Source organism: Streptomyces sp. NPDC006476 (genome assembly GCF_040612015.1).
Taxonomy (GTDB): Bacteria; Actinomycetota; Actinomycetes; order Streptomycetales; family Streptomycetaceae; genus Streptomyces; species Streptomyces griseorubiginosus_B.
This window is the reverse complement of record NZ_JBEXPK010000009.1, coordinates 1-111294: the sequence shown is the minus strand read 5'-3', so window position 1 is coordinate 111294 and position 111294 is coordinate 1. Positions and strand designations below refer to the sequence as shown.

The 111294-nt window shown below is 71.6% G+C and carries 105 protein-coding genes and 1 pseudogene; 45 read left to right on the top strand and 61 right to left on the bottom strand.

Annotated elements, in window-relative coordinates; genetic code table 11:
- Positions 1-110: 110 nt before the first annotated feature.
- A complete protein-coding gene (gene mgrA, locus ABZZ74_RS12555; RefSeq protein WP_356763955.1) occupies positions 111-1103 on the top strand; it encodes an L-glyceraldehyde 3-phosphate reductase in 993 nt (330 codons plus the stop codon).
- Here the strand turns inward: mgrA and ABZZ74_RS12550 are convergent.
- On the bottom strand, positions 1093-2079 hold the full coding sequence (locus ABZZ74_RS12550; protein WP_356763953.1) for an oxidoreductase: 987 nt from the start codon (positions 2077-2079) through the stop codon (positions 1093-1095). The genes mgrA and ABZZ74_RS12550 overlap by 11 nt on opposite strands.
- Positions 2080-2179: 100 nt before the next feature.
- Between ABZZ74_RS12550 and ABZZ74_RS12545 the strand changes: the two genes are divergently transcribed.
- A complete protein-coding gene (locus tag ABZZ74_RS12545; protein ID WP_356763951.1) occupies positions 2180-3097 on the top strand; it encodes an AraC family transcriptional regulator in 918 nt (305 codons plus the stop codon).
- Here the strand turns inward: ABZZ74_RS12545 and ABZZ74_RS12540 are convergent.
- Together ABZZ74_RS12540 and ABZZ74_RS12535 are read right to left on the bottom strand one after the other, a co-directional pair.
- Positions 3094-3375, bottom strand: coding sequence for a DUF1905 domain-containing protein (locus ABZZ74_RS12540; protein ID WP_356763949.1), 282 nt, complete (start codon positions 3373-3375; stop codon positions 3094-3096). The two genes, ABZZ74_RS12545 and ABZZ74_RS12540, sit on opposite strands and share 4 nt — an antisense overlap.
- A 76-nt stretch (positions 3376-3451) precedes the next feature.
- Positions 3452-3835 carry a nuclear transport factor 2 family protein gene (locus tag ABZZ74_RS12535; RefSeq protein WP_356763947.1) on the bottom strand — a complete coding sequence of 128 codons (384 nt, stop codon included), beginning with the start codon at positions 3833-3835 and terminating at the stop codon, positions 3452-3454.
- Between the two features lie 322 nt (positions 3836-4157).
- On the opposite strand from ABZZ74_RS12535, the gene ABZZ74_RS12530 reads away from it, so the two are divergent.
- From ABZZ74_RS12530 to ABZZ74_RS12510, 5 genes are read left to right on the top strand one after another with little or no spacing between them, the layout of a single operon-like run.
- Positions 4158-4568 carry a hypothetical protein gene (locus ABZZ74_RS12530; RefSeq protein ID WP_356764166.1) on the top strand — a complete coding sequence of 137 codons (411 nt, stop codon included), beginning with the start codon at positions 4158-4160 and terminating at the stop codon, positions 4566-4568.
- Positions 4569-4627: 59 nt separating this feature from the next.
- Positions 4628-6967: an FHA domain-containing protein gene (locus ABZZ74_RS12525; protein WP_356763945.1), complete on the top strand. Its 2340-nt coding sequence runs from the start codon at positions 4628-4630 to the stop codon at positions 6965-6967.
- 7 nt (positions 6968-6974) lie between these two features.
- Positions 6975-7517, top strand: a complete 543-nt coding sequence (locus ABZZ74_RS12520) for a hypothetical protein (RefSeq protein WP_356763943.1) — start codon at positions 6975-6977, stop codon at positions 7515-7517.
- The gene (locus ABZZ74_RS12515; RefSeq protein ID WP_356763941.1) at positions 7507-8502 is read left to right on the top strand and encodes a serine/threonine-protein kinase; all 996 of its coding nucleotides are present in this window, start codon (positions 7507-7509) and stop codon (positions 8500-8502) included. The genes ABZZ74_RS12520 and ABZZ74_RS12515 overlap by 11 nt, the downstream gene beginning before the upstream one ends.
- A gap of 38 nt (positions 8503-8540) precedes the next feature.
- On the top strand, positions 8541-9083 hold the full coding sequence (locus ABZZ74_RS12510; RefSeq protein ID WP_356763939.1) for an MOSC domain-containing protein: 543 nt from the start codon (positions 8541-8543) through the stop codon (positions 9081-9083).
- 7 nt (positions 9084-9090) lie between these two features.
- Here the strand turns inward: ABZZ74_RS12510 and ABZZ74_RS12505 are convergent, their stop codons facing one another.
- On the bottom strand, positions 9091-10359 hold the full coding sequence (locus tag ABZZ74_RS12505; RefSeq protein WP_356763937.1) for a streptophobe family protein: 1269 nt from the start codon (positions 10357-10359) through the stop codon (positions 9091-9093).
- A 173-nt stretch (positions 10360-10532) separates the two neighbouring features.
- Here ABZZ74_RS12505 and ABZZ74_RS12500 point away from each other — a divergent pair, with 173 nt between their 5' ends.
- Entirely contained in the window at positions 10533-11714 is a 1182-nt protein-coding gene (locus tag ABZZ74_RS12500) for a DUF6777 domain-containing protein (RefSeq protein WP_356763935.1), read from the top strand.
- Positions 11715-11820: 106 nt separating this feature from the next.
- Positions 11821-12276, top strand: coding sequence for an ATP-binding protein (locus tag ABZZ74_RS12495; RefSeq protein ID WP_356763933.1), 456 nt, complete (start codon positions 11821-11823; stop codon positions 12274-12276).
- Positions 12277-12334: 58 nt separating this feature from the next.
- On the opposite strand, the gene ABZZ74_RS12490 is transcribed toward ABZZ74_RS12495, so the two are convergent.
- Both ABZZ74_RS12490 and ABZZ74_RS12485 read right to left on the bottom strand, forming a co-directional pair.
- Positions 12335-13222 carry an RNA polymerase sigma factor SigF gene (locus ABZZ74_RS12490; RefSeq protein WP_356763931.1) on the bottom strand — a complete coding sequence of 296 codons (888 nt, stop codon included), beginning with the start codon at positions 13220-13222 and terminating at the stop codon, positions 12335-12337.
- A gap of 114 nt (positions 13223-13336) precedes the next feature.
- The gene (locus ABZZ74_RS12485) at positions 13337-14119 is read right to left on the bottom strand and encodes a class I SAM-dependent methyltransferase (protein ID WP_356764164.1); all 783 of its coding nucleotides are present in this window, start codon (positions 14117-14119) and stop codon (positions 13337-13339) included.
- 87 nt (positions 14120-14206) lie between these two features.
- Here ABZZ74_RS12485 and ABZZ74_RS12480 point away from each other — a divergent pair, with 87 nt between their 5' ends.
- The gene (locus tag ABZZ74_RS12480; protein ID WP_356763929.1) at positions 14207-14632 is read left to right on the top strand and encodes a helix-turn-helix transcriptional regulator; all 426 of its coding nucleotides are present in this window, start codon (positions 14207-14209) and stop codon (positions 14630-14632) included.
- 21 nt (positions 14633-14653) lie between these two features.
- On the opposite strand, the gene ABZZ74_RS12475 is transcribed toward ABZZ74_RS12480, so the two are convergent.
- The 3 genes from ABZZ74_RS12475 to ABZZ74_RS12465 all read right to left on the bottom strand — a co-directional run bounded on the left by ABZZ74_RS12475 (position 14654) and on the right by ABZZ74_RS12465 (position 17220).
- Complete coding sequence (locus ABZZ74_RS12475; protein WP_356763927.1) at positions 14654-15256, bottom strand: ATP-dependent Clp protease proteolytic subunit; 603 nt, start codon at positions 15254-15256, stop codon at positions 14654-14656.
- A gap of 1 nt (position 15257) precedes the next feature.
- Positions 15258-15896 carry an ATP-dependent Clp protease proteolytic subunit gene (locus ABZZ74_RS12470; RefSeq protein WP_356763925.1) on the bottom strand — a complete coding sequence of 213 codons (639 nt, stop codon included), beginning with the start codon at positions 15894-15896 and terminating at the stop codon, positions 15258-15260.
- 124 nt (positions 15897-16020) lie between these two features.
- The gene (locus ABZZ74_RS12465; protein ID WP_356763923.1) at positions 16021-17220 is read right to left on the bottom strand and encodes an epoxide hydrolase family protein; all 1200 of its coding nucleotides are present in this window, start codon (positions 17218-17220) and stop codon (positions 16021-16023) included.
- Positions 17221-17342: 122 nt separating this feature from the next.
- Here ABZZ74_RS12465 and ABZZ74_RS12460 point away from each other — a divergent pair, with 122 nt between their 5' ends.
- Complete coding sequence (locus ABZZ74_RS12460) at positions 17343-17825, top strand: VOC family protein (protein ID WP_356763921.1); 483 nt, start codon at positions 17343-17345, stop codon at positions 17823-17825.
- 7 nt (positions 17826-17832) lie between these two features.
- On the opposite strand, the gene ABZZ74_RS12455 is transcribed toward ABZZ74_RS12460, so the two are convergent.
- From ABZZ74_RS12455 to ABZZ74_RS12425, 7 genes are all read right to left on the bottom strand, one after another.
- Positions 17833-18747 (bottom strand): SGNH/GDSL hydrolase family protein, encoded by a 915-nt coding sequence (locus ABZZ74_RS12455; protein ID WP_356763919.1) that lies wholly within the window; start codon positions 18745-18747, stop codon positions 17833-17835.
- Positions 18748-18830: 83 nt separating this feature from the next.
- On the bottom strand, positions 18831-20492 hold the full coding sequence (locus ABZZ74_RS12450; RefSeq protein ID WP_356763917.1) for an ATP-binding protein: 1662 nt from the start codon (positions 20490-20492) through the stop codon (positions 18831-18833).
- Between the two features lie 29 nt (positions 20493-20521).
- Positions 20522-21196: a response regulator transcription factor gene (locus tag ABZZ74_RS12445; protein WP_356763915.1), complete on the bottom strand. Its 675-nt coding sequence runs from the start codon at positions 21194-21196 to the stop codon at positions 20522-20524.
- Positions 21197-21395: 199 nt separating this feature from the next.
- A complete protein-coding gene (locus ABZZ74_RS12440) occupies positions 21396-22271 on the bottom strand; it encodes a geranyl diphosphate 2-C-methyltransferase (RefSeq protein ID WP_356763913.1) in 876 nt (291 codons plus the stop codon).
- A gap of 46 nt (positions 22272-22317) precedes the next feature.
- The gene (locus tag ABZZ74_RS12435) at positions 22318-23367 is read right to left on the bottom strand and encodes a family 2 encapsulin nanocompartment cargo protein terpene cyclase (protein ID WP_356763911.1); all 1050 of its coding nucleotides are present in this window, start codon (positions 23365-23367) and stop codon (positions 22318-22320) included.
- A 14-nt stretch (positions 23368-23381) separates the two neighbouring features.
- Positions 23382-24812: a family 2B encapsulin nanocompartment shell protein gene (locus ABZZ74_RS12430; RefSeq protein ID WP_356763909.1), complete on the bottom strand. Its 1431-nt coding sequence runs from the start codon at positions 24810-24812 to the stop codon at positions 23382-23384.
- A gap of 236 nt (positions 24813-25048) precedes the next feature.
- Positions 25049-26059, bottom strand: a complete 1011-nt coding sequence (locus ABZZ74_RS12425) for a zinc-binding alcohol dehydrogenase family protein (RefSeq protein ID WP_356764162.1) — start codon at positions 26057-26059, stop codon at positions 25049-25051.
- A 162-nt stretch (positions 26060-26221) separates the two neighbouring features.
- Between ABZZ74_RS12425 and ABZZ74_RS12420 the strand changes: the two genes are divergently transcribed.
- Positions 26222-27019: a VOC family protein gene (locus tag ABZZ74_RS12420; RefSeq protein ID WP_356763907.1), complete on the top strand. Its 798-nt coding sequence runs from the start codon at positions 26222-26224 to the stop codon at positions 27017-27019.
- A gap of 30 nt (positions 27020-27049) precedes the next feature.
- Positions 27050-27751: a ribonuclease H gene (locus tag ABZZ74_RS12415; RefSeq protein WP_356764160.1), complete on the top strand. Its 702-nt coding sequence runs from the start codon at positions 27050-27052 to the stop codon at positions 27749-27751.
- A gap of 9 nt (positions 27752-27760) precedes the next feature.
- Here the strand turns inward: ABZZ74_RS12415 and ABZZ74_RS12410 are convergent, their stop codons facing one another.
- The gene (locus ABZZ74_RS12410) at positions 27761-28213 is read right to left on the bottom strand and encodes an SRPBCC family protein (protein WP_356763905.1); all 453 of its coding nucleotides are present in this window, start codon (positions 28211-28213) and stop codon (positions 27761-27763) included.
- 141 nt (positions 28214-28354) lie between these two features.
- On the opposite strand from ABZZ74_RS12410, the gene ABZZ74_RS12405 reads away from it, so the two are divergent.
- From ABZZ74_RS12405 to ABZZ74_RS12395, 3 genes are all read left to right on the top strand, one after another.
- Complete coding sequence (locus tag ABZZ74_RS12405) at positions 28355-29572, top strand: FAD-dependent monooxygenase (protein ID WP_356763903.1); 1218 nt, start codon at positions 28355-28357, stop codon at positions 29570-29572.
- Between the two features lie 109 nt (positions 29573-29681).
- Positions 29682-31163, top strand: coding sequence for an MFS transporter (locus ABZZ74_RS12400; protein ID WP_356763901.1), 1482 nt, complete (start codon positions 29682-29684; stop codon positions 31161-31163).
- Positions 31160-31765 (top strand): TetR family transcriptional regulator, encoded by a 606-nt coding sequence (locus ABZZ74_RS12395; RefSeq protein WP_356763899.1) that lies wholly within the window; start codon positions 31160-31162, stop codon positions 31763-31765. The genes ABZZ74_RS12400 and ABZZ74_RS12395 overlap by 4 nt, the downstream gene beginning before the upstream one ends.
- Here ABZZ74_RS12395 and ABZZ74_RS12390 read toward each other — a convergent pair.
- A complete protein-coding gene (locus tag ABZZ74_RS12390) occupies positions 31734-32573 on the bottom strand; it encodes an alpha/beta hydrolase (RefSeq protein WP_356763897.1) in 840 nt (279 codons plus the stop codon). The two genes, ABZZ74_RS12395 and ABZZ74_RS12390, sit on opposite strands and share 32 nt — an antisense overlap.
- Before the next feature lie 40 nt (positions 32574-32613).
- On the bottom strand, positions 32614-34347 hold the full coding sequence (locus tag ABZZ74_RS12385; RefSeq protein ID WP_356763895.1) for a cholesterol oxidase substrate-binding domain-containing protein: 1734 nt from the start codon (positions 34345-34347) through the stop codon (positions 32614-32616).
- Positions 34348-34483: 136 nt separating this feature from the next.
- Between ABZZ74_RS12385 and ABZZ74_RS12380 the strand changes: the two genes are divergently transcribed.
- The gene (locus ABZZ74_RS12380) at positions 34484-35467 is read left to right on the top strand and encodes an aldo/keto reductase (protein ID WP_356763893.1); all 984 of its coding nucleotides are present in this window, start codon (positions 34484-34486) and stop codon (positions 35465-35467) included.
- A gap of 15 nt (positions 35468-35482) precedes the next feature.
- On the opposite strand, the gene ABZZ74_RS12375 is transcribed toward ABZZ74_RS12380, so the two are convergent.
- Positions 35483-35833 carry a hypothetical protein gene (locus ABZZ74_RS12375; protein WP_356763891.1) on the bottom strand — a complete coding sequence of 117 codons (351 nt, stop codon included), beginning with the start codon at positions 35831-35833 and terminating at the stop codon, positions 35483-35485.
- A gap of 171 nt (positions 35834-36004) precedes the next feature.
- Here ABZZ74_RS12375 and ABZZ74_RS12370 point away from each other — a divergent pair, with 171 nt between their 5' ends.
- Positions 36005-36496: a DUF6328 family protein gene (locus ABZZ74_RS12370; protein WP_356763889.1), complete on the top strand. Its 492-nt coding sequence runs from the start codon at positions 36005-36007 to the stop codon at positions 36494-36496.
- On the opposite strand, the gene ABZZ74_RS12365 is transcribed toward ABZZ74_RS12370, so the two are convergent.
- The 3 genes from ABZZ74_RS12365 to ABZZ74_RS12355 form a co-directional block, all read right to left on the bottom strand.
- Positions 36417-37127: a DUF2238 domain-containing protein gene (locus ABZZ74_RS12365; protein ID WP_356763887.1), complete on the bottom strand. Its 711-nt coding sequence runs from the start codon at positions 37125-37127 to the stop codon at positions 36417-36419. The two genes, ABZZ74_RS12370 and ABZZ74_RS12365, sit on opposite strands and share 80 nt — an antisense overlap.
- A gap of 95 nt (positions 37128-37222) precedes the next feature.
- Positions 37223-38248 (bottom strand): hypothetical protein, encoded by a 1026-nt coding sequence (locus ABZZ74_RS12360; RefSeq protein WP_356763885.1) that lies wholly within the window; start codon positions 38246-38248, stop codon positions 37223-37225.
- 108 nt (positions 38249-38356) lie between these two features.
- The gene (locus tag ABZZ74_RS12355) at positions 38357-39328 is read right to left on the bottom strand and encodes an LLM class F420-dependent oxidoreductase (RefSeq protein ID WP_356763883.1); all 972 of its coding nucleotides are present in this window, start codon (positions 39326-39328) and stop codon (positions 38357-38359) included.
- Positions 39329-39403: 75 nt separating this feature from the next.
- On the opposite strand from ABZZ74_RS12355, the gene ABZZ74_RS12350 reads away from it, so the two are divergent.
- Positions 39404-40846 carry a serine hydrolase domain-containing protein gene (locus ABZZ74_RS12350; protein ID WP_356763881.1) on the top strand — a complete coding sequence of 481 codons (1443 nt, stop codon included), beginning with the start codon at positions 39404-39406 and terminating at the stop codon, positions 40844-40846.
- Here the strand turns inward: ABZZ74_RS12350 and ABZZ74_RS12345 are convergent.
- From ABZZ74_RS12345 to ABZZ74_RS12330, 4 genes and pseudogenes are all read right to left on the bottom strand, one after another.
- Complete coding sequence (locus tag ABZZ74_RS12345) at positions 40838-42460, bottom strand: serine/threonine-protein kinase (protein WP_356763879.1); 1623 nt, start codon at positions 42458-42460, stop codon at positions 40838-40840. The two genes, ABZZ74_RS12350 and ABZZ74_RS12345, sit on opposite strands and share 9 nt — an antisense overlap.
- Positions 42461-42658: 198 nt before the next feature.
- The gene (locus ABZZ74_RS12340) at positions 42659-43336 is read right to left on the bottom strand and encodes an AIM24 family protein (RefSeq protein ID WP_356763877.1); all 678 of its coding nucleotides are present in this window, start codon (positions 43334-43336) and stop codon (positions 42659-42661) included.
- Positions 43337-43400: 64 nt separating this feature from the next.
- Positions 43401-44743, bottom strand: a pseudogene (locus ABZZ74_RS12335) (CAP domain-containing protein).
- A 90-nt stretch (positions 44744-44833) separates the two neighbouring features.
- Positions 44834-46036 carry a serine hydrolase domain-containing protein gene (locus tag ABZZ74_RS12330; RefSeq protein ID WP_356763875.1) on the bottom strand — a complete coding sequence of 401 codons (1203 nt, stop codon included), beginning with the start codon at positions 46034-46036 and terminating at the stop codon, positions 44834-44836.
- A 247-nt stretch (positions 46037-46283) separates the two neighbouring features.
- Here ABZZ74_RS12330 and ABZZ74_RS12325 point away from each other — a divergent pair, with 247 nt between their 5' ends.
- Positions 46284-48092, top strand: a complete 1809-nt coding sequence (locus ABZZ74_RS12325; RefSeq protein ID WP_356763873.1) for a M4 family metallopeptidase — start codon at positions 46284-46286, stop codon at positions 48090-48092.
- An 18-nt stretch (positions 48093-48110) separates the two neighbouring features.
- Here ABZZ74_RS12325 and ABZZ74_RS12320 read toward each other — a convergent pair whose 3' ends face one another.
- Positions 48111-48845, bottom strand: a complete 735-nt coding sequence (locus tag ABZZ74_RS12320; RefSeq protein WP_356763871.1) for a hypothetical protein — start codon at positions 48843-48845, stop codon at positions 48111-48113.
- A 95-nt stretch (positions 48846-48940) separates the two neighbouring features.
- On the opposite strand from ABZZ74_RS12320, the gene ABZZ74_RS12315 reads away from it, so the two are divergent.
- The 4 genes from ABZZ74_RS12315 to ABZZ74_RS12300 are packed head-to-tail and all read left to right on the top strand — an operon-like array spanning position 48941 to position 55570.
- On the top strand, positions 48941-50128 hold the full coding sequence (locus tag ABZZ74_RS12315; RefSeq protein WP_356763869.1) for an ROK family transcriptional regulator: 1188 nt from the start codon (positions 48941-48943) through the stop codon (positions 50126-50128).
- 26 nt (positions 50129-50154) lie between these two features.
- A complete protein-coding gene (locus tag ABZZ74_RS12310) occupies positions 50155-51951 on the top strand; it encodes a CBM35 domain-containing protein (protein WP_356763867.1) in 1797 nt (598 codons plus the stop codon).
- A 20-nt stretch (positions 51952-51971) separates the two neighbouring features.
- Entirely contained in the window at positions 51972-54335 is a 2364-nt protein-coding gene (locus ABZZ74_RS12305) for a glycoside hydrolase N-terminal domain-containing protein (RefSeq protein ID WP_356763865.1), read from the top strand.
- Positions 54332-55570, top strand: coding sequence for an SGNH/GDSL hydrolase family protein (locus ABZZ74_RS12300; protein ID WP_356763863.1), 1239 nt, complete (start codon positions 54332-54334; stop codon positions 55568-55570). Before ABZZ74_RS12305 ends, ABZZ74_RS12300 begins: the two co-directional genes overlap by 4 nt.
- A 13-nt stretch (positions 55571-55583) precedes the next feature.
- Here the strand turns inward: ABZZ74_RS12300 and ABZZ74_RS12295 are convergent, their stop codons facing one another.
- From ABZZ74_RS12295 to ABZZ74_RS12275, 5 genes are all read right to left on the bottom strand, one after another.
- A complete protein-coding gene (locus ABZZ74_RS12295; protein WP_356763861.1) occupies positions 55584-58538 on the bottom strand; it encodes an AAA family ATPase in 2955 nt (984 codons plus the stop codon).
- Between the two features lie 90 nt (positions 58539-58628).
- The gene (locus tag ABZZ74_RS12290) at positions 58629-58982 is read right to left on the bottom strand and encodes a UBP-type zinc finger domain-containing protein (protein ID WP_356763859.1); all 354 of its coding nucleotides are present in this window, start codon (positions 58980-58982) and stop codon (positions 58629-58631) included.
- Positions 58979-60436, bottom strand: coding sequence for an ATP-binding protein (locus tag ABZZ74_RS12285; RefSeq protein ID WP_356763857.1), 1458 nt, complete (start codon positions 60434-60436; stop codon positions 58979-58981). The genes ABZZ74_RS12290 and ABZZ74_RS12285 overlap by 4 nt, the downstream gene beginning before the upstream one ends.
- The gene (locus ABZZ74_RS12280; protein ID WP_356763855.1) at positions 60433-62109 is read right to left on the bottom strand and encodes an FAD-dependent oxidoreductase; all 1677 of its coding nucleotides are present in this window, start codon (positions 62107-62109) and stop codon (positions 60433-60435) included. The genes ABZZ74_RS12285 and ABZZ74_RS12280 overlap by 4 nt, the downstream gene beginning before the upstream one ends.
- Before the next feature lie 136 nt (positions 62110-62245).
- Positions 62246-62839, bottom strand: coding sequence for a helix-turn-helix domain-containing protein (locus ABZZ74_RS12275; protein ID WP_356763853.1), 594 nt, complete (start codon positions 62837-62839; stop codon positions 62246-62248).
- Between the two features lie 140 nt (positions 62840-62979).
- On the opposite strand from ABZZ74_RS12275, the gene ABZZ74_RS12270 reads away from it, so the two are divergent.
- Positions 62980-63912, top strand: a complete 933-nt coding sequence (locus ABZZ74_RS12270; RefSeq protein WP_356763851.1) for an SDR family oxidoreductase — start codon at positions 62980-62982, stop codon at positions 63910-63912.
- 24 nt (positions 63913-63936) lie between these two features.
- Here the strand turns inward: ABZZ74_RS12270 and ABZZ74_RS12265 are convergent, their stop codons facing one another.
- Positions 63937-64293 (bottom strand): VOC family protein, encoded by a 357-nt coding sequence (locus tag ABZZ74_RS12265; RefSeq protein WP_356763849.1) that lies wholly within the window; start codon positions 64291-64293, stop codon positions 63937-63939.
- A 60-nt stretch (positions 64294-64353) separates the two neighbouring features.
- Between ABZZ74_RS12265 and ABZZ74_RS12260 the strand changes: the two genes are divergently transcribed.
- Complete coding sequence (locus tag ABZZ74_RS12260; protein ID WP_356763847.1) at positions 64354-65226, top strand: universal stress protein; 873 nt, start codon at positions 64354-64356, stop codon at positions 65224-65226.
- 1 nt (position 65227) lies between these two features.
- Here the strand turns inward: ABZZ74_RS12260 and ABZZ74_RS12255 are convergent, their stop codons facing one another.
- The 3 genes from ABZZ74_RS12255 to ABZZ74_RS12245 all read right to left on the bottom strand — a co-directional run bounded on the left by ABZZ74_RS12255 (position 65228) and on the right by ABZZ74_RS12245 (position 68047).
- A complete protein-coding gene (locus ABZZ74_RS12255) occupies positions 65228-66463 on the bottom strand; it encodes a DUF4032 domain-containing protein (protein WP_356763845.1) in 1236 nt (411 codons plus the stop codon).
- A gap of 41 nt (positions 66464-66504) precedes the next feature.
- Positions 66505-67251, bottom strand: coding sequence for an MBL fold metallo-hydrolase (locus ABZZ74_RS12250; RefSeq protein ID WP_356763843.1), 747 nt, complete (start codon positions 67249-67251; stop codon positions 66505-66507).
- Positions 67252-67420: 169 nt separating this feature from the next.
- Positions 67421-68047: an alpha-ketoglutarate-dependent dioxygenase AlkB gene (locus ABZZ74_RS12245; protein WP_356763841.1), complete on the bottom strand. Its 627-nt coding sequence runs from the start codon at positions 68045-68047 to the stop codon at positions 67421-67423.
- Positions 68048-68190: 143 nt separating this feature from the next.
- Here ABZZ74_RS12245 and ABZZ74_RS12240 point away from each other — a divergent pair, with 143 nt between their 5' ends.
- Both ABZZ74_RS12240 and ABZZ74_RS12235 read left to right on the top strand, forming a co-directional pair.
- Positions 68191-68823 (top strand): TetR/AcrR family transcriptional regulator, encoded by a 633-nt coding sequence (locus ABZZ74_RS12240; RefSeq protein ID WP_356763839.1) that lies wholly within the window; start codon positions 68191-68193, stop codon positions 68821-68823.
- Positions 68824-68840: 17 nt separating this feature from the next.
- On the top strand, positions 68841-70511 hold the full coding sequence (locus ABZZ74_RS12235; RefSeq protein WP_356763837.1) for an FAD-binding dehydrogenase: 1671 nt from the start codon (positions 68841-68843) through the stop codon (positions 70509-70511).
- Position 70512: 1 nt separating this feature from the next.
- Here ABZZ74_RS12235 and ABZZ74_RS12230 read toward each other — a convergent pair whose 3' ends face one another.
- A complete protein-coding gene (locus ABZZ74_RS12230; RefSeq protein ID WP_356763835.1) occupies positions 70513-70863 on the bottom strand; it encodes a DUF488 family protein in 351 nt (116 codons plus the stop codon).
- 149 nt (positions 70864-71012) lie between these two features.
- Between ABZZ74_RS12230 and ABZZ74_RS12225 the strand changes: the two genes are divergently transcribed.
- Genes ABZZ74_RS12225 through ABZZ74_RS12210 form a run of 4 tightly spaced genes read left to right on the top strand, consistent with a single transcriptional unit; the run spans position 71013 to position 75756 of the window.
- Positions 71013-72416, top strand: coding sequence for a M1 family metallopeptidase (locus ABZZ74_RS12225; RefSeq protein ID WP_356763833.1), 1404 nt, complete (start codon positions 71013-71015; stop codon positions 72414-72416).
- Between the two features lie 47 nt (positions 72417-72463).
- Positions 72464-73219 (top strand): L,D-transpeptidase family protein, encoded by a 756-nt coding sequence (locus ABZZ74_RS12220; RefSeq protein WP_356763831.1) that lies wholly within the window; start codon positions 72464-72466, stop codon positions 73217-73219.
- 18 nt (positions 73220-73237) lie between these two features.
- Complete coding sequence (locus tag ABZZ74_RS12215) at positions 73238-73936, top strand: response regulator transcription factor (protein ID WP_356763829.1); 699 nt, start codon at positions 73238-73240, stop codon at positions 73934-73936.
- Positions 73933-75756, top strand: coding sequence for a HAMP domain-containing sensor histidine kinase (locus ABZZ74_RS12210; RefSeq protein ID WP_356763827.1), 1824 nt, complete (start codon positions 73933-73935; stop codon positions 75754-75756). Before ABZZ74_RS12215 ends, ABZZ74_RS12210 begins: the two co-directional genes overlap by 4 nt.
- 91 nt (positions 75757-75847) lie before the next feature.
- Here ABZZ74_RS12210 and ABZZ74_RS12205 read toward each other — a convergent pair whose 3' ends face one another.
- Entirely contained in the window at positions 75848-76840 is a 993-nt protein-coding gene (locus ABZZ74_RS12205) for a zinc-binding dehydrogenase (RefSeq protein ID WP_356763825.1), read from the bottom strand.
- Between the two features lie 54 nt (positions 76841-76894).
- Here ABZZ74_RS12205 and ABZZ74_RS12200 point away from each other — a divergent pair, with 54 nt between their 5' ends.
- Entirely contained in the window at positions 76895-77746 is an 852-nt protein-coding gene (locus tag ABZZ74_RS12200) for a helix-turn-helix transcriptional regulator (protein ID WP_356763823.1), read from the top strand.
- A gap of 34 nt (positions 77747-77780) precedes the next feature.
- Here ABZZ74_RS12200 and ABZZ74_RS12195 read toward each other — a convergent pair whose 3' ends face one another.
- Entirely contained in the window at positions 77781-78038 is a 258-nt protein-coding gene (locus ABZZ74_RS12195) for a WhiB family transcriptional regulator (RefSeq protein WP_356763821.1), read from the bottom strand.
- A gap of 110 nt (positions 78039-78148) precedes the next feature.
- The gene (locus ABZZ74_RS12190) at positions 78149-79363 is read right to left on the bottom strand and encodes a saccharopine dehydrogenase C-terminal domain-containing protein (protein WP_356763819.1); all 1215 of its coding nucleotides are present in this window, start codon (positions 79361-79363) and stop codon (positions 78149-78151) included.
- Positions 79364-79464: 101 nt separating this feature from the next.
- On the opposite strand from ABZZ74_RS12190, the gene ABZZ74_RS12185 reads away from it, so the two are divergent.
- Positions 79465-80196, top strand: a complete 732-nt coding sequence (locus ABZZ74_RS12185; RefSeq protein WP_133048719.1) for a TetR/AcrR family transcriptional regulator C-terminal domain-containing protein — start codon at positions 79465-79467, stop codon at positions 80194-80196.
- On the opposite strand, the gene ABZZ74_RS12180 is transcribed toward ABZZ74_RS12185, so the two are convergent.
- Positions 80162-81070, bottom strand: a complete 909-nt coding sequence (locus ABZZ74_RS12180) for a LysR family transcriptional regulator ArgP (RefSeq protein ID WP_356763817.1) — start codon at positions 81068-81070, stop codon at positions 80162-80164. The two genes, ABZZ74_RS12185 and ABZZ74_RS12180, sit on opposite strands and share 35 nt — an antisense overlap.
- Positions 81071-81136: 66 nt before the next feature.
- Between ABZZ74_RS12180 and ABZZ74_RS12175 the strand changes: the two genes are divergently transcribed.
- Both ABZZ74_RS12175 and ABZZ74_RS12170 read left to right on the top strand, forming a co-directional pair.
- On the top strand, positions 81137-81754 hold the full coding sequence (locus ABZZ74_RS12175; protein WP_356763815.1) for a LysE/ArgO family amino acid transporter: 618 nt from the start codon (positions 81137-81139) through the stop codon (positions 81752-81754).
- A 93-nt stretch (positions 81755-81847) separates the two neighbouring features.
- Positions 81848-83155 carry an MFS transporter gene (locus tag ABZZ74_RS12170; RefSeq protein WP_356763813.1) on the top strand — a complete coding sequence of 436 codons (1308 nt, stop codon included), beginning with the start codon at positions 81848-81850 and terminating at the stop codon, positions 83153-83155.
- A gap of 225 nt (positions 83156-83380) precedes the next feature.
- Here the strand turns inward: ABZZ74_RS12170 and ABZZ74_RS12165 are convergent, their stop codons facing one another.
- The 3 genes from ABZZ74_RS12165 to ABZZ74_RS12155 form a co-directional block, all read right to left on the bottom strand.
- Positions 83381-83836 carry a cyclic nucleotide-binding domain-containing protein gene (locus ABZZ74_RS12165; protein ID WP_356763811.1) on the bottom strand — a complete coding sequence of 152 codons (456 nt, stop codon included), beginning with the start codon at positions 83834-83836 and terminating at the stop codon, positions 83381-83383.
- Between the two features lie 266 nt (positions 83837-84102).
- Entirely contained in the window at positions 84103-85590 is a 1488-nt protein-coding gene (locus ABZZ74_RS12160) for an aminotransferase class I/II-fold pyridoxal phosphate-dependent enzyme (RefSeq protein WP_356763809.1), read from the bottom strand.
- 46 nt (positions 85591-85636) lie between these two features.
- On the bottom strand, positions 85637-85858 hold the full coding sequence (locus ABZZ74_RS12155; protein ID WP_356763807.1) for a hypothetical protein: 222 nt from the start codon (positions 85856-85858) through the stop codon (positions 85637-85639).
- A gap of 256 nt (positions 85859-86114) precedes the next feature.
- On the opposite strand from ABZZ74_RS12155, the gene ABZZ74_RS12150 reads away from it, so the two are divergent.
- The 5 genes from ABZZ74_RS12150 to ABZZ74_RS12130 all read left to right on the top strand — a co-directional run bounded on the left by ABZZ74_RS12150 (position 86115) and on the right by ABZZ74_RS12130 (position 89364).
- Positions 86115-86558: an ATP-binding protein gene (locus ABZZ74_RS12150; RefSeq protein ID WP_356763805.1), complete on the top strand. Its 444-nt coding sequence runs from the start codon at positions 86115-86117 to the stop codon at positions 86556-86558.
- A 195-nt stretch (positions 86559-86753) separates the two neighbouring features.
- Positions 86754-87614: a SigB/SigF/SigG family RNA polymerase sigma factor gene (locus tag ABZZ74_RS12145; RefSeq protein WP_356763803.1), complete on the top strand. Its 861-nt coding sequence runs from the start codon at positions 86754-86756 to the stop codon at positions 87612-87614.
- A gap of 41 nt (positions 87615-87655) precedes the next feature.
- A complete protein-coding gene (locus ABZZ74_RS12140; RefSeq protein ID WP_356763801.1) occupies positions 87656-87898 on the top strand; it encodes a DUF5133 domain-containing protein in 243 nt (80 codons plus the stop codon).
- A gap of 163 nt (positions 87899-88061) precedes the next feature.
- Complete coding sequence (locus ABZZ74_RS12135; RefSeq protein ID WP_356763799.1) at positions 88062-88904, top strand: DUF1206 domain-containing protein; 843 nt, start codon at positions 88062-88064, stop codon at positions 88902-88904.
- 28 nt (positions 88905-88932) lie between these two features.
- The gene (locus ABZZ74_RS12130; protein ID WP_356763797.1) at positions 88933-89364 is read left to right on the top strand and encodes a hypothetical protein; all 432 of its coding nucleotides are present in this window, start codon (positions 88933-88935) and stop codon (positions 89362-89364) included.
- A 73-nt stretch (positions 89365-89437) separates the two neighbouring features.
- Here the strand turns inward: ABZZ74_RS12130 and ABZZ74_RS12125 are convergent, their stop codons facing one another.
- The 8 genes from ABZZ74_RS12125 to ABZZ74_RS12090 form a co-directional block, all read right to left on the bottom strand.
- Positions 89438-91681 carry an FUSC family protein gene (locus ABZZ74_RS12125; RefSeq protein WP_356763795.1) on the bottom strand — a complete coding sequence of 748 codons (2244 nt, stop codon included), beginning with the start codon at positions 91679-91681 and terminating at the stop codon, positions 89438-89440.
- Between the two features lie 80 nt (positions 91682-91761).
- Positions 91762-93138 carry an NAD(P)/FAD-dependent oxidoreductase gene (locus ABZZ74_RS12120; RefSeq protein WP_356763793.1) on the bottom strand — a complete coding sequence of 459 codons (1377 nt, stop codon included), beginning with the start codon at positions 93136-93138 and terminating at the stop codon, positions 91762-91764.
- Positions 93139-93327: 189 nt separating this feature from the next.
- Positions 93328-95058 carry a SpoIIE family protein phosphatase gene (locus ABZZ74_RS12115; protein WP_356763792.1) on the bottom strand — a complete coding sequence of 577 codons (1731 nt, stop codon included), beginning with the start codon at positions 95056-95058 and terminating at the stop codon, positions 93328-93330.
- Entirely contained in the window at positions 95055-96113 is a 1059-nt protein-coding gene (locus tag ABZZ74_RS12110) for an ATP-binding SpoIIE family protein phosphatase (protein WP_356763790.1), read from the bottom strand. The genes ABZZ74_RS12115 and ABZZ74_RS12110 overlap by 4 nt, the downstream gene beginning before the upstream one ends.
- Positions 96113-96553: an anti-sigma regulatory factor gene (locus tag ABZZ74_RS12105; protein ID WP_356763788.1), complete on the bottom strand. Its 441-nt coding sequence runs from the start codon at positions 96551-96553 to the stop codon at positions 96113-96115. Before ABZZ74_RS12105 ends, ABZZ74_RS12110 begins: the two co-directional genes overlap by 1 nt.
- Entirely contained in the window at positions 96553-96963 is a 411-nt protein-coding gene (locus ABZZ74_RS12100) for an STAS domain-containing protein (protein WP_356763786.1), read from the bottom strand. Before ABZZ74_RS12100 ends, ABZZ74_RS12105 begins: the two co-directional genes overlap by 1 nt.
- Entirely contained in the window at positions 96953-97858 is a 906-nt protein-coding gene (locus ABZZ74_RS12095; RefSeq protein ID WP_356763784.1) for an STAS domain-containing protein, read from the bottom strand. The genes ABZZ74_RS12100 and ABZZ74_RS12095 overlap by 11 nt, the downstream gene beginning before the upstream one ends.
- A 229-nt stretch (positions 97859-98087) precedes the next feature.
- Positions 98088-99257, bottom strand: coding sequence for a PP2C family protein-serine/threonine phosphatase (locus ABZZ74_RS12090; RefSeq protein ID WP_356763782.1), 1170 nt, complete (start codon positions 99255-99257; stop codon positions 98088-98090).
- 184 nt (positions 99258-99441) lie between these two features.
- On the opposite strand from ABZZ74_RS12090, the gene ABZZ74_RS12085 reads away from it, so the two are divergent.
- Positions 99442-99873, top strand: a complete 432-nt coding sequence (locus ABZZ74_RS12085; RefSeq protein WP_356763780.1) for a MarR family transcriptional regulator — start codon at positions 99442-99444, stop codon at positions 99871-99873.
- 79 nt (positions 99874-99952) lie between these two features.
- On the opposite strand, the gene ABZZ74_RS12080 is transcribed toward ABZZ74_RS12085, so the two are convergent.
- Positions 99953-100327: an STAS domain-containing protein gene (locus tag ABZZ74_RS12080; RefSeq protein WP_356763778.1), complete on the bottom strand. Its 375-nt coding sequence runs from the start codon at positions 100325-100327 to the stop codon at positions 99953-99955.
- A 224-nt stretch (positions 100328-100551) separates the two neighbouring features.
- On the opposite strand from ABZZ74_RS12080, the gene ABZZ74_RS12075 reads away from it, so the two are divergent.
- Both ABZZ74_RS12075 and ABZZ74_RS12070 read left to right on the top strand, forming a co-directional pair.
- Positions 100552-100884 carry an STAS domain-containing protein gene (locus tag ABZZ74_RS12075; protein WP_356763776.1) on the top strand — a complete coding sequence of 111 codons (333 nt, stop codon included), beginning with the start codon at positions 100552-100554 and terminating at the stop codon, positions 100882-100884.
- Between the two features lie 170 nt (positions 100885-101054).
- Positions 101055-101483 carry an ATP-binding protein gene (locus ABZZ74_RS12070; RefSeq protein ID WP_356763774.1) on the top strand — a complete coding sequence of 143 codons (429 nt, stop codon included), beginning with the start codon at positions 101055-101057 and terminating at the stop codon, positions 101481-101483.
- A 21-nt stretch (positions 101484-101504) separates the two neighbouring features.
- On the opposite strand, the gene ABZZ74_RS12065 is transcribed toward ABZZ74_RS12070, so the two are convergent.
- Entirely contained in the window at positions 101505-101939 is a 435-nt protein-coding gene (locus ABZZ74_RS12065; protein WP_356763772.1) for an ATP-binding protein, read from the bottom strand.
- Between the two features lie 77 nt (positions 101940-102016).
- A complete protein-coding gene (locus tag ABZZ74_RS12060; RefSeq protein ID WP_356763770.1) occupies positions 102017-103924 on the bottom strand; it encodes an AMP-dependent synthetase/ligase in 1908 nt (635 codons plus the stop codon).
- Positions 103925-104077: 153 nt separating this feature from the next.
- Between ABZZ74_RS12060 and ABZZ74_RS12055 the strand changes: the two genes are divergently transcribed.
- Positions 104078-104311 (top strand): DUF6480 family protein, encoded by a 234-nt coding sequence (locus ABZZ74_RS12055; protein WP_356763768.1) that lies wholly within the window; start codon positions 104078-104080, stop codon positions 104309-104311.
- 11 nt (positions 104312-104322) lie between these two features.
- Here ABZZ74_RS12055 and ABZZ74_RS12050 read toward each other — a convergent pair whose 3' ends face one another.
- The 5 genes from ABZZ74_RS12050 to ABZZ74_RS12030 form a co-directional block, all read right to left on the bottom strand.
- Entirely contained in the window at positions 104323-105411 is a 1089-nt protein-coding gene (locus ABZZ74_RS12050) for a glutamate--cysteine ligase (RefSeq protein ID WP_356763766.1), read from the bottom strand.
- Positions 105412-105473: 62 nt separating this feature from the next.
- Positions 105474-107678: a 1,4-alpha-glucan branching enzyme gene (gene glgB, locus ABZZ74_RS12045; RefSeq protein ID WP_356763764.1), complete on the bottom strand. Its 2205-nt coding sequence runs from the start codon at positions 107676-107678 to the stop codon at positions 105474-105476.
- Positions 107679-107682: 4 nt separating this feature from the next.
- Positions 107683-109044 (bottom strand): maltokinase, encoded by a 1362-nt coding sequence (locus ABZZ74_RS12040; protein ID WP_356763762.1) that lies wholly within the window; start codon positions 109042-109044, stop codon positions 107683-107685.
- 35 nt (positions 109045-109079) lie between these two features.
- A complete protein-coding gene (treS, locus tag ABZZ74_RS12035) occupies positions 109080-110804 on the bottom strand; it encodes a maltose alpha-D-glucosyltransferase (RefSeq protein WP_356763760.1) in 1725 nt (574 codons plus the stop codon).
- Between the two features lie 25 nt (positions 110805-110829).
- Positions 110830-111294: alpha-glucosidase C-terminal domain-containing protein (locus tag ABZZ74_RS12030; protein ID WP_356763758.1), on the bottom strand; the 465-nt coding region annotated here is incomplete at its 5' end.

Below are 111294 nucleotides of genomic sequence, written 5' to 3'. Positions count from 1 at the left end.
TGCTGAGTTCCATCGCATTCTCCTGTTGGACCACTGCCCCCAGGTCGCGAAAGATGGGGTACCGGTTTCCGGAACCGAGAAAGCCGTGTGCCAACCCCTCTGGAGTCGCGTTGTACACCGCACACCCCGACCGCTACGCGGACCTGCCCTACCGGCGCACCGGACGCAGCGGCCTCAAGCTCCCCGCGATCTCGCTCGGCCTGTGGCACAACTTCGGTCCCGACCGCCCGGTCGAGACCCAGCGGGCCATTCTGCGCCGCGCCTTCGACCTCGGCGTCACCCACTTCGACCTCGCCAACAACTACGGCCCGCCGCCCGGCGCCGCCGAGCTGGCCTTCGGCGAGGCCCTCAAGGACGACTTCGCGCGCTACCGCGACGAGCTGGTGATCTCCACCAAGGCCGGCTATCTGATGTGGCCCGGGCCGTACGGCGAGTGGGGCTCGCGCAAGTACCTGCTGTCCTCGCTGGACCAGAGCCTTGCCCGGATGGGCCTGGACTACGTCGACATCTTCTACTCGCACCGCCCCGACCCGGAGACTCCCCTGGAGGAGACGATGGGCGCCCTGCACTCCGCGGTGCAGCAGGGCAAGGCGCTCTACGTCGGCATCTCCAACTACTCCGCCGAGCAGACCCGGGAGGCCGCCCGCATCCTGGGCGAGCTGGGCACCCCGCTGCTGATCCACCAGCCGCGCTACTCGATGCTCGACCGCCGCCCCGAGGACGGCGGCCTGCTGGACGCGCTCGACGAGCTCCAGGTCGGCTCCATCGTCTTCTCCCCGCTGGAGCAGGGCTTGCTGTCCTCCCGCTACCTCGACGGCATCCCGGAGGACTCGCGGGCCGCCTCCGACAGCCCGTTCCTGCAGTCGGACGCGGTCACCGAGGACCTGGTGGCCAAGCTGCGTGCCCTGGACGAGATCGCCAAGGGCCGCGGACAGACCCTGGCCCAGCTGGCCCTCGCCTGGGTGCTGCGCGGCGGCCGGGTGACCTCCGCGCTGGTCGGCGCGAGCAGCCCGCAGCAGATCGAGGACAGCGTCGCGGCCACCCGCAACCTGGACTTCGACGCCGACGAACTGGCCCGCATCGACGCGATCGTCACGCCGTAAGACGCTCGTTGACCTCCCACAGGCGGGCCGCCGCCTCCGGATCGACGGCGCCCGGCAGCACGCCGGGCGTCCGCTCGCTCTCGTACCAGGCGGCCTCGGTCTCGGGCGTCACCAGCGGGCTGACGTCGCAGTTCTCGCAGTAGACCCCGCCGAGGCCGGCCAGCCGCGGGCTGGTCGCGCACCAGACGCCGGTGGCCGCGCCCTGCTGCACCGTCTTCCACTGGCGCTCGGGATCGATGACGGGACTGCCGTCCTCGTCGACCGTGCCGGACGCCCGGACGATCTCCGGGTCGAGGTGCTTGATCAGCCCGGTGTCGATGATGATGCCGGGGTGCACGGAGAAGGCCCGTACGCCCTCGGTGCGCCCGCGCCGGTCCAGCTCCACGGCGAACAGCGCGTTGGCCGTCTTCGACTGGCCGTAGGCGACGAACGGTTCGTAGGGCCGGCGCTGGAAGTGCAGGTCGTCGAAGTCGACGCCGCCGAAGCGGATGCCCCGGGAGGACACGGACACGACCCGTGCGCCGCCTGCCGCGACGAGCGCCGGCCACAGGCGCCGCACCAGCTGGAAGTGCCCCAGGTGGTTGGTCGCGAACTGCGCCTCGTAGCCGCGCGCGTCCCGGGTCAGGGGAGTCGCCATGATCCCGGCGCTGTTGACCAGGAGGTGCAGCGGCCGTCCGGAGGCCAGGAACTTCTCCGCGAAGGCGTCGATCGACGCCGGATCCAGCAGGTCCAGGTACTCGGTCTCGGCCCCGGGCACGTCCGTCAGCGCGGCCCGCGCCCGCTCGAGGTCACGCGCCGGTACGACGACCTGGGCGCCGGCGGAGCGCAGCACCCGGGCCGTCTCCAGGCCGATCCCCGAGTAGCCGCCGGTGACGATCGCGACCTTGCCGGTCAGGTCGATCCCCTTGATCACCTCCTCGGCGGTGGACGCGGCGCCGAAGCCGGAGCGGACGGGACGTTGTGCGGTGGTGGTCATGTCTGGCCCTCCTCGAAATGGACTGACCAGGCCACCGTAGGGACGCCGATTCGTACGATGAATACTTGAGAATCCGCATTACTTGCGTGATAGTTCGAGCATGACCGCGGATCCGCTCTCCGACGCCCTCGCCGTCGCCGACGCCCGCAGTGTGTTCTCCGGGGGGTTCCTCGCCGGAGGGCACTGGGCGATCCGGCTCGTGGGGCGCGACAAACTGAAGGTCAACGTCGTGGTGCGCGGGCGCTGCCTGCTGCTGCCGCCGGACGGCGGCGAGCCCCTGCCGCTGGTCGAGGGCGACATCGTGGTCTCCGACGGCAGACGACCGTATGTGCTGTGCAGCGGGCCCGGCATCGAGCCGATCAGCTCCGACCAGGTCGCGATGGACCCCGGAACCCGCATGGGGCGGCTCGGCGAGGGCGAGGACGTCGCCTGCGTCTCCGGGCACATCGACCTCAGCCGGGACAGCGGCGAGCTGCTGCGCCGGGCGCTGCCGGAGCTGATCCACGTGACGGCCGACGCGGCCGAGGCGCCCGTGCTGCGCTGGCTGGTCGGGCAGCTGATGGGGGAGATGAAGACGCGCCGGGCGGGCGGCGAGTTCGCCTCGGACCAGCTGGCCCAGCTGATGTTCGTGCAGGTGCTGCGGGTCTGCCTCGCCGAGGCCGGCGGGCTGCCGCCCGGCTGGCTGCGCGCTCTCGCCGACGAACGGCTCGCCCCGGCGCTGCGCCTGATGCACGCCGATCCGGGACACCCCTGGCAGCTTCAGGAGCTGGCTCGCGCCGCCGCGATGTCCCGCACCACCTTCGCCGTACGGTTCAAGGAGGCGGCCGGTGTGCCGCCCCTGACGTACCTGCTGAACTGGCGCATGAGTCTTGCCGCCCGCGCCCTGCGCCAGGACACGGCCCCCGTCGCCGCGCTCGCCCGCTCCGTCGGCTACACCTCCGAAAGCGCCTTCAGCAACGCCTTCAAACGCTCCATGGGCGTAGCCCCCCGCCGCTACCGGGACGCCGCCCGGGCCTAGAGCCGCTCCTCCAGGCGTACGGTCACCGTGTCGCCCTCCGTCTTGCCGATCGCCTTGCGGAGGTCGGCCTTGACCGGCAGTTTGTGGGTGCCGTCGCCCAGGGCCATGAAGGAGCCGCGGAAGGGATGTCCGTCGATCGTGCCGCGGACCTTGACGAGCCCGCGGGTGCCGAAGAAGTCGACGGACTTCGGCCAGACCAGATAGGTCCAGCCACCCTTGGCGGGGCTCTTGCGCAGGACGGCGGTGAACTGCTCGTCGAGTTTTCCGGTCGTCGCCATGGTGGTTCCTCCGCTCCCGGTGGTCGTGTACAGGAGACCGCCGGGAGCGGGGAAACTCATCTCCCGGGCCGCGTGCTCACGCCCCGGCCGGCACCCGGTCCAGAAAGCCGAGCACGGCGCGGATGCGGCCGTCCTCGTCCAGCGTGACCACGTCGAAGCCGGCCACCGGCGCCGAGCCGTCGGTCTCGTTGACCAGCTCCCAGGAGAAACGCGCCGTGTCGTGGTGGCCGTCGACCGGGCCGGCCGGGCGGAAGGCGAACCCGGGGAACTGCTCATGGGCCGCGGTGATCACGGCGGCGATCCCCTCGTGGCCGGTGACATCGGCCAGCGGGTCGGTGTAGGAACCGTTTGGGGTCCACGCGGCGGCGACCGCCTTTGCCAGCTCCTCCGGCTCGCCCGCGTTCCAGGCTTCGAAGTAGCGGGCGACGGCGTTTTCGTAACGGTCGGTGTTCGCGGACATGGCGATCAGCCTCCACAGAGGTAGTCGTTGCTGGTCAGAGCCCGGATCACGGTCTCGGCGACCCGGTACGACCACCCTGCCCGGCGCGGGGCGGTGAGTCGATTACCCCTCGGGTAATGAACCGACCCGCGCATTTCGGCCAACTGCCCGCGTGAATATGCCAGGAGACTGGCCGGAAAAGCATGGTGACACTGTTTCAGTAGTGAACATACTCAACAGTTGAGGGACTTCACGGCGAGCGAAGACGCCGTCACGTACCGCACATGAGCCGCACGAAAGCGAGGAAAGGCCGAGAGGCGAACGAGCAGCGGGGGAAATGACCATGCACGACGAGTTCTTATGCCACGTCACCGCGTACGGAGTCTGCGCCGGACAACGTATCGGCGTACCCCTGGGCACCTACCGTGCCCCCACCCTCGCCCTCGCGCTGTGGTGGCTGCGCGATCGCGCCATCTGGATCGCCGACCGTCTCGACCCGCAGCCCGAGGCCGAACACTTCCCGCCCGGCTCCCTGGTCCCGGTCGCCGAGACCGTGCCGGACGTGCCGACCGCGCTGCGCTGGTGGTGCGGTGACCTCTCCCAACAGGAGCTGGTCGCCGACGAGTTGGCCGCCGGGAGACTGGTGCGGGTCGCCATCTGCGACGAGACCACCGAGTACGAGCTGCTCGCCGAGTCCGTCGACGCACTGCGTATGCAGCGGGTCGTCCCGGCGCTGTTCATGCCCGTCGGCTGAGCTCCGGGGCCGCTCCTCGCGCCAGGCGCACATGTGGACGAATCGGTAGTATTTTCCGCATGGCAGAGCGGCCGGTCGCTCCGACAGCGCCTGAACTCGTGCTGGAGACCGAGACGGGCTCCACGGTGATGAGCCCGAGCCACGACTACCACGTGGGCCGCGACCCGTTGAGCGACATCGTGTTCGACGACGCGCGGGTCTCGTGGCACCACGCGGTGCTGCGGCCCGAGGACGGTCACTGGCTGGTCGAGGACGAGAACAGCACCAACGGCACCTTCGCCGACGGCCGCCGCGTCCACGAGTGGGGCGTCGGTCCGGGCAGCGTCATCCGCTTCGGCAACCCCTCCGACGGCCCCCGCGCCGTCCTGCTCGACTGCCCGCCACCGGTCGTCGAACGCCCCTCCGCGGTGTCGATGCCCGGCCTGACCGGCACCTTCCGCCAGCCCACCACCGTACGGCCGCTGCCCACCCGCACCCTGCGCATCGGCCGCGCCACCGACAACGACCTGGTCATCGACGACCTCAGCGTCTCCCGCCGGCACGCCGAACTGCGCGCCCTGCCCGACGGCAGCTACGAGATCGCCGACCTCGGCAGCCACAACGGCACGTACCTCAACGGCACGCCCGTCACCGTCGCACCGATCGGCCCCGGCGACATCGTCGGCATCGGCCACTCGGCGTTCAGCCTCGTCGGCGACACCCTGCAGGAGTACGTCGACACCGGCGAGGTCTCCCTCGACGTGCAGGACCTCGCAGTCGCCGTCGACCGGGGCCGCAAGACGCTGCTGGACCACGTCTCCTTCCCGGTGGGGGAGAAGTGCCTGCTCGCGGTCGTCGGCCCGAGCGGTGCCGGAAAGTCCACGCTGCTCAACGCGCTCACCGGGCAGCGGCCCGCCGACCACGGCACCGTCCTCTACGACGGCCGCGACCTCTACCGCGACTACGCCGAGCTGCGCCAGCGCATCGGCCTGGTCCCGCAGGACGACATCCTGCACGCCCAGCTCACCGTCCGCAGCGCCCTGTCCTACGCGGCCGAACTCCGCTTCCCGCAGGACACCGCGAAGGCGGAGCGCCGGGCCCGCGTCGACGAGGTCATCCGCGAGCTGGGCCTGGAGCAGCGCGCCCGCCAGCCCGTGCACAGTCTCTCCGGCGGCCAGCGCAAACGCGTCAGCGTCGCCTTGGAGCTGCTGACCAAGCCCTCCCTGCTCTTCCTCGACGAGCCGACCTCAGGTCTGGACCCCGGCATGGACCGCTCGGTGATGCACATGCTGCGCGGCCTCGCCGACGACGGACGCACGGTCATCGTCGTCACCCACAGCGTCCTCAGCCTCGACGTCTGCGACCGACTCCTGGTCCTCGCACCCGGCGGCAAGGTCGCCTACTACGGCCCGCCCGAGGACGCCCTCGCCTACTTCGGCTTCGAGCAGTGGCCGGAGGCCTTCGAGGCCTTCGAACGGGACGCCGACCGCGACTGGGCGGGCGACTTCCGCCTCTCGCCCTTCCACCGGCACTACGTCACCGAGGCCACCGCCCAGCCCCGGGTGCCCCGCTCCGGCCCGGTCGTCATCACCCCGCCCGCCCGACCCCGCAGCCGGGGCGCCCAGCTCGGCACCCTGGTGCGCCGCTACACCGCCGCGCTCAGCGCCGACCGCACCTTCCTCGCCATCATGATCGCCCTGCCGTTCGTGATGGGCGCCATGGCCCGCGCCCTGGCCGGCAGCAAACTCACCCATGACACGGCGATGAACGCCCTGCTCATCCTGTGCGTCGGCGGAGTCCTCACCGGCGCGGCCAACGCCGTGCGGGAGCTGGTGAAGGAGCGCACCATCTACCAGCGCGAACGCGCCGTGGGCCTGTCCAGATCGGCGTACCTGATGTCCAAGGTCGTCGTCCTCGGCACGGTCACCGTGCTGCAGGCCGTCGTGCTGACCCTCGTCGCCCTGCTCGGCGTCGATCTCAACGCGCCCGGCGGGAAAGGCGTGTTGATGCCGCCCCTGGTCGAAATCACCGTCGCGGTCGCCCTGCTGGCGTTCACGGCGATGATGCTCGGCCTGCTGGTCTCCGCGCTGGTGCGCAAGGAGGAGGTGACGATGCCGCTGCTGGTGCTGCTCGCCATCGTCCAGGTCGTCTTCTGCGGCGCCCTGTTGAAGCTGCACGGCGTACCGGGCCTGGAACAGCTGTCCTGGCTGGTGCCCTCACGCTGGGCGCTCGGCGCCATGGCCGGCACGATCGGGCTGTCCCGGATCGTGCCGGGCGAGCTGACCGCCGACCCGCTGTTCCGGCACTCGACCGGGGTGTGGCTGCTGAACATCGCCATGCTGGTCGTGCTGTCCGCCGTCTTCTGGTTCGCGGTGTCCCGGCTGCTGCGCCGGCACGAACCGGCCGTGATGCGGAAGTAGGGCCGCGATGACCACGCCCGGATTCCGGCCCACCCACGTCGTCCCCCAGCACGGCATGCCCTCCTGGGAGGCCCCCGACCCCGCCCGCCCCACGATGCCCCTCGACCCGTTGCTGCCCGTGCAGCTGTCGGAGCGGCGCGGCGACTGGGCGCACGTCCTGTGCGCCAACGGCTGGTCGGCCTGGGTGGACGGCCGCCTGCTGGTCGCCGTACCCCAGGACCCGCCGGTCGCCGGCGATCCCCGGGCCCGCACCGCGGACCCGCGCCCCCTGCTCGCCCGCGCCGAACAGGCCCTGGCCCACTACCGGGCCGCCGTCGAGGACCTCGCCGGCGGCATGGACGGGGAGTCCTTCCGCGGCCGTACGCGCGGGCTGCGCGTCGGGGTCGTCGTCGACGGCGAGTCCGTGTGGCTGTACGACACCGAGCAGGGCCGGTGGGTGTACGGCGACGGAGCGCGTCTGGCGCCGTACGCCACCGACGACGGACCCGGCGCGGCCGCGGCGGACGCCGGGCACGCCCCCACCCAGGTCGTGACGCCCGATGGCCCGTGACAGCCTGTTCTCGGGCCGCCCCTCCGAACTGGTCGGCACCAAGGTCGCCGACTACCGCATCGAGCGCGAGGTCGGGCGCGGTGGCATGGCCGTCGTCTACCGCGCCCGCGACCTGCGCCTGGACCGCACCGTCGCGCTCAAGCTGCTCGCCCCCGAGCTGGCCCGCAACGACACCTTCCGGCTCCGCTTCACCCACGAGTCCCGGGCGGCCGCCGCCATCGACCACCCGCACATCGTGCCGATCTACGAGGCGGGCGAGACGGACGGCGTCCTGTACATCGCGATGCGCTACGTCGAGGGCAGCGACCTGCGGCATGTCCTGGACCGCAGCGGCCCGCTGGCCCCCTCGGTCGTGGTCCGCATCGCCGCGCAGGTCGCCTCCGCGCTGGACGCGGCCCATGAACACGGGCTGGTCCACCGGGACGTGAAGCCCGGCAACATCCTGGTGGCCCGCGGCACCGACAGCGACCACCCGGAGCACAGCTACCTCACCGACTTCGGCCTGACGAAGAAGTCGCTGTCCCTGACCGGCTTCACGACCGTCGGCCAGTTCGTCGGCACCCTCGACTACGTGGCACCCGAGCAGATCTCCGGCCGCCCGGTCGACGGACGCTGCGACGTCTACGGTTTCGCCTGCGTCGTCTACGAGTCCCTCGCGGGTCACCCGCCCTTCCGCCGCGACGACGACATGGCCCTGCTGTGGGCCCACCAGTACGACCAGCCGCCTCCGCTGACGGAGTCCCGCCCCGACCTCGCCCCCCAGGTCGACCCGGTCTTCACCAAGGCCCTCGCCAAGCCGCCGGACGAGCGCCACGCCTCCTGCCTCGCCTTCGTCTCCGATCTGCGCGCGTCGCTGACCGGAGGCCCGGACACCAGCCATCCGGCGACGGCGGTGTACCTTCGGCAGGCCGGCCCGGGGGAGGAGCCCCCACCGGCGCCCCCACGCTGGGCCGACCCGGTGTTCGGGCGTCCGGGCCCGGGTTAGGCTCATAACTGATCGTTACCGACGAGGGGGGTCCGACGATGAGCGGCAGCGTGACGGCGGTCAGCAGCAACGGGGTGTACTCCTTCACCAAGCCGAACCGGGACAGCATCACGCTGCTCGCCGGTCTGGGGGTGGAGGGGGACGTGCACGCCGGGGTGACGGTCAAGCACCGGTCCAGGGTCGCGCAGGACCCCACGCAGCCCAACCTGCGCCAGGTGCATCTCATCCACGAGGAGCTCTTCGCCGAGGTCGGCGAGGCCGGGTTCAAGGTGGCGCCCGGCGAACTCGGCGAGAACATCACCACGCGCGGCATCGACCTGCTCGGCCTGCCGGTCGGCACCCTGCTGCGCATCGGCGACTCCGCCGTCCTGGAGGTCACCGGTCTGCGCAACCCCTGTCTGCAGATCGACAACTTCCAGGGCGGGCTGCTCAAGCAGGTCGTCGGCAGGGACGAGGCCGGCAAGGTCGTACGCAAGGCCGGGATCATGACCGTCGTGCGGGAAGGGGGCGTGGTGCGCCCCGACGACAGGATCGAGGCGGAACTCCCCAGCGGCCCGCACCGGCCCCTGGACAGGGTCTGACCACACGTCACACCCCTGCGGCGGCACCCCTCCGCCGTACCGGCCTCGCCAGCAGCGCGCCCAGGAACCCGGTCACCAGTCCCCACAGCACCGCCAGCCCCAGCGCGCTCCACACCTGGGGCGTGAGGAACAGGTCCCCGCCCAGACGCCCGCCCAGGTCGCCGATGCCCAGCACCGACAGGCCGTAGTGCGCGGAGATCCGGCCGACCAGGCAGATCATCCAGACCGTGAGCGCGAGGGCGACGGCCATGTGCAGGGCATGCTGCCAGGCGCGCGTCCGGGACGGGGAGCGGGCCGCCATCACGAAGGCCGCGCCCAGCAGCAGCACCGCGTCCACGACGACCAGCCACCACACCCGGCTGTCGTAGTCGGAGAGGGTGCTCAGGTTGAGCGTGGAGACGTCCTTGGTGCGCAGCACCTCGTCGAGGACGTGCGGCATGGGCAGCCCGAACGGCCCCTGCACCCTGCCGTGCCAGGTCGCGCCGAGGCCGAGGGTGAGGGTGAGCCAGGCCAGGTTCGGCATGCCCAGCAGGATCACCGCGAGGGTTTCCACGGCATGCCCGCGGGTCGCCGCAGTCACCAGGCCGATGACGACGCCGAGAGCGACGTAGACGAGGAGCAGGGCCACCATCGCGTACGCGGCCGGACGCACCGACTCCTGGAAACGCAGCAACCGGCCGGGCAGCGGCGCCCCGCGTGAGACCAGCAGGGCCAGCACCAGGACGCCCGCCAGCCACAGCAGGCCGAAGAGAAGCGTTTGCGGTACGTCGGTCTTGAAACCGACCTTCGGCGAGACGTCGAACAGGTCACCGACGTCGCTGAGCGTGCCGTTGCCGAGCGAGAGGGCGAAGGTCTGGCGGGCAGCGAAAGCCAGACCGAGCAGGGCGAGCAGCCACAGGACCGCGATCCGGGCCGCCCATCCAGCCAGTTCGGGCGCTCCGGTGACCGCCCGGTGCCGCAGCGGGCGCAGGAAGCCGGCGGCGAGCACGAGCGCACCCGTCAGCGTGACGGACAGCGGGATCACGGTCAGCCCGGCGGAGGACGAGGCGAGTCCGCCCGCGTCCCCGGACAGCTCGATCGTGCCGCCGACGGCCGTGACCACCGTCGCCGCCACCACCCGGGGAAACGCGCCCTGGGGAAGATCCGTCGCTCCGGCCGCCCACAACCCCAGGGCGGCCACGACCCCCATGGCGATCAGCGCGGCCAGCACCGCGGCCAGGGCCTGCACCCAGCCATGACGGGTCACGGTCTGCTCGGAGGAGGTTCGCAGGCTCACGCCTGCCACGCTAAGCAGCACCCGCCCACCCCGCCCGCCGGGAGGGCCGTCCGCGTCGGCTTGCGAGCTGCGCACGACAGATGCAGACAATAGGTATGTAGGTCATTTGAGCGGCTCAACTCGGGGCAAGCCGCTGGAAACCCGCAGGAAACCAACGTCGGGAAGAAGAGCTCGTGAGCGTCGAACCGCCGTCTTCCGGCCGCCCCACAGGACCGCCCTCGGGCCCGCTGTCGGGTCCCACCGAGCCACCGTCCGGTCCGCCCTCCGAGCCGCCGCCCGGCAGCAGCGGCGGCGCGCCCCCACCGGAACCCCAGCGTCCGTGGTGGAGGTCGGCACCGCGCGTCGCTCTGCTGACCACCGCGGTCGTCGCGGTCGTGGCCCTGGCGCTCGTGTTCACCCACTCGGGCGGAGGTGGCGGCGGCAAGAAGAGCGGCGAGGTCTTCCTGCAGGCGGCGGACAAGAGCGGCCCCGACCCGTTCACCCCGTCCAGCGCCAAGAGCAGCTCCACCACCCCGGTCTCACCCTCCCCGGCCACCCCCTCGGCACAGTCCAACGCGGTGCAGGGCGTGGACGGCGGCGCGCCAGGCCTCTACGGCGGCAGTCGCAACGTCTCCAGCTGCGACGTGGAACAGCAGATCAAGTACCTTCAGGCGACCCCGGCGAAGACCCGGGCCTTCGCCGGCGTCGAGGGCATCGCCCCCTCCCAGGTCCCCGCCTACCTGCGTTCGCTCACCCCGGTGCAGCTGCGCATGGACACCCGCGTCACCAACCACGGCTACCGCAACGGCACCGCCACCAACTACCAGGCCGTCCTTCAGGCGGGCACCGCCGTCATGGTCGACGGCCATGGCGTACCCCGCGTCCGCTGCGCCTGCGGCAACCCGCTCACCCAGCCCGTCGCCCAGCAGGGCGCGTTCAGGCAGACCGGCGACGCGTGGCCGTCGTACCGCGCCTCGAACACCGTCGTGGTCACGCCCGCACCGCAGATCATCAACGTCTTCGTGATCTACGACCCCCACCACAAGGCCTGGATCGGCCGGCACCGAGGAGACACGGGCCACCACGACCGGCCGGTCAAGCCGCCGATGCGGCCCTCGCCGTCGGTGAGCGTCACCACGCCCACGCCGTCGTCGCCGTGCGCCTCCTCTTCGGGCAAGAAGTCCCCCTGCCCGCCCAGCTCGAGCACCCCGTCCTCCCCGTCCTCCCCGTCCTCCTCGTCGCCGAGTTCCGAGTCGCCGTCGTCGGTGCCGCCCACGACGGCGCCGCCGCCCTCGGATTCCTCGTCGCTGGAACCGCCGGCGGCCTCGAGCTCACTGAGTTCCTTGTCGTCGGCGGGCACATCACCGGCGCTCTGAGTGGAAGCGGACACATCGGGCCGCGGCGGGGACTGCGAAGCGCGGCTCGGGGTACGAGCACTGGTGCAGCAGCGTCAGGCCGGTCCGGCTTCCGAGAGAGAAACGCATGAATGACCATGTGGGCGGAGCAGTGGTGGCAACTGGTTTCGATGTACCGGTGGAACCCCTCCGACGGGCGGCCCACTACACCGGCGAACCGGGGTGCATCGCCGAGGCCAGGGCCTTCGCCGCGCACTTCGTGGGCCGGCTGAGAACGGAGTGGTGCGCCGAGATCGGGTCACGCGCCGAGGAGGAGGTCCTGCTCGTGGTGAGCGAGCTGGTCACCAACGCCGACCGGCACAGCAACGGCCCCTACATCCTGGAGCTGGAGGGCACGGACACCTTCGTGACGGTGTGCGTGTGCGACAGCAGTGCGGCCCTGCCGCGCCGTTTTCCACGCGACCCCGAGCGGATCGGCCGGCACGGCCTGGAGATTGTCCACGCGCTCGCCAAGGGGATGACCGTCGAACGAGTGCCGGTGGGCAAGCGCGTGTCGGCCGTGGTGGCACTGAGCGCCGAGTGAGTGCGTCGGCTGACCGCTGCGAACCATCGCGGCGGTCAGCTCCCTTCGTGCGGGTACCTCAGGCGCAGCCGAGTTCGCCCAGCATGCCCTCGCGCAGCCGCGCGATGATCCGCTTGATGAGGCGGGACACATGCATCTGCGAGCAGCCGAGCCGCTCGCCGATCTCCGCCTGGGTGGCCTCCTCCACGAACCGCATGTGGATGATCTGCCGGTCGCGCTCGCCGAGCTCGGCCATGAGCGGGGCCAGCGAATGGAAGTCCTCGACGAGCCGCAGGCCGTCCTCCTCGACGCCGAGGAAGTCAGCCAGCACCGCCTCGCCGCCCTCCGGTCCGTCGCCGGTGAGCGCGGCGTCCAGGGAGGAGGAGTTGTACCCGTTGGCGGCGATCTGCGCCTCGACGACCTCGTTCTCGGAGATGTTCATGAGCGTGGCCAGCTCGGCGGTCGTGGGATCGCGGTCCAGCCGGCTCGCGAGCTCCTCGCGCGCCTTGGCGAGCTCCACGCGCAGTTCCTGCAGCCGCCGCGGCACGTGCACGGCCCAGGTGGTGTCGCGGAAGAACCGCTTGATCTCGCCGACGATGTACGGCAGCGCGAAGGACGTGAACTCCACCTCGCGGGACAGCTCGAACCGGTCGATCGCCTTGATCAGGCCGATCATGCCGGTCTGGACAAGGTCCTCCATGTCGTCGCCGCGCCCCCGGAACCGCCCGGCGGCGAACCGCACCAGCGACATGTTCATCTCGATGAGGGTGTTACGGGCGTACTGGTACTCGTGCGTACCCTCCTCCAGCTCCGCGAGCCGCTGGAAGAACTGCCGGGACAGTTCTCGCGCGTCGCGCGGTGCCACGGACCGGGGCTCGACGATGCCCGGAAGCGGCCCGTCACCCGTGCCGGTCCCGGCGGTCTCCGCTGTGACCTGCGCCTTCGACCGATTCACGGCGGTATTCATTTCCTCTCCCACGGAAGTCGGGGTCCGACGGTGTGTACTACCTCGGGTCCTCGGGATGCGAGTACCCCGGGTTCGGCGGACCATGCCCCCCGCGGATCCGGGTGGCGGAAAATATCACTCCGGGGTCCGGGCGGCCACGACGAGTTCGTGGAGATAACGCTTGGTGACGGTCCCGCCGAACCGGGTGTCGATCAGCTGCCGCAGAGACGTCAACAGGCCTTGGCGGGCCTTGGCGTCCAGTGCCCGGTGGCCCGAATAGGTCAGGAGCACGTCGATGTACTGGTCGGCGGTGTAGGTGATGTCCTGGGTGACGCGAACCGGCACCGGGGTCTCGAACAGGTCGGATCCGTTCAGCTGGGAGGTCTCCGCGAAGACGATCTCGGACGCCGGCTGCAGGCGCAGCCCGGGCGGGGTGGCCGGATCCCAGCGTTCGTAGCACTCCTGGGCCAGCCGGAAGAAGTCCTCGGTTCCGCCCGCGACGTGCTCGGTGAGGATCAGGGCCAGATGCCCGCCGGGCCGCAGCGCCCGTGCCGTCTTGACCAGCCTGACCGCCGGGTCGATCCAGTGGAACGCGGTGGCGCACACCACCAGGTCGAACGGCTCGTCCGGCAGCTCCCAGCGCTCGAAGTCCGCCACCCGCACGTCCACCCGGGGAAAGCCGCGCAGGCGTCGCCGGGCCACCTGTGCCATGGCGTCGCCGAGTTCCACCGCCGTGATGCGGCAGCCCGACTCGGCCAGCGGGAGGGTGAGTTGACCGGTGCCCGGACCGATCTCCAGGACGCGGCTGTCCGGGCCGAGGTCTGTGGCGCGCGTCAACTCCTCGACGAGGGAGGCCGGATAACGCGGCCGTGCCCGGTCGTACAGCTCGGCGACCTCGTTGAACGTCTCCCGCAGCACCTTCATCGCGCCCTCCGCTCCTGGGATTCCACCCAGGGCAGAATGCCGATCTCTTCCCATCGGGGCGAGCGAATTTAGTCTGAGGGGGTGAGCAGCCAAGCGCCGAACGAAGCCCGCGTCATTCCCCTGCACCGTCCGCAGGCCGAACGTCCCGCAGCCTCGCCGCCGCGCGAGGCGGCCCCCGCGGCGCCCGCGCCCCCCGCGCCCAGGGAGCCGCTCTGGCGTGACCTGGTCGGGGACGTCCTGCGGCGCGAGCGCCTCGCGCAGGAGCGCACCCTCAAGGACGTGGCGGACGCCGCCCGGATCTCCATGCCGTACCTCTCCGAGGTGGAGCGGGGCCGCAAGGAGGCCTCCTCCGAGGTCCTCGCGGCCGCCGCCCACGCCCTGGGTCTGGGCCTCGGCGACCTGCTGTCGCTGGCGCAGGGCGAGCTCACCCGGATCGGCAGTCGCCGGCACGGCCGGAGCGCGGCCGCGCCCACCTCGCCGTACAACGGACTGTGCCTGGCCGCCTGACCGGGGCAGCGGGCCGGCGCCTCAGACCGCCACCAGGCGCCGGCTCAGCACCTCGTCGGCCAGTCCGTAGGCGACCGCCTCCTGGGCGGTGAAGACCTTGTCGCGGTCCATGTCCGCGCGCAGGGTCGTGATGTCGTGGTGGGTGTGGCGCGCCAGCACCTCCTCGATCTGCGAGCGGATCCGCACCATTTCCTTGGCCTGCAGGGACAGATCGGAGACCGTGCCCTGCCGGCCGCCGCTGGCCGGCTGCCCCAGCAGCACCCGCGCGTGCTCCAGCACGAACCGCCGCCCCGGATCGCCGCCCGCCAGCAGGACGGCCGCCGTGGAGGCCGCCTGGCCGACGCAGAACGTCGAGATCGGCGCCTGGACGAAGGTCATCGTGTCGTAGATCGCCATCAGCGAAGTGACCGAGCCGCCCGGGGAGTTGATGTAGATCGCGATCTCGTGCTCGGGGGCCGCCGACTCCAGGTGCAGGAGTTGCGCGATGACGACGTTGGCGACGCCGTCGTCGATCTCGGTGCCGAGGAAGATGATCCGTTCCGACAGCAGCCGGCTGAACACGTCGGAGGAGCGCTCGCCGTGCGCGGTCCGCTCGACGACGTACGGAATCGTGTAGTTCCCCATGTCACAGCCCCATCCGTCGCTTGGAGGCGGCCGGGCGGACGTCCGCGAGGGAGTCCAGGACCCGGTCGACCATGCCGTACTCCCTGGCCTCCTCGGCCGTGAACCAGCGGTCGCGGTCGCCGTCCCGGGAGATGGTCTCCGGGCTCTGCCCGGTGTGCTCGGCGGTGATCCGCTCGATGGTCCGTTTGGTGTGCTCCAGGTTCTCCGCCTGGATCTCGATGTCGGCGGTGGTGCCGCCGATCCCGGCCGACGGCTGGTGCATCATGATCCGCGCGTTGGGCAGGGCGTACCGCTTGCCCGTCGCGCCGACGCTGAGCAGGAACTGGCCCATGCTGGCCGCGAAGCCCATGGCGAGCGTGGAGACGTCGTTCGGGATCAGCCGCATGGTGTCGTAGATGGCGAGACCGGCGTGGACCGAGCCGCCGGGGCTGTTGATGTAGAGGCTGATGTCGGTGCGCGGGTCCTCCGCGGACAGCAGGAGCAGCTGGGCGCAGACCCGGTTGGCGGAGATCTCGTCGACCTGGGTACCGAGGAAGACGATGCGCTGCCCGAGCAGTTGGGCGGCGAGATGGTCGTCGAAGCGGCTGGGCGGGGTGTCGCCCTCCTCGGCGCGGGGCGCGAGCGGGGTGAGTGGAGTCATCGGTTCTCCTGTCGAACGGTGATGCCGTCGCATCGTGATGCCGTCGACTCCACTCTTGGCCCGGTTCGGTGCCCCGATGCGGTTTCTCTGCCCGCGGCAGATTCGCCACGGGCAGAGCCCGCCGTCAGCCCTTCTCGCGCAGCTGTCGGAAGAACGCCCGCACGTCGCCGACCAGCAGGTCGGGCTCCTCCATCGCCGCGAAGTGCCCGCCGCGGTCGAACTCCGTCCACCGCACCAGGTTCTCGGTGCGTTCCGCCTTGTGCCGCAGCGGGATCTGGGGTTCGGCCGGGAACAGGGCGAGTGCGGTGGGGGCGGTCGACGGCTCGGTCTGCAGGGCGACCCGGCCGGTGGCGTGGGCGCGTTCGTAGTAGATGCGGGCCGCGGAGCCGGCGGTCCCGGTCAGCCAGTAGAGCATCACGTTGGTGAGCAGCCGGTCCCGGTCCACGGCCTCCTCCGGCAGCAGCTGTGAGTCTGTCCACTCGTGGAACTTCTCGACGATCCAGGCGAGTTGGCCCACGGGGGAGTCCGTGAGCGCGTAGGCCACGGTCTGCGGCCGGGTGGCCTGCAGGACGGCGTACCCGGTGCCCTCGCGCGACCACTCGCTCCACCGGCGCCACGACAGCAGCGCCCGCTCCTGTTCCTCGGTGCCCAGCTCGTCCAGCTCCTCCTGTGTGGGCTCGGTGAGCTGCTGAGCCCCCGGCAGCAGGTTGAGGTGGACGCCGATCACCCGGTCGGGGTGGGCGCGCCCCAGTTCGCGGGAGATCGCCGCGCCCCAGTCGCCGCCCTGCGCGCCGAAGCGTTCGTAGCCCAGGCGGCGCATCAGCTCGGCCCAGGCGTCCGCGACCCGGCCCGCCTCCCAGCCGGTGTCCGTGGGCGGTCCGGACAGCCCGAATCCGGGAATGCCGGGGACGACGACGTGGAAGGCGTCGGCCGGGTCTCCGCCGTGCGCGGCCGGATCGGCGAGCGGGCCGACCACGTCCAGGAACTCCACGATCGATCCCGGCCAGCCGTGCGTGATGATCAGCGGGGTGGCGTCCGGTTCGGGGGAGCGGACGTGCGCGAAGTGCACGGTCGAGCCGTCGATGGTGGTGGTGAACTGCGGCCATCGGTTCAGCTGCGCCTCGGCGGCCCGCCAGTCGTAGGTGTGGCGCCAGTAGTGGACCAGCTCGCGGAGGTAGTCGGCCGGCACGCCGTACGCCCATCCGGTGCCCGGCAGCTCGTCCGGCCAGCGGGTGCGGTCGAGGCGGTGGTGCAGGTCGTCGAGGTCGCGCTGCGGGATGTCGAGGCGGAAGGGGCGGATCGTGTCCGTGGGGGATGACGTCATGTGCGGAGCCTAGGCGGGGGCCGCGGCAGGGCCATATGGATTAATCGGCCGCCCCACCGATGAGTTCCGCCGCGAGGATCGGTCGGTAGAGGTGACAGCGTTCCACGTCCCAGGAGGAGCCCATGACCACCGACGGATTCACCACCTGTCTCTGGTTCGACGGACAGGCCGAGGAGGCCGCTCACTACTACGTCTCGATCTTCAAGAACTCCAGCATCGGCCGCGTCGGCCGGAACGTGGAAGGGGGAGCGGGCCCGGTCGGCTCCGTGCTGGCGGTGGAGTTCATCGCCAACGGCCAGAAGTTCGTGGCGCTCAACGGCGGGCCCCAGTTCACGTTCAACGAGTCGATCTCCTTCCAGATCTTCTGCAAGGACCAGGAGGAGATCGACTACTACTGGACCAAGCTCACCGAGGGCGGCGGCGAGCCCGGTCCCTGCGGTTGGCTCAAGGACAGGTACGGCCTGTCCTGGCAGGTCGTCCCGGACAAGCTGATCGACATGATCAGCGACCCGGACCAGGAGAAGGCCTCCCGCACCACCAAGGCGTTCATGGCGATGTCCAAGTTCGACATCGCGGCCCTGGAGAAGGCCTACGCGGGCGAGTGACGGCCGGTCAGCGCTCCCCCGTCTGTCGCGCGATCACCCGGGTGACCTCGCGGGCCATGCGCAGGATGCCGGGGGAGCGCACCGGGCACGGCTTCGGGGTGGACGTGGTGGGGGCCAGGCAGAAGTGCAGGTAGTCCGAGCTCAGGTGGAGGGCTGTACGGTCCTGGTCCGGCTGGGTGCAGTAGTCGGGGTGCGCGTGCTCGTAGGCGGTGCACGGCAGGTACTGCGCCCAGCTGTAGCGGGCCCCCGCCGGGCTGACCGTCGCGCCCGCGTCGGCGACCAGGTCGTGGGAGGCGGCGGCCTGCCGCTCGTACATCTCGTTGACGCGGCGCACCCGGTCCGGGGTGATCGGATCCGGTCCCTGTAGCACCCACACGATCCTCGGGCGTTTCGCCCCGCCCGCGTCCGCGATCTGCTCGGTGAGTCTGCGCAGGTCGGCGCGGTAGCGGGTGAAGTACCGCTGCTGCGAGGCGTTGTAGGTGATGCCGTCCATGCACCATGTGTAGCCCCAGGCGTTGCCCCAGAACTGCATCACCACGTAGTCCGGATGCCGCGCCCGTACCAGCGCGGCGGCCTTGTCGGCGTCCGGCACCAGCGAGCGCGCCCCGGTGCCCTCCAGGTAGTCGCAGAGGGTGGTGCCCGAGTACGGGGCGCTGGTGTAGGTCGCGTTCAGGTCAGTGCGCAGCTGCCGTCCGAGGACGTTCTGGGCCTCCATCGCCAGCGAGTCGCCGAGGTACAGCACCTTGGGGGCCACGGCCGGGCGGCCGGGGGAGGCGGGGGCCCGCTGGTGGGTCGTGGTGGCACTCACGTCCGGTACGGCGGGGGAGGGCGGCGGGGCCTGCGGGGCGGACGACGGGTCGGTGCATCCGCCGAGCAACAGCGCGCAGGCCAGCGACACCCCCACGATCCACGGTTTCCGCATGCAGCAACTCCCGCCCCGGCAACCGAAAACGGTTCCCCAGGCAAGCACAGGAGGGCGCAAGGGGGAAGACACGGGGGGTGAGTTCAGGCCTGTCCGAGCCGTTCGAGGAGGTCCAGCAGCTCGGCGAGCGGCAGTGGTTTGGCCAGGTGGGCGTCGAAACCGGCCGTCCGGGACAGGGCGCGGTCGGTGCCCCGGCTGAACCCGGACACCGCGATCAGGCGCAATCGGTCCCCGCCCGGCCTGGCACGCAGGGCACGGGCGACCTGGTAGCCGTCCATGTCCGGCAGCCCCAGATCGCACAGGACGGCGTCGAAGGACTCGTTCCCGGTGGCGGCGAGGGCATCCGCGCCGGTGTGGACGGCGGTGACCCGGTGGCCCTGGCGTTCCAGCAGGGTGCGGTAGGTGGCGGCCAGGTCCGCGTTGTCCTCGACGATCAGCAGGGAGAGACGGCCGGGTGCCGGACGGGCGGCCGTGGTGGGCGTCGGCCGAGGGGCCGTCACCTCGGTGGTCGGCAGCCGTACCGTGAACGCCGCGCCCTTGCCGGGGCCGTCGCTGTGGGCGCCGATCCGGCCGCCGTGCAGCTCCACCACCGTGCGCGCCACCGCGAGCCCCAGTCCCAGTCCCTCCGGGGTGTCGGGGCCGGCCGGGGCGGCCCGCATGAACACCCCGAACAGCTCCTCCGCCCGTTCCGGGGCGAAGCCGATGCCGTCGTCGCGGACGGTGAGCAGGGCCGTGCCGTCCTCGACCGTCAGGCCCACCTCGGTGTGTCCGTCGGGGCGGGTGTACTTCAGCGCGTTGGACAGGAGGTTGGTCAGCACCTGGGCCAGCCGCAGCCGGTCGCCGTCGATCATCACCGGCTGGGGCGGCACGACGACGCCCAGGGTGCGGCCCTCGTGTCCGAACAGGCCCCGGATGTCGGCACACGCCCCGTCCACGACCGAGCGCAGGTCGACCGGGTCGCGCACCAGCTCCAGACGTCCGGTCACCGCCCGGGTGCCGTCCAGCAGGTCGTTGCTCATCCGCGCCAGTGTGCCCAGCTGCCGCTCCAGGACCGAGAGCGCCGGATGGCCGCCGGGCAGGTCGAGGGCGAGCAGCTCGGTGGCCGCGGTGGCGGCGGCGAGCGGGTTGCGCAGTTCGTGCGAGAGGGTGGCGATGAACCGGTCCTTGGCCTGCTGCTCCTCCCGCAACCGGCGTCCGGCGGCGTCGAGTTCGGCGTTGGCCCGGCTGAGCTGCTCGTTGACCTCGCGGATCTCCCGGGCCCGGACGAACAGGTCGATCTCCATGCCCTCGGCCCGCATCTGCGCCTCGGCGACGGCCCGCCGCTGCTCGCGCCCCACCCGGCGCAGATGCACGAAGTCCGTGACGTCCTCGACCCGGTGGATGATGTGGACGACCCGGCCGTCGTCGTCCAGGACCGGTGCGTTGACCGGGCTCCAGTAGCGCTCGGCGAAGACGCCCTCCTCGCCGGTGGGGATGTCGTAGCGCTGCAGCGCCATCGTGTCCGTACGACCGCTCGCCACCACCGTCTCCAGTGAGCGCCGCAGATTGGCCACGCCGTCGGCCGAGGGGTCCTCCGGATTGTCGGGGAAGACCTCGAAGACCGGCCGCCCCACGATGTCCCGCTCCGTCCGTGTCGCCGTCAGATACGCGCGGTTGACCTCGACGATGGTGAAGTCGGGGCTCAGGACGAGCAGCGGGGACAGCGTGGCGTCGAACAGGCGCCGGTAGTCCGGGGCGTCGGGCATGGTCGGACCTCCGGGCCGAGGCGGGTCGCTCACAGGTCGAGGCGGTAGCCGTAGCCGCGGACGGTCGTGATCCGCGGGACGGGCGCGGGCATCGCCGCGAGCTTGCCGCGCAGCCGGTACACGTGCTCGACCACGGTCGCCGGCTGCTGCCAGGACGAGCCCCAGATCCGCTCCAGCAGCTGCTCCGCCGAGAAGACCCGGCCGGGTGCCTGGGCCAGCATCTCCAGCAGCGCGTACTCCTTGGGGCGCAGCGTCAGCGTCATGCCGTCGACGGAGGCCTGGCGGCCCGCGCTGTCGATGAGCAGGGAGCCGACGCGGAGCACGGTGGGCGCCTCGGGCGGCTGCGAGCGGCGCAGCACCGCGTGGATACGGGCCACCAGTTCCCGTTGTGAGAACGGTTTCACCAGGTAGTCGTCGGCGCCGATCTCCAGCCCCGCCACCCGGTCCGCCTCCGCGCCGCGTCCGCTGACCACGATGACCGGCAGCCGGCTGGTGGAGCGCAACGCACGCAGCAGCTCCAGGCCGCTGCCGTCGGGCAGCCCCAGGTCGAGGACGGCGAGGTCGATGCCGCCCTCGTGCAGAGCGGCCTTGCCGGCGCGCGCGTCCATGGCCCAGGTGACGGTGAAGCCCGCGCGCTCCAGATAGGAACGGCACATCAGTGCGAAGTCGGGGTCGTCCTCGATCAGCGCGAGATGCGGTCGCATAACGCATCACCCGGACTGTCTGCCGCCCGCTCGTTGTGCAGCTCATGAGCGGGCGTTGATGCCCCGACCATGTGGCGAAGGTAGAACAGGACAAGCCCACGGTTCAAGGGGGAGCCGCCCGGGGGGAGTTCCGGCGCGGGCTCGTGCGGTGCGGGGATGTGTGTCACAACCGCCGCACGGGCCCGCTCCGGGACGTGGCTCAGACGCGGTCCGCGGCGATCAGCAGGTACTGGAAGCTGCCGTTGCGGTACGCGGACAGGAACGTGTCCTCGATGCCCGTGACCAGGTGTTCCGCCGCGCGGCGCAGTTCCCAGTAGGGGATGGTGTCGGCGGTCAGGTCCTGGACGTGGACCGGGACCAGACGGTGGCGGGCCAGCGCCCGGAAGTACTCCGAGCGCGGGTGGATGTCGCAGATGTAGTGGGCGTTGATCAGGGACACCTCGCGCGAGGCACGCCCGTAGGTGTCGTTGTAGCAGCCGGTGATCACGACGTAGCGTCCGCCGCGGCGCAGCAGCCGCGCGTGCTCCGCGAACAGCAGGTCCAGTTCGACGTACATGGTCGACTCGTTGTTCCACGACGCGGCGTAGGCACCGGTCTCGAAACCGGTGTCGAGCATGTTGCGGTGGTGGTAGCGCACCCTGCCGTCGATGCCTCGTTTGCGGGCCTGTTCGCCCGCGAAGGCGGCCTGCTTGGCGGAGATGGTCACGCCGTCGGTGTGGCAGCCGTAGCGCAGGTTCGCCACCACGCTGCCGCCGCCGCGTCCGCAGCCGGCGTCGAAGACCCGGTCGTCCGGGGTGAGCGGGCCGAGATGGGCGGCGAGGAGTTCGGCCTGGGCGTGTTCCAGCCGGTGCAGTTCGGCGGTGATCCGCCCACGGCGCAGCACGGGGTCGCTCTCGTCGAGCACGGTGTGGTCCGCGGCGCCCACGCCGTAGTGGTGGTGGTAGAGGTCGTCGAGCTTGCCGAGTTCGAGGTTGACCGGGTTCTCCTCGGCGTTCCAGTAGTCCGCCACGCGGTTCTGGTACGTGGACTGGGTCGGCAGCGGGACGTTCCTGGTGTCGGCGGGGGCGATGGTCAACGGTGACTCCTCGTGGTGTTGCTGATGGTTCATGGGGGGGTGGCGCCTACCAGTAGTCGGGAAGGTGGTAGCGGTGGGTGTTGGTCGCGTGCCACTCGTGGTTGCCGCCCACCCAGTCGGACAGGCTCCGGGCGTAGCGCTCCACGAGCGGCGAGGTGGCGGACAGGGCGGTTGACTCGTCCTCGAACGCGGTCATGATCTCGTTGTGGATGTCGACGGCCCTGAGATAGGCGGCCTTCAGCCCGCACCGCTCGTTGGCGGCGACGACCTGCGGCAGGTTGAGGTGGTCGGGGTCGCTGGCCAGTTCCTTGGTGAAGGAGTACAGGTCGTTGACGATCGTCGTGGCGTTGCAGGCGAGCGCGGTGATCCGCTGGATCTCCGGACGGGCGTAGACGGATTCCGGCAGTTCGTAGCCGTCCACCGCGTCGACGATGGACAGACAGGGGCGGAAGTTGTTGAACTGCCGCATCACCAGGTACTCCCAGACCCGCGGCACGTACCGGGTCTCCATCCAGGCGGCCTCCGCGAGGTAGCCGAGGTGGAGGCGGGCGATGTCGTGGACGAAGCGGTCGCTCTGGCTGGGAGTGGCGAAGGCGGCGAAGTCCTTCATGGCCCAGTGGTACGAACGCAGCGGGCCGTCGGCCTGGACTCCCTCGCGCCACTCGGCCTCCAGGGCCGGAGTGCCGTGGTACGGGTCGATCGCCGACTGGGCCAGGATCAGCGGCCCGCCGAGTCCGCGGCGCGCTCCGCCGCGGCCCTCGTCCTCCTCGCAGTAGCAGCTGTCGACGAGGTTCTCGGCGAGCAGCAGCTGCCCGGCCACGGTCAGCCGGTCCAGGTCGGCCGCCTGAGGATGCTGGAGCACGACGGCCCGGCCGAACTGGAACCCGGAGAAGTCCCCCTTCCAGGCGGCCGGGAACAGCTCCAGGCCGCGGGCCCAGGCCTCCAGTCTGCGGTCGATCTCCGCGGCCTTCTCGGGGTCGGCGGGGGCGACCGGCCGGTACTTGAGCCCGGGGATCGCGCCGCCGCGCCGGGTGCGCACGGTGCGGGCCAGGTTCGGCGGCCCCGGCAGGGACGGGACGGACGTGGGGGTGCTCATCGCGTGCTCCACCCTCAGTCGGCCGTCCGGCCGATCTGTACGTTCTCCAGGATCCCCGCCGCGTCCGGCACGAGGATGGCGAGCGAGTAGTAGGCGGTGACCAGGTAGCTGATGATCGCGGCCGCGTCGATCCCCATGAACCGCACGTTCAGGCCCGGCTGGTACTCCTCCGGGATGCCGGTCTGGAACAGGCCGATCACGCCCTGGTCGGACTCGCCGGTGCGCAGCGCGATGATGCTGCTGGTGTGCCGGTCGCTGACCGGGATCTTGTTGCAGGGGAGGATCGGCACCCCGCGCCAGGCGGGGATCTCGTGCCCCTCGACGGTCGCCGTGCCCGGTACCAGTCCGCGGCGGTTGCACTGGCGGAAGAAGGCGGCGATCGCCTTGGGATGGGCGAGGAACACCTTGGTCTTGCGCCGCATGGCCAGCAGCTCGTCCATGTCGTCCGGTGTCGGCGGCCCGGTGAAGGTGCTGACGCGCTGTCCGTAGTCGACGTTGTGCAACAGCCCGAACTCCCGGTTGTTGACCAGCTCCCACTCCTGGCGCTCGCGGATCTCCTCGATGGTCAGGCGCAGTTGCTGCTCGGTCTGGTTCATCGGGTCGTTGTAGAGGTCGGCGACCCGGGTGTGCACCCGCAGCACGGTCTGGGTGAGCGACAGTTCGTACTCGCGCGGGGCGAGGTCGTAGTTGACGAACCCGCCGGGCAGCGTCGGTTCGCCCACGTGGCCCGCCTGAATGGGGACATCGGCCTCGCCCTTGCGGTTCATCGGCAGCTTCTGCCGCTCGGCGAACGCCTGGAGGTGGGCGGCCAGCGAGGGCACCCGGTCGGTGAGCTCGGTGACGACGTCCCAGGGCAGCGCCAGCAGCACGCCCGCCGTCTCCGCGCGCACCGAGCTCAGCCACAGCGGGTCCGACTGGCCGATGGCCTCGTCGCCCATCTGGTCGCCGTCGGTGACGACTCCGGTGATCTCCTCCTCGCCGTACTTGCCGGCCGTGTACCGGGTGAACCTGCCGTGCACCACCAGATAGGCCTCGGTGACCGGCTGGCCGGCCTCGAACAGGACCTGTCCGGCGCGTACTTCGCGGACCCGGAAGCGGGTGGCGACCTCCTTGAGGACATCGATGTCGGAGTAGCCGCGCAGCACCGGCAGTTCGGTGAGCGTCTCGGGGATGACCTTGATGTCGTTGGCGCCGTTCTGCTCGAACTGCACCCGGCCGCGCCCGATCTTCAGCTGCAGGCGCCGGTTGACCCGGTAGGTGCCGCCCCGGACGTCCACCCACGGCAGCGCCTTCAGCAGCCAGCGCGAGCTGATGGCCTGCATCTGCGGTTCGGACTTGGTGGTCGTGGTGAGCCGGCGCGCCGCCTGGGTGCTGAGGCTGGTGAGCTGCGGTTCGCCGGGATCGTCGGGGGCGGGGTTGTCGATGGCGCTTTCGGGGACGGACACATTCCCTCCCTGAACAGGGGTGTGCGGAGTGGTCGTTGAGAAGGACGAGAGAGCGGTGGCTGACAGGAACGCACCGCGTGTACAAGCCAACAGGGATGGCGGCGGTCTCGGTACGGCGTGCGGGGGGCGTTTTCCCGGAGCGGAGGGGCACATACCGCTTCCTGTCCCGCGCGGGTTCGTCGCAGGTGATCGCGCGCCGGGCGTGTGAGCCGTGCGGCCCCTCCCGGGGAGGGCGCTCAGGCGAGGTCGTTCACCACGACCGCGGCTCCGTCGAACCGCCCCGCCTTCAGGTCCCGCAGGGCCTGGTCGGCTCGCGTCAGGGGATACGTGTGGGTGGTGGCGCGCACGCCGTGCCGGGCGGCCAGGGCGAGGAACTCCCGGCCGTCATCACGGGTGTTGGAGGTGACGCTGCGCATCTGCTTCTCGTAGAAGAGGTCGGTCTCGTACTGCAGCGGCGGGGTGTCGCTGAGGTGGATGCCCGCGACGGAGAGGGTGCCGCCGCGGTCCAGGGCCCGCAGCGCGACGGGGACCAGGTCGCCGACCGGGGCGAACAGGATCGCGCTGTCCAGCGGCTCGGGCGGCATCGCGTACGCGTCACGCGCGGAGGCGGCGCCGAGTTCCAGTGCCAGCCGCTGTGCCGTGCTCCCACGGGTCAGGACGTGCACGGTGGCGCCCTCGGCCAGGGCCAGTTGCGCGCACAGATGGGCGCTGCCCCCGAAGCCGTAGAGTCCGAGCCGTCCGCCCGGCGGCAGCGCGGCCCGGCGCAGCGCGCGGTAGCCGATGATCCCCGCGCACAGCAGCGGCGCGAGCGCCACGTCGTCGAGGGCGCCGGGCAGCCGGTAGGCGAAGGAGGCGGGCACGGTCGTGTACTCCGCGTATCCGCCGTCGGCGTCCCAGCCGGTGTAGCGCGAGGCGGGACAGAGGTTCTCGGCGCCGCGCCCGCAGTAGGCGCAGGTGCCGTCCGTACGCCGCAGCCAGGCCACGCCGACCCGGTCACCGGCGGCGAAGCCCTCGACCGCCGCTCCGACCCCGGCGACGACGCCCACCACCTCGTGCCCCGGAGTCACCCCGGCCCGGTGCACGGGCAGATCGCCCTCGGCGACATGCAGATCGGTGCGGCACACCCCGCACGCGCGCACATGCACGAGCAGTTCGTCGTCGGCGGGCTTCGGAACCGGTTTCTCGACAAACCGGAGAACCCCCTCCTCCTCGACCGGCCCCGGGGTCACCACCGACCACGCGCGCATCGTCCCGTCCGTCATCCCGCACCCCGTCCGTCACCTCGACAGCCCGCCGGAAGCCTCCCCGACCAGTCTGGAACGGACTCCGGCGTTCGGCGCGCGCTTCGACCGGCGGATGGCTAGCGTGAGGAAACGGACCATCCGCATATTCGGGAAAGGGCCGCAGTCATGGCCGTACAACCTGAGGGAACCCCCTGCTGGGCCGACGCGATGTTCGGTGACGTCGAAGGAGCCAAGAGCTTCTACGGAGATGTCCTCGGCTGGACCTTCGGCGAGGCGTCGTCGGAGTATGGCAACTACACCCAGGCCTACGCGGACGGCAAGGCGGTCGCAGCCGTCGTACCGCCGATGCCCGGCCAGGAAGGCCAGTCGCAGTGGTGCTTGCACTTCGCCTCCGCGGACGCCGCCGCGACGGCCGCCAGGATCCGGGAGAACGGCGGCGAGGTGCTGATGGAGCCGATGCAGGTCGGCGAGTTCGGCACCATGTGCATCGCCCGTGAGCCCAGCGGGGCGGTCTTCGGTCTCTGGCAGGGCGGCACCCACGAGGGCTTCGAGGCGACCGCGGTGCCGGGCGCCTACGGCTGGGCCGAGGTCTTCACCCGGGACCCGGAGCGGACGGACGCCTTCTTCAGCGCCGTCTTCCCGTACACGGCCCAGCAGATCGTCGACGACGCGGTCGACTTCCGCATGTTCAAACTCGGCGACAACACGGTCCTGGGCCGGATGAGGATGGGCGACGAGTTCCCGCCGGAGATTCCCTCCTACGTCAACCTCTACTTCGTCGTCCCCGACTGCGACGACGCCGTCGCCAAGGCGACCAAGCTCGGCGGAGTCCTGCGCTTCGGGCCCATGGACAGCCCTTACGGCAGGTTCGCGGCACTCAGTGACCCGCAGGGGGCGAGCTTCTCGGTGATCGACATCACGCGCACCGCGGGCGAGATGCCCCGGACCGAGGAGGTCTCCTAGAGGGTGCCGGAAGGCCCCGTCCGCCGTGGCATGATCGAGCCCATGCGTGAACGTGTGGTGGCCGCCTGCGACGGGGCCTCGAAGGGAAACCCGGGACCTGCGGGCTGGGCGTGGGTGGTCTCCGACGACTCCGAGGTCCCGGACCGCTGGGAGGCCGGACCGCTGGGCCGGGCCACCAACAACGTCGCGGAACTCACCGCGCTGGAACGCCTGTTGACGTCGACCGACCCGGGTGTGCCGCTCGAGGTCCGGATGGACTCGCAGTACGCCATGAAGGCGGTCACCACCTGGCTGCCCGGCTGGAAGCGCAACGGATGGAAGACGGCGGCCGGCAAACCGGTCGCCAACCAGGACCTGGTGGTGCGCATCGACGAGCTGCTCCAGGGCCGCTCGGTCGACTTCCGTTACGTGCCGGCCCACCAGGTCGACGGCGACCCGCTCAACGACTTCGCCGACCGGGCCGCGAGTCAGGCGGCGACCGTCCAGGAGCCGGCGGGCAGCGCACTCGGCTCACCGGAGCCGCCGCCCTCGCCGGACACCCCGAAAAAGGCCGCCGCCCCGCGCCGGAAGCCCGGTGGGGCCCGGCTGGGCGGCGGCTCGTCGTCCCGCACGATCAAGGCGAAGTTCCCCGGCCGTTGCCTGTGCGGCCGGTCCTACGCGGCCGGGGAGCCGATCACCAAGAACGCGCAGGGCTGGGGGCACCCCGAGTGCCGTACGGCGGAAGCCGGTTAGCCGACGCGGTCAGACGACCGCGCCGCGCCACTCGCCGGTCTCCCGGCCGCGCTCCTCGATGAACTGCTTGAAGCGCTCGAGGTCGCCCTTGGTCTGCCGCTTCACGAACCCGAGCTTGTCGCCGACTTTCTCGGTGACGCTCTCGGGCTGGAACTCCATCTGCAGCATGACCTTGGTGTGCGTGTCATCGAGGCGGTGGAAGGTCACCACCCCGGCCTGCTTGGCCTCCCCGGAGATCGTGGTCCAGGCGACCCGCTCGTCCGGGATCTGTTCGGTGATCTCCGCGTCGAACTCCCGGTGAACCCCGTTCACACTGGTCACCCAGTGGGTGAGCGTGTCGGTGCGCTGCTCGATGCGCTCCACGCCGTTCATGAACTCCGGGAACGTCTCGAACTGCGTCCACTGGTTGTAGGCGGTGTGCACCGGGACGCCGACCTCGATGGATTCCTCGACCTGCGACACGGATGAACCCCTCCTTCGTTCTCAGACGGTTGCGTGCGGGCCGGGTACCCGTGACCTGCGCGGCGAACCTCCGTTGTACAGCTGCCCATCGACACACTGCTACCGTGCGTCACAAGTAGCAACTTTGAGTAATTCCTAGGGGTGCGCGTGAAGGTCGCCTGCGTCGGCGGCGGGCCCGCCGGCCTGTATCTCTCGATCCTGCTCAAGCGGCAGGACCCGTCCCACGACATCACCGTCCACGAGCGCAATCCGGAGGGCTCCACCTATGGCTGGGGAGTGACCTACTGGCGCGGACTGCTCGACAAGCTCCACGAACACGACCCGGAATCGGCCCGCGCCCTGGAGCAGCACTCCGTGAGCTGGAACGAGGGCGTGGCCCGCGTACGCGACGCGGAGACCCGGCACCCCGGCGACGAGGGCTTCGGCATCGGACGCCACCGGCTGCTGGAGATCCTCTCCGCGCGTGCCCGCTCCCTCGGCGTCCGGCTGGAGTTCGAGCACGAGATCACCGACACCAACCTGCCCGTCGCCGACCTGGTCGTCGCCGCTGACGGCGTCCACAGCGCCCTGCGCACCCGGCACGCCGACGACTTCGGCACCGAGATCAGGGCCGGCCGCAACCACTACATCTGGCTCGGCACCACCAAGGTCTTCGACTCCTTCACCTTCGCCTTCGTCGAGACCGACCACGGCTGGATCTGGTGCTACGGCTACGGCTTCAGCCCCGAGCGCAGCACCTGCGTCGTCGAGTGCGCCCCCGAGACCTTCAGCGGCCTCGGCCTCGACACCGCGGGCGAGGCCGACGGGCTCGCGCTGCTGGAGAAGCTCTTCGCCGACGTCCTGGACGGTCACCCCCTCATCGGCCGCTCCTCGGCCGACGGCAGCGCCCAGTGGCTGACCTTCCGCACCCTCACCAACCGCACCTGGTCCCGCGGCAACCTCGTCCTCATGGGGGACGCCGCCCACACCACCCACTACTCGATCGGCGCCGGCACCACCCTCGCCCTGGAGGACGCCATCGCCCTGGCCGGCGCCCTGCGCACGCACACCGAGCTCCCGCGGGCCCTCGCCCACTACGAACACGAGCGGAAGGCGCAGCTGCTCTCCATCCAGAGCGCGGCACGCTACAGCGCCCAGTGGTACGAGAACCTGCCGCGCTACATCGGCCTGCCCCCGCAGCAGATGTTCGCCCTGCTCGGCCAGCGTCACTCGCCCCTGCTGCCGTACGTCCCGCCTCAGCTCTACTACCGCCTCGACAGGGCGGCCGGACAGCTGGAGGCGCTGCGCCGCTTCAAGCGCTGGCTCGGGCCGAAGGTCGCCCGGACCGTCCACGCGCGGGCGCTGTCCTCCCGGAAGTAGCGGCGCCGCAGCGGCCGCATGCGGAAAAGCCTTGGGTGAATGGCTATTCACCGGCTATGGTGAATTGCCATTCACCCTTTCTTTTCCGCAGCCACACACTGGAGTACCCATGGGCCAGCCAGTACCGATAGCCGAGCCCTCCACGGCGAGGGCCCTGCGGGACCGGCTCACGATCCCGGTGCTGGCGTTCGGCGGCATCCTCATGGCCGTCATGCAGACGGTGGTCGTACCGCTGCTGCCGGACCTTCCCCGCCTCACCCACTCCTCGGTGGGCGCGGTCTCCTGGACGGTCACGGCCACCCTGCTGGCCGGAGCCGTTCTCACCCCGGTCCTCGGCCGCGCCGGCGACATGTACGGCAAGCGCAGGGTGCTGACGGCGGCGCTCGGCCTGATGACGGTCGGCTCGGTGATGTGCGCCCTGTCCTCCGACATCGCCGTGCTGATCACGGCCCGTGCCCTGCAAGGCGCCGCCGCCTCCGTCGTGCCGCTGTCGATCAGCATCCTGCGCGACGAACTTCCCCCCGAGCGCCGGGGCTCCGCGGTGGCCCTGATGAGCTCCACCGTCGGCATCGGCGCCGCCCTGGGCCTGCCGCTGGCCGCGCTGGTCGTGCAGTACGCCGACTGGCACACCATGTTCTGGCTGACCAGTGCCCTGGGCGCGCTCGGCGTGACGGCGGTGTGGTGGGCGGTCAGGGAGTCGCCGGTGCGCGAGCCGGGCCGGTTCGACGTGACGGGCGCCCTGGGTCTGGCGGCGGGGCTGGTGTGTCTGCTGCTCGGGGTCTCCCAGGGCGGTGAGTGGGGCTGGGGGAGCGCACGGGTCGTGGGCCTGTTCGCCGGCTCCGTCGTCGTCATGGCGCTGTGGTGGTGGCAGCAGTTGCGCGCCGAACGGCCGCTGGTCGACCTGCGGCTGGTCTCCCGGCCCCGGGTGGGTCTGTCCCATGTGGCGGCCCTGTTCACCGGATTCGCCTTCTACGCCAACTCCCTGGTGACCGCCCAGCTGGTCCAGGCGCCCAAGGCCACCGGATACGGCCTCGGGCTCTCGATCGTGCAGACCGGTCTGTGCCTGCTGCCCGGCGGTGTCACCATGCTGCTGTTCTCGCCCGTCTCGGCCCGTATCTCCGCGGCGCGCGGCCCGCGGATCACGCTCGCGCTCGGAGCGGCGGTCATCGCCTGCGGCTATGTGGTGCGCATCGCCGACAGCCGCGACCTGTGGATGATCATCCTGGGCGCGACGGTCGTGTCCATCGGCACCACCCTCGCCTACTCGGCCCTGCCCACCCTGATCCTGCGCGCCGTCCCGGCCGAGCAGACCGCCTCCGCCAACGGCGTCAACGTCCTGATGCGCACCATCGGCCAGGCCACCTCCAGCGCCGCGGTCGCCGCCGTCCTGGTGCACCACACCAGCCCGGTCGGCGGGCTGCCGGTGCCGACTCTGCACGGCTATCTGATGGCGTTCGCGATGGCGGGCGCGATCGCGCTGGCCGCCGCCGCGACGGCGCTGACCATCCCGGGCGACTCCGCCGACGGCGGGACACGCCGGGCCCGCGGCCGCACCCGGGGCTCACGGGACGAGGCACTGGAGGGAGCATGAGTGCCGTGAGCACTCCCCCCACCGCCTCCGCTCCCGCCCGCCGCGACGCCGAGGCCACCAAGGCGGCCATCCTCAAGGCCGCCCGCCATCTGCTGGCCCGGCACGCCCACGCCGACATCACGCTGAAGGCGGTCGCCGAACGCGCCGGTGTCAGCCCGCCGTTGATCCTGAAGTACTTCGGCAACAAGGATGCCCTGTTCGCCCGGGTGATGTCCTTCGAGGCCGACGCGGACGCCCTGCTGGACGCCCCGCTGGAGGACCTGGGCCGGCACATGGTCCGGCTGGTCCTGTTCGGCCAGTCCCGGCAGGGCGCCGACCCGCTGCTGCGGATCGTCTTCGCGCCCCTGCACGGCGAACAGGGCGACATCCTGCGCGCCAACTTCCGCACCCAGGTCACCGAGCGCCTCACCGTCCGCCTCACCGGCCGCGACGCGGGCCTGCGCGCCGAACTCGCCGTCGCCGCCCTGCTCGGCCTCGGCGTGATCTACGGCATCGCCCGTGGCACCCACGTCCGGGCGGCGGACCTGGACGACGTGGTCGCCCGGTACGCCCCCGTGGTACAGCAGCACCTCACGCCAGGAACCCCGCCGTCGCGGCCGTGAACGCCTGCGGATCGTCGAGCCACGGGAAGTGCCCGGCGCCGGACACCTCGACGAACTCGGCCTTCGGGAAGAGGCCGGCGAGCTCGGAGACGGCGGGGGAGGGCGAGTTGAGGTCGACCTGCCCGGCCAGGACGAGCGTCGGTGCGGTGCACCCGGCGAGGGCAGTGCGCGTGGCGTCCGGGTCGAAGGCGCCGTCCGCGGCGAAGACGGACGCCGCCTGTTGGTTCTTCTGGGCGGCCCCGGCAGCGTGGTGGGCGCGTGCCGTCTCGTCCCAACGGCCGTACAGGAAGGGCGCGATGGCGTCCCAGCTGTCGGCCGACGCGCGTCCGGACGTGATGTCCCGCAGGGCGGCGAAGGCGACCGGGAACCACGGCTCGTCCTGCCTGAGCTGGGCGGTGCGGCGCCGGATCTCCGGCGGGACCGTGATGCCGACGGCCGACATGCTGGGCGTCACCAGCACCAGCCTGGCGACGTGGTCCGGGTGCCGGGTGGCGTACAGCAGGGCCGGGTTGGTGCCGGCGGAGTGGCCGAGGAGGTCCACGGTGTCGAGGCCGAGGTGCTCGCGCAGGGCCTCCACGTCGTCGACCAGACGGTCGCAGCGGTAGGTGGCCGGGTCCTCGGGCACGGCCGACTCACCGGTGCCGCGGAAGTCCAGCAGCACCAGTCGGCGGTGCGCGGACAGGCCGCCGAGGTCGCCCAGATAGGCGGACGCCTGCATCGGGCCGCCCGGCAGACAGATCAGCGGCGGCCCCTCCCCGCGGACGTGGTAGGCGAGTTGGGTCCCGTCGGGCGAGGTGAAGGCAGGCATGATCGGCAGCCTCGCAGTGGCGCCCGCCGGGGGCAACCGGTTAACGCAGCAGCCGGTCGAGGAAGGGGTTGCCGAAGACGCGGTGCGGGTCGAGCCGGTCGAGGATCCCGGCCGCCTGACCCCATACGGACTCGCCGAACGAGGCGGGCACGGCCGTGTCCAGTACCTCCGCGTCGCTCCAGACGGCCTCGTCCGTGTAGGCCCAGCCCTTGGACCACTCCACCCGGGTCAGCGCGTGCTCCCCGTCGTAGGTGCGCAGCAGGAACCGCTCCAACTCCCGCAGGAACGCCTCCGCGTACGGCGTGCCGGGTAGCGTCAGCACGTCCAGCCATACGGCCGTGTCCCACTCCGGATGAGCGGCGCTCTGCCGCAGCGCTGACAGCAACGGGGCCCGGGCGCCGACGAGTTCGGCGTCAGCAGGGTCGTCCAGGCCGGTGATCCGGATCTCCACCGAGCCGTTGACGGGGAAGCGGCCCGCGGCAGCGTAAGCGGTCAGCCGCTCGCGGTAGTAGGAGGTGAACTCGCTGACCACGCGCTGCACTTGGTCCCGGGTGGTGAGCACCGCGTACCCGTTGGCGGTCACCCGTAGGGTCGTGGGCCGGATGTAGAGCAGCGTGTTCTTCGACGGCCCCCAGATGTCGGCCGACAGCGTCGCCGTGAGTCCGGCAGCGGCCACGGTGTACTGCGCGGTGCCCAGCTCCGGGGCCAGATACCAGGCCGCGTCCGCGGTCATGCGCCCCACGAGGTCGCCGACCACGGTCGGGACGTTGTCGGAGAAGGGGTAGTTGTACGGCGATGTCACGTGCCGCGAGGTCAGCGGCCGGGTCGGTGCCACGCTCCACACCTTGAACCAGGGGAACTCCGTGAAGGCGAACCAGATCGCCTCCACCCGCCCCGCCCGCTCGAGGAAGCTCGCGAGCGTACGTCCGTCGGACCCGGGCGCCGCGAACAGTTCCGCGGCGGGGATGTCCGTACGGCTCAGGCACCGCAGGTTCACATTGGCACCCACCCGCAGCACGACCTCGGTCACCAGAGAGCGGCCGAGATGCGTGAGCAGGGCGGCGCAATCCGCCTCGTCGCGGTGGTATGTGCGCAAGCCGTACGCTCCCGCGCCCTCGTCCCACACGACCGCCGTCAGCGACAGCACCAGATTGCTGAGCGAGCCGTACGTGTGCCCCGGCAGCGGGCTCTCGCCCTGCGCCGGTACGGCCGTACCGTGCGCGTCGACGGCCAGGGCGCCGCCGAGCGTGAGGTCGCCGGGAGCGGGGGCGGCGGTGACACCGAGCCCCCGGTGTTCGAGGTAGGTGAGCAGGGCCTCCAGGGTGACTCCGGTGCCGGCCCGGACGGCGGTGGGGGAGTCGAGGGACAGGCCGGTCAGATGCGGGGCGGTGTCGAGGAGGAGGACCTTCGCGTCCGAGGGGGTCCCCGCGGTGATCGTCAGCGGTGACCAGCCGTGCGCGGAACCCCGGGCGCGGACCGTCCAGCCGTGCCGCCAGGCCCAGTTGACGACCTCCGGCACCTGCTCGGGGCCGGTCGGCGCGCAGGCCCACAGTCCGTCGGCGGTGATCTCGCCGACCCAGTTGCGGTACGCCGAGCGGTACAGGTCGACGTCCTCGGGGAAGTCCGGCAGCTCCTCGGCCGCGACCGCGGGATCGGCCGCGATCAGGACGGGAACGGCGGCCAGCGCGGCGGCCGACAGCAGAAAGCCGCGGCGGCTCCAGGACGGGTCGTCGGCGACGTCGGACGGGTGGTTGCTCACTGAACGATCTGTCACGGGGCCACGCTAGGCGGCGGTTGACACGAGTCGACCCGCTGTCGCTGCGTGTCACCCGTGTGAGTGAATGATCTCCACATGCTGCACCGGAGCGGCCCGTTCCGCGCACCGGTGTCACGGATGACAGACTGACGGCATGGACGAGCGCACTTTCGGTAGGTCGAATCAGCACGCATCCGTCGTCGGCCTCGGGACCTGGCAGCTGGGCGCCGACTGGGGAGACGTCGACGACAAGGAAGCCCTCGCGGTGCTGGAGGCGGCGGCCGAATCGGGGGTGACCTTCTTCGACACCGCCGACGTCTACGGCGACGGGCGCAGCGAGCAGACCATCGCCGCCTTCCTCGCCGGCCGGCCGGACCTGCATGTGCTGGTCGCCACCAAGATGGGCCGTCGGGTCGAGCAGCTCCCGGAGAACTACGTCCTCGACAACTTCCGCGCCTGGAACGACCGTTCGCGGCGCAACCTGGGCGTCGACCGCATCGACCTGGTCCAGCTGCACTGCCCGCCCACGCCCGTCTACTCCACCGACGAGGTCTTCGACGCCCTCGACACCCTGGTCGAGGAGGAGCGGATCGCCGCGTACGGGGTGAGCGTGGAGACCTGCGCCGAGGCGCTGACCGCGATCGCCCGGCCGGGTGTGGCGAGCGTGCAGATCATCCTCAACCCGTTCCGCATGAAGCCGCTGCGCGAGGTGCTGCCGGCCGCGCGGGAGGCCGGCGTCGGCATCATCGCCCGCGTCCCGCTGGCCTCCGGGCTTCTGTCGGGCAAGTACACCAAGGACACCGTCTTCCCCGCCAACGACCACCGCACCTACAACCGGCACGGCGAGTCCTTCGACGTCGGCGAGACCTTCTCCGGCGTCGACTACACGACCGGCGTCGAGGCGGCCGCCGAGTTCTCCGCCCTGGTGCCCGAGGGGTACACCCCGGCCCAGCTCGCCCTGCGCTGGATCGTCCAGCAGCCGGGCGTCACCACCGTCATCCCCGGCGCCCGCTCGCCCGAGCAGGCCCGCGCCAACGCGGCCGCGGCGAAGCTGCCGGAGCTGCCCGAGCAGACGCTCGGCGCGATCCGCGACCTCTACGACCGCCGGATCAAGGACCGGGTCGAGGCCCGCTGGTAGAGCCCGGGGAACCGGTCAGGGCTCCAGGAGCAGCTGCCACTCCTGCTCCTGGTCGCCGGAGACCGAGCCCTGGTCCTGGGCCGTGAAGGCGTGGGTGAGCGACTCGCGCGCCAGCGCCACCGCATCCGGGGCGCCCTGCACGGTCACCGTCACCGCCCCGGACAGATGGCCCGAGCCGCCCGTCGCGGGCTCGGTCGGCCGGTCCGCGGGATCGTGTTCGAACCGCGCCGTGTGGACCGTGACGTCCTCGTCCGCGGGTGGTTCCTCCTTCGCCTGCCCGAAGGCGGGCTCCAGGACCCGCACGACCGCACGCGCGTCAGCGGCGGTGGCTCCGCTGAGGGTGACCGTGAGCTCGGTACCGGACATGGGCGTCGGATCCCTCCGCTGGTCGTCGTACACCATGGCCTCCGTGTAACCGTCCCGTGATCGCCCAAACAGCGGCGGTTCGTCCCGGCGACGATCAATCGCGCACTTTGCGGGAACACGGAAGACGACGGTGTCCGGGGCGAACACACGCCGGGAGGAACAGTGCCGGCCATGGAGAACGAGCCAGGTGTCAACGAGTGGGGGCGGCACGAGACCGACGAGGAGAGGGCCGACCGCAAGTGGGGTGAGCTGATCCAGGAGGTCAGGGTCGCCCAGACCGGGGTGCAGATCCTGTTCGGATTCCTGCTGACCGTCGTGTTCCAGCAGAAGTACGCCTCGCTGGAGGAGACCGACAAGACCATCTACATCGTGACCGTGGTGCTGGGCGCCGCCGCGACCGGGGCGCTGATCGGGCCGGTCTCCCTGCACCGCCTGGTCTCCGGACAGCGGGTCAAGGCCGAGGCCGTCGAGTGGGCCTCCCGGATGACCTTCGTCGGCCTGCTCCTGCTGCTGGCCACGATGACCTCCTCCCTGCTGCTGATCCTGCGGGTGGCCACCCACAACGAGGCTGTGCCGTGGATCGTCACCGGAGTGGTCGCGTGGTACGCCCTGTGCTGGTTCGTGGTCCCGATGTGGACCCGGCGCCGTCATACGACGAAGTGAGGGCGAGCGCGTCGAGCTGCCGGTCGTGAAGGCGCGAGAGGACCAGCACCGAGACGGTGGCGCCGATCAGCGCGCAGAACATGTCCCACTGGGTGTCCCACACATCGCCCTGGGTGGCCAGGAAGGCGTCCGCGGAATGCCCGCCGACCACCGCGGCCAGCCACTCCAGCATCTCGAAGACGGCACTGAAGGCGAGGCACGCGCACACGGTCAGCGGCGCCAGCCAGCGGCTGCCCCGCAGCGGGGAGGTGCGGCAGAGCAGCTCTCGTACCAGCACCGCCGGGACGAAGCCCTGCATGAGGTGCCCGAAGCGGTCGTACGGATTGCGGGCCAGCCCGAAGGTGTCCCGTACCCAGTCGCCGAGCGGCACCTGCGCGTACGTGTAGTGGCCGCCCACCGCGAGGACCAGGGCGTGCGCGGCCAGCAGACAGCACAGCAGGTTCGTCAGCGGGAAGCGCCGCCAGGCGAGCACGACGAGCGGCAGCCCGACGAGCACCCACACCGTCTCCAGGAACCAGGTCCCGCGCTCCCGCGCGCCCCAGGCCGAAAGGGCCATGCCCACGACCACGACGGCGGCGGCCACGGCGGGCAGAGGCCGGCGGGGGAGGGCGGAGTGCACAACAGCGGTCATGGGGGCTCCTCTTGGTCAGGAGCCCCCATGCTGGCCGAGCGGGCGGGCGGCGGCATGAGTACGGCTACTCAGCGCCGACCGGGTAGTGGGACCGCTCAGCCCTTCGCGCCGCGCAGCGCCGTCAGGCAGCCGGTGATGGCCTGCTGGAGCTCCTCCAGGCGCTGGACCATGTCGTCCTCGACGAAGTCCTGGACGTCGTCGAAGGTGAGCTCCTCGAAGGCCTTCGTGGCCTTCTGCAGGCTGCTGTAGAACTTCGTGCGCCGTTCCTGGACGCGCAGTTCGGGATCGGCCTCCACGGCCTCGGCGACCAGGGACTTCAGGGTGTCGTAGGCCTCGGTGGCCCAGTCGCCGGTGTCCTCGTCGTCCTCCAGCTCGTCGATGAGCGACAGATGCCGCTCAGCCTCCTGGCGCAGGTCGGCCGGGGCGTCGATGGTCTGCCCGGCGGGCGTCCTGACCTGGCCGGACTCGGCGATCTGGCGCACGTAACCGATCCGGTCGGCCGACCTGCTCTCGCTGGCGACGGCCTTCTTCAGATCGTCCGTGCGGACCACGTCCCGCGCCAACTCGGCCTGCAGCTCCGGGTCTTCGCGCACCCGGTCGAGCAGTGCCTGCCGGGCCGCCCGGGCGGTGGAGGGGTCGGCGAGGATCGCGGCGCGCAGGGCGGTGGGGTTCTCGGCGACCTCCAGCGCCTTGGTGGGCCGGATGCCCTCGGCCTCGGCGGCCTCGGCGATGGCGGTGCCGCGCTCGGAGGTGGCGCTGTTACGGGAGACGTAGTAGCTCAGCCACACGTCGGCGTCCGGCAGTTCCACCTCCTGGCCCGGCGCGAGCGCCTCGAAGTGCGGCACCATGCCGTCGTCGGCGGCCCGGTCCCAGGCCTTGTAGTAGCGCATCACGCGCTCCGGGGAGCAGCCCGCCAGTTCCGCGAACTCCTTCGCGGACACCTTCGCCGTCTCCTCCGCGCCCTGACCGCCGGGCCGTACGCTGCGCGCCACCATCAGGCCGAAGGCCCATCCACCGGTCCGCGCATAGACTCCGAACTCGCGCGCGTCCCGCGCCACGAGGTCGGACAGGGGCGCGGGGGACGGCTCGGACGTCTCGGCAGGGTCGATCGCCAGTGTCACCGATGACTCTCCTGTGCAAAGCTGGTCGGACTGCGGAAGTGCAGACCGGCAGCCTATATGCACCCGTTGACGTCGCTTTGTGAGGCGTCGGTGGTGGCGCGCGCCGCGTCAGCCGAACGCGTCCCGCAGCGCGGGCAGCAGTGTCTTCTCCGCCCAGTCCAGATAGGCCGGCTGCGACTCGCCGCCGATCTGCACCAGCGCGATCTCCCCGAACCCGGCCTCGGCATACGGCCGTACGGCCTCGACGAAGTCCTCCGGGTCGTCCCCGCACGGGATCGACTCGGCGACGTCGTCCGGAGTCACGAACTGCGTCGCGGCCTCGAACGCGTCCGGGTGCGGGAGCTCGGAGTTGACCTTCCAGCCGCTGCCGAACCAGCGGAACTGGGAGTGCGCGCGCTTGATCGCGGTGTCCCGGTCGGGGTCGTAGCAGACGGGCAGCTGACCCACCCGCGGTTTGCCCTCGCCGCCGTGCCGGTCGAACGACTCCAGCAGCCCGGCCTTGGGTTCGGTGGCGATCACCAGGTCGGCGAGGCGGCCCGCCAGCGCGCAGGACTGCTCGCCGGAGACGGCGATACCGATCGGCGGCGGCTCGTCCGGCAGATCCCACAGCCGGGCCGACTCCACGTCGAAGTGCGTGCCGCGGTGGTTGACATGGCCGCCCTCGAACAGCGCCCGGATGATCTCGACGGCCTCCTCCAGCATCTCGTGGCGCACGTCGACCGACGGCCAGCCGCCGCCCACCACATGCTCGTTGAGGTTCTCGCCGGCGCCGAGCCCGAGCCGGAAGCGGCCCTCGGACAGCAACTGCAGCGTCGCCGCCTTCTGCGCCACGATCGCCGGGTGGTAGCGGACGGTCGGACAGGTCACGTAGGTCATCAGCGGAATGCGCGAGGTCGCCTGGGCCGCCGCGCCCAGGACGCTCCAGGCGTACGGCGAGTGCCCCTGCGAGCGCAGCCACGGAAAGTAGTGGTCCGAGGTCACCGAGAAGTCGTAACCGGCCTGCTCGGCCCGCACCACGTGGTCGACCAGTTCACGAGGGCCGGCCTGCTCGGTCATCATCGTGTATCCGATTCGTACCATGACGCCCGAGTCCCCTGCACCGGCGACGGAAAACGGCCTCTCGATCCGGCGCGGCCCACCAGGCAGGATGCCCTCATGAGCCCCAGCCCGCTGCCGTCCAGTCCCCCTGCCGACCAAGGCGTCGACGCGACCGGTGTCCACGCCTTCCTCGACGCCCTCGAAGCCGACCCCGAGATCGAGCCGCACAGCCTGATGATCCTGCGGCACGGCCGCCTGGTGGCCGCCGGCTGGTGGGCACCGTACACACCCGAGCGCCCGCACCTGCTGTACTCCCTCAGCAAGAGCTTCACCGCGACGGCCGCCGGGATCGCCGCCGGCGAGGGCCTGCTGAACTTCGACGACCCCGTCATCTCCTACTTCCCGGAGTTCGAGGCCGACATCACCGACCCGCGCAGCCGAGCGATGCTGGTGCGGCACGTGGCGTCCATGGCCAGTGGGCACGAGGACGAGACCTTCGAGCGGGCGTTCGCCATCGACCCCGGCGAAGTGGTGCGGGGCTTCCTGCTGGTGCCGCCCGAGCGCAACCCCGGGACCGTGTTCGCCTACAACCAGCCCGCGACGTACACACTGGCGGCGATCGTGCAGCGCGTCACGGGGCAGCCGCTGACCGCGTACCTCCGTCCGCGTCTGCTGGACCCGCTCGGCATCGGTGAGGTGGCCTGGCTGGACGACCGCAACGGCCGGGAACTGGGCTTCAGCGGGCTGCACGCCACCACCGACGCCATCGCCCGGCTCGGCCTGCTGTATCTGCGGGACGGGGTGTGGGAGGGCGAGCGGCTGCTGCCCGAGGGCTGGGTGGCCGAAGCCACGCGCCCGCACATCGACAACGGCGACGGTACGGCGGAGGGCGCGCTGTCGGACTGGCAGCAGGGCTACGGCTTCCAGTTCTGGATGTCCCGGCACGGATATCGCGGCGACGGCGCCTACGGGCAGTTCTGCCTCGTGCTGCCCGAGCACGACGCCGTGATCGCGACGACCGCGGCGACCGAGCGGATGCAGCAGGTCCTCGATCTCGTCTGGGAGCACCTGCTGCCGGCCTTCGGACCGGAGCCGCTGTCCGGCAGGGAGCACGAGGACACGGCCCTGCGGGAGCGCCTGGCCCGGCTCTCCCTGCCTCCGGTCACGGGGAAGCCGGCACCGCCCGAGCGTGCGGGGGAATGGTCCGGTGCCGCGTTCACCCCGCTCGGCGGTGTCTGCGCCGAGCAGCCGAAGCTGGGCTCGGTCACGGTGACCGCCGCCGACGGCGGCTGGGAGCTGCGGCTCACCGAGGACGGCCACCCCCTCGACCTGCGCCTGGGGAACGGCTGGACCGTCACCGACGGGCCGCTGCCCACCGCGGTCAGCGGCGGCTGGAGCGACGCCGGCATCCTCGCCGTGGACATCGTGTTCCTGGAGACACCGCACCGCCTGACCGTGACGTGCACCCTTTCGGACCACACGTTCACGGCCCACTGGCACACCACCCCGCTGCACCACCCGCCCCTGCGCGCGCTGCGGGCGCCGCGGCCGTCAGCCTGACGACGGACTGAAGGTCCGCAGGAAGGTCGCCAGCGCCTGCTGGTTGGCGGAGGTGTCCCACTCGGCGTTCGGAGTCGTCCACCGCAGCGAGAACCCGCGGCCGCCGCCCAGCAGGAAGCCGCGCCCGAAGGTGCGCACCCGGGTGCCGTCGACGGTGGAGCGCCACTCCATGTCGGCGGCCTTGTGGCCCTGGTAGGTCGTCGCCTTGATCTCGCCGATCCGCTGGTAGCCGACCTCCTTCTGCAGCTCCGGCTCGACGTCGTCGCGCCACACGGCGACCGGGTCGGGGCCCAGGACGGTGCTGTAGGTGATCGCCAGGGTGCGCGGATCCCCGCTCGCGCCGAAGGTCACGCGGTACGACAGGTCGCCCACGCGGTGGGTGTCCACCCGCTTCCAGCCCTTGGGGAGGTCGATGGAGAAGCCCTCGGGCGCGGAGTAGCGGACGAACGCCGGCGGCAGGGCCGAGGCCGACGGCGATGCCGAGGGAGAGGGCGAGATCACCGACGGGGACGTGGACGGGGTCGCGGAAGGCGAGGGAGCGGTCGTGCCGTCGGTGCGGCTCTCAGGGACGGAGAGGGAGGGGGAGGGCCGGGGCGCGCTCTCGGACGAGGAGGTGCCGAGGCCGGGCAGCCGGTGGGTGACGGCGAGCGCGGCGACCGCCACGGTGACCACGGCCAGGGCGGTGCCGGCGGCCATGGCCCGCCTGCCCCACGGCGGGGCCGCGTGCCAGGCGGCGGTGTAGTTGCCGCGCAGCCGGGGCCGGGGCGCGCTCTCCGCGAGCGTGTCCGGATCCTCGGTCAGGACCCGCTGGAGGGCCTCGCGGACCACCGGACGGGTCAGCCGTTCCCGGGAGTTCTTGCGCAGCAGGCCCAGCACGGTCTGGGTGAGCGGGCCCGCGTGCACCGGCGTGCGCAGCGGCAGGCGGTCCACGCCCTTCAGCGTGGCCTCGGGCCGGTCCCGGTCCCGGAACGGCGGGCGGCCCTCGACCATGGTGTACAGGATCGCGCCGAGCGCCCAGAGGTCCGCCGCGGGCCCGATCCGCTCGTCCCGGGCCTGTTCGGGGGAGGCGTACGACGGCGCGGTCAGCCGGGGCGCCAGGGTGGCGCCGGCCAGGCCGAAGCCCGTGACCACGACCGAACCCCGGTCCCGCACGAACACCTGCCCGGGGCTGAGCTCGCCGTGGGTGATGCCCTGGCCGTGCGCCGCCTCCAGCACGTCCAGCAGCTCCAGGCCGATGCGGGCCGCCCGCACATAGTTGAACGTGCCTTCCTGGGCGAGGAGTTCGCCGAGCGGCGTGCCGTCGATCCAGTCGGTCACGATCCACAGGGTGCCGTTCTCTTCCACGGCGTCGACGACGGTCGCCACCGCGCCGGGGCACAGCAGTCCCATCGTCTCGGACATACGGATGATGCGGGCGGTGGTGCGCAGCGCGGAATCGTTGTCAGGGTCCGCCGGGAAGTCGATCTGGGTGAGCAGATAAGGACGCTGGGCGGCGCCGTCGGCGGCCTTGCCGTACCAGCAGACCCGGTTCGCCTCGCGGTGGACGACGTCGACGAGCCGATACCTTCCGGCAACCAACTCGTGTGTGAAGACATGCGCCTTGACCATGGTCATCCCTCGCTGAACCCCTGGCTCTCACCTTTCACAAGAGGTACGAGAAGTGCGCCGGTGCGTGTTCAATGCATCCTCAACTCACCGGCGTGCGCCCCTATTTGTTCACGCGCTGTTGGGGGAATTCCGGAAGTTCCCTACGCCTGACCCCAATTCAGGGCGGCATATGTTCCCGCCGGTAACTCCCCCTCGGCGCGGAACTCAGTGCTGCTGGGCCTTCTGTGGCGTCGCCTCGCTCGGCCGTACGATCACACAGCCGTCTCCCTGCAGCATCAGCTGGACCGCCTCGCCCGAGCCGCCGCGCAGCATCGAGCCGATGGACTGCGAACGGTGCAAGGAGGTCTGCAGACCGGCCGTCCAGCCGACCACCGCGTCCGTGTCGACGTACACCGGGTACTGCGGAGAGACCGGGATGACCAGCGGGTTGCCCTCGCACACCAGGCCCAGCCTGCCCTGCCCGGTGAAGACGCTGTTGAACAGGCCGCCACCGGCTATGCCCGCGCCCTTGACGGTCGCGATCCGGTACGACAGGGAGGCGTCGAAGCACAGGACGTTGCGGCCGTTGACGGTGAACTCGTCGCCGGGGTCCACGTCCACGATGAAGCAGTTCTGCGCCTCGTGCGCGAACCACGCCTCACCCTGCCCGCGCACCGACATCAGCGGCAGTCCCTCACCGGTGACCGCGCGCTTGAGCATGCCGCCGACGCCCTGGCCCTTGCGCTCGAACTGGAGGTTGCCGCGGTAGGCGATCATCGCGCCCTGACGGGCGAGCATCTCGCCGTTGACCGCGTACTTGATGCACTTGGCGTTCTCGACCGACATACCCGCCTGGGTCGCCGGCTGGACCATGTGCTCGCTGGAAAAGAGGGAACCCTTCATGCGGGCATCCTGTCCCGGAGCGATTCATTCCGCCAAGATCACGACCGTCACGGTTTTCCGGTGGTCAGGCCCCGAAGAGCTGTGTCCAGTACGTCCCCTTGGGGCCGCCACCGGCGAACCCGACGCCGATGTGGGTGAAATCGGGCTTGAGGATGTTGGCGCGGTGGCCCGGGCTGTTCATCCAGCCGTCCACGACCTCGGCGGGGGAACGCTGACCGCACGCTATGTTCTCGCCGATCGTCCGGCGGGTGGAGCCCGCGGAGGCCGCCCGGTCCCAGGGCTGACGTCCCTCCGGAGAGGTGTGGGAGTAGAAGGCACGGGCCACCATGTCGGCGCTGTGCGCCTGCGCCGCTGAGGTCAGGACGGGATCGACGGCCAGGGGAGGCAGGCCTGTCCGGGCGCGCTCGCGGTTGGTGAGTTCGACGACCTGCGTTGCCGTGCGTGTCAGGTCGCTGGGCGTGAAGGGCCTCGCCCACACGGCGGTCCAGAAGGTGTCGCCGGAGCGGGCGTGTTCGACGCTCGCGTGGGTGAAGGCCGGGTCGAGCAGGGTGCGGCGGGACTGTTCGTCGCCCAGCACTAGTCGATGAACTCGGAGGCGGTGCGCGGGCCGGAGACCAGGTGCTCGCCGACCGTGATGTACGCGTATCCGGCCGCCGTCACTCGCTGGTACAGCGAGACGCCGTCAGGCCCCTCGACTCCGAGCCGCCCCGCGGCGGCCATGGCGGCGGTGTGGGCGTGCGCGGCGGTGGCGAGGCGGGGATCAGGGGAGACGGGCGGGCAACCGGCCGCGGTGCGGGCGGAGTTGACGAGGGTGAGCCAGCCGTCGGGGGCGGGGGAGGAGCGGGGTGATGGGAAGGGGGCTGACGGCGTGGCGCGCGTGGGGGAGGGCGGCGGTACGGAGGCGACGGGCGGCGCCGCGGTCGTCCCGTCGTCGGTCACGTCGACCCCGAAGTCCCGTGCGATCCCGGCGAGTCCGTCCGCGTACCCCTGCCCCAGGGCGCGCAGCTTCCAGCCGCCGCCCCGCCGGTAGAGCTCCGCGAGCAGCAGCACCGTCTCCTGGCGGGGCGGGGGCGGGGTGAAGCGGGCCAGGGGGCGGGCTCCGGGGCCGCCCAGGTGGAGGGTGGGTGCCGGGAGCCGGCCCAGGGGGGTGCCGGGGTCGGCCGGGCTGACCACTACCGTGACGCGGGTGGCTCCGGCGCGCAGCCTCGCCGGGTCGACGGTGAGCGTGTCGCCGTCGAGGCGGGCGCCGGGAGCGGAGGGCTGGTTGTAGAACACGAAGTCGGCGTCGCCGTGGACTCTGCCGCCGTCGTCCGTGATGAGCGCGGAGACGTCGAAGGGGCCGGGGACCCGGACGGTCACTGCGCCGCCCGGGAGGGGCATGTTGCCCCCGGGGACCAATTCGCTCATGTCACCGCCCCGGTGTCGTCGTCCTCGGCCCCGAAGGAGGGGCTCATCGGGGCAACGCCCACCGGGACGGGAGGGTTCCCCGCCGGGCGGTCACTGCCGGGCGAGCCCCGGGACGGCGTCCTGCTGGCGTTCCAGGACCGCCGCACCCCGCCGCACCTTGGCCGGCTTGCCGCAGAACGCCGACTCCAGGGTGCCCAGCATCGTGTTGTGCACGGCGCCGTTGTTGGAGGTGTTGACCAGGGCCGTGAGAGTGCGCCGGCCGTCCTTGGTGGCGAAGGCGTACGTGTAGTAGCCCTGGACGGCGCCCGTGTGGCCGTACACCGAGACGCCGCAGGACAGGTCGCGGCGGCGCAGGCCGAGGCCGTACGCCTGGGTGCTGTCGACCGGGAGCATGTGCTCCATCTGACGCAGCTGGGCGGCCGAGGTGAGACGGCCGCGGAGCAGAGCCGACAGGAAGGCGTCGAGGTCGCGGGTGCTGGAGATGAGCGCGCCCGCGCTCTGCGCCCAGGAGACGGTCTGCTCGGTCGCGTCCACCAGGGGCGCGCCCGCCGTGTCCGGGGTGAGATAACCGTTCGTGTGTCTGCCGGGGATGGTCGTGCCGGGGTGCGCGTAGAACGTGTCGCGCAGCTGAAGCGGCTTGATGATGCGGTTCTCGTACTCGGTGCGCACGGAGTGACCGGTCAGCTTCTCGATGAGCATCCCCGCGACGACGAAGTTGGTGTTGGAGTACGCGTACGCGGTCCCCGGCGCGTTGGTGCGGGCGTGCCGCAGTGAGCGGTCCACGAGCTGGCGGTAGCTGAAGACCTTGGTGCGCACGGCCTCGAAGCCGGAGACCGACTTCGCGAACATGTCGTTGGTGTAGTCGTACAGGCCGCTGCGGTGGCCCAGCACCTGCCGTACCGTGATGCGGCGGTCGGGCAGCAGGCCCGGCAGATAACGGTCGACCGGGGCGTCCAGCTCCAGCTTCTTCTCGTCGGCCAGTTGGAGCAGCACGACCGCCGAGAAGACCTTGGTGACGCTGCCGATACGGAACCGGTCCGCGTTGCTGATGGCCCGTCCGCTCCGCCGGTCGGCGACGCCGACGGCGAGTTGCCGGACCGTGCCGTCGTCGTCGATCCGCGCGATCGCGCCGGGCGCGCCCTGTCTCAGCGCGGTACGCAGGGCCGTGTCGACACCCGTGACGTCGGGGCGCGCGGGCGTGGCGGCGTGCGCGGGCGCCGTGAGCAGGCAGAGCGCGACCGCGCCCAGGGCCGTGGCCCTGGATGCGAGATGAGTCACATTCACGTGGGGCAACCTTCTTCCGTCCCGTCACATCTCCACCACTGGCACACAGTTGGTGACTCCTCGATCACCGAGTGATGGGGATTGGCAAAGTATTGCCCTGCTTTGCACGGAATCCCATGATTTGGGCTTTACATGGACATGACTCGTCCATAAGGGTTTCGAACTGGGGCCCGACCAGCCCCCATGGCGGACAACCAGGCCATGCGTCAGGGCGGTTGGCGAAAGCGGCCGCTCTGGAAGGAAGGAACCCTTATCAGTGCGTAGACCGCACATACGCAGCGTGGCGGTCGCCGTCGCCGTGACGACTGCCGCCACGGGCCTTGCGGGCACCGCCTTCGCGGGCCCGGACACGGGGACAGCCCATGCTGCAGCCGCCACGACCTCGGCCGCGTCCGTGGTGTCGGCGGCCCGCGCCGCCGCCTTCGCCCACGCCGCCGCGACCGGCGTCTCCCAGGGCGACGAACTGCACGCCCAGGACGTCATGATCGACCCCGAGGGAGCGCGGCACGTCCGGTTCACCCGGACCCACCGGGGCATGACGGTCCTCGGCGGCGACCTCGTCGTTCACCTGAACCGGCAGCTGTCGTACACCGGGGTCACCCGGGCCGCCGACCACACCGTCAGGCCCGCCGCGGCCAGTGCCGCCAAGCTCTCGGCCGACGAGGCCGAGCGGAAGGCCGCGTCGGTGGCCAAGGGCGACGCCGGCACCGCCCGCCTCGTCGTGGACGCCCGCGACGGCGCGTCCGCCCTCGCCTACCAGGTCACGGTCACCGACAGCGGCACCACCGAGGGTGCCGGGGCCCGGACCGTCGTCATCGACGCCGTCACCGGCAAGGTGCGCAGCAACACGCCGAACAACGACGAGTTCCTCTCGCCCGAGCTGCTCGACACCCTGCGCGAGCGCGGTGAGATCGCCGACCCCGCCACCGGCATCGGCGCGCGGAGCGCCTCGCTCGCCTCCGTGGCGGCCTCGTCGTCCGCGGCGGCCGCCGTGCACTACCCGCGCACGGCCAAGGGCACCGGCAAGTCCCTCTTCGTCGGCCCGGTCCCGCTGACCACGACGCAGACGGCGATCAGGACGTTCGTGCTGAAGGACCCGACGCGGTACGGCACCGAGACCCGGGACGCCAAGGGCAGCTACACGGAGAGCTTCGCCCGCGGCAAGCAGATCACCACCAGCAACGACGTCTTCGGCAACGGCGCCACGTCCAGCCGCAACAGCGCCGCCGCGGACGCCCAGTACGGCATCACCAAGACGCTGGACTTCTACAAGAAGACCTTCGGCCGCAAGGGCATCGCGAACAACAGCAAGCCCGCCAAGGGCATGGTCCACTGGGGCAGCAAGGTGGCCAACGCCTTCTGGGACTCCGACTGCGGCTGCATGCTGTACGGCGACGGTGACGGCGACATGTTCAAGAAGCCGCTCGTCGTGCTGGACGTCACGGGGCACGAGCTGACCCACGGCGTGGTGGACGCCACCGCCAAGCTGGAGCCCACCCGGGTCGACGCGGACGGCAACCAGTACGGCGAGCCCGGCTCGCTGAACGAGTCCCTGGCGGACATCTTCGGCTCGAACGTCGAGTTCTTCACCAACAACCCGAAGGACGCGCCGGACTACCTCATCGGCGAGAAGCTGGGCCTCGCGCAGAAGTTCCTGCGCCGCCTCGACCACCCCTCCCTCGACCGGCTCGAGGGCACGGTGGACTACTGGCAGCCCGAGGTGTACGACGCGGAGGTGCACGCCGGCTCCGGCGTCTCCTCGCACGCGTACTACCTGCTCGCCGAGGGCAGTGGCCAGAAGACGATCGGCGGCGTCAGGTACGACTCGCCGACCTACGACGGCTCGACCGTCAAGGGCATCGGCCGCGCCAAGGCCACGGCGATCTTCTACCGTGCGCTGACCCGCTACATGGTCTCCACCACCGACTTCCACGACGCGCGTGTCGCGACGCTGAAGGCGGCCAAGGACCTCTACGGGGCGACCGGCGTCGAGTACCGGACGGTGGACCAGGCCTGGGCCGCCGTCAACGTCAGCCAGGCCAACACGCCGGCCGACCGGCACTGACGCCGACGCCGGAGGTGCTCAGACCCACTGCCTCTCCACTTCCTGCGACACCGTGAACCCGGCGTCGCAGGAGGGGCAGTGGGCTCTGCCGAAGACGTACGTCAGCGCGTGCGCGACCTCGTGCTGCCCTGCCGCCACGGCCTCGCGGTGCAGGCGCGCGCCGATGCCGTCGAGGCGGTCCGGGGCAATGGGTGTCAGCTCCGCCCGCCCTTCCGTGTCCTCCGCGCCCGGCCCCGTCACGTAGTCGCCGGCCACGGAGAAGTAGCCGTAGGAACCGAAGGCGACGAACAGGTCGTCCTCGCACTCCGGGCACTGAAGCTCGTACTCCTCGTTGACCACGCCCTCCAGTGCCTCCGCCCACACACCGGCGTCCTCGAAGGCCAGGACGGCCATCTGCAGGTACACGAAGTCACCGGTCCCCGGGGTGGCGAGCAACGCGCGTGCCACCCCCAGCAGTTCGGCGATCTGGGGGGCGTACCGCTCCCGGCGCTCGGGGTCCGGGTCCGTGGTGATCAGGCCGGCCATGAGCACCGCCTGTATCGGTTCGCCCGGGGCCCTCCCGAGAGCGATGTCCGCCAGCACCGGCATGGCCGCCCAACTCGCCTCGTACACCGACCCCTGATGGCACAGTGCGGACCACAGATCCGTCCACACTCTGTCGTCCTCCGGCCCGCCGAGCTGCGCGAACAGTCCGGGGATGTCCTCGGCGCTGCCGTAGGCGTGGGTCAGCTCGCCCCAATTGATCGTCGTCATGCGGCGATTGTGCCCGCCGGGTCTGACAGTGGGGCCACAGACGAATCCTGCTTCTTTTATTGACGGCGGAAAAGAAGCCCTCTAGTTTCCCGGTCATGCGCCCGACCCCTCGTGTCGAGACGTTCCCGGCGAACACGCCGGCCGCCTCGCAGATCTTCACCACGGTCCTGTCCCATGGGCCGCTCACCCGGCTGGAGGTGGCCCGGCGGGCGGGGCTGTCGCCGGCCGCCGTCACCAAGGCGGTCAAGCCCCTGATCGAGGCCGGGTACTTGGTGGAGGACGCGGCGGACGAGGACAGGCCGACGCTCGGCCGGCCCGCCAACCCGGTGCGGGTCGACGGTGGACGGGCGTTGTTCCTCGGGGTCAAGGTGACCGGCGGCGAGATCATCGCCGTCCTCACCGACCTGTGCTGCCGTGTCCGTGCCGACCGCCGTCTGCCGCTGGCCGACCGCGACACCAGGTCCGTGCTCGCCGACATCGCACGTCTCGTCGACGAACTGCTGCTGTCCGCCGACGAGTTGGGCTCAACCGTGCAGGGCCTCGGGATCGCCGTCTCCGGTGATGTGGACCGTGCCGAGGGCGTCGTACGCTACTCGCCGTTCCTGGAGTGGCGGGACGTCCCGCTCGCCGAACTCGCCGCCATGACCTGCGGGTTGCCGGTCACCGTCGACAACGACGTACGGGCCCTGACCGTGGCCGAGCAGTGGTTCGGCGAGGGCGTGGGCCTGTCCGACTTCGCCGTGGTGACCGTCGGCGCCGGAATCGGCTGCGGTCTGGTGGTGCACGGACGGGTCGTCTCCGGCGCGCACGGCGTGGCCGGCGAGATCGGCCATGTCACCGTCGACCCGGCCGGACCGGCCTGCCACTGCGGGAACCGCGGCTGCGTGGAGGCGATCGCGGGGGAGGCCGCGATCGTCCGCCAGGTCCGCGCCGCCACCGGCCGGCAGGTCGCCGACGCCACCGAGGCCGTCGCGCTCGCCCACCGCGACGTGCCGGGCGTGCGGGAGGTGTACGCGCGGGCCGGTGAGGCCATCGGCCGGGGCATCGCCACCGTCGCCAACCTCCTCGGCCCCGAACGCTTGATCATCTCCGGCGAGGGCCTCGCCGCCCACGATCTCTTCGCCGAGCAGATCCGCGACGCCTTCACCGCCGCGGCCTTCGGCTCCGCCGCCCAGTGCGACGTACTCACCCGTCCGCTGCCCTTCGAGGAATGGGCCCGCGGAGCCGCCGCCACCGCCATTCAGTCCTTCATCTCCTTAGATCACCCGCAGCCGAGCCGCTGATCCGACTCCCCCTGGAGGCACGACCCATGAGGTCTTCCTCGTACTCCGCCCTGCCCGCACGCACCCTGAGAGCCGCGGTGGTCCTGGCCCTCGCCGCGGGCGCCGTCACCGTCGCCCCGGCGGCTCACGCCGGAACCACCGCGCCGACCCTCGCCGCCAAGCCCTACATGGGCTGGTCGAGTTGGAGCATGCAGTCCTCCAAGTACCCCGGCCTCAACCCCGACGGCGACTACAGCTACCTCACCGAGGCCAACGTCATCCAGCAGACCGACGCCCTGGCCGCCAAGCTGAAGAAGTACGGCTACGACTACGTCAACATCGACGCCGGCTGGTGGCGTGACACCACCTGGAAGCCGGAGTACGACCAGTACGGACGCCAGAAGGCCGACCCGGGGCGCTTCCCCAGCGGCATGAAGGCCGTCGCCGACCGCATCCACGCCAAGGGCCTCAAGGCCGGCATCTACCTCCCCGCCGGCCTGGAGAAGGAGGCGTACGGCGACGGGAAGACGCCGATATGGAACGCCGACGGCTGCACCACCGCCGACATCGTCTACGGCGACCTGCGCACCACCAACGGCTGGGACAGCTCCTACAAGCTCGACTTCTCCCGCCCCTGCACCCAGAAGTACATCGACTCCCAGGCCCAGTTGATCGCAGGCTGGGGCTATGACTTCCTCAAGCTCGACGGCGTCGGCCCCGGCTCCGGTAAGAGCGGTGACCAGTACGACAACGTTGCCGACGTGGCCGCCTGGAACAAGGCCATCGCCGCCACCGGCCGCCCGATCCACCTGGAACTCTCCTGGTCCCTGGACATCGGACACGCCGCCGACTGGAAGAGGTACTCCAACGGCTGGCGCATCGACACCGACGTCGAGTGCTACTGCAACACCCTCGTCAGCTGGGAGAACTCCGTCGACGACCGCTGGGACGACACCCCCGGCTGGACGAAGTACGCAGGCCCCGGCGGCTGGAACGACCTCGACTCCCTCGACGTCGGCAACGGCGCGATGGACGGCCTGACCAAGGCCGAACGGCAGAGCTACGCCACCCTGTGGGCCATCGCCAAGTCACCGCTCTTCACCGGCGACGACCTCACGCGCCTCGACTCCTACGGTCTGTCCCTGCTGACCAACAAGGAAGTCATCGCCCTCAACCAGGGCGCCACCCCGGCGGCCCGGCCGATCACCCCGTCCGACCCGCAGCAGGTGTGGGCCGCGAAGAACCCCGACGGCAGCTACACCGTCGCCCTGTTCAACCTCGCCGACAGCCCCGCCGCCGTCTCCGCATCCTGGGCCTCCCTCGGCTTCACCGGCACGGCGTCCGTCCGTGACCTGTGGAACCATGAGAACCTCGGCAGCCTCAAGGACAAGGTCACCGAGGCCCTGCCCGCCCACGGCTCCCGCCTGTTCACCGTCACCCCGCACGGCAGCGCGCTCGCCTTGACCGGCTACGAGGCCGAGGCCTCCGCCAACACCCTCGCCGGCAACGCCTCCGTCGCCGACTGCTCGGCCTGCTCCGGCGGCAAGAAGGTCGGCAACCTCTACCTCGGCGGCAAGCTGACCATCAACGACGTCGTCGTCCCCAAGGCCGGCACCTACCAAGTGAAGATCGCCTACGTCAGCGGTGACGCCCGCTCCGCCGCCGTCTCCGTCAACGGCGGCGGCGCGACGAACCACAAGTTCCCCTCCACCGGCGACTGGGCGTCCGTCGAGACGGTCAGCGTGCCATTGACCCTCAAGGCCGGTTCCAACACGATCACCTTCGACAGCGGCACCGGCTACGCGCCGGACATCGACCGGATCGACGTCCCGAAGTCTTCCTGACCCAGCCTCCAGGAGCCGCAGTGAACACCGATCCCGCCCGCCTGCTTCCCAGACGCGACCTGCTCGCCGCCACCGCCGCCGGAGCCGCCCTGGCGGCACTGCCCGCCTTCACCGCCTCGGCCGCACCCGAACGGCCCGCCAACGCACCCCGGATCACGACGAGTTCGCACGACGAGCTGTGGTGGCAGGCCCCCGCCGACGACAACTCCATGATCGAACAGGGGCTCCCGGTCGGCAACGGCCGCCTCGGCGCCCTCGCGAGCAACGACCCCGGCCATGAGGTCCTGCTCGTCACCGACGCCACGATGTGGACCGGCGGCCTCAACGACACCCTCGACGCCGACGGCCAGTTCCCCTACGACCGCGACCACTTCGGCTCCCTCACCCTGCTCGCCCGGCTCACCGTCGACATCCCCGGCCACGACCTCGGCGCCGTCTCCGGCTACCGCCGCACCCTCGACCTCGCCCGGGGCGTGGTGACGACGTCGTACGTCCGCTCGGGAGTCACCTATCAGCGGCAGCTCTTCGCCAGCAGACCCGACGACGTGATCGTGCTGCACTTCACCCAGAGCGGGGGAGGCCGCTACACCGGCACCGTCACGCTGGAGGGCACGCACGGCGAGGGCGCCGGGGTCTCCTTCGGTGCCGCGTTCGCCAACGGCCTCGAGTACGGGGCCGCCGTGACCGCGCACGGCACCGGCGGCGGCGTCACCGTCAGCGGCTCGCACATCTCCTTCGCCGGCTGCCAGGACCTCACCGTGGTGGTGAGCGGCGGCACCAACTACGCGCCGGACGCGGCCCAGGGCTATCGCGATCCGTCCCTCGACCCCCGGCGCCTCGCCCGCACCAAGGTCACCGCCGCCGCCGCGCACTCCGCGGACACCCTGCTGCGCACCCATGTCACCGACCACCACGCGCTGTTCGGACAGTTCGGTCTCTCGCTGGGGACCTCAACCGCCCAGCAGCGTTCCCTCGACACCTGGCAGCGGCTGCAGGCCCGGGCGAGCGACGGCGCACCCGACCCCGAACTCGAGGCCGCCTACGTCCAGTTCGGCCGCTATCTGATGATCTCCGGGTCGCGCGGCAGCCTTCCCCTGGGGCTCCAGGGGCTGTGGCTGGACGGCAACGACCCGGACTGGATGGGCGACTACCACACCGACATCAACATCCAGATGAACTACTGGATGGCCGACCGGGCGGGCCTGTCCGCCTGCTTCGACGCCCTCACCGACTACTGCGAGGCCCAGCTGCCGTCCTGGACCGATCTGACCAGCCGGCTGTTCGACGACCCCCGCAACCGCTATCGCAACTCCAGCGGCAAGAACGCCGGATGGACCCTCGCCATCTCCACCAACCCCTACGGCGGAGGCGGCTGGTGGTGGCATCCGGCGGGCAACGCCTGGCTGTGCAACTCCCTGTGGGAGCACTACGAGTTCACCCGCTCGCGCGCCCATCTGGAGAAGATCTACCCGCTGCTCAAGGGCGCCTGCGAGTTCTGGGAGGCCCGGCTGCTCACCACGACCCTGCCGGGCAGCTCCAAGGAGGTGCTGATCGCCGACAGCGACTGGTCGCCGGAACAGGGACCGCTCGACGCCAAGGGCATCACCTACGCCCAGGAGCTGGTGTGGGCGCTGTTCGGCAACTACTGCGTGGCCTCGGCCGAGCTGAAGCGGGACGGCGGCTACGCGGAAACCATCTCCGGCCTCCGTAAAAAGCTGTACCTTCCCCAGGTGAGCCCGAAGACCGGCTGGCTCGAGGAATGGATGTCCCCCGACAACCTCGGCGAGACCACCCACCGTCATCTCTCGCCGCTGGTCGGCCTGTTCCCCGGCGACCGCATCCGCCCCGACGGCTCCACCCCGTCCGACGTCGTGGCCAGCGCCACCGCCCTGCTGACCGCGCGCGGCATGAACAGCTTCGGCTGGGCCAACGCCTGGCGGAGCCTGTGCTGGGCCCGCCTGAAGAACGCCGACAACGCCTACCAGCTGATCGTCACCAACCTGCGCCCGTCGGTGGACGGCGGCAACGGCACCGCGCCCAACCTCTTCGACATCTACGAGACCAGGCCGGGCCGGGGCATCTTCCAGATCGACGCCAACTTCGGTACCCCGGCGGCCGTGACCGAGATGCTGCTGTACTCTCGGCCGGGCCATCTGGAACTCCTCCCGGCCCTCCCGGACGCCTGGGCCGCCTCCGGATCGCTCACCGGAGCCCCGGCGCGCGGCGGCTTCGTCGTCGACCTACGCTGGCAGGGCGGGAGGCCGACCGAGGCACGCATCCGCAGTGTGGGCGGCCGTACGACGACGGTCGCGTTCGGCGGCTCGTCCCGGACCGTGACCGTAGCGCCCGGAGGGTCCGTGACGATCAAGGACTTCGCGCGGTGAGGGCCCGCCACAGACGGGCCGTCCGGCTCGCCGCCCTCCTGCTGCTGGCCGGGGCCTTCCAGGCGTCACCGGTCGAGGCATCCGGCCGGCAGCCCGCGTTCGCGGTGGTGGGGGCGCCCGCCGACGGGCGGGACGTCGTCACCTGGGGCGCGAGCGCCGACCGGATCGGCGACGCCGTGCCCGACCGCGGCTACCGGCTGATCGTGCACACCGGCGTCGGCGGCACCGACCTGCGTGTCCGGCTCTCCAACGCGTTCGGGGACCGCCCCGTCACCTTCGACAGCGTCCACGCGGGCATCCAGCAGACCGGCGCCGCACTGGTCCACGGCAGCAACCGGCGCCTGACCTTCGGCGGCGCCCGGTCGATCACCATCCCCGCCGGCGCCGTCGCCCTCAGCGACCCGCTGCCCGGCCGGCTGCCGGCCGCCACCAACCTGGCCGTCAGCATCCACTCGCCGGACGCCGCGGGCCCGGCGACCGGTCACGGAATGGCCATGCAGACCTCGTACATCACCCAGGGCGACCACACCGCGGAGGAGGGGGCGGCCGACTGGACGCAGACGACCGGCTCCTGGGCCTATCTGGACTCCGTGTCCGTACGACCGCCCGTGGGCACGGCGGCCGTCGTGGCGCTCGGCGACTCCATCACCGACGGCTGGCAGTCCACCAGCGACCTCAACCGTCGCTGGCCCGACTACCTCGCCCGCCGGCTGGAGAAGACGCACAGCGCGATCCGGGGCGTCGCCAACGAGGGGATCTCCGGCAACCAGGTCCTCGCCGACGGCGCCGGCCAGAGCGCCCTGAACCGTCTGCAGCGCGACGTGCTGTCCCAGCCGGGCGTGCGCACCGTCTTCCTCTTCGAGGGCGTCAACGACATCAAGAGCCACAGCGGTGTCACCGCCCAGAACCTCGTCGCCGGCTACCGCGAGATCGCCAGCCGCGTCCACGCGGCCGGCAAGTGCGTCGTCGGCGCCACCGTCGCCCCCTTCAAGGGCTGGTCGGAGTGGGACCCGGCCGGCGAGGCCGTACGCCAGGAGGTCAACGCCTACATCCGCACCAGCGGCGACTTCGACGCGTACACCGACTTCGACCACATCCTGCGCAACCCCTACGACACCGAACGGATCCTGCCCTTCTTCGACGGCGGTGACCATCTGCACCCCAACGACAAGGGAATGCAGGCGATGGCCGACGCCGTCGACTTCACCAAACTCGACTGCACCGGACGCGGGTGAGTCGCGCGGCCCCTCAGCCCGAGGCCGTCGGCTCGGGCGCGATGAGACCCTCCCGGTAGGCGATCGCCACCGCCTCCGTACGGCTCGTCGCGCCCAGTTTGGCCAGGATGTTGGAGACGTGCACGCTCGCCGTCTTGCCGCTGATGAACAACTCCTCGCCGATCTGCCGGTTGCTGCGGCCGAGCGCGAGCAGCCGCAGCACGTCCTGCTCGCGGGCGGTGAGCGGCGAGGTCCGCTCGCCGTCCGCCGGTGCGTCGCCGAGACGGCCGCGGCGTATCAGGGCGTCGAGCCGCTGAAGCAGCGGCGCCGCGCCGAGGTGTTCGGCCGTCGCCCGCGCCTCGCGGGCCTGGTCGGCCGCCTCCGCGCGCCGCTCGGCCGCCAACAGGGCCTCCACGAGCCGGACCTGGCAGCGCACCCGCTCGTACACGTCCCCGTACGAGAACGCGGCCACCGCCTTCTCCCAGGCCGCCGCGTCCGGACCGGAGACGGCCCGCGTCCACTCCGCCTCGGCCCGCGCCAGCCACGCCACGCCCTCCGGGCCCTGCGGCAGCCCCTCCTCCCCGTGCCCGGCCACACCCCGCGCCAGCTCGACCAGTTCGTCCGCGGTGTCCTTCCACCGCCCGGGCGCGTCACCGGCCGGCCGCGCCTCGGCCGCCGCGTCCGCGACCGCGCCCAGCGCCAGCGCCGCCAGTCGCACGGTCACGTCGGGGCGGCTGCCCGAGCCGTCGCCGAGCGCGTCCGCCGTCTCCCGTGTCCGCCGCACCGCCTCCTCCGGGTCGCCCCGCAGGACGGCCGCCTCCGTCAGCGCGATGCCGGCGACCAGCGTGCCCATCCAGTCGAAGGGCCCCTCCAGCAGCGTCCGGGCCCGCTCGGCGGCCGAGAGGTCACCCCGGGCCAGGGACACGTACAGCGCGGGCCCGGACGCGTACCCGCCCGCCGCGGGCAGCACCGCGGCATCCGTCGCCGCGGCCCGCAGACACGCGTCCCAGTGGCCCAGCGTGTACAGCACCAGAAGGTGCAGATAGCGCATCTCCAGCGGGTACGGCGACGACAGCAGCCCGGCGCGACGGGCGCGCTCCAGGCCCTCGGTCACCCAGGGCAGACACCCCTGGAGGTCGCCGGCCTCGAAACAGCCGATGGCTAGGTTGAACAGGGCGCGCATCTCCACCGGCGCGTTCCCCGAGCGCCGGGCCAGCTCCCGGGCCGCCCTGAGCCGCTCGAGCCCCTCGGGGGTGCTGCGGCCGCCGCTCTCCAGGATGGCCAGGGAGACCAGCAGGTCGGCCTGTGCGTCCCGCACGCCCAGTTCCTCGGCCACGTGCAGCGCCTGCCGGGCCACCCGCAGTGCCGTCCCGTTCTCCCCGACCTGGCGGGCCGCCAGAACATGGGTGGCCGCGGCCCACACCCAGGTCCGGGTCGGCGGCTCGGCGGGGATCAGCGCCAGCGCCTCGCTGCTGTAGGCGAACGCGGCGGTCAGGCTGTCGACGTCCAGCAGGTTGCCGGCCAGGGTGTAGCGGACGCGGGCGGCCAGATCGGAGTCGGCGTCCTGACCGATGTGAGCGAGCGCGGACCGGGTGAGGGACAGGGCCCGGTGCGACTCCCCGGCGTGCCTGGCCGCCGCCGAGGCGCGCAGCGTCAGCGGCACCCGGTCCAGGCCGTCCCCCACGGGGCGATCCGCCGTGTCGACGGCCTCCCACAGGTCGAGGGCGGTTTCCAGGTGCCGTAGCTCCTCGGCGGGCGCGCCCACGCGCTGGGCGTGGTCGGCGGCCTCCAGGGAGGCGGCGAGGGCCTCGGCCAGGTCGTGGCTCTCCCGGTAGTGGTGGGCGCGCTCGGCCGCGCTCTCGGCCCCGTGCCCGCACTCGGACAGCAGCCGGGCGAACGCGCCGTGCAGCCGGGCCCGCTCACCGGGGAGCAGGTCCGCGTACACCGCCTCGCGGGCCAGCGCGTGGCGGAAGGCGTAGGTGTCGCCGGTGCCGGGGACGAGAAGCTGTCGGCCGATCGCCTCGCGCAGCGCCGACTCCAGCTCGTCCTCGGGCAGGCCGACCGCCTCCCGCAGCAGGTCGTGCTCCACCCGCCGCCCGGCGACGGCGGCCGTGCGCAGCACCCGCTGGGCCGTCTCCGACAGCTGCTCGATCCGGATGAGCAGGACGTCGGCCAGCCCGCTGGGCACTCCGCCCGCCCCGGTGTCGGTCGCCGCGAGCAGTTCCTCCGCGTAGAAGGCGTTGCCCTCCGCCCGCTCGACGATCCCGCGGACCGTGTCCTCCGGCAGCGGGCGGTCCTGCAGGGCCCGCACCAGGCGAGTGACGTCCGCGTCGCCCAGGGGCCGCAGTTCGAGCCGCTCCACGGCCGGCAGCCGGACCAGCTCGGCCAGCAGCGGCCGCAGCGGGTGACGGCGGTGCAGGTCGTCAGCGCGGTAGGACGCGAGGACGGCGAGACGGTGGGCCGGGGCGCCGCCCGCCGGGCGCTGGAGGATGCCTCGGCTCAGCAGGAACCGCAGCAGGTCACGGGAGGACTGGTCCGCCCAGTGCAGGTCCTCCAGGATCAGCAGCAGTGGCACGCGGTCGGAGAGGTCGGCCAGCAGTCCGGCCATGCCCTCGAAGAGCCGCAGCCGACCGCCCGCGTCCGCCGAGGCGTCCGTCCCCGCGCCGAGCAGCCGGTCCACCCCGGGATGCGCGGCCAGCACCTCGGCGCACCGCTCGTCGCCCGCCAGCAGACCGAGGATCTCCGTGAACGGCAGATACGGCAGCCCCACGTCACCGAGGTCCACACAGTGGCCGGTGAGCACGGCCATGCCGGCCGCCGACGCCCGCCCGGCGACCTCGTCCAGCAGCCGTGTCTTGCCGACCCCGGCGTCCCCCGCCACCAGCACCGCCCCCGCCTCGCCCCGGCGGGCGCGCTCCAGCACCTCGCCGAGCCGGGCGAGGTCTTCGTCGCGGCCGATCAGCGGCGTGGTGAAGGCGTTCTCAGACACGCATCCATCCTGGCACGCGGCACTGACAGCGCGGCTGGGACAGGGGTTGCCGGACTGGACGTGCGGGGGCGCGCGAGGCCGTCGGAGGGGTCAGGACCGCAACACCCGCGCCCAGTCCGCCGGGACCCGTCCCGCCGGCCCCGGCGCGGGCTGGTCCTCGGGGTGGGCGACGGGCGGTGCGAGGTCGGGGCCCGACTCGTACAGCTGTGAGCTGTCGAAGTCCCAGAACCACTGCTCACCCGGCTCGAAGCTGCGGATCACCGGGTGCCCGGTCTCCCGGTAGTGCGCGGTCGCGTGCTTCGCGGGGGAGTCGTCGCAACAGCCCACGTGCCCGCACTGCGCGCAGCGCCGCAGATGGAACCACCAGCCGCCCGCCGCGTCGCACTCGACGCACCCGCTGCCGCTCGGCGGGACGCTGGGGTCGATTCCGTTGGCGCTGGTCATGCGGGCTCCTCGGGTGTCTCGTCGGTCGTCGCCGTCAGCGGAAGCAGGACCTGGAAGCGGGTGTCGCCCGGCTCCGACTCCACCTGCAGGGTCCCGTGGTGCTTGTTGACGACGATCCGCCAGGAGATGTCCAGGCCCAGCCCGGTGCCCTCGCCGACCGGCTTGGTGGTGAAGAAGGGATCGAAGATGCGGTCGCGGATCTCCGGGGGCACCCCGGGCCCGGTGTCGCGGAACTCGACCAGCAGCTGGTCGTGCTCCAGCGCTGTCCGTACGGTCAACGCGCCCTCGCCGCCCGCGCTGTTGATGGCGGCGACCGCGTTGTCGATCACGTTGGTCCACACCTGGTTGAGCTCCGCCGGGTAGGCCGGGATCTTCGGGAGCGTACGGTCGTAGTCCTTGACGACCTTGATCCGCTCCCCGATCTTGCCCGAGAGCATCAGCAGGGTGCTGTCGAGGAGTTCGTGCACGTCGACGACCTGGTAGGGAGCCCGGTCGAGCTGGGAGTACTGCTTGGCGGCGTCGACGAGGTGCGAGATGCGGGCCGTGGAGTCGGTGATCTCGTCCATCAACAGCTCGGTCTCGACGGTGTAGTTGAGCCAGCCGATCGCGTTCGGCAGGAGGTCCTCGTCCACCGCGGCCGCGACCTGGTCCAGCCAGTCCACGTCCAGGCCCGCCTGCACGAAGGTCGGCGCGATCCGCCAGCCCTCCTGGATGTCGTGGTCGTCCAGCCAGTCGCTGAGGGCGTCCTCCCGGTCCGAGGCCTCCAGCGGGCTCAACGTCGGTGCCTTGGCGACGCGTTCGGCGGTGCGCTCCTGGATGTCGATGAGGTTGGCCATGACCTCGGGCGAGTAGTTGCCCTGGGAGATGACGGCCAGTTTGTGCCGCATCTTGCCGACCCGCTCGCGCAGCGTCGCGGTGGCCCGCACGGCCGCCGCGGCCGGGTTGTTGAGCTCGTGGGTCAGACCGGCCGACAACGAACCGAGCGCCAGCAGCCGTTCACGCTGCCCGATGGCACGCTGGGTGTTCTTCGAACCCCAGAACAGCCCCTCCAGCAGATGGACCGCCATCGGGAACTCCGCCGCCATGAAGTCCGCGAACTGCTCCGCGGGCAGCACGAAGAACCGCGAGGGCTCGGTCACCCGCATGGAGTTGGCGTAGACCTGGCGCACGCGGTCCCCGAGGTACGCCTGCATGGCTCCCGCGTACACCCCGGGCTGGGAGGTCCGTGAGACCTCGACGTCGTCGTCGCCGACCCGCCGGGACAGCACCACCGCGCCGTCGATCATCACGTAGAAGCAGGTGGCGGGGTCACCCTCGGTGTAGACGGGCCCGGGGTCGAAACCCTCGACCCGGCCCTTGCTGCACAGCTGCCCCAACTGCTCCGCGGAGAGCTTCTCGAAGAGGAACAGCGACCCGATCTCCTGCGGGCTGCACGGCAGCAGCCGCCCGCTCACGACTGCTCCAGATAACGGTGGACGAGCATCACGGCCATGGCTCCCTCTCCGACGGCGGACGCGACGCGCTTGGCGGACTCGGCGCGCGCGTCGCCCGCCACGAACACGCCGGGAATGTTGGTCTCCAGGTGGTACGGCGGCCGGTCCAGCTCCCAGTCCGCCGGCGGCCGTCCGTCGGCGGTCAGGTCGGGGCCGGCCAGGATGAACCCGTGCTCGTCGCGCAGCACGGTGCCGTCCAGCCAGTTGGTGAGCGGGGCGGCGCCGATGAACACGAACATCCACTGCGCGTCGACCAGTTCGGTCTCCCCGGTGTCCATGTCGCGCAGGGTGAGCTGTTCGAGGTGGTCGGAGCCGTGCGCCGACTCGACCACGGTCCGCGCCCGCACCGAGATGTTGGGCGCCTCGTTGATCTGCTGGATCAGGTAGTACGACATCGACGCGGACAGGTCCGCGCCGCGCACCAGCAGCGTCACCGACTTGGCGCCGCGCGACAGGTACATCGCCGCCTGCCCGGCGGAGTTGGCGCCACCGACGATGTACACGTCCTGCCCCTGGCAGGAGGCCGCCTCGGTCAGCGCCGAGCCGTAGAACACCCCGCAGCCGGTCAGGTCGGTGCACCCCGGTGCCTCCAACTGCCGGTACGACACGCCGGTCGCCAGGATCACGCTGTGCGCGGCGACCGCCGACCCGTCGGAGAACCGTACGGTCCGCGCACCGCCGTTGACCTCGAGTCCCGTCACCTCGCGCGCGGTGAGGATCTCGGCGCCGAACTTCGCGGCCTGCCTGCGGGCCCGGTCGGTGAGCTGCGCCCCCGACACGCCGTCGGGGAAGCCGAGGTAGTTCTCGATCCGGGAACTCTGCCCGGCCTGCCCGCCGGTCGCCGACCGCTCCACGAGCACGGTCCGCAGGCCTTCCGAAGCTCCGTACACGGCGGCCCCCAGTCCGGCGGGTCCGCCGCCGATGACGACGAGGTCGTAGAAGTCCGCGGCCGGTGTCGTCGCGAGCCCCACCTGCGCGGCCAGTTCGGGCGCCTCCGGCTCGACCAGGGTCGCCCCCTCCGCCGTGATCACCAGTGGGAGCCGCTGCCCGTCCTGGCCGGCCGCCGCCAACAGCCGCTGCCCCTCGGGCTCCTCCGCCGAGTACCAGCGGTAGGGCACCTGGTTGCGGGCCAGGAACTCCCGTACGTCGGAGGAGCGCGCCGACCAGCGGTGGCCGACGACCTTGGTGCTGGGCACCGCGCGGAAGTCACTGCACCGCCACGCCTCCAGCAGGTCGTCCAGCACCGGGTAGAGCTTCTCCTCCGGCGGATCCCACGGCTTGAGCAGATAGTGGTCGAGATCGACGACGTTGATCGCGTCGATCGCCGCGTTCGTGTCCGCGTACGCGGTCAGCAGCACCCGCCGAGCACCCGGGTACACGTCGAGCGCCTGCTCCAGGAACTCGATGCCGTTCATCTGCGGCATGCGGTAGTCCGCCAGGATCACCGCCACGAGATCACCGCGCAGCTTCAGCTCCCGCAGCGCGTCCAGCGCGGACTCGCCGGACTCCGCGCGGACGATCCGGTACGACGCGCCGTAGCGGCGCCGCAGGTCCCGGGCGACGGCCCGGGACACTCCCGGGTCGTCGTCCACGGTCATGATGACGGTCCGCGCTGCGTCGGACGCCTGTGCCATACGTCTCCCACCCCGAGGTCGGACTGACGGCACGGCGTCCCCGTACCGCGCCGGCTCCCGCCCATCGTATGTTCGATCGCCCTGGTTCGCTCCGGGATAAAGAAGCCGGTGTGAAGATCGCCCGCCGCTGCCGGACTCAGGCGCTCACTTCGGCCTCGGTGCCGAGGGCGCCGGCGCGGTCCCGCAGGTCGCGCAGGGCTGTGTGCGCGATCTCGGTGTACGGCCGATCGTTGCCGGGATCGGTCCAGCGGGCGAAGGCCGTGGTGAAGGCCAGGACGCCCATCTCGGCGGCCAGGCGTGAGGTCGTGTCGTCGACGCCTCGGTCGCGCAGCGCGGCGCCGATGGCCTCGGAGAGCCGGGCGAGCTTGAGCAGTTCGCGTTCCCGGAGCTCGGTGTGGGCCGTGGTCACCGCCCGCCGCTGGCGGGCCAGGTCCTGGCGTTCCGGGGTGAACACCCGGGCGACGGACTCCAGCGCCGCGGTCAGGCATCCGGCGACGGTGGTCTGCGGCGGCGCGCCGCGGATCACCTCGGCGAAACGGTCCGCCAGCTGGTCCCGGCCGCCGAACACCACCTCGCGCTTGTCGGCGAAGTGGCGGAAGAAGGTGCTCTTGGTCAGTCCCGCGCGGTCCGCGATCTCGGCGACGGTGGTGGCGTCGTAACCGCGCTCGACGAACAGGGCGAGTGCGGCGCGCTCCAGGCGTTCGCGTGCGTTCGGTTCCCATCGGGCCATGGGGCCCATCCTAGGCGACAGGACCAAGTCCCATGACTCTGCCCGAAGTGATGGCACCAAGTCTCATCATCTTGCTACGGTGATGAGACCGGGTGCCATCACGGCCCCGGACCTCCTCGCATTCCCTTCCAGGAGCCTCCATGCGTGTTTTCGTCACCGGCGCGTCCGGACACATCGGTTCGGCCGTCGTCGCCGACCTCCTCGCGGCCGGGCACGAGGTCGTCGGCCTCGCCCGCTCGGACACCTCCGCGGCGGCCGTCGCCGCCCTCGGCGCGACCGTGCGCCGCGGTGATCTCGACGACCTCGACGGTCTGCGGGAGGCCGCCGCGGAGTCCGAGGGCGTCATCCACGCTGCCTTCAAGCACGACCTGATGTCGACCGACTTCGCCGCCGCCGTCCGCACGGAACTCGCCGTCGTCCACGCGCTCGGCGACGTGCTGACCGGCACCGGCAAACCGCTGGTCACCGCGTCCGGCATGGGGGTGCCGGAGGGCCTTGGCCGGCCGTTCACGGAGGAGGACGCCGCGCCGCCCAGCACACCGGAGGAAGCGGGCACACCGCGCGCCCGGGCCGATTCCGAGAACGCCGTCGTCGGCTTCGCCGAGCGGGGCGTGCGCTCCGCAGTCGTACGGATCCCGCCCATCACGCACAGCAGCCGGGACCGGCACGGCCTGACCACCATGCTGGTCGCCATCGCCCGGCAGAAGGGCTTCGCCGGTCACCCCGGGGACGGGGCGAACCGGTGGCCGGCCGTGCACACGCTGGACGTCGCCCGTCTCTTCCGGCTGGTGCTGGAGAAGGCGCCGGCCGGTACCCGGTGGCACGCGACCGAGGGCGAGGGGATACCGCTGCGGGAGATCGCGCAGGGCATCGGCGACGGCCTCGGACTGCCCGTCAAGAGCGTGCCGCTCGACGAAGTGCGGTCCCACTTCGGTCCGTTCCTGGCCACGGTGATCGCCCGTGACCTCCCGGCGTCCACGCGCACGACCCGCAGCGTCCTCGGCTGGGAGCCGACCGGGCCGGGACTGCTCGACGAGTTCGCGGCGGGCACCTACTTCACCGAAGGCGGCTGACCGCGAACCCGCCCGACGGCCGGTTCAGCTCCGGCGTGCACCGAGCACGCAGAACTCGTTGCCCTCCGGGTCCACCAGAACCACCCACGACTCGTCGCCGGACTGTCCGACGTCCGCGTGCCGTGCGCCGAGTGCCAGCAGCCGGGTCACCTCGGCGTCGCGGTCGTCGGGGCGGAAGTCCAGATGCAGCCGGTTCTTGATCGTCTTGGCCTCCGGCACCGGCACGAACAGCAGCCCCGGCAGACGGTCCTTCTCGGGGCGGATCTCGAACTCGTCGGCCGCGTCGTTCACCACGACCCACCCGAGCGCCTCGGTCCACCACCGTCCGAGGGCGACGGGATCGGCGGCGTCCACGATCACTTGCTCCCATTCCAAGGTCATGGGGCAAGAGTAGAGAAGACTGTCGCCGACGACGTGACCACGACACTGGGAGGCATCCGCATGACGCGCCCGATCACCGCAGGGGTCGACGGAACCGAGGAGAGCCTGGCCGCGCTGGACTGGGCGGCCAGGGAGGCGGTCCGCCGGGGGCTGGCGCTGCGGGTGGTGCAGGCCTGGCGGTTCGAGCCGTACGACGCGATCGACGCGGCGGACCGGCAGACGCAGGCGGGGTGGGTGCGGGACGCGTTGGGCGAGGCGGCCAAGGCCGTCACCGCCCGCCACACCGGCCTCGACGTGAGCACCGAGGTGCTGGAGGGCGAGACGGTCGACACGCTCGTCGCCGCGGCGGCGGACGCCGAGATGCTGGTCCTGGGCTCACGCGGCTACGGGCCGGTCGTCGGCTTCCTGCTCGGATCCGTGGGACAGCAGGTCATCGCCGAGACCGCCCGGCCGGTGGTGCTGGTGCGGGCCGACGACCGGCCCACCGCCGAGGCGGCGGGCCGCGAGATCGTCGTCGGCCAGCAGGGAGAGGCGGAGGACAGCGCCGAGGCGCTGCGGTTCGCCTTCGAGACGGCGGCCGCCCGCGGGGCCGGCGTGCGGGTGGTACGGGCCTGGACGCTGCCCCCGGTGTTCGCCTACAGCCCCGGCTCCATGCATCTCCTCGACGAGGCGGGCGGACTGGAGCCGTTCGAGAAGAAGGCGCTGGCGGCGGCGGTCGCGCCGTGGCGGGAGCGCTTCCCGGACGTGCCCGTGGTCGAGCACGTCGAGATGGGCAGTGCCGCGCAGGTGTTGCTGTCGGTGGCCGCGCGGGCCCAGCTGATGGTCGTCGGGCGCCGTGCGCACCGTACGGCCGTCGGGGCGCGCATCGGCTCGGTGGCGCACGGGGTGCTGCACCACGCGGGCTGCCCGGTGGCCGTGGTCCCGCACGCCTGAGTCACTCGGCGGTGGCGGGCTGCAGTGTCTCTCGGGCCTTGGGCAGGATGTTCTCGATGTAGTCCTGGACCGCCGTGTCCAGCCCGATGTCCTGCTGCGCCCGCTCGGACAGGTACCAGCGGTGTTCGAGCAGCTGGTGGTAGATCTCGGCCGCGTCCATCGCGCCGCGCAGCTCCGGCGGCACGGCCCGGACCGTCGGCCGGAAGACGTCGCGCACCCAGCGGTGGGCCAGCACCTCCGGGCGCGCGGCGAGCGGGTCGCCCGGGGCGTAGTCGTCCTGGGTGGCCATCCAGCTCTCCAGGTCGTTCAGCAGCCGCCGGGCCTGGTTCTCCTCGGTGTCCAGGCCCGTCAGGCGCAGCAGTTGGCGCTGGTGGTGGCCTGCGTCGACGACCTTGGGGACGAAGGTGACGGTGTCGCCGTTGGAGGAGTGCTCGATCTGCATCTCGGCCACGTCGAAACCGAGGTCGTTGAGGCGGCGGATCCGGCGCTCGATGAAGTGGTACTTGCCCGCCGGGTAGACGGAGCTGCGGGTCAGCTCGTCCCACAGGCCGCGGTAGCGGGCGCAGATCTCCATGCCGAACTCGATCGGGTCCACCGACGGGTGCAGCGCCCCTGACGCCTCCAGGTCCAGCAGCTCGCCGCTGATGTTCACCCGGGCGAGGTCGAGGTCGTACTCCCGCTGCCCGGTGCTGAGCTGGGGGTGCAGGTCGCCGGTCTCGGCGTCGACGAGGTAGGCGGCGTAGGCGCCGGCGTCCCGCCGGAAGAGGGTGTTGGACAGGGAGCAGTCGCCCCAGGCGAAGCCGGCCAGGTGGAGGCGGACCAGCAGCACGGCCAGGGCGTCCATGAGGCGGTGCATGGTGGCCGGCCGCATCGTCGTTTCGAACATCGAGCGGTACGGCTGCGAGCCGCGCAGATGCCGGGTGATGAGCACGGGCTCCAGCGGGTCGCCCGCGCCGTCGGTGCGGCCGGTGACCACGGCCAGCGCGTCGACCGCGGGGATGCCGAGCCGGTCCAGGTCGCGCAGCAGCTCGTACTCGCGCAGGGCGGGGCGTTCGGCGAGCTCCTTGACGGCGATCACCTCGTCGCCGGCGCGGGCGTAGCGCACCACGTGCCGGGAGATGCCGCGCGGCAGCGGGACCAGGTACTCCTCCGGCCACTCCTCCAGGGGCAGCTGCCACGGCAGTTCCAGCAGGAGCGCGGGGTGCTCCGGGTTCGTCGCGCTGATCTGCAGTGCCATGAGGTACGTGTCCTTGCCTCGCGGGAGATCGTGACCTCACTTTAAAGGGCGCGCTCCTTGGCCTGAAGTGCCGCTTCACGGACCGGGCCGCGCAGTGCCGGGCCGTGTCCGGGCAGCAGCAGATCGCCGTCGAGGGCTGCGAGGACATCAAGGGAGGCGACGGCCCGCGCCCGCTCGTGCTGGAACATGTCAGGCAGCAGCTGGGGGCCCTGGATGCGGGACGTGGGGTGGCCGGTGGCCAGGGCGTCCCCGGAGACGACCACGCCGAGATGCGGGAGATGGAAGGCCGTGTGTCCGTCGGTGTGCCCGGGGGTGTGCACCGGCACGGGACGGCCCGGCAGGTCCAGCGGGCCCGTCGTGGGAAACGGCTCGGGCGCGGAGACCGGCACGTCGGCGGTGCCGCCGGAGCGCAGGGCGTGCAGCGCCCAGGGCAGAACGCCGGGGCGCCAGCCGTTGCGCGCGATCTGTCCGACGGTGACCTGGTGCAGGAACTCCCGGCGGGCGTGCGGCACTTCGGCCTCGTGCAGATAGACCGGCGTGTCGTAGGCGTCGCGCAGGAACTCCGCGGAGCCCAGGTGGTCGTTGTGGGCGTGGGTGATCAGAACGGCCGCGACCGCCTCCGGGGCGCTGCCCACCGCCGTCAGCGAGGCGAGGAGCTGCTCCCGGTCCCCGAGGTAGCCGGTGTCGACGAGGGTGACCTCGTCGCCATCGCTGAGGATCACCCAGTTGGTGTCGCTGCCGTGCACCAGGTGAATGCCGTCGGTGACCTGCCGTACGTCCGCCCGCATGACCGCCCCGTGTCCGAAGTCCGTGCCCGACGCCCTCAGCAAAGCAGACCCCGGCCCGACCGGAACCGTCGGGTCCGGGCCAAAGTACGGTACGAAGGGGAAAGGCGGCCTCCGGCACCGTCCGCCGGAGGCCGCCCCCGCGTGCGCCGGAAGCGGCCGCCTCTCCGCCTCAGCGCACGCCGTGCGGACGGAACTGGATGCTGATCCGGGGTCCCGTGGCCCGTGTGGTCTTCGGTACGCAGTGCTCCCAGGTGCGCTGGCAGGAGCCGCCCATCACGATGAGGTCGCCGTGCCCGAGTGGCCGGCGCACCGCCTCGCCGCCGTGCATCGGTCGCAGCAGCAGGTCCCGGGGCTCGCCCACCGAGAGGATGGCGACCATCGTGTCCTCCTGCGCGCCGCGTCCTATCCGGTCGCCGTGCCAGGCCACGCTGTCCCGGCCGTCGCGGTAGTAGCACAGCCCGGCGGTTGCGAACGGCTCACCCAGTTCGTCGCCGTAGTGCGCGCTGAGGGCGTCACGTGCCTCGTCCAGCACCGGGTGGGGCAGCGCGTCGTCCGCGCCGTAGAAGGCCAGCAACCGCGGTACGTCCACCACGTGGTCGTACATCTTGCGGCGCTCCGCCCGCCACGGCACATCCCTGGCCAGCTGTTCGAACAGCTCGTCGGCGCCGGCCAGCCATCCGGGCAGCACGTCGATCCAGGCGCCGAGGCCGAGCCGCGTCCGGCGGATCCCGTCGAGGGGGCCGAGACGGAGCTGGTCGGTCTGGTCGAAGAGCGAGCCCTGGAGGTGCGTGGCCATGGCACCAGCGTACTACTGATTCGAAAACATGTTCCAACGAATTGTCGGCCGATTGCAGGGCCGGTGGTGACCCCCGGTGCACGGGCGCCTTTCGATACATCGGTGTATCGGATACATTCCTGTATCGAACGGGGAGGAGCGGCATGGCGACCGAGCAGACGACACCACGCGTGACCAGGCGCCGGGTGCGGACGCGGGCGAACCTGCTGGACGCCGCGTTCGCCGTGTTCGCCGCCAAGGGCTTCGGAAGGGTCTCCATCGAGGAGGTCTGCGAGGCGGCCGGCTACAGCCGGGGGGCCTTCTACTCCAACTTCGACAGCCTGGACGAGCTGTTCTTCGCCCTCTACCGGCAGCGCGCCGACCTCATCGCCGAACAGGTCGCCGGCGCCCTCGCCCTGGACGGCCCCGACCTCGACGTGCCGGCCGCCGTGGACCGCGTCACCGAGGTACTGCTGCTCGACCTGGACTGGCTGCTGGTGAAGACGGACTTCCTGGTGCACGCCGCCCGCGATCCGGACGTGGCCCAGAGCCTGCTGGAGCACCGGGCGCGACTGCGTGGTGCGATCGCCGACCGGCTTCTGCGGGCCCGTGGCCTGACCGAACTGCCCGCCGTGCTCGGCGACGTCGACGGCGCCGCGCACGCCGTGGTCGCCGCCTACGACGGCGTCACCACCCAACTGCTGCTGGACAAGGACGTCGAGGGCGCCCGGATCTGGCTGAAGCAACTGCTCACCGCGCTGCTGACCGACGGCAGCAACCCCCAACGAGCCCACTGAGAAAGGGAACGGACGCCATGGACGCGGACGTCATCGTCGTCGGAGCGGGCCTCGCGGGCCTGGTCGCCGCGCACGAACTCACCAGCCGGGGCCGCAGGGTCGCCCTGGTGGACCAGGAGAACGCCGCCAACCTCGGCGGCCAGGCCTTCTGGTCCTTCGGCGGGCTCTTTCTCGTCGACACCCCGGAGCAGCGCCGTCTCGGCGTCAAGGACTCCCTGGAGCTGGCCTGGAGCGACTGGCAGGGCAGCGCAGGGTTCGACCGCACGGACGACGAGGACTCCTGGGCGGTGCGCTGGGCCCGCGCCTACGTCGAGTGGGCGGCGGGGGAGAAGCGGACCTGGCTGGAGGGGCACGGCATCAAGTTCCTGCCGACGGTCGGCTGGGCCGAGCGCGGCGACCTGCGCGCCGACGGACACGGCAACTCCGTGCCCCGCTTCCACGTGACCTGGGGCACTGGCACCGGAGTCGTCGAACCCTTCGTCAAATACGCCAAGCAGGCCGCCCGCGACGGGCTGCTGACCTTCCATCACCGCCACCAGGTCGACGAACTGGTCATCGAGGACGGCACCGCGCGCGGGGTGCGCGGCACGGTCCTCGCCCCGGACGACGCCGCCCGCGGTGTCGCCTCCAACCGTGACCGCGTCGGCGACTTCGAGCTCACCGCCCGGGCCGTGGTGGTCACCACCGGTGGTATCGGCGCCAACCACGAGATCGTCCGCCGCTACTGGCCCGCGCGCCTGGGCACCCCGCCCGCCGAGATGGTCACCGGCGTGCCCGCCTATGTAGACGGCCGCATGCTCGACATCAGCGCCGAGGCGGGTGTACGCCTGGTCAACCGCGACCGCATGTGGCACTACACCGAGGGCCTGCGCAACTGGGACCCGATCTGGCCCGGCCACGGCATCCGCATCCTGCCCGGCCCGTCCTCGATGTGGTTCGACGCCCTCGGCCGCCGTCTGCCCGACCCCTGCCTGCCGGGCTACGACACCCTCAACACGCTCAAGTACCTGCGGACCACCGAGGACATCGCGGGCCACGACCACTCCTGGTTCATCCTCACCCAGAAGATCATCGAGAAGGAGTTCGCCCTGTCGGGCTCCGAGCAGAACCCCGACATCACCGCCAAGGACAAGGCCGCGGTCCTGAAGAATCGTCTCGGCAAGGGCGCCCCGGGCCCGGTGGACGCCTTCCTGCGCAAGGGCGCCGACTTCGTGAGCGCCCCCACGCTGGAGCAACTGGTGACGAAGATGAACGGGCTGACGGACAAGCCGCTGCTCGACGCGGCCGACCTGCGCCGCCAGATCGAGGCCCGAGACCTGCAGATCGCCAACCCCTACAGCAAGGACGCCCAGATCCAGGGCATCCGCAACGCCCGCCGCTACATCGGCGACCGTCTCGGCCGCGTCGCCACCCCGCACCGCATCCTGGACCCGGCCGCGGGCCCCCTGATCGGCGTCAAGCTCAACATCCTCACCCGCAAGACCCTCGGCGGCATCCAGACCGACCTCGACTCGCGCGCCCTCGGCACGGACGGCACCCCGATCGAGGGCCTGTACGCGGCCGGTGAGGTCGCCGGCTTCGGCGGCGGCGGCGTCCACGGCTACAACGCCCTGGAGGGCACCTTCCTCGGCGGCTGCCTCTTCTCCGGGCGGGCCGCCGGCCGGGCGGCGGCGAAGCAGACCGCCTGAGTCAGGCGCCGAGGAGCCGCACCAGCACCGAGGCGTGGCTGTGCTCGGGGTCCTTCGACGAGGTCAGCAGGGTGACGGGTCCCTTGCGCACCAACTGCCTCAGACGATCGAGGAGTTCGGCGGCCTCCGGAGCGTCCAGCTCCGCCTCGTAACGGCCGCTGAACTCCTCGTACGAGCCCTCGCCCGCGTGATACCAGCGCCGCAGCTCGGTCGAGGGTGTGAGGCCCTTGGGCCACTCGTCCACATGCGCCGCGTCCTTGGACAGGCCGCGCGGCCACAGCCGGTCGACCAGGACCCGGACGCCGTCGTCCGGCTCGGGCGGTTCGTAGACACGACGTAGGCGAACGCTCACTCCGGGCCTCTTTCCGTGCGGGGGACTCGAGCGTAAGGCGCGGCTCTCGGGTGACGCTGCGTGACTTGGCCAAAAGGAGGAGGTGTACCGGTGGCCCGGCCCCCTAGCCTGGGCGATTGATCATCGGCCACCCCCCTCAAGGAGCTCATGTGAGACTGTCCCGCCGACAGACCGTCGCCCGCACCGCCGTGCCCCTGACGATCCCCGTCGCGCTCGCGGCCCTGCTCGCCGGCAGCGGAACCGCCGTCGCCGCCACCGGCGGAGCGCCCGGCGCCGGCGACCCCTACTTCCCGCTCGCCGGCAACGGCGGCTACCACGTCGAGCACTACGGTCTGACGCTCCGTTACGACACCTCCACCCGCCACCTCGACGCCACCGCCGTCCTCACCGCCCGCGCCACCCAGCACCTGACCCGCTTCGACCTCGACCTCAAGGGACTGAAGGTCACCGGCGTCAGCGTCGGCCACACCAGGGCCGGCTTCCGTCGCGACGGACAGGAACTCGTCGTCACCCCGCGCCGGGCCCTGCACAAGGGCGAGCAGTTCCGCGTCACCGTCACCTACCAGGGCACGCCCAAGCCCGTCACCGACCCCGACGGCTCGGCCGACGGCTGGATCCCCACCGACGACGGCGCCTTCGTCGCCGGGGAGCCGCAGGGCGCCATGACCTGGTTCCCGGCGAACAGCCACCCCAAGGACAAGTCGTCGTACGACATCACGATCACCGTCCCCCAGGGCCGTACCGCCGTCTCCAACGGCCGCCTGCTCTCCCAGCGCACCGCGCACGGACGGACCACGTTCCACTGGCGCCAGAGCGAGCCCATGGCCGCCTACCTCGCCACCGCGACCGTCGGAAAGTTCAAGGTGGAGCAGTACACCACCCGGGACGGCATCCGCGTCTACAACGCCGTCGACCCGCGGGAGGCCTCCGCCGCCGCACCGGTGCTGAAGAAGCTGCCGTCCGTGCTGGAGTGGGAGAGCAAGGTCTTCGGGCCCTACCCGTTCCGCAACGCAGGGTCGATCGTCGACAAGGCCAACGTGGGCTACGCGCTGGAGACCCAGTCGCGGCCCCTGTACGACTCGGCGCCCGACCTGAGCACCCTCGTCCACGAGAACGCCCACCAGTGGTTCGGCGACTCCGTCTCCCTCACCGCCTGGAAGGACATCTGGCTCAACGAGGGCTTCGCGACCTACGCCGAGTGGCTCTACAGCGAGCAGCACGGCGGCGACAGCGCGCAGAAGGCCTTCGACTCCCTCTACGCCCGCCCGGCGAGCGACGGCCTGTGGGCCTTCCCGCCCGGCAACCCCGGCAGCGGCAAGAACATCTTCGGCACCCCCGTCTACGCCCGCGGCGCCATGACCCTGCACGAACTGCGCAAGGCCGTCGGCGATCCGGTCTTCTTCCGCATCCTGCGCGCCTGGGCCGCTGAACACCGGGGCGGCCACGGCACGACCGCGCAGTTCGTGCGGCTGGCCGAACGGGAGTCGGGCAAGAACCTCCACCCCCTGTTCACCTCATGGCTCTACACTCCCGGGAAGCCGAACAGCGCCTGAAAGCTGACGAGTTCCTCACATGTGTGAGTCACAGTCGTTCCGTGATCATGAATAAACCCCGTGCCGCCCTGCTCGCCGCCTCCCTGCTCCTGACGGGATGCGGCGGCGGGGCCGTGGCGTCGCCGGGCCACCCCTCGGGCCCGGCGGCCGGGCCGAGCGCGCCCGGCTTCAGCCCCCTGACCTCGCCCTCGCCCCAGCTGTCCGTCGAGGCCGCCCCGCTGCAACTGCCCGGCCTCGGCCCGAGGATGCTGGCCCAAATACCCAGCGACACCCGCCAGGCCGTCGTGGTGACCGGCAAGGACGAGAACTCCCCCGACTCCACGGTGGTGTTGTACGAGCGGACGGCGACCGGCTGGCAGCCCGGCGCGACCTGGCCCGCGCACAACGCCCTCAAGGGCTGGTCCGGCCACCACATGAGCGGCGATCTGCGCTCACCCGTCGGCGTGTTCGGCCTCACCGACGCCGGCGGGCTGCTGAAGGACCCCGGCAGCAAACTGCCGTACCACCGCTCCAGAGGGTTCGTCGCACCCGGCACGGGCTTCGAGGGAGAACCCCTCGCGGGCTCCTTCGACTACGTTGTCGCGATCAACTACAACCGCGAGCCCGGCACCTCGCCCCTGGACTGGACCCGCCCGCTCGGCTCCGGCCGCGGTGGCGGCATATGGTTCCACGTCGACCACGGAGGCCCCACCCACGGCTGCGTCAGCATCTCCGCCGAGCACATGAAGGATCTGCTGCGCGCGCTCGACCCCGCCCTCCACCCCGTCGTCGTCATGGGCGACGCGGCGTCCCTGGCCCGCTGACCGCTTAGGATCCGCCGCGTGTGCGCACATGTACTGGTCGCCGAGGACGACGAGATGCAGGCCGAACTCATACGCCGCTCCCTGCTGGCCGAGGGACACACGGCCACCGTGGTCCACGACGGTGCGGCAGCGCTGGAGGCCGCGAAGAGACTCGCTCCCGACCTGGTCGTCCTCGATCTGATGCTGCCGGTCATCGACGGCTTCGGGGTGTGCCGGGTGCTGCGCGGCGGGGACCAGGACGTGCCGGTCGTCATGCTGACCGCGCGGTCCGAGGAGGACGACGTGCTCCTCGGCCTCGAACTGGGCGCCGACGACTACATGACCAAGCCCTACAGCCCACGCGAGCTGATGGCCCGTATCCGCACGGTGCTGCGGCGCAGCGGCCGGGCGGTCGGCGTACGGGAGGATCCCGTGGTCCGCGCGGCCGGGCTGTCGGTCGACCCGGAGCGGTACGAGGTGCGCTGTGACGGCGAACCGGTGGAGTGCACGCCCGCCGAGTTCCAGATCCTGCTCGCCATGGCGGGGGAGCCCGAACGGGTCTTCACCCGGCGGCAGTTGCTGCAGTGCACCCGCGGCTTCGACCGCTCCTCCACCGAACGCGCCGTCGACGTCCACATCATGAACCTGCGCAAGAAGATCGAGGCCGATCCCCGCCGCCCGGTGCGTCTGCTGACCGTTTTCGGGGTGGGCTACAAGCTCAGCGGTGGCCGTCCGTGAAGCGACGCATACCGCTGCGCAAACGGCTCCTGGTCCGACTGCTGTTCGCGTCGGCGCTCATCGCGGTGTGCTCGGTGGCCGCGACCACGTGGCTGGCGGTGGAGACCACCACCCGCGCGCTGCGTGAGGAACAGGGCCAGGACCTCGCCGACGACCTGCGCATCCTGGCCAGGCTCAGCGGGTACGCGGCCACCCACCCCGACTGGAAGGGCGTGCAGCCCCTCGTCACCGAGCTCGCCGAGCGGACCGGGCGGCGCATCGCCCTGACCACCACCGACCGCGACCTCATCGCCGACTCGGCCCGCAAGGGCACCGCGCTGCCCCTCGGCGCCGCCGCCACCGTCGACCCGCTGAACACCGACACCTACACCCAGCCCGGCGCGCAGCTCAGCGGCGTCGATCCGCGCGCCGTGGGCCCCTACCGCATCACGGCGAACGAGCGCTCCCGGCTGGACGCGCTCGCCGAGAAACTGCGGACCTGCGACTCCCGGTTCGGCGTCGACATCAGGATCGAGCACCTCCCGAGCGGCCGTCCCGTCCTGGTGAACTCGGACGGAAGCGACGGCACGGACACTCCGGCCCAGGATTGCGGCTACGGGATGAACGAGCCCGTGCCCACCGAGAAGAAAGCACTGGGCGAGCTGACCAGGACCGCGCGCACCTGCCTGCAGAGCAACGACCAGAGCCTGCGCGAACCGCTGCACTTCTATCTCGACCTGACCAGCAGGAACCCGCTGAGCCGGTACGTCATCGCCAAATACCCCAAGGCGGGCAACGAAGAGGCTCTCAAGACCGCCCAGAACTGTGCCGCCACCGCCCTGCGCGCCCAACTCGACCCGTACGTCGCCCCCGTGGCCGACCTGTATCTCGGCGGCGACGACACCACCCCGCCCCGCTTCGACATGTCCCCGGCCAACAAGGCGAAGATCGTCGGGGTCGGCGGTCTGGTCCTCGCCGTGACGGTGGCGGTGACGGCGGTCGTCGCCACCCGGCTCGTACGGCCGCTGCGCGCGCTGACCGAGGCGGCCCAGCAGCCGCCGGAGCTGCACGTCAGGGTGCCGGTCACCACCCGGGACGAGACCGGCATCCTGGCGGAGGCCTTCAACGACCTGACCGAGCGCCGGGAACGCATCGAGGCCCAGCGCAAGGCGATGGTCAGCGACATCGCGCACGAACTGCGCAGCCCGCTCACCAACATCCGGGGCTGGCTGGAGGTCACCCGCGACGGCGTGGTCGACCCCGACCCGGCACTGCTCGGTTCCCTGCACGAGGAGGCGATGGTCCTGCAGCGCGTCATCGACGACCTGCAGGACCTCGCGGCCGCCGACGCGGGCACCCTGCGCCTGCATCCCGAGCCGGTCCGCGCCGACGACCTGCTCGACCAGGTCGCGGCCGCCCACCGCGTTGCCGCCGCCGGAGCCGGAGTCACCCTGCACACCGAGACCGACGGCTCCGCCTGGCTCGACGCCGATCCCGTGCGGATGCGGCAGGCGCTGGGCAACCTGGTCTCCAACGCCCTGCGGCACACCCCGGCCGACGGCACGGTCACCCTGGCGGCGCGCCGGGACGGCGACGAGGTCGTCTTCACCGTCACCGACACCGGCACGGGCATCGCCCCGCAGGACCTGCCGCACGTCTTCGAGCGGTTCTGGCGCGCCGAGAAGTCCCGCAGCCGCCGCACCGGCGGCAGCGGCCTGGGCCTGCCGATCGTCCGCCACCTGATCACCGCCCACGGCGGCACGATCACCGCGGCGAGCGAACCGGGCGCCGGGGCGGTCTTCACGATCCGTCTGCCGGGCAGCGGGGCGCCGCGGGAATGAAGGGCCCGGTGCTCAACCGGTGGCGCCCGACGAACCCTGACAAGGCGCCATGGCGGATGCCGCGCCCGCGTCGCTGCCCGCACGCCCTCTTTCATGGCACGACGACGACCTTCCCGGTCGCCTCGTCGTTCTCCATGTAGCGGTGGGCGGCGACCACGTCGTCGAGGGAGAAGACGCGGTCGACGTTGGGCCGGTAGACGCCGGCCTCCACCTCGCGGACGATCCGTCGCAGGACGTCCACGCCCGCGCCTCCCTTGTAGTTGTCGCTGTGGAAGGCGGTGAGCTTGGTTCCGGAAGGGATCATCGCCACCGGTTCGAAGTCCGGGATCAGCCAGCCGCTGAGGGTGCCGGTCATGCACACCGTTCCGCCCCGGCGGACCAGGTGGAGAGAGTCCACCGCCGTGCTCGTCCCGACGAGGTCGAGAACGTGGTCGGGACCCTCGGGCCAGATCGCGTGCACCTGCGGCCCCAGAGGCCCGCCCTCGTCGACGAGCACGTGGTCCACGCCGGCCGCGGTCAGCGCCTCGACCTTGCTCCGCCGCCGGGTCGTGGCCGCGGTCTTGAGGCCGTAGCCGGCGGCGATCGACGCGGCCGCCATCCCTACGGACGACGTGCCGCCCCGGATCAGCAACCGCCCCCGGTCGCCCGGCGCGATCCCCAGCGCGTCCAGTGAGCCCTGGGCGGTCAGATACGTCTCGGGCAGGGCGGCCAGGACGTCCCAGGGCAGTGTGGTCGTGAGGGGCATGAGCAGGGAGTTGGGCAGCAGCGCGTGTTCGGCGTAGCCGCCGTCGAAGTCGCGGCCCATCTCGCCCATCACCGCGGCGACGGTCGTTCCCTCCGGCAGCGCGGGATCGGTCGAGTCCGCCACGACGCCCACGCACTCGATTCCCAGCACCCGCGGAAACCGCACGCTCGGCGAATGTCCCTGACGGGTCCTGAGCTCGGACCGGTTCAGGCCCGCGCCTTTCACCCGCACCAGGCTCCAGCCCTCCCGGACCGCCGGCAGCGGCAACTCACGGATCTCCAGCACCTCGGGGCCGCCTGCCCGGACACACACGGCCGCTCGCATCGTCGTACTCAGCATGGGTCCACTGTCGCCACCGGGCCCTCTGACCGGCCACCGGTAGAATGCCAACCCATGCCCATCGGCCGCCACGTTCCCGAGACCGGCACGACGTCACGTCTCTGGCCGTCGGGAGGGGCGCACCAGTGGCCGTCGGGCGGTACCAGTTCGGCGCACTCCCATCCTCGTGGCCATCTGGTCTACGCGGCCCGGGGCGTCCTGTCGGTGCACACCGAGCGGGGCACGGCGGTCGTTCCCGCCAACCGTGTCGCCTGGACGCCCGCGGGGTTCACCCACCACCACCGCGCGCACGGCGACACGGACATGCGGATCGTCTTCCTGCCCGCGTCCCTGTCCCGGCTCGTCCCCGACCGTCCGGCCGTGTTCCTGGCCTCGGACCTCGCCCGCGAACTTCTGCTCGCGCTCACGGGCACGCGGGAGTACGACCCCGCGGCGCAGGCCCGTCTGCGCCGCGTCCTCGTCGACGAACTCCACGAGGCCCACGAGCAGCCACTGCAGCTGCCGCAGCCGCGCGACGACCGGCTGCGGGCCGTCGCCCGGATCCTGTACGACAACCCCGCGGACACCACCCCGCTGGCCGAACTGGGGCGCGCGACCGGAGCCAGTGCCCGTACGCTCAGCCGGCTCTTCCACGACGAGCTCGGCATGACCTTCTACGAGTGGCGCACCCAGCTGCGCATCCATCACGCGCTGGTGCTGCTCGCCGACGGCCACGGCGTCACCCGCGTCGCCCACGCCTGCGGATGGTCCAACCCCAGTGGATTCATCGCGGCCTTCACCGCCGTCGTCGGCACCACACCCGGCCGCCACGCGGCCGCGCCGGGGTCAGGACATACGTCGGGGTCAGGACATACGTCGGGGTCAGGACATACGTCGGGGACGCGCTCAAGATCGTCCCGAACTTGAGCGCGTCCACCGTTCCTGCGGGTACCGACCGCTCCTACGCGCCGCTCCGGCGGGCCGCCGCGCGGCGGCGGCGTTGCAGGGCCCGCCGTTCCATCTCTCCGGTGCCGCCCCACACGCCCAGGATCTCTCCATGGTCCAGTGCCCATTCCAGGCACTCGTCCCGCACCGGGCAGCGGGCGCACACCGCCTTCGCCTGTTCGGTCTGCAACAACGCGGGGCCTGAGGTGCCGATCGGGAAGAAGAGCTCGGGATCCTCGTTGCGGCACGCGGCCTGGTCTCGCCAGTAGTCCATCAATAGTCACCTGCGATCGAAGTCGTACGTGCCCTCGCGAATGGCTTACTCGTTTTCGGGTGACCTGTCGATGCGGGAGTAAAACAAGGGGAATCGCGGAGAAACGGTGTTCATTGCTCGCGCATGCCCCAGGGGGTGCCGTAGGCGGTGAGCAGATCGAGGAACGGGCGGGCCGGGAAGGCCTCCGGACCGAGGACGCCGGAGCCCGACCAGGCGCCGGTGGCGAGGAGTTCGAGGGCGACGACCGGATTGACGGCGGTCTGCCACACCACCGCCTGGCTGCCGTACTCCTTCATGGACCACTGGTTGTCGACGACGTGGTAGAGGTACACCTCGCGCGGCACGCCGTCCTTGGTGCCGCGCACCCAGGTGCCCGCGCAGGTCTTGCCGTGCATCCGCTCGCCGAGGGTGGCCGGGTCGGGCAGCCACGCGGCGACGACGTCCCGGGGTGAGACCGCCACCGGTCCGGACGCGCTGGGCACGGTCACCGGGGCGGTGCTGTCCAGGCCGAGCAGGTGCAGCGTCCTGAGGGTGTCGATGAACTCGCTGCCGAGCCCGTACTTGAAGGTCACCCGGCGGGCGTCCACCCAGCGCGGCACGAGCAGCACCTCCTCGTGCTCCACGTTCACGCACTCCACGGGGCCGATGCCCTCGGGGAAGTCGAAGACCTCGGGCTCGCTGAACGGCTCGGTGGTGAACCAGCCGCGGTCGGCCTCGTAGACCACGGGCGGGTTGAGGCACTCCTCGATCGTGGTCCAGATGCTGAAGGAGGGGGCGAAGTCGTAGCCGTCCACGGTGAGGTTGGCGCCGTCCCGGATGCCGATCTCCTCGATCTCGTCGAAGAGTTCGTCGGCGGCGTGCCGGGCGAAGACGTCCGACAGGCCCGGCTCCACGCCCATGCCGACCAGCGCCAGCGCGCCCGCCTTCTCCCACTCCTCGGCGCGTGCGAACTGGTCGTCGCCCAGCTTGACCCCGCACCGTGCGTACGGCTGCTCGGGGTGCGGGTGCGAGAGGGACATGGCCATGTCGAGGTAGGTGGCGCCGGCGGCGCGGGCCGCCTGGAACAGGGGCATCACGAAGCGCGGGTCGGTGGCGTTGAGGAGGACGTCGCAGCGGTGCCGGCGCAGCAGGTCCACGACCGCCGGCTCCTCGCCCGCGTCCACGCGCTCGGCGGTGAAGCGGTCGTCGTCGAGGGCCGCGACCGCCGCCTCGGCCCGTGCCGGGTCGTAGTCGGCGACGACCATCGCGTCGAAGAAGGAACGCCGGGCCGCGATCCGGGTGACGGCGGTGCCGACACCGCCGGCGCCCACGAGCAGTACACGCATGGCAGAACTCCCTGTGCGGGGGTGGGTGACATGGGGCCCCGCTGGAGATGGAACGCCTTGCACCCACGTAAGGTCAATGGCGTTGGCATAAGGAGGTCGCGGTGCCCAAACCGGTCGTGCCCGAGGAGCGGCGGCGCAGGCGCCGGCCCACCAAGAGCGGCACGGTGCTGTCGGAGCGGCTGATCGTCGAGACGGCGCTGCGGATGCTGCGCGAGCACGGCAGCGCGGGTCTGACCGCCCGCCGGCTCGGTCTGGCGCTGGACGCCGACCCGAGCACGCTGTACCGCTACTTCCGCGGCATGGACGACCTGACCCTGGCCATCGGCGACGCGCTGATCGGCCAGGCCCTCGACGGCTGGCGGCCGACGGGGGAGTGGCGGGCGGACCTGCGCGCGGTCGGACTGCGCATCCACGCCGCGTACGTCGCCCATCCCCAGGCCGCGCTGCTGACCACGAACCGGGTCACCGGCCGGGCGAACGAACTCGCCGCCGACGAGGCCGTCCTGGACGTGCTGCGCACGGCCGGCTTCCCGCTCGCCGACACCGTGCGCGTCTACCACGCCTTCATCGACCAGACGCTGGCCTTCGCCGCCCTGGACGCGGCCTCTCTCACCCTGCCGAGCGCGGCCCTGCGCGCCGACGAGGAGATGTGGCGCTCGACCTACGCCCGCCTGCCGCGCACCACGCACCCGCGCATCGCCGAGGCGGCACCCCTGCTCGCGACCCGCATGGTGCACAGCGCGTACCCGACGGCGCTGGAGATGCTGCTGGACAGCGCGGCCGCACGGCTGGCCTCGCTCAGCCGCGCAGCGCCTGCTGAGCCGCCCGCGTGACCGCGTCGGCGACCGCGGCGAGGGCGGGGGAGTCGAGCTTCCACTGCTGCCAGTAGAGAGGGACGTCGAGGGCGAGCTCCGGGTCGAGGCGGACCAGGCGCCCGGCCCGCAGCAGGGGTTCGGCCTGCACCTCGGGTACGAGTCCCCAGCCGAGGCCCGCCGCGACGGACTCGGCGAAACCCTCCGACGTGGGCACGAAGTGCCGTACCGGACTCGCAGCGCCGCCGCCCCGGCGCAGTCGGCGTACGAAGGCGTCCTGCAGGTCGTCGCTGCGGTCGAAGGCGACGGTGGGCGCCGTGGCGAGCACCTCGCGCAGCGGGCCGTCGAGATGCTCGCGGGCGAAGTCCGGGTTGGCCGCGGGAACATAGCGCATCCGGCCCAGGGCGCGCACCGAGCAGCCCGTCACGGGCTCGGACGAGGACGTCACCGCGGCCATCACCGCGCCCTCGCGCAGCAGCGAGGCCGTGCGGGTCTCGTCCTCGCGGCGCAGCTCGTAGCAGAGCCGGGGCTCGTGCCGTACCGCCGTGAGGGCGGGGAGGAGCCAGGTGGCGAGGGAGTCGGCGTTCACCGCGATCGACACCCGGGTCGGCTCCCCGGCCCCGCTCATGCCGAGCTCCGCGCGGGCGTCGCGCTCCAGCCGGGCCAGCTGGCGGGCGAAGCGCACCACGACCTCGCCCGACTCGGTCGGCCGCACCGGCTTGGTACGCATCAGCAGCACCCGGCCGGTGCGCTGCTCCAGTGCCTTCACCCGCTGGCTGACCGCCGACGACGTCACATGCAGGGCGGCGGCCGCCGCGTCGAAGGTGCCCTCGTCGACGACGGCGAGGAGGGTGCGGACCTGGTCGAGAGGGAGTTCGGTCAGCTCGGTCTTCATGTCTGCTAATGATACGTAAGAATCTTTAGATGTACGTGGAGTGATCGTCTCCGTAGCGTCGATGTCATGACCAACGCCCTGACCGCCGCGGCCGCCGGATTCGGCACCGGCCTCTCGCTCATCGTCGCCATCGGCGCCCAGAACGCCTTCGTCCTGCGCCAGGGGATCCGCCGTGACGCGGTGCTCGCCGTGGTCGGCATCTGCGCCCTGTCCGACGCCGTGCTCATCGCCCTCGGCGTCGGCGGGGTCGGCGCGGTGGTGGTGGCGTATCCGCGGGCGCTCACGGCGGTCGGCTGGATCGGCGGCGGCTTCCTGCTGTGCTACGGCGCCCTCGCCGCCCGCAGGGTGCTGCGGCCGGCCGGGGACTCGCTGCGCGCCGAGGGCGAGGCGACCGGCTCGCGTCGGCGGGCGGTGGTGACCTGTCTGGCGCTGACCTGGCTCAACCCGCACGTCTACCTGGACACCGTGTTCCTGCTCGGCTCGATCGCCGCGCACCGCGGCGAGCTGCGGTGGACCTTCGGCCTCGGAGCGGCCCTCGCCAGCCTGTGCTGGTTCGCCGCCCTCGGCTTCGGCGGTCGTCTGCTGGGCCGCTTCCTGGCCAGGCCGTCCGCCTGGCGGGTGCTGGACGGGCTGGTTGCCGCGACGATGATCACACTCGGCGGCATGCTCGTGGCCCGGGCCTGACGTCCGAGGGCTGATCGCGCGTCCCCAACTTCCCGGCGTTGCTGCGATAGTGGGCCCCGGCCCCGAAAGATGTATCGAGCAACCAGGACACCCGTGGACACGAGCGAGAGCAGCACCGAACCACAGCCACCGGCCCCCGCCGCAGAAGAGGCGGGGGCCCCTCCCGGGCGCGGCTGGCGCCGGTGGGCGATGGACACCCGCCCGCTGCGCGTCCCGGCCTACCGGCGCCTGTGGTCCTCGACGATCGTCACCGCGGTCGGCAGCCAGCTCACCGCGGTCGCCGTGCCCAAGCAGATCTACGACATCACCGGCTCCTCGGCCTGGGTCGGCGCCGCCAGCCTCGCCGGACTGCTCCCGCTGATCGTGTTCGCGCTGTGGGGCGGCGCGGTCGCCGACACCATGGACCGCCGCAAGCTGCTGCTGATCACCAACACCGGCATCGCGGTGACCTCCCTGCTGTTCTGGCTGCAGGCCGTCGGCGGACTCGAGTCGGTGTGGGCGCTGATGGTGCTGCTCGCGATGCAGCAGGCGTTCTGGGGTCTGAACGCCCCGGCCCGCAACGCCTCCATCGCCCGGCTGGTGCCCGAGGAGCAGCTGCCCGCGGCCAACGCGCTCGGCTCCACCGTCATGCAGACCGGCCAGGTCGTGGGTCCGCTGCTGGCCGGCGTCCTGATACCCGTCATCGGCCTGCCCGAGCTGTATCTGATCGACGCCCTCGCCCTGTGCATCACCGTCTGGGCGGTCTACCGGCTGCCCTCACTCCCGCCCCGGGCCGGCACCGCGGTGCGCCGGGCGGGCGTACGGCAGATCGCGGAGGGCTTCCGCTACATCTCCCGGCACAAGGTGCTGCTGCTGTCCTTCCTCGCCGACATCATCGCGATGGTCTTCGGTATGCCCCGCGCCCTGTTCCCGCAACTGGCCGCGCAGACCTACGACTCCTACGGCGAGGGGCTCGCCCTCGGCCTGCTCTTCGCGGCCATCCCGATCGGCGCCGTGCTCGGCGGACTGTTCTCCGGCACCTTCTCCCGGGCCCGCAGGCACGGCTGGATGGTCATCGGCGCGGTCGTCGCCTGGGGGCTGGCGATCGCCGGGTTCGGGCTCAGCGGGAACCTGTGGATCGCGGCGGGCTTCCTGGCCGTGGCCGGCCTCGCCGACATGGTCTCCATGGTCTTCCGCGGGGCGATCCTGCTGTCCGCCGCCACCGACGAGATGCGCGGCCGTATGCAGGGCGTCTTCACCGTTGTCGTCGCGGGCGGCCCCCGCCTGGCCGACGTCCTGCACGGTACCGCGGGCTCCGCCTTCGGCCCGCGTGCCGCGGTCGCGGGCGGCGGCCTGCTGGTCGTCGCCATGATGCTTGCCCTCACCGCGGCGGTACCGGCCCTGCGCCGCTACCGGATCTAGGACCCGCCGGATCCCTTGCCGCCGGGATGATCCAATGACGGGCCTCGGCCGCCGGGGGCCGCTCCTCGACGCGATCGGCCCGGAGCATGGCGCCGGCCTGCCAGCCTGTCGGCAAATCCGAGCGGACCGTCGGTGCGCGGGTCGGCGGCCGCGGTGCAGCTGGGCATCTCTGCCCGCGCGTGCCGGGGCCTGCGGGTCGGGCCAACCGTCAGTGCTGTCGTAAAACTACAAACCGCCGCGCCGGTGTGTCGCGTACTGCTCCATCAGCCTGCCCCGGGTCATCTCCAGACGGTGGGCGAGGATCTCGGCGACGCTGCGCACGAGCACGATGCCCAGCGACGGATCCTCCTCGCACAGCCGCAGCACCTGCGCCGCGTCGAACTCGTAGGCCCGCACCGGGCTGAAGGCCTCGGCGCCGAAGTCCCACTCGTGCGGCGGGAACAGCCACGACCAGCCGAGCAGATCGCCCGCGCCCAGGCTGGCCACGGTGACCCGCTGCAACGAGTTGACCCGCTGGTCGAGGGTGACCGCCCCCGAGCGGATCACCCAAAAGCGGTCGGCCCGGCCGCCCGCCTCGAAGATCCGGGTGTCCTCCGGGAAGGAGACCTCCTTCGCCAACGCCATCAGACGCTGGCGCTGGGGCGGAGGGAGGGCGGTCAGCAGCTTGATCGCTTTGGTCATGGCACGGGGCTCCTCGCCGGCGTGGGTTGAGGTGTTTCCCTACGCCCATTTCAGCCGCTCCCGGTCCGCTGAGCACCTCGGCGGACGGCAGTTCCGGTGAAGAAGTCGCGCGCATGAAAAAGCCCTGGCTGGACGGGGGAGGCCAGCCAGGGCCGTTCGCGGTGATGCCGGAGGACGGATACGGTCGACTCCGCCACCACGTATGAATGAACGGTAAACCATCAAGGGGCGCTACGCGTAGCGAAAAGCGGGTTGCGTGACCGGTTTCACTCCACGGGCTCGTGGCCGGCCGCCACGACCCTGATCGTCCTGAGTTCAGGATCGCTGGGGTCGGGCAGGTTCATGCCCGCCTCCAGACCCGTGCGCAGATACCGCAGCACCGGCTCGGTGAGCCGTTCGCCGGGCAGAACGGCCGGAATCCCGGGCGGATACGGCGTGATCATCTCCGCCGCGATCCGGCCCGCCGCCCGGCCGACCGGCACGTCCTCGGCGGGACCGAAGAAGGCGTCCCGCGGCAACTGCGCCTGCGTCATGCGCAGTTCCGCGGGCGAGGGCACGTCCACCCATGGCGCGCGCGGAAGTTCGAGCGCCGCCTGCGCGAGATCCTTGAGCCCGGTCAGCAGCTCGCCGGTCGTCTCCCGGTCGTCGGCGTGGGTGATCTGGGCGCCGATACGGCGGTGGTCGTTGAGGTGCATGTCCAGCCGTCGGTGCTCACGCAGCCAGTCGGCGGCCTGGAACCCGGTGATCCCGAGACCCGAGACATCGATGACGCACGGCAGCGGGTCGAAGTCGTCGGCCAGGCCCTCACCGCAGAAGTCGTCCCGGTCGTTGACGTGCAGGCCGTCGATCTGCTCGATCGCCGCCCGCACCTCGGTCGCCAGGTCCAGCGCCCCGCCCATCAACTCCCGGCCGTGCAGGACCATCTGCCGCCGCCAGCCGTCCATCCCGGCGTACAGCAGCACCGACGGGCTGGTGGTGCCCAGCAGGTCGGCACGCGTCTTCAGCAGCTGCGGCGGCACCCGGTCGCCGCGCAGATGGAACACCGAGCCCTGTTCGAGGCCGCTGCCCATCTTGTGGATGCTGGTCACGCAGATGTCGGCGCCCGCGTCCATCGCCCATGACGGCAGACCGGGATGGAAGGGCAGATGGGCGCCCCAGGCCTCGTCCACGATCAGCGGCAGTGAACGGCGGTGACAGACCTCGGCGATCGCCCGCAGGTCCGCACAGGCTCCGTACGGCGTGGGACTGACGACCAGGGCGCCCCTGGCTTCGGGATGCTCCTGGAAAGCCTGCTCGAAGCGTTCGGCGGACGGGGCGTGCGCCAGATGCCGCTCGGCGTCCCAGCAGGGCTCCACCCACACCGGTTCGATGCCGGACAGGACCAGCCCGGACACCACCGACTTGTGGGCGTCCCGGCTGATCAGCAGCTTCTCGTGCGGGCCCGCGACGGCCAGCATCGCGGCCTTGACCGACAGCGAGCTGCCGCACGTGGTGAAGAACGTGTGCTCGGCGTCCACCGCGTCCGCCATCAGCTCCTCCGCACGCTCCAGCACCCGCCCCCGGGTGAGCCGGTCGTCCAGCCCGCCCGAGGCCAGGACGTCACCGAGGAACACGGCGTCGCCCAGCAGCTCGCGCACGGCGGGGTCGGCGCCACGGGCCTGTTTGTGTCCCGGCGGGGAGAAGGACAACTGCCCCTGGCGATGGAAGTCGGCCAGGGCCTCCAGGATGGGTGCGCGGTGGTGATCGGCTGACATGCGCGCCGGGTGCCCAGGAGGGTGGGCGTGAATCGGGCCGGAGGGATCAACCCTGCTCGGAGTGGGCGCCGGGGGTGAGGATCTCGTCCAGCACCCTGATCACCGTCTCGTAGGCCAGGGTCCGTACGACGGCCTCGCTCGCGGGGTCCGGCTCACCCGCCTTCAGGTCGTCCGCGCGCTCTCGCCAGGTCTGTTCCTCCTGCTGTGCGCAGGCCCGAGCGCGCTGGAGGCGGCGGAGCAGTTCGTCTGAGTCCACGACATCGCTCATGACGGCCGGGTACCCACGGTCTCCGGTGAGAAGACCGATGCCGAAGGACCGGTACGGGAGGTTTGACGGGCCCCGCGGTGGTGAGCCGGTAGGTGAGACCTGGAGTGCTCACGCAGGCGACGGGACGCCGTCGCTGTCGGCCGAGACCTCGCCGTGGCCGTGACGCAGCGTGCGGCCGTGCGGCACGGGGGGTGCCGCACGGCCGCCTTTCTCACCGACCGCGAGCTCGTTCCTTCTGCCGACAGGGAGCCAGGCGATGTGCGAGAGGCACACGACCGAATCCGCCACCGAGCCCTCGGGTACCCGGGGTGCCGGGCCGAAGCGCCTGTGCCACCCGGCCGACGCTCGCAGGGCCGTGGAACGCGTGGTCGCCGAACGCTGCCGAATCACCCACACGCAGTGCGATCCGGGCGCCCTGGGCGATGCGCTGCTCGTCGCCTCGGAACTCGCCAGCAACGCCATGCTGCACGGCGGCGGCGTCACCGACTTCCGCGTCGATGTCGCCGGGCCCTGTCTGTGTGTCTCGGTGAGCGACCGCAGTGCCGAGCTGCCGGTGATCAGGCCCCCGGTGGACGCCCGGGGACGGCGCCGCTCCGGCGGTCTGGGCTGGCCCATCGTGTGCCGGCTTTCTCGCGATGTGCGGGTGTCCGAGCTGCCTGCCGGCGGCAAGTGCATCACGGCGATGGTGGAGCTTCCCTGAGGACTCCCGGCGAAGCGGAGCGAAGAGTTTCGGGAAGCGGAGTTTGTACCCACCACCCATGGGCAGACGGAGTTTCGTGCTTCGGACCGGAGGCGCGCCAGCGGGAGCGGTATGGCTGGCCGGACCTTCAGGCGGTCCGGGTGGCGGCTTCTCCCGCGGTATGTCCCTGAAACCCCAGTTCGGGAGCGAATCCGCATGCTCATCGACACCTCGACCAGCCGTCCCGGCACGCAGACCACCCAGGCCCCGTCCAGCAGGCGGCGGCACGACGACGCCCCCGACACGGCCGACCTCTTCGCCCGGCTGGCCAATCTGGAGGACGGACCGGAACGTGACGCGATCCGCGACCAGCTCGTCAAGGCCTGGCTGCCCATGGCCCACCGCATCGCCGGCCGTTTCCGCGACCGCGGCGAGTCGGTGGAGGACCTGAGGCAGGTCGCGGCCCTCGGACTGGTCAAGGCCATCGACCGTTTCGCCCCCGAGCGGGGCGCCTTCGAGAGTTACGCCGTCCCCACCATCACCGGCGAGGTCAAGCGGCACTTCCGGGACCGTATGTGGGCGCTGCGCGTGCCCCGCAGGGTGCAGGAACTGCGCAACAAGGTGCGGATCGCGCGCCGTGAGCTGACCCAGACCCCCGGTACCCCCGAGCCGTCGGTCGCCGACCTCGCCGCTCACACCGGGCTCACCGAGGAGGAAGTGAGCTGCGGCCTGGAGGCACTGGAGAGCTTCAGCACCCTGTCGCTGGACGCCGAGCTCTCCGGTGACGACGACGGCTACAGCCTCGCCGACACGCTCGGGGCGACGGACTCCTCCTTCGACACCGTGATCGACCGCGAGTCCGCCAAGGAAGGCCTGCGCCGCCTGCCCGAACGCGAACGGGCCATTCTCTACATGCGCTTCTTCGAGGACATGACGCAAAGCCGGATCGCCGACCAGTTGGGCATCTCCCAGATGCACGTCTCCCGCCTCATCAGCCGCAGCTGCGCCCAGGTGCGCGCCGAGGCGATGGGCCAGCGCGGCCGACGGGGCACCGACGGGCGGTCGACCGCGGTCTGAGCCGAGCCGAGCGATTACCGATTCGAGGAGGAACGGAAACCATGCTGATCCCTCATCCGGCCTTTCTGCGCAAACTCGTCGAGGAGTACGAGTCACTGCGGGCCGAGGAGGCCGAGACCGGCACGGGCCGGGTCAGCCCGCGCGCCCAGGACGTGGCGTACACGCTGTGCGTGTCGACCGGCACCCGTGACGTCAGACACGCCCTGGAGACGGCCCACCGGCTGCTGGCGGCGGCGGACCCGGTGCACTCGGCGTCGAAGACCGCCGCACCCCTGGCCGACTGACCTCACGCACCAGTCCGCGACGGCTGTGCCCGGAAGCGCATCGAGCCCGCTTCCGGGCACAGCCGTGTCCGGTGCCGGCGGCGGGTCCTGACTGGCGCGATCGCACGGGTTGCGGCCGGTGTCGGGGCCCGAAGCCGGGGCATTCGCACGACGGGAGGTTCACATGAACGCGAGTGCTATGTCACATACCACCCGCATGCAGGCCGAACGTGCGGCCCGTGGCTCGGTGACCGAGGGCGCGGCCCGTGCCGGGCTCACCGCCCGCGGGGTGATCTATCTGCTGGTCGGCGTCATCGCGCTGCAGATCGCCTTCGGCGACACAGACCAACAGGCGGACCGCGGCGGCGCGGTCGGCGAGCTGGCCCGACAGCCCTTCGGAGCCGTCCTGCTCTGGGCGCTGGGTCTGGGCCTGGTCGGCATGGCGCTGTGGCGGCTGTCGGAGGCCGTCTTCGGCTCGGTCGGCAAGGACGGCCGCAGCGCGCGCAAGCGGCTGATCGCGGCGGCCCGGTGCGTCTTCTACGCGTTCGTCGCCTACTCGGTGCTCCGTTTCGCGGCGGGCCCGCACGGCGGCAGCGGCGGGGGCTCCAGCGACGAACAGTCCCGCGACATCACCGCGCGGGTCCTGCAAATGCCCGCCGGGCAGTGGCTGGTGGGCATCGCGGGTGCCGGCGTCATCGTGGCGGGCGTCTGGGTCGGGGCCCGGGCCGTACGGCGGGACTACCGCCGTCAGCTCAAGCTCACCCAGATGGCCCCCTGGGCGCGCCGGCTGGTGGACGTGACCGGAGTGGGCGGCGGAGCGGCGCGCGGCCTGGTCTTCGCCGCGGCGGGCGTCTTCGCGGTGCGTGCCGCCGTCGACTACAAGCCCGACAGGGCCAAGGGACTGGACGACACCCTGCGCTCGTTCGCCGACACCCCCCTCGGCCCGTGGCTGCTGGTCTGCGTGGCGACCGGCCTGGTCCTGTTCGGTCTGTTCTCGTTCGCCCTGGCGCGCTGGCGCCGGGTCTGACGCGTGAGGAAGGGGGAACACGATGGGGATGAACGAACCCGAGTTTCCACCCGAGCACCGGCCCGTCGACATGTATCTCGGCCTCCTGCGCACCCGGATGGACACGGAGGACTACCTTCAGCTGCTCGACGTGGTCCAGCCGATCCTGCGGGCGATCGAGGAGCAGCGTCTGCCCGAGCTCGACTTCGCCCTCGACGGTGAACGCACCGACGGTCTGTCCCAGGAGGTCCGCGACGAGGCCGCCCTGGTCATCGCCGCCGCGGTCACCGGCAGACTGGACAACGAGGTCGTCGAGATCAACCTGGACGAGACCGGCCCGGTCCGCGTGATCACCGACGCGGACACCGCATCCGACCCCACCCGCCTCGGCGAGATCGCCGACTACATCCGCGAGCGGCACCACCAGAACGAGGAGCTGCGCGGCATCGCCGAGGTCAGCGGCCTGCCCACCGACTTCTGACGGATCAATGGTATATGACATAGCACTGACCAGTGGTATGTGACATAGCACTGAGAACCCCAGGCCGTCACCGTCACCGCTTCGGCTCCGCCACCGGCACCCGCAGCGGCCGGGCCAGGCCCACCACCGCCTCGTCCAGCCGCTGCAGATGCCGTAGCACTCGGTCGGTGATCCGGCCGTAGCGCGACCCGCCGGGCAGCTCCGACTCCAGCAGCGCGGCGATGCTCGCGCCCGTCTCGACCTCGACGTCCGCCCGCTCGTCCGCGACCCGCGCCGCGATCGCGTCGATGTTGTGCAGCAGGCGCCGCCCCGCCCGGCGCAACCGGGGATCGGCGGCGATGGAGGGATGCGTGGGCAGCAGCTCGGCCATCGCGGCCAGCGACCGCGCGTGATACGCGGAGGTCTCCAGCAGCGCGACCACGTACCGGGCGGTGTCGCGCCGGGCCCGCATCGGGGTCACCGGGTGGGTCAGCGGCTGCGTGGCGGCCCGCAGGTCCGCCAGCGCCTGGTCCAGGTCCCGCGCCTTGTCCAGCAGCTCGTCCGGCGGCCCGCCGCTGAGCTGCTCCACGGCGGCCTCGGTGACCGCACCGAGCCGCTCCAGCACCGTCACCAGCAGGTCGTTGGTACGGCGGTCGGTGTGCACCGGCAGCACGAACGCCGCCGCGATGATGCCGCAGGCCGCGCCCAGCGCCGTCTCCTCCACCCGCAGCACCAGCACCGACAGGCTGTAGGTGTGCAGCAGCGTGTAGAGCAGGCCCAGCGCCGCCGTCACGAAGAACGACATCAGCGTGTACGACAGCGGCGCCGTGTAGAACATCGCGAACACGCACACCAGCACCAGCGCGAACGCCGTCCAGGTGTGGTGGCCGACCAGCGCGGCGAGCAGCAGTCCCGCGATCACGCCGAGCACGGTGCCCACCAGCCGCCGGTAGCCCTTGACCAGGATCTCGCCCGTGGACGCGGTGTTGATGAACACGATCCAGCAGGTCAGCACCGCCCAGTACCAGCGCTGACTGGAGAGGAACTCGCCGCCCACGATGGCCAGCGACGAGCCCACCGCGACCTGCACCGCGGCCCGGGTGGTCGGCCGCCGCAGGCCCGTCGCCGTGTCCTCGGCGCTCTCCTCGCCCCCGTCGATCGCGGCGTCCTCGGCGTCCAGTTCCTCACGGGAGCGCGCGGCGGACGGGGTGTCGTCCGACTCGTCCTGCGGCCCGTCCAGCGCGATCCTGAGGCCCAGCACGGCGCGGGCGGCCTCGCCGATGCCGCGGAAGACGTCCTGCACGGCGGGGGAGGCCTTGGGCAGGTTCTCCTCGTCCCGGTAGCCGAGCAGCCGGTTGCGCAGCTGGACCAGTCCGGCGCCGGGGTGGGCGGAGACCGGCCGCAGCACCAGCGCCCGCAGTGCCTCAAGATCGCGGCGCAGAATCTCGGTCGCCTCGTCCCGTACGGGCAGCCGGCCGCCCTCGGAGAGGGACGCTCCCGGCAGGTGCAGGGTCAGGGTGTCCGCCCGCTCGGCGCTGCGCGCGGTGAGCAGCAGCAGACCGAGGCGCTCGGCGGCGATCTCGGCGTCCGCGATGCGCCGCTGCACCAGCCGGGCCACGGCCTCGTCGGAGGTGCCGTCCTCCAGCCGTCCCTGGATCATCATGGCCGTGTCGTGCAGCCGGGCGGTGCCCTCGCGGGTGCCCTGCAGGGCCTTGTCGATGTCGTCGGGGCCGGCGTCCAGCAGCTCCAGCTGCGCGGACACCAGCTGGGCCAGCCGGGCCCGGAAAGCGTCCCGCAGTCGCTCCAGGATCCCGGCGGGCGTCTCGCGCACCAGGCCGAAGCGCATGACCGCGCTGGCCGCGAAGGCGACCACGACCACGCCGTACAGCTGGGGCAGCGCGGAGACGGTGGCGCCGACGAACAGGGACATGAAGTAGACCTGGAAGCCGACCAGGCCCAGCGCGGTGCCCCGGTCGCCGAACCTGCGGGCGTACACGGCGCAGAAGATGAGCGCGACGAAGAAGACGTCACCGGCGATCACCCGGGAGTGCAGCAACGCGCCCAGGGACACGGAGACCAGGGCCACCGGAAGCCCGAGGGCGAGGGTGACGGCCTGCGGGCCGGGCTGTTTCTCGCGGATGGCGAAGGTGGCCACCATCGCCGCGATGGCCCCGCCGACCAGATGGCGCACATCGGCGTGCAGCAGGGTGAGCACGGCCAGCGTCAGGGCGATCGCGCCCATCGTCCTCAGCCCGGCGGTCAGGCGCAGCAGCCCGGGGTCGGAGGCCGCCACGAGATCCCGCAGCCGTACCCTGACCGACCCTCGCGCTGCCCTCACGCCGCCGTACTCACTCCCCGCTTCACGTCATGATCCGCGACCCAGCATGACATGACGGACGCGGACCGCTCGCACCCGCCTCACAGCTGCTTGCGCCCGGCCCCCTCGATCTGCTCCCGCACCTGCTCCGCGCTCAGATAGGCGTCGGTGTACTCGAAGTCCTTGAGCCTGGCCGGCTTACGGGCCTGGAAGCCGGTGCGGACGAAATCGTCACCGGCGATCGCGTTGAGCGTCCAGTTGGTCGCCACCCGGACCTTGGCGACACTGGTGCGCAGCGCCCACCAGTGGTAGCCGCGGGCCGCGAACTGGGCGGGCAGACCGTGCAGTTCGATGCCCAACGGCTTGGAGACGGCGTCGGTGCCGCCGAGGTCGACCACGAGACCGAGGTCCTTGTGGCGGTACGGCGTCATGGGATGGTTGCGCAGGCTCGCGATGATGTTGTCGGCGACCTGCGGGCCCTGCCGCATGGCGTGCTGCGCGGTGGGCGGGCAGATCGCGTCCTCCTGACCCTTCGCCAGGTCCGGCACCGCGGCGGAGTCGCCGAGCGCGAACACCCCGTCATGACCGGGCAGGTTCATCTCGGGGGTGACCACGAGGCGCCCGCGGACCGTCTCCGCGCCGAGCGTGGCGATGAGCGGGCTGGCGGCGACCCCGGCGGTCCAGATCAGGGTGCGGGTGGGCACCACCCGTCCGTCGGTGAAGGTGACCTCCTCGGGCCCCGCCTTCTCGATGGACACGCCCAGCGAGACTTCGATGCCGCGCCGCTTGAGGATCTCCTGCGCGCTGCGGCCGAGCTTGTCGCCGAGCTCGGGCATCAACTTGGGGGCGATGTCGATCAGATGCCACTTGATCAGGGCCGGGTCGATGCGTGGGTAGCGCTTGACCGCGCCGTGGGTGAGCTTCTGCAGACAGGCGGCCGTCTCCGTGCCGGCGTAGCCGGCGCCGACCACCACGAACTGCAGCCGCGAGGCGCGCTCGGCCGGATCGTCGCTGGCGTCGGCCAGGTCGAGCTGGGAGATCACATGGTCGCGGATGTAGGCGGCCTCGGCGAGTGTCTTCATCCCGAAGGCGTGCTCGGTCAGCCCAGGGATGTCGAAGGTGCGGGTGATGCTTCCGGGGGCCAGCACGATGTAGTCGTAGGGCTCGTTGACGATCTGGTCGGTGATAGTGCGGATGACGCAGACCTTGGCCTTCAGGTCGACGCCGATGGCTCCGCCGGGAATGATCCGGGTGCGGTACTTCTTGCTGCGGCGCAGCGAGACGGCGATCGACTGGGGCGTCAGCACACCGGAGGCGACCTGGGGCAGCAGGGGCAGATAGAGCTGGTAGGCGAACGGGGTCACCAGAGTGACGTCCGCCTCGGCCGGCGCGAGTTTCCGCTCCAGCCTGCGTACGCACTCCACGCCGGCGAAGCCCGCGCCCACCACCAGGATCCTGGGTCGTGTCACGTCGTTCATCCCTTTCTGCGGCTCCAGGCGGTCTGCAACCGACGCCCTTCGCCTGCCCTGGATCTCCGCTCGCACCACATCGATCCCACCGCTTGCCCAGCCGTTCCGCCAGCGGGGCACGGCGGGCAGACGAACGCGTCGAGCACAACCATGCCCGCCCGGCTGCGGAAACGCACCGCAAAGAAGGCAAGGAAACGGCTAGCCGCGCTGCTCCGCGAGGTGGCACAGCAGCAGGCAGACGTCGTCGTCCCGCTCGGAGTCGCTCAGCAGCGGGTCCAGGATGAGGTCGGCCGAGCCCTCCAGGTTCCGTTCCAGCTCGGCCGGCTCGAAGCCGCCCAGGGCGGTCGCGAGGCGGGCGATGCCCGGATCTATGCCCTGGGCACGGCGTTCGACCAGACCGTCGGTGTAGAGGGCCAGTGTCGAGCCGGGCGGCAGGGGCACCGTGTGGTCCGGGATCTCCTGGCTGAGCGGGATGCCCAGCATCGCGCCGGGCTTGGCGTCCAGCGTGTGCACCCGGCCGTCGGGGGTGCGCAGGACCGGCGGCGGATGACCGGCGGCGGCCCAGGTGAGGGTGGGCTCGTCGGGGTGGAGACGGGCGATGACGGCGGTGGCGTACAGGTCGGGCTGCAGATGGTGCAGGAAGGTGTGCAGCCGGGTCAGCAGGGTGCCCGGGCCCGCGCCGTCCACGGCGTAGGCGCGCAGCGCGGTGCGCAGCTGGCTCATCATCACCGCCGCGTGCAGCCCGTGCCCGGTCACGTCGCCGACGACGGCGATCAGTCCGCCGTCGGGCTGCGGGAAGGCGTCGTACCAGTCACCGCCGATGTTCAGGCCGTGCGTGGCGGGCAGATAGCGGGCGGCAAGCCGCAGGCCCGGTGCGCTGGGCAGGTCCGTCAACAGGGCCCGCTGGAGCGTCTCGGCGATGTCGCGGTTGTGCTCGAAGCGCCGGGCGTTGTCGATCGCGATGCTGGCGCGCCGAGCGAACTCGATGAGCATGACGGCGTCGTCCGGGTCCCAGCGGTCCCCGGGCGGGGCGAGGGTGATGACCCCCAGCGGCGCCCGGCGGGTGGGCAACGGCAGGCACAGCAGGGGGTGTTCGGGATCGAGCGCCGACGGCGGACGGTCGTCGACCCCGGGCAGCTCGCCGGGGCGGCCGGCGGCGTACTGGGGACGGCCGGTGCGGGCGGCGAGCACGGCGGCGGCCGGGTGCGGTGCGGGCGGGCGCCGGTCGTCGTCGCCGTCGAACAGCCAGACGTCGACGCTGCGGGCGTACTCCGGCACGAGCAGTTCGGGCAGCAGGCGCACGATCTCGTCGTGGTTGAGCGAGGAGGTCAGGACGGCGCTGGCGTCGGCGAGGAACGTCAGCCGGCGGCGGGCGCTCTCCGCCTCCTGGCGGGCGGCGCGCTCGGCGGCGAAGGCCTCGCGCTGGGCACGTCCCGCCGCGTCGAGCTCCGCGTGCAGGGCGAGCACGCCCTGGTTGGTCTGGTGCAGCTCGTCCCGGAGGAAGGCGACCAACTCCTCCTGCTCGGCGAGCTTGTCCAGCACCAGGGCGGCGTCCTCGTCGGCGCCGAGCAGGGACTCGGCCAGTACCGAGGGGGTGTCGGCCGGCATGGAGGCGTCCGTGGCGGCCGGTGTCTCGGGGCACAGGAGGGAGGTGCGCCACGGCGTGTGCGCGGTGGACTCCGTGGTTTCCAGGGGGGTGACGACCGCGTGCAGGACGCTCTGCGCTGCGGGAGCCGGGGCCGGGGTGACCTCGAGGGTGAGCCGCCACGAGCCGCCCTTGGTCAGGCACTGGCGCAGATGGGTGCTGAGGGCGGTGGCCAGCCGGGTCCGGTCCAGCGCCGTCACCCCGTGCGCGGCGGCGAGACGCGCGGCGGCGATACGGGCGCGTGCCGCGTCGCCGACGGTGCTGATCTGCCATGTTCGCTTCATGGGCGCTCCGGCAGGGTCGGGGCCAGTACGGCCACGGCGGTGTCGTCGCGGACCGGGCGGGCGGCGCTGCCCGCGTCGCGGATCACCCCCGCCGCGACGACGGCCGGATCCGCCGTCAGCATGGCCGCTTCGGCCGGTGGCGTCCAGCGGCTCGGCAGGCCGTCGCTGTGCAGGATCAGTGTCCCGTCGGCCGCCCACGGCATCCGGTCCTCGCGCAGTGTCCCGGGCCGGTGCACGCCGATGATGCCGGGCCGGGACAGCAGGGAGCGCCAGGCGTCCCCGGTACGCAGCCTGGCCCCGATGTTGCCGACGCCGGCGAAGCGGAGCAGGCCCGCCGCGGTGTCGACCTGGGCGACGGCGACGGCCGCCCCGCGGGTGCCGCGCAGCGCGCTGTCGAGACGCCCGAGACAGTCGGCGGGGGAGAGGTGCGCCGAGCGGTGCAGTTCCTCGACGGCCGCGGACGAGGCCCGCGCCGCCTCCGGCCCGTGTCCCAGTCCGTCGGCCAGCATCAGGGTGGCCCGGTGCCCGGCGCGCACCCAGGTCCAGGCGTCACCGGAGTACTCGGCCCTGGCGAAGGGCACGTTGATGCCGCCGGCCCGCACCGCGGCGGGGTCCTCGGCCGGGGTGGTCCCCGGGGCGGCGCCGATCCGGGCGAGCGCCACCGTGCCCCGCCCGGGGACGCTGTGCAGGGCGAAGTCGTCCGCGACCCGCCGGCATGTGCCCAGGCCCGCACCCAGGGAGCGCGCGGTGGAGAAACCGTCGCTCAGGGCGGCGGTGACGTCGGCGATACCGGGGCCGTGGTCGATCGCGGCGATCTGCACCAGCCGCGCGGGGACGGAGGCGTCGGCGGGCAGGGCGGGCGGCGCGAGCTCGACCAGCAGCTGTCCTCCCCCGGCGTGCTTGACCAGGTTCGTGGCCAGCTCGGTCGCCACCAGCGACAGGGCCGCCGTGCGCTTGGCGTCCAGCCCGGCGAGGGCGGCGGCACGCTCGGCGGCGACCCGGGCGTCGCGCACCCGGGTCGAGTCGTGCACCGGGACGTCCCACACGCGCGGCATCACGGTTCCTCGCGCGGGGGCGGCGGCATCGACGCCCAGGAGATCACCGTGACCGTGGTGCCCACGCCGGGGGTGCTCTCCAGGGAGAACTCGTGGACCAGCCGGCGGGCGCCGCCCAGTCCCAGGCCCAGGCCGTCGCCGGAGGTGTAGCCGTCGCTCAGCGCCTGCTCCAGGTCGGCGATGCCGGCGCCCTCGTCGGCGAAGGTCAGCCGCAGCCCGACGGCCCGGCCGCGGGTCACCCGGGCCGACTCCATGCGGCCGCCCCCGCCGTGGACCAGGGTGTTGCGGGCCAGTTCGCTCGCGGCGGTCACCAGTTTCGTCTGTTCCACCAGCCCGAAGCCGAGTCGGGCGGCGGACTGTCGTACGTGCTGCCGTACCCACGCCAGGTCCATGTCGGAGCGGATCGGCAGGCAGGCGTCCACGCCTGCGGACATCGGCATCACCGATGCTCCCGTGGCCCGCCGGGCCGGTGCGTGTCGGCGGCGAGCAGGTCCATGGCCGCCTCGGTGTTGAGGGCGGTCCGCAGTCCGGGCAGCGTCAACCCGAGCTCCACCAGTGTGATCGCGACCGCGGGCCGCATGCCGGCGACCACGGTCCGGGCGGCCAGCAGTGAGGAGTTCGCCGCGATCTCCGCCAGCGTCCGGGCCAGGAAGGAGTCGACGATCTCGACCCCGGAGATGTCGATGACGACCCCGGTCACCCCGCTGCTCGCGATGGTCTCGCCGATCTCTTCCTGCAGCTGCTGTGCCGTGCTGTCGTGCAGATCCCCCTGCAGGGTGACCAGCAGGACGTCGCCGAGGCGGAGCACCGGCACATGGGGCGGGGGGACACGGTAGAAGTCATCGGTCACCGCGGACCGCCCCGCCGTTCGTCGGGGCGATAATGCCGGAGCCCAGTTCGTGCAGGGCGTACGCCAACGCGTCGGCTAGGCTGGCCCGGGTGAGGACCGTGCCCAGGTCCAGGCCGAGGTGGACGATGGTCTGCGCGATGGCCGGGCGGATGCCGGAGACGACGCACTCGGCGCCCATCAGGCGGGCGGCCGCGACGGTCTTCATCAGATGCTGCGCCACCAGCGAGTCGACCGTGGGCACGCCGGTGATGTCCAGGATCGCGAAACGGGCGTGCTGTTCGACGATGGCCTGCAGCAGCGTCTCCATCACGACCTGGCTGCGGGCGCTGTCGAGAGTTCCGATCAGGGGTACGGCGACGATGCCGTCCCACAGCTTGATGACCGGGGTGGCCACCTCCAGCAACTGCAGCTGCTGCCGCTCGATGAGCGCCTGGCCCTCGTTCAGCGCCGTGTCCAGGACGACCAGCCGCAGGGTGCCCATGAGCACCGTGAGGGCGGTCGCGCACTCGAGGACCTCGTCGGGCGACGCGTCCGGGAGATCGGCGATCAGCAGGTTCACCGCCGGCGGGCGCAGGGCGTCCACCTCGTTCGACACCTGTGCCGTGGAGAAACCGGCGCGGGAGCGGGAGGCGCCCATCCGGGCCAACTGCTCGCGCACCATGGTGAAGCCCGCGGCGTCGGCGTCGTGCGCCCGCTCCGCGTCGGCCACCTGGGCCAGCGCGTCGATCACGGTGCGGGCCGCGTCCACGGCCTCGTCCCGGGAGATGGTGAAGACGGCCCGGAAGAGGGCCTCGTCGGCCCAGCGCTGGGCGATCTGCTCGCGGCGGCGGCGCAGGAACCCCCCGACCTCCCGTATCGGCGATCCGTGCTGTTCTGCCGTTTCGTGCTCCGGCACCTGCTCACTCCTCATCCGCGTCGTCCGCGTCGCGTCGGCCGTACCCGCCGCCGGCCGGGTACGGAAACCGCGACTCTTGCCGGGCGACAACTGTAGTCATGGTGCGAGGTCGCCCCGGCCCTCGCCCCCGTCGGGTGATCCCGTCGGGTGGCCCGCCGGTCCGTACCGGCGCGACACGCGTGCGACCGGGGCCGCACCGTTCGATATCCGATGCCCCCGGGGCCGTCCGCTAGTCGGCGGGCTGCTTGCCGAACCAGTCGACACACGCCACCAGCGCGTCGTCGTCCGGTTCCGATCTGCCGCGGTGGGCGCCCAGTTCCCGCAGGACCGCGGCCGGCACATCGGCGGCCGGCAGCAGCCGCGTCGCCGTGACCGCCCGCGCCAGCGCCCGCTCCCCGTATCTCTCGCCGTTCGGCCCGGCCACGCCATGGACGCCGTCGCTGACGAACAGCAGCCGGTCGCCGGGCCGCAGCAGCAACTCCTGGGCGGTGTAGTCGGTCTCCTCGAACATGCCCAGCGGCAGCTGCGCGTCCAGGTCGACCAACGACACCGTCCCCTCGCGCAGCCGCAGCATCCGCGGCGAGCCCGCGTCGACCACCTGCAGCCGCCCGGTGGCCAGTTCCAGGTCCACCAGCAGTACGGACAGATGGACCGCGCCCCGGTACTGGGCGTAGATCGCCTGGTCGGCCAGGGCGGCCTGGTCGCAGATCGGGATGTCCGCGCGCCGGGCGTTGCGCAGCGCGTTGATGCCGAGGCTGGTCAGCAGGGAGGCGTCGATGCCCTCGCCCATGCCGTTGGTGATGTACAGCAGCAGCCGGTCGGGCGACTCCGACCAGTCGAAGTTGTCGCCGAAGACCGCGTAGGCGGGCTCCAGTTGGGCGCCGAGGGCGTACTCGGCACGGGCGCTGGAGCGGGCCGGCAGCAACTGCCACTGCATCTCCGCGGCGAGCGTGAGCCGGTCGGTGCGCCGTGCCTGCGCGTACACGTCCGTGTGGCGCTCGGCGACGACCACCTCGTGCCCCAGGATCCGGGCCAGCTCCGCCAGTTCGTCCGGATCGGTGCGTGCCCGCACCGCGGGCGGCAGGGTGACGGACAGCACTCCCAGCCGGTCGCCGCGCACCGTGACCGGCAGATGGACGCGGACCCGTCCGGCGTCGTCCTCCTCGATCGGCTGCTGCGCGCCGAAGGCACGCCCGGCCGCACTGCCGTGCAGGGGCGCCGTCTCCGGCGGCCCGGTCAGCGGGGACACGGGCCGCAACACCGTCAGCCCGTAGTCGGCCATGCGGAACTCGGCGTACTCCGCTTCGTACAGGCCGCAGAGCACCTCGCGGACGGTCGTCGCCAACCGGTGCGGAGCCGCCGAGCGCAGGGCACGCTCGGCGGCCATGAGTCTGTTCATGCTCTTCGTCACACCATTTCGTGCGGGGGAGCGCCGTCGGGGACGAGGCCCGCGGACGCCGCCGTCCGCTGCTCGCGCCGAGCGCCGCGTGCGCCGGAGGTGAGCTGACAGGGGTCGGGAAGGCTGCGACAGTGTCCGGGTGACGACCCCGCATCCGCGCCCGCGACCCCAGGAGACCGCGCGTGTGACCGCCCGGGCGGCCGAACTGCTGGAGGTGCTGTGGGGCAGGGCCTCGACGGCACCGGTCTCCGCCTCGCAGTTGCGTGTCCTGTTCATCCTGGAGCACAACGAGGGCATCAACCTGCGCACGCTCGCGGACGCGCTGGGCTCCACGCCCCCCTCGACGAGCCGCCTGTGCGACCGGCTGCAGGCCGTCGGGTTCGTGGAGCGCAGGACCCCGCTCACCAACCGGCGGGAGCTGCAGCTTCATCTGAGCCGACACGGCAGGGCCTTTCTGACGGACCTGCGACTGCGCCGGGAGACGACCCTGCAGTCCGTGCTCGACCGGATGCCGGCCGACCGGCGGACCTCACTGCTCGACAGCCTGGAGGCCTTCTGCGCGGCCGCGGCGGCGGCGATCCACGAGGACGAATCCTCCGCGGCACGTACCGCCTGACACCGGCCCATTCCTGATCCCTTCCGCGCTGGCGCGCTCACTCTGTTGTCCGGACCGCACAATTGTCAAACGGCAACCGTCACTTCTCCCGTGCCTGGTCGACGAGGGCCAGCGCCTCCTCGACGCTCTCCGAGACGGGCACCGTGATGCTCACACCGGTCAGGTCGAGAATCCGCCGCACGGCGGGCGTGGGAGAGATGATGTGCACACTCCCGGGCAGCTCCCTGGCCTCCTGGTAGACGCGGAGAATGATGTTCATGCCGGAGGAGTCCATGAACGGCACATCCGTGAGATCCAGCAGGAAGTGCCTACGGCCGTGATGCAACTGGTTGGCCAGATGGTGCTGGAACTCCGTCGCCGTGTCGACGTCCAGGTAGCCCTTCACCGTGACCAGCGCCACGTCCTCACCGGGCAGGCTGACCTCGACGGACAGGGGGTTGTGGGCAATGGACACGTCTACCTCCGACAACAACGAGTGCTACGGCCAGGCCGGTTACCCGCGTGATCGGTTCCCACGCACGCGAGCGGACAGCCGCATCCGCAGTTACCCCTGATCCCGTCCGGCATGCGTGCGGACCTTCGGAGAGCGGTTCGACGTGCCTGGCGGTTCGTGACACGGTGGGGGAGCCCGCAGGCCGTCACCCGGCCACCAACCCCCATGGAAGGGGGACACGAAGCATGGGCGCGCACATCTCACTGAGCCCCGGCGGCCGAACCGCCACGCTCACCGTGGACACCGACCTCGACAACCGCAGCCGTCCCGCCGTCGAAAGCGCGGTGGCAGGACTTCCCGTGTCGGTACGGCGGCTCACCCTCGACCTCACCGGCGTCGCTTTCGCCGACTCGTCCCTGCTGTACGTCGTTCATGTCGCGGACCGGTCCGTCGCCCGCAACGGCGGGCTGCTGAAGGTTTCCGGCCTGGGTCCGCAGCCGCGCAGGCTCCTCGTCCACGCCGCCGAACTGTGGCCCGAGGGAGGCTGGCAGACGTATCTGGCGCCGCCCCTGACGTGACGGGCCTCGCTCTCGCTGTGCAGAATGCGGACGGAGCAGCCGGGTAACTGCTGGGAAACAAACGGCCGTGATCCCGGCCCCCCGTCCGGAAGGAAGAGACAGCGTGAGTGTGGCCACGGAAGCGTTGAAGGGCTGTTCGAGGTGACCGGGACCACGAGGCTGACGCAGCGGTGAGGCCGCCGGTCACGACGGCGGCGACGGCGCGTGACTACGCGCGTTCGGTGGTGCGCGAGCAGTGGGACACCGCGGACCGCACGGCCTGCGAAGAGGACGTCATCGATCTGCTGCTCGTCGTGTCGGAGCTCGTCACCAACGCGATCCGGCACGCCGGGGGACTGGCGGGACTGGAGCTCGTCCCCAGGCCGGACGGACTCCGGCTCGCCGTCCACGACAACAGCGACGTGGTGCCCGAGGTCATGTACGGGTCCGGCGCGCTGCCCGTGGGGCACCGGGGCAGCGGCTACGGCTGGCCGCTGGTCGTGCGCCTGGCCCGCGAGGTCACCGTCGCACGCCGTCCCGGGGGCGGAAAGACCATCAGTGTGCTGGTCCCGCTGCGGGCCGTGGAGCGCAGCGCTCCGGAAGCCGGGCAGCCGGCCTGAAGAACCGCTTCCCTGCCCCGCTCACCAGGGCAGGAAGACGTGGATGTCCTTGCCGCTGTCGGTCGTGGTGACACTGACCTGGTCGCACAGGGTGTGGATCAGATGCCAGCCGACCCCGCCGCCACCGCCGTCGGGACGGAACGGACGGGGGGCGGGCGGGGTGGTGCTCGTGTCGTGCATGATCACGTGCACCCCGTCGAAGGTCTGCCGCAGCCGGAGTTCGAAGGGCCCTGGCGCGTACTGGATCGCGTTCGCGGCGAGTTCCGTGACCACCAGCAGGATGTCGTCCCAGTGCTCGGGGGCCGCCGACGGCGTCACCTCGCTGAGATCCTCCAGGAACCGCTCCGCGTCCAGACGCGCGTCCGTCACATTGTGGACCTCGCCGGGGAAACGCGTGGCCCGCTCCGGGAGGTGACCCGAAGGAAGTCCTCTTTCCCAACGCCGCTCGGTTGCCATCTCGCCTTCCCGCCCGATGCCGCGGGGCTGTCGTCCTTGCTGGGATGTCCTACCCGTCCCAGGTTCCCGAGCAGAGCTCATCGGAACACATTGTCCGCCTCGTCCCAGCTGGACAGCTCGTCGGGCATGTTCTGCCGGGCCGGACGCGCGCGTGCCTGGTACATCGCGTCGATCTCGAAAGCGTAGTGCTTGACGATCGCGTCCCGCCGCAGCTTCATGGACGGGGTCAGCATTCCGTTCGTCACGTCGAACGGCTCGGGCAGCACCCGGAAGACCCGGATCGACTCCGGACGCGAGACGGAGCTGTTGGCCGCGGCCACCGCACGCCCGATCTCCTCCCGCAGCGCGTTCTCCTCCCGGGCCTCCCGGCTGGGCGTGGTGCTCTGCAGCGCCAAGGAGCGGCGCCAGTACGCCAGGAACAGCGGGTCCAGCGTGATCAGCGCGCCCACACAGGGACGGTTGTCGCCGACGACGACCGCCTGATGGATCAGCGGGTGCATCCGCAGCCGCTGCTCCAGGGCGGCCGGGGCGACGCTCTTGCCGCTGCTGGTGACGATGATGTCCTTCTTGCGGCCGGTGATCGTCAGGTACCCGTCGGAGTCCAGGTGCCCGATGTCCCCGGTGGCCAGCCAGCCGCCGCGCAGCGCGGCCCGGGTCGCGGCCTCGTCGTTGATGTAGCCCTGGAACACCGAGGGCCCGCGCACCAGGATCTCCCCGTCCTCGGCCACGGCGATGTCGGTGCCCGGCAGTGCCTGTCCGACGGTCCCCGACATCTCCCGGCCCAGAGGCTGCGCGGTGATTCCGCCGGCGGCCTCCGTCAGGCCGTACCCGTCGTTGACGTAGATGCCGATGCCCTCGTAGAAGAGCGACAGTTCACGGCTGAGGGGCGAGCCGCCCGAGGTCGCGCGGATCACTCTGCCGCCCAGCGCGGCGCGCAGCTTGCGGTACACCGTCCGCTCGAACAGGGCGTGTTGCAGCCGCAGGTCGAAGCCGGGGCCGGAACCGCCGCCCAGCCGCTGCCGTTCCAGCGCGGCCGCGAAGTCCCGTGCTGTGTCCGCGGCCCGCTCGAACAGGGCGCCGCGGCCCGCCTCCTGGGAGGCGTGCAGGAAGTTCTTGTAGATCCTCTCGAACAGGGAGGGCACGGCGCAGAGGTAGGTGGGGCGGAAGGACCGCAGGCCCGCCGACAGCGCCTCCTCGCTCAGATCGGGCTCATGCCCCATCACCAGGCCGCCGCGCACGCACAGCGTCTGCACCAGCAGCCCGTAGACATGGGAGAAGGGCAGGAAGGCCAGCACCGAGCCCTGCCGCTCGCCGGGCGGCACCACCGTGTGGCCCCAGCCGGCGAGCAGGGTGTCGCAGGCGCTGGCCAGATTGCGGTGGCTCAGCGCGCAGCCCAGGGGATGACCTGTCGTGCCGGAGGTGTAGGTGACGGCGGCGGTGGAGTCGGGCAGGACGATACGGCGCAGCGAGTCGACGGTCGCCAGCGGGATGAGCGCGCCCCGCTTCACCAGATCGGCCAGCGCCCCCGCGTCCAGCTGCCACACATGCCGCAGCCGCGGCAGCGCCCCGCACACCGAGCCGACCGTCATCACGGCCTGCTCGTCCTCCACCACCACCGCCACGCAGCCGGCGTCCCGCAGCATCCATTCCACCTGGTCGCGGGAGGACGTCGGGTAGATGGGGACGACCTCCGCGCCCAGCGCCCACAGGGCGTAGCTGAGGACCGTCCACTCGTAGCGGGTGCGCGCCATGATCGCCACGCGGTGGCCGGGGGAGATCCCGGACGCCACCAGGCCCTTGGCCAGGTCCACCACCTCGTCGCGCAGTTCCACGGCGGTCACCTCCTCCCAGGCGCGGGAGGCGGGGTCCGTGCGGCGGGCCAGCACCGCGAGCGTCGGGTCGGCGGCCGCCGTGTCGAAGATGCTGTCGGCCAGCCCGCCGGTCAGGGGCGCGACGGAGGGGGGAGCGAGGGCGACGTTGCGCATGCGCTGCTCCTGGGGTGTACGGAGGGTGACCCTGCCGACGATCTCTGTTGTCGACGGTGCTCGAATCTAGCCCAGGTGGGTGCGGATGGTGACCGGAACGTGCGAAGTTGCGGAGCCGTGATGATCTCGCCGTGTCGGGGGGACCCGGGGGGCATGAGTTACGTCAATCCCGATCCGGAACCCGAACGCACCACCGGTCTCGAGCCCGGCGGCGGAGTGCCGCCCGGCGAGACCCCGCCCGCGGAGAGCAGCATGCCGGAGGCGGGGCCGCTGGAGCGGCACAATCCGCCCAAGGGCTGGGCGAAGGCGCCCGTGGCGCTGATCCTCCTCGTGGTCGTGCTGATCGCCGCGGGCTTCCTCGCGTTCGCCCTCGCCATGATCTTCTGAGTACGTCCGTCTCACGCCTGGGTCTGACGGGCGCAGGCGGTGACGACCTCGCGCAGGCTGTCGGTCTCCGCGAGCAGCCGGCGCTGGATGCCCGCGCCGGTGTCACCCCCCAGCAGCCTGGCGCAGCTCGTGCGGGCGCGCTCCAGGTCGCCGGTCTCCTCCAGAGCCTCCCCGACATGCTCCAGCAGCCCGGCCACCACGGACTCGGCGGGCATCCGGCGCATGGTCGCCGGGTGCAGCAGCTCCTCCTCGAGGCCGGAGCGGGCGGCCCGCCAGGCGGCCAGCCGCAGCAGGCTGACGCTGTGGTCGACCGGCTCGCGTCCGGCCCGCCACTCCCGCGCCGCGGTCTCCACGAGCCCCCGGGCCAGCAGGGCGACCAGAACGGCCGTGTCGGCGTGCAGACAGACGTCGGCGACCCGGAGCTCCACCGTCGGGTACTGCTGGGAGAGCCTGACGTCGAAGTAGACCATCCCCTCGTCGAGGATCACCCCGCTCGCGACCATGTCCGCCACCCGCCGGTGATAGCGCTCGGCCGACCCGAACACCTCGGTCGGCCCGGCCGACGGCCAGCGCTGCCACACCCGGCTGCGATAGCTGGCGTACCGCGTGTCCTGCCCCTGCCAGAAAGGGGAGTTGGAGCTCAGCGCCGCCAGTACCGACAGCCAGGGACGGATGCGGTCGATGACCGCGACGCCCTCCTCGTCGGAGTCGACGGCCACATGGACGTGGCAGCCGCACACGAGCGGCTCCTGCGCGGCGAGGCCGTACTGCTCGGCCATCCACTGGTAGCGGCTGCCCATCCCGACCGACGGACTGACCGGCAGCGGGGAGGTGGCGAGCGCGGCGACCGTGCACCCGATCTCCCCGGCGTGCCGGCCGGCCTCCTTGCGGCACCGCACGATCTCCGCGCTCAGATCCGCCATATCGGCCTGGGGATGCGTGGCGAACTCCAGCATCTGGCCGTAAAGCTCCTTCTCGAACACCCCCTCGCCGGAGCCGTCGTGCTCCGCACGGGCGAGCACCGCGGCGGACGACGCCTTCGGCTCACCGGTCTCCGGGTCCACCAGGAGGAGCTCCTCCTCCACACCGACGGTCCGCACCTTCAGGCCGCCTCTCTATGACATCGCCACCGTTACGACGCCATCGAGTACCCCGCTGATCGTCATTGCAACGGGGTGAACCAGACCGCGGCGAGCGGCGGCAGGGTGACGGTGATCTTCCCGTCGTCGGGCTTGAGGTCCTCCGCGTTGACGACGTCGCCGCCGCCGTAGCGGGCGGCGTCGGTGTTGAGCCTCTCGCGCCAGACCGGGACCTCGTCGCCGACGTGGAGACGGTAGTCGTGGCGCACGACGGGGGAGAAGTTGGAGACGGCCAGCAGCGGGCTGCCGTCGGCGGCGAAGCGCAGGAAGGCGAAGACGTTGTCCTCGGCCGCGTCGCCCAGCACCCAGCGGAAACCGTCCGGATCGCTGTCGCGCTGCCACAGTGCCGGGGTGTCCAGGTAGACGGTGTTGAGGTCGCGGACCAGGTCCCGCACCCCACGGTGATCGGGCTCGGCGCTGTAGCCGGGATCCAGCAGCCACCAGTCCGGGCCGTGCGTCTCCGTCCACTCGGCGCCCTGCGCGAACTCCTGTCCCATGAACAGCAGTTGCTTGCCCGGGTGGGACCACATGAAGCCCAGGTACGCGCGGTGGGTGGCCCGCTGCTGCCACCAGTCGCCGGGCATCTTCGACACCAGCGCCTGCTTGCCGTGGACGACCTCGTCGTGGGAGATCGGCAGCACGTAGTTCTCGCTGTACGCGTACACCATCGAGAACGTCATCTCGTTGTGGTGGTACTTGCGGTGCACCGGCTCGTGCACGATGTAGCCGAGCGAGTCGTGCATCCAGCCCATGTTCCACTTCAGCCCGAACCCGAGTCCGCCGCTGTCGGTGGGGCGGGTCACTCCGTCCCAGGCGGTCGACTCCTCGGCGATGGTCACCACACCGGGCGCCCGTCGGTACACGGTCGCGTTCATCTCCTGCAGGAACGCCACCGCGTCCAGGTCCTCCCGGCCGCCGAACACATTGGGCGACCACTGTCCGGAGTCCCGTGAGTAGTCCAGGTACAGCATGGAGGCGACGGCGTCGACGCGCAGCCCGTCGATGTGGAACTCCTCGCACCAGTAGACGGCGTTGGCGACCAGGAAGTTGCGCACTTCGGTGCGCCCGAGGTCGAACTCGTAGGTGCCCCAGTCCGGATGCTCGGCACGCCGCTCGTCCCCGGGCTCGTACAGCGGGTCGCCGTCGAAGCGGGCCAACGCCCAGTCGTCCTTGGGGAAGTGCGCCGGCACCCAGTCCATGATCACCCCGATGCCGGCCCGGTGCAGGGCGTCGATCAGGTACCGGAAGTCGTCGGGGCTGCCGAGACGGGCCGTCGGCGCGTAGAAGCCGGTGACCTGGTAGCCCCAGGACGGCCCGTAGGGGTGCTCGGCGACCGGCATCAGCTCGACGTGGGTGAAGCCGAGGTCCTTGACGTACGCGGGCAACTGCTCGGCCAGCTCACGGTATGTCAATCCCGCGCGCCAGGACGGCAGATGGACCTCGTACACGGAGAAGGGCGCCTGGTGCACCGGTGTCCGGCCGCGCCGGGCCATCCACTCCGCGTCGCCCCACTCGTGGTGCGCGGCCGTCACCACGGACGCCGTGTCGGGCGGCGCCTCCGTGCGGCGGGCCATCGGGTCGGCCTTGAGGAACCGGCTGCCGTACCGCGAGGTGATCTCGAACTTGTAGCGGGCGCCCTCGCCGATGCCGGGCACGAACAGCTCCCACACGCCCGAGGCGCCCAGCGAGCGCATCGGCAGTGCCGTCCCGTCCCAGCAGGTGAACTCCCCGGCGACCCGCACCCCTTGGGCATTGGGTGCCCACACGGTGAACCGGGTGCCGGTCACGCCCTCGTGGGTCATCGGCTCGGCACCCAGCGCCTTCCACAGCTGCTCGTGCCGGCCCTCGCGGATGAGATGCAGATCCAGCTCGCCGAGCGCGGGCAGGAAACGGTACGGGTCGGCCGTCTCGTGCTCCTCGTCGTCGTAGCGCACCGCCAGCGTGTAGGCGGGGATCTCGTCGAGCGGCAGCACGCCGGAGAAGAGGCCGTCGCCCTCGGAGACCAGCTTCTCGCGCCTGCCGCCCATCACGACGGTGACCGAGCAGGCGTACGGGCGCAGCGCCCGCACCGCGATGCCGCCGGGCACCGGATGGGCGCCCAGCAACGCGTGCGGGTCGTGGTGCCGGCCGGACAGCAGGCGTTCACGATCGCCGGGGTCCAGGGGCGGCGCGGCCTGGGGCTGCGCCGGGCCGGAGGGCTCGGGGAATGAGGTGTCGCGCAGGGCCACGGCTTCAGCCTCCTCTTACGGCGAGACGCTCGATCGCCGCCATGGGAACGGGAAGCCAGTCCGGACGGTGTCTGGCCTCGTAGAGCACTTCGTACACGGCCCGGTCGGTCTCGTAGGCGCGCAACAGGCCGTGCTTCTTGCGCGGGTCCCAGCCGGCCCGGTCGGCGTAGCCGGCGCAGAACGCCTCCCGGCAGCGGCGCGCCCATTCGGGACGCCAGGGGCGGCGCTGCCGGGCCGCGTAGTCGAAGGACCGCAGCATGCCCGCGATGTCCCGCACCGGGGACTGCGCGGCACGCCGTTCGGCGAGGGGACGGGACGGCTCCCCCTCGAAGTCGATGACGAACCAGTCCCGGCCGGCCCGCAGGACCTGGCCCAGATGGAGATCACCGTGGATGCGCTGGGCGGGGGGGCCGGGGTCGCAGGCGACCAGCGTGCCGAAGGCGGCACGCAGTCCCGGCACGTACGGGCGCAGGGCGGGCACGGCGTGGGCGGCCGCGTCCAGACGTTCGGTCATCGCGGAGGCCGTGCGCACGCTCTCGTCGTGCGCACCGGCCGGGAAGGCCGCGGCCAGCGCGAGATGCACCTCGGCCGTGGCCTGGCCCAACTGGCGGGCCTGCGCGGTGAAGTCGTCGCCCGTGGCGAGCGCGCGCAACGCCAGCGCCCAGCCGTCGTGCGCGTCCCGCAGGAACGGCTGCAGCACCCCGAGGGTGGCCTCCTGCGGATGCGTCGTACGGAACCAGGCCACCGGCGCCGGCACGCGCCGGCAGTCCTGTTCGGCCAGCGCCTCCGGCACCTCCAGGTCCGGGTTGATCCCGGGCTGCACACGCCGGAAGAGCTTCAGGATGAACGCGTCCCCGTACACCAGGGAGGTGTTGGACTGCTCGGCGTCCATCAGCCGCGGCACGAGCCCGCTCGGGACCGTCAGGGAAGGGGCGGTCTCGAAGCGTAGAGGGCCGGCCGTCCCGGGCCGGCGCAGCCGCTCCAGGAGCAACTGGGCCGAGCGGGGATCCTGGAGCGCGTCGAAGACGGTCAGACCGGCCAGCGGTCCCTCCTCGGCGCGTCCGATCAGCGCCCGGCCGAGGCGGGGCGAGGGATGACGGCGTACGCCGAGCAGCAGTTGGTAGCAGTCACCGGCCGGAGGAGTGCCACCGGGCGTGGGCACTCCGCCGTGACCGGCGTGCACCAGCAGATGCAGACAGCCCGGGAACAGCTCCGTCATGGACACCAGGGCCAGGTCCGTGACGGGCCGGTCCTTGCCCGCGAACCAGCGCTGCCGGGGCAGCCATTCGCGCAGCAGTCCGGCGAGCGAGGCCATGGGGCCCGCGTCGACGGTACGGCCTGGTCGGGGAGTTGCGGTCTTCTGCATGGTGACGCGTCCTTTCCTCGGCACACGCTCGAAGCTCACGCCGATGGGCGTCGGCCGATGCGGGATGCGACTCGGGTGAGCCGGAACCAGTAGAAGCCGTGGCCCCCGAGGGTCAGCAGGTACGGCAGCTCGCCGATGGCGGGGAAGCGGACCCCGCCGAACAGCTCGACCGGGTGGCGTCCGGCGAACTCGCGCAGGTCGAGTTCGGTGGGCTGCGCGAACCGCGCGAAGTTGTTCACACAGAGCACCAGGTCGTCCTCGTACTCGCGCAGGAAGGCCAGCACCGCCGGGTTGGAGGACTGCAGCTCCGTGTAGGACCCGAGGCCGAAGGCCGGGTTCTGCTTACGGATCTCGATCATGCGGCGCGTCCAGTGCAGCAGCGAGGACGGGGAGGCCATCGAGGCCTCGACGTTGGTGACCTGGTAGCCGTAGACCGGGTCCATGATCGTCGGCAGGGTGAGCCGTCCGGGGTCGCAGGTGGAGAAGCCGGCGTTGCGGTCAGGCGTCCACTGCATGGGGGTGCGGACGGCGTCGCGGTCGCCGAGCCAGATGTTGTCGCCCATGCCGATCTCGTCGCCGTAGTACAGGATCGGTGATCCCGGCAGGGCGAGCAGCAGGGCGGTGAACAGCTCGATGGAGTGGCGGTCGTTGTCGAGGAGGGGGGCCAGGCGCCTGCGGATGCCGATGTTGGCGCGCATCCGCGGGTCCTTGGCGTACTCGGCCCACATGTAGTCGCGTTCCTCGTCGGTGACCATCTCCAGGGTCAGCTCGTCGTGGTTGCGCAGGAAGATGCCCCACTGGCAGTTGGAGGGGATGGCGGGGGTCTTGGCGAGGATCTCGGAGACGGGATAGCGGGATTCGCGTCGTACGGCCATGAAGATGCGGGGCATGACCGGGAAGTGGAAGGCCATGTGGCACTCGTCGCCGCCGGAGTCGTAGTCGCCGAAGTAGTCGACGACGTCCTCGGGCCACTGGTTGGCCTCGGCCAGGAGCACGGTGTCCGGGTAGTGGAGGTCGATCTCACGGCGGACGCGCTTGAGGAACTCATGGGTGGCCGGGAGGTTCTCGCAGTTGGTGCCCTCGGCCGCGTAGAGATAGGGGACGGCGTCGAGGCGGAAGCCGTCGATGCCGAGGTCCAGCCAGAAGCGGAGGGCGGCCAGGATCTCCTCCTGGACGGCCGGGTTCTCGTAGTTGAGGTCCGGCTGGTGGGAGAAGAAACGGTGGAAGAAGTACTGACCCCGCACCGGGTCGAAGGTCCAGTTGGAGGCCTCGGTGTCGACGAAGATGATCCGGGCGTCCGGGTACTGCTTGTCGTCGTCGGCCCACATGTAGTAGTCGCCGTAGGGGCCGTCGGGGTCCTTGCGGGACTCCTGGAACCACGGGTGCTGGTCGCTGGTGTGGTTCATGACGAAGTCGATGATCACCCGCATACCGCGCTGGTGGGCGGCGTCGACGAACTCCACGAAGTCGGCGAGATCCCCGAACTCCGGCAGTACGGCGGTGTAGTCCAAGACGTCGTAACCGCCGTCGCGGAGGGGTGATTTGAAGAAGGGCGGCAGCCACAGGCAGTCGACACCCAGCCACTGCAGGTAGTCCAGCTTGGCGGTCAGGCCCTTGAGGTCGCCGACGCCGTCGCCGTTGCTGTCCTGGAAGGAACGGACGAGGACCTCGTAGAACACCGCGCGCTTGAACCACTCCGGGTCCCGGTCCTTGGCAGGAGTGTCCTCGAAGGTGTCCGGGACGGGCTGGTTGACAGTCATGACGCTGTGACCCTCCGATCGATGGCTACGTGGACGACCGCTGGATGTGGAGCACGTGTGCCGGGGACCGCCCCGGTTCCAGGCACACATAGTTGTTCCTGCCCCAGCGGTAGGTCTCACCCGTCAGTTCGTCGTGCGCGGACATGAGTGCGTGCCACTCCAGGCCGAGTTGCGGCATGTCCAACGAGACCGTGGCCTCCTGGGTGTGGTGCGGATCGAGGTTGACGACGACGAGGACGCTGTCCCGGTCCGTGGTCTTGCTGTACGCGAGGACCATGTCGTTGTCGGTGTGGTGGAAGCGGAGGTTGCGCAGCCGGCGGAGGGCCGGGTGGCGCCTCCTGACGGCATTGAGGCGGGTGATGAGGGGGGTGATGGTGCGGCCCTCGCGTTCGGCCGTCTCCCAGTCGCGGGGGCGCAGCTGGTACTTCTCGGAGTCGAGGTACTCCTCGCTGCCCTCGCGCAGGGGGATGTTCTCGCACAGTTCGTAGCC

Bases quoted from the DNA above. Each gene is read 5' to 3' on its own strand.
- ABZZ74_RS12550 (WP_356763953.1), bottom strand. From the start codon at position 2,079: ATGACCACCACCGCACAACGTCCCGTCCGCTCCGGCTTCGGCGCCGCG.
- ABZZ74_RS12545 (WP_356763951.1), top strand. From the start codon at position 2,180: ATGACCGCGGATCCGCTCTCCGACGCCCTCGCCGTCGCCGACGCCCGC.
- ABZZ74_RS12540 (WP_356763949.1), bottom strand. From the start codon at position 3,375: ATGGCGACGACCGGAAAACTCGACGAGCAGTTCACCGCCGTCCTGCGC.
- ABZZ74_RS12535 (WP_356763947.1), bottom strand. From the start codon at position 3,835: ATGTCCGCGAACACCGACCGTTACGAAAACGCCGTCGCCCGCTACTTC.
- ABZZ74_RS12530 (WP_356764166.1), top strand. From the start codon at position 4,158: ATGCACGACGAGTTCTTATGCCACGTCACCGCGTACGGAGTCTGCGCC.
- ABZZ74_RS12525 (WP_356763945.1), top strand. From the start codon at position 4,628: ATGGCAGAGCGGCCGGTCGCTCCGACAGCGCCTGAACTCGTGCTGGAG.
- ABZZ74_RS12520 (WP_356763943.1), top strand. From the start codon at position 6,975: ATGACCACGCCCGGATTCCGGCCCACCCACGTCGTCCCCCAGCACGGC.
- ABZZ74_RS12515 (WP_356763941.1), top strand. From the start codon at position 7,507: ATGGCCCGTGACAGCCTGTTCTCGGGCCGCCCCTCCGAACTGGTCGGC.
- ABZZ74_RS12510 (WP_356763939.1), top strand. From the start codon at position 8,541: ATGAGCGGCAGCGTGACGGCGGTCAGCAGCAACGGGGTGTACTCCTTC.
- ABZZ74_RS12495 (WP_356763933.1), top strand. From the start codon at position 11,821: ATGAATGACCATGTGGGCGGAGCAGTGGTGGCAACTGGTTTCGATGTA.
- ABZZ74_RS12490 (WP_356763931.1), bottom strand. From the start codon at position 13,222: ATGAATACCGCCGTGAATCGGTCGAAGGCGCAGGTCACAGCGGAGACC.
- ABZZ74_RS12475 (WP_356763927.1), bottom strand. From the start codon at position 15,256: ATGGGGAACTACACGATTCCGTACGTCGTCGAGCGGACCGCGCACGGC.
- ABZZ74_RS12470 (WP_356763925.1), bottom strand. From the start codon at position 15,896: ATGACTCCACTCACCCCGCTCGCGCCCCGCGCCGAGGAGGGCGACACC.
- ABZZ74_RS12465 (WP_356763923.1), bottom strand. From the start codon at position 17,220: ATGACGTCATCCCCCACGGACACGATCCGCCCCTTCCGCCTCGACATC.
- ABZZ74_RS12460 (WP_356763921.1), top strand. From the start codon at position 17,343: ATGACCACCGACGGATTCACCACCTGTCTCTGGTTCGACGGACAGGCC.
- ABZZ74_RS12455 (WP_356763919.1), bottom strand. From the start codon at position 18,747: ATGCGGAAACCGTGGATCGTGGGGGTGTCGCTGGCCTGCGCGCTGTTG.
- ABZZ74_RS12450 (WP_356763917.1), bottom strand. From the start codon at position 20,492: ATGCCCGACGCCCCGGACTACCGGCGCCTGTTCGACGCCACGCTGTCC.
- ABZZ74_RS12445 (WP_356763915.1), bottom strand. From the start codon at position 21,196: ATGCGACCGCATCTCGCGCTGATCGAGGACGACCCCGACTTCGCACTG.
- ABZZ74_RS12435 (WP_356763911.1), bottom strand. From the start codon at position 23,367: ATGAGCACCCCCACGTCCGTCCCGTCCCTGCCGGGGCCGCCGAACCTG.
- ABZZ74_RS12425 (WP_356764162.1), bottom strand. From the start codon at position 26,059: ATGCGCGCGTGGTCGGTGGTGACCCCGGGGCCGGTCGAGGAGGAGGGG.
- ABZZ74_RS12420 (WP_356763907.1), top strand. From the start codon at position 26,222: ATGGCCGTACAACCTGAGGGAACCCCCTGCTGGGCCGACGCGATGTTC.
- ABZZ74_RS12415 (WP_356764160.1), top strand. From the start codon at position 27,050: ATGATCGAGCCCATGCGTGAACGTGTGGTGGCCGCCTGCGACGGGGCC.
- ABZZ74_RS12400 (WP_356763901.1), top strand. From the start codon at position 29,682: ATGGGCCAGCCAGTACCGATAGCCGAGCCCTCCACGGCGAGGGCCCTG.
- ABZZ74_RS12395 (WP_356763899.1), top strand. From the start codon at position 31,160: ATGAGTGCCGTGAGCACTCCCCCCACCGCCTCCGCTCCCGCCCGCCGC.
- ABZZ74_RS12390 (WP_356763897.1), bottom strand. From the start codon at position 32,573: ATGCCTGCCTTCACCTCGCCCGACGGGACCCAACTCGCCTACCACGTC.
- ABZZ74_RS12380 (WP_356763893.1), top strand. From the start codon at position 34,484: ATGGACGAGCGCACTTTCGGTAGGTCGAATCAGCACGCATCCGTCGTC.
- ABZZ74_RS12375 (WP_356763891.1), bottom strand. From the start codon at position 35,833: ATGTCCGGTACCGAGCTCACGGTCACCCTCAGCGGAGCCACCGCCGCT.
- ABZZ74_RS12370 (WP_356763889.1), top strand. From the start codon at position 36,005: ATGGAGAACGAGCCAGGTGTCAACGAGTGGGGGCGGCACGAGACCGAC.
- ABZZ74_RS12365 (WP_356763887.1), bottom strand. From the start codon at position 37,127: ATGACCGCTGTTGTGCACTCCGCCCTCCCCCGCCGGCCTCTGCCCGCC.
- ABZZ74_RS12355 (WP_356763883.1), bottom strand. From the start codon at position 39,328: ATGGTACGAATCGGATACACGATGATGACCGAGCAGGCCGGCCCTCGT.
- ABZZ74_RS12350 (WP_356763881.1), top strand. From the start codon at position 39,404: ATGAGCCCCAGCCCGCTGCCGTCCAGTCCCCCTGCCGACCAAGGCGTC.
- ABZZ74_RS12345 (WP_356763879.1), bottom strand. From the start codon at position 42,460: ATGACCATGGTCAAGGCGCATGTCTTCACACACGAGTTGGTTGCCGGA.
- ABZZ74_RS12340 (WP_356763877.1), bottom strand. From the start codon at position 43,336: ATGAAGGGTTCCCTCTTTTCCAGCGAGCACATGGTCCAGCCGGCGACC.
- ABZZ74_RS12320 (WP_356763871.1), bottom strand. From the start codon at position 48,845: ATGACGACGATCAATTGGGGCGAGCTGACCCACGCCTACGGCAGCGCC.
- ABZZ74_RS12315 (WP_356763869.1), top strand. From the start codon at position 48,941: ATGCGCCCGACCCCTCGTGTCGAGACGTTCCCGGCGAACACGCCGGCC.
- ABZZ74_RS12310 (WP_356763867.1), top strand. From the start codon at position 50,155: ATGAGGTCTTCCTCGTACTCCGCCCTGCCCGCACGCACCCTGAGAGCC.
- ABZZ74_RS12290 (WP_356763859.1), bottom strand. From the start codon at position 58,982: ATGACCAGCGCCAACGGAATCGACCCCAGCGTCCCGCCGAGCGGCAGC.
- ABZZ74_RS12280 (WP_356763855.1), bottom strand. From the start codon at position 62,109: ATGGCACAGGCGTCCGACGCAGCGCGGACCGTCATCATGACCGTGGAC.
- ABZZ74_RS12275 (WP_356763853.1), bottom strand. From the start codon at position 62,839: ATGGCCCGATGGGAACCGAACGCACGCGAACGCCTGGAGCGCGCCGCA.
- ABZZ74_RS12270 (WP_356763851.1), top strand. From the start codon at position 62,980: ATGCGTGTTTTCGTCACCGGCGCGTCCGGACACATCGGTTCGGCCGTC.
- ABZZ74_RS12265 (WP_356763849.1), bottom strand. From the start codon at position 64,293: ATGACCTTGGAATGGGAGCAAGTGATCGTGGACGCCGCCGATCCCGTC.
- ABZZ74_RS12260 (WP_356763847.1), top strand. From the start codon at position 64,354: ATGACGCGCCCGATCACCGCAGGGGTCGACGGAACCGAGGAGAGCCTG.
- ABZZ74_RS12255 (WP_356763845.1), bottom strand. From the start codon at position 66,463: ATGGCACTGCAGATCAGCGCGACGAACCCGGAGCACCCCGCGCTCCTG.
- ABZZ74_RS12250 (WP_356763843.1), bottom strand. From the start codon at position 67,251: ATGCGGGCGGACGTACGGCAGGTCACCGACGGCATTCACCTGGTGCAC.
- ABZZ74_RS12245 (WP_356763841.1), bottom strand. From the start codon at position 68,047: ATGGCCACGCACCTCCAGGGCTCGCTCTTCGACCAGACCGACCAGCTC.
- ABZZ74_RS12240 (WP_356763839.1), top strand. From the start codon at position 68,191: ATGGCGACCGAGCAGACGACACCACGCGTGACCAGGCGCCGGGTGCGG.
- ABZZ74_RS12235 (WP_356763837.1), top strand. From the start codon at position 68,841: ATGGACGCGGACGTCATCGTCGTCGGAGCGGGCCTCGCGGGCCTGGTC.
- ABZZ74_RS12220 (WP_356763831.1), top strand. From the start codon at position 72,464: ATGAATAAACCCCGTGCCGCCCTGCTCGCCGCCTCCCTGCTCCTGACG.
- ABZZ74_RS12205 (WP_356763825.1), bottom strand. From the start codon at position 76,840: ATGCTGAGTACGACGATGCGAGCGGCCGTGTGTGTCCGGGCAGGCGGC.
- ABZZ74_RS12200 (WP_356763823.1), top strand. From the start codon at position 76,895: ATGCCCATCGGCCGCCACGTTCCCGAGACCGGCACGACGTCACGTCTC.
- ABZZ74_RS12195 (WP_356763821.1), bottom strand. From the start codon at position 78,038: ATGGACTACTGGCGAGACCAGGCCGCGTGCCGCAACGAGGATCCCGAG.
- ABZZ74_RS12190 (WP_356763819.1), bottom strand. From the start codon at position 79,363: ATGCGTGTACTGCTCGTGGGCGCCGGCGGTGTCGGCACCGCCGTCACC.
- ABZZ74_RS12180 (WP_356763817.1), bottom strand. From the start codon at position 81,070: ATGAAGACCGAGCTGACCGAACTCCCTCTCGACCAGGTCCGCACCCTC.
- ABZZ74_RS12175 (WP_356763815.1), top strand. From the start codon at position 81,137: ATGACCAACGCCCTGACCGCCGCGGCCGCCGGATTCGGCACCGGCCTC.
- ABZZ74_RS12165 (WP_356763811.1), bottom strand. From the start codon at position 83,836: ATGACCAAAGCGATCAAGCTGCTGACCGCCCTCCCTCCGCCCCAGCGC.
- ABZZ74_RS12160 (WP_356763809.1), bottom strand. From the start codon at position 85,590: ATGTCAGCCGATCACCACCGCGCACCCATCCTGGAGGCCCTGGCCGAC.
- ABZZ74_RS12155 (WP_356763807.1), bottom strand. From the start codon at position 85,858: ATGAGCGATGTCGTGGACTCAGACGAACTGCTCCGCCGCCTCCAGCGC.
- ABZZ74_RS12150 (WP_356763805.1), top strand. From the start codon at position 86,115: ATGTGCGAGAGGCACACGACCGAATCCGCCACCGAGCCCTCGGGTACC.
- ABZZ74_RS12145 (WP_356763803.1), top strand. From the start codon at position 86,754: ATGCTCATCGACACCTCGACCAGCCGTCCCGGCACGCAGACCACCCAG.
- ABZZ74_RS12140 (WP_356763801.1), top strand. From the start codon at position 87,656: ATGCTGATCCCTCATCCGGCCTTTCTGCGCAAACTCGTCGAGGAGTAC.
- ABZZ74_RS12135 (WP_356763799.1), top strand. From the start codon at position 88,062: ATGAACGCGAGTGCTATGTCACATACCACCCGCATGCAGGCCGAACGT.
- ABZZ74_RS12130 (WP_356763797.1), top strand. From the start codon at position 88,933: ATGAACGAACCCGAGTTTCCACCCGAGCACCGGCCCGTCGACATGTAT.
- ABZZ74_RS12120 (WP_356763793.1), bottom strand. From the start codon at position 93,138: ATGAACGACGTGACACGACCCAGGATCCTGGTGGTGGGCGCGGGCTTC.
- ABZZ74_RS12115 (WP_356763792.1), bottom strand. From the start codon at position 95,058: ATGAAGCGAACATGGCAGATCAGCACCGTCGGCGACGCGGCACGCGCC.
- ABZZ74_RS12110 (WP_356763790.1), bottom strand. From the start codon at position 96,113: ATGCCGCGCGTGTGGGACGTCCCGGTGCACGACTCGACCCGGGTGCGC.
- ABZZ74_RS12105 (WP_356763788.1), bottom strand. From the start codon at position 96,553: ATGCCGATGTCCGCAGGCGTGGACGCCTGCCTGCCGATCCGCTCCGAC.
- ABZZ74_RS12090 (WP_356763782.1), bottom strand. From the start codon at position 99,257: ATGAACAGACTCATGGCCGCCGAGCGTGCCCTGCGCTCGGCGGCTCCG.
- ABZZ74_RS12075 (WP_356763776.1), top strand. From the start codon at position 100,552: ATGGGCGCGCACATCTCACTGAGCCCCGGCGGCCGAACCGCCACGCTC.
- ABZZ74_RS12065 (WP_356763772.1), bottom strand. From the start codon at position 101,939: ATGGCAACCGAGCGGCGTTGGGAAAGAGGACTTCCTTCGGGTCACCTC.
- ABZZ74_RS12060 (WP_356763770.1), bottom strand. From the start codon at position 103,924: ATGCGCAACGTCGCCCTCGCTCCCCCCTCCGTCGCGCCCCTGACCGGC.
- ABZZ74_RS12055 (WP_356763768.1), top strand. From the start codon at position 104,078: ATGAGTTACGTCAATCCCGATCCGGAACCCGAACGCACCACCGGTCTC.
- ABZZ74_RS12040 (WP_356763762.1), bottom strand. From the start codon at position 109,044: ATGCAGAAGACCGCAACTCCCCGACCAGGCCGTACCGTCGACGCGGGC.
- treS (WP_356763760.1), bottom strand. From the start codon at position 110,804: ATGACTGTCAACCAGCCCGTCCCGGACACCTTCGAGGACACTCCTGCC.